The 115343-nt window shown below is 53.7% G+C and carries 110 protein-coding genes (1 of these 110 running past the window's edge); 73 read left to right on the top strand and 37 right to left on the bottom strand.

Translation table 11 applies throughout. The features are described 5' to 3' along the window. Positions 1-344 precede the first annotated feature (344 nt). The 27 genes from ACYX34_RS05190 to cysE all read left to right on the top strand — a co-directional run bounded on the left by ACYX34_RS05190 (position 345) and on the right by cysE (position 29544). A complete protein-coding gene (locus ACYX34_RS05190) occupies positions 345-1484 on the top strand; it encodes an acyltransferase family protein (RefSeq protein WP_462075492.1) in 1140 nt (379 codons plus the stop codon). Positions 1485-1525: 41 nt separating this feature from the next. Further along, positions 1526-2287 carry a DUF268 domain-containing protein gene (locus ACYX34_RS05195; protein WP_462075493.1) on the top strand — a complete coding sequence of 254 codons (762 nt, stop codon included), beginning with the start codon at positions 1526-1528 and terminating at the stop codon, positions 2285-2287. After that, positions 2280-3026 (top strand): class I SAM-dependent methyltransferase, encoded by a 747-nt coding sequence (locus ACYX34_RS05200; RefSeq protein WP_462075494.1) that lies wholly within the window; start codon positions 2280-2282, stop codon positions 3024-3026. The genes ACYX34_RS05195 and ACYX34_RS05200 overlap by 8 nt, the downstream gene beginning before the upstream one ends. Positions 3027-3029: 3 nt before the next feature. Continuing rightward, positions 3030-4235, top strand: a complete 1206-nt coding sequence (locus ACYX34_RS05205; protein ID WP_462075495.1) for a CgeB family protein — start codon at positions 3030-3032, stop codon at positions 4233-4235. 29 nt (positions 4236-4264) lie between these two features. After that, positions 4265-5113 (top strand): glycosyltransferase family 2 protein, encoded by an 849-nt coding sequence (locus ACYX34_RS05210; protein WP_462075496.1) that lies wholly within the window; start codon positions 4265-4267, stop codon positions 5111-5113. Between the two features lie 40 nt (positions 5114-5153). Beyond that, positions 5154-7118, top strand: a complete 1965-nt coding sequence (asnB, locus tag ACYX34_RS05215; RefSeq protein WP_462075497.1) for an asparagine synthase (glutamine-hydrolyzing) — start codon at positions 5154-5156, stop codon at positions 7116-7118. Continuing rightward, positions 7081-8247: a glycosyltransferase family 4 protein gene (locus ACYX34_RS05220; RefSeq protein ID WP_462075498.1), complete on the top strand. Its 1167-nt coding sequence runs from the start codon at positions 7081-7083 to the stop codon at positions 8245-8247. Before asnB ends, ACYX34_RS05220 begins: the two co-directional genes overlap by 38 nt. Continuing rightward, positions 8244-9242, top strand: coding sequence for an NAD-dependent epimerase/dehydratase family protein (locus ACYX34_RS05225; protein WP_462075499.1), 999 nt, complete (start codon positions 8244-8246; stop codon positions 9240-9242). The genes ACYX34_RS05220 and ACYX34_RS05225 overlap by 4 nt, the downstream gene beginning before the upstream one ends. A gap of 196 nt (positions 9243-9438) precedes the next feature. Then, complete coding sequence (locus tag ACYX34_RS05230) at positions 9439-10593, top strand: MraY family glycosyltransferase (RefSeq protein WP_462075500.1); 1155 nt, start codon at positions 9439-9441, stop codon at positions 10591-10593. A gap of 273 nt (positions 10594-10866) precedes the next feature. Continuing rightward, positions 10867-12096 (top strand): O-antigen ligase family protein, encoded by a 1230-nt coding sequence (locus tag ACYX34_RS05235; protein WP_462075501.1) that lies wholly within the window; start codon positions 10867-10869, stop codon positions 12094-12096. Then, a complete protein-coding gene (locus ACYX34_RS05240) occupies positions 12093-12893 on the top strand; it encodes a glycosyltransferase family 2 protein (protein ID WP_462075502.1) in 801 nt (266 codons plus the stop codon). The genes ACYX34_RS05235 and ACYX34_RS05240 overlap by 4 nt, the downstream gene beginning before the upstream one ends. Next, a complete protein-coding gene (locus ACYX34_RS05245; protein WP_462075503.1) occupies positions 12890-13732 on the top strand; it encodes a glycosyltransferase family 2 protein in 843 nt (280 codons plus the stop codon). The genes ACYX34_RS05240 and ACYX34_RS05245 overlap by 4 nt, the downstream gene beginning before the upstream one ends. A gap of 11 nt (positions 13733-13743) precedes the next feature. Continuing rightward, positions 13744-14856, top strand: a complete 1113-nt coding sequence (locus tag ACYX34_RS05250) for a glycosyltransferase family 9 protein (protein WP_462075504.1) — start codon at positions 13744-13746, stop codon at positions 14854-14856. Then, positions 14853-16748: a polysaccharide biosynthesis protein gene (locus tag ACYX34_RS05255; RefSeq protein WP_462075505.1), complete on the top strand. Its 1896-nt coding sequence runs from the start codon at positions 14853-14855 to the stop codon at positions 16746-16748. Before ACYX34_RS05250 ends, ACYX34_RS05255 begins: the two co-directional genes overlap by 4 nt. 114 nt (positions 16749-16862) lie before the next feature. Next, on the top strand, positions 16863-17603 hold the full coding sequence (locus ACYX34_RS05260) for a sugar phosphate nucleotidyltransferase (protein WP_462075506.1): 741 nt from the start codon (positions 16863-16865) through the stop codon (positions 17601-17603). Then, positions 17604-18617 (top strand): dTDP-glucose 4,6-dehydratase, encoded by a 1014-nt coding sequence (gene rfbB, locus ACYX34_RS05265; RefSeq protein WP_462075507.1) that lies wholly within the window; start codon positions 17604-17606, stop codon positions 18615-18617. It begins immediately after the preceding gene. Positions 18618-18688: 71 nt separating this feature from the next. Further along, positions 18689-19561 carry a dTDP-4-dehydrorhamnose reductase gene (gene rfbD / locus ACYX34_RS05270; protein WP_462075508.1) on the top strand — a complete coding sequence of 291 codons (873 nt, stop codon included), beginning with the start codon at positions 18689-18691 and terminating at the stop codon, positions 19559-19561. 87 nt (positions 19562-19648) lie between these two features. Next, positions 19649-20185, top strand: coding sequence for a KdsC family phosphatase (locus tag ACYX34_RS05275; protein ID WP_462075509.1), 537 nt, complete (start codon positions 19649-19651; stop codon positions 20183-20185). Between the two features lie 9 nt (positions 20186-20194). Continuing rightward, positions 20195-21646, top strand: a complete 1452-nt coding sequence (locus ACYX34_RS05280; RefSeq protein ID WP_462075510.1) for a mannose-1-phosphate guanylyltransferase/mannose-6-phosphate isomerase — start codon at positions 20195-20197, stop codon at positions 21644-21646. A 71-nt stretch (positions 21647-21717) separates the two neighbouring features. Then, positions 21718-23118, top strand: coding sequence for a phosphomannomutase/phosphoglucomutase (locus tag ACYX34_RS05285; protein WP_462075511.1), 1401 nt, complete (start codon positions 21718-21720; stop codon positions 23116-23118). Then, positions 23112-23951 (top strand): DUF3108 domain-containing protein, encoded by an 840-nt coding sequence (locus tag ACYX34_RS05290; RefSeq protein WP_462075512.1) that lies wholly within the window; start codon positions 23112-23114, stop codon positions 23949-23951. The genes ACYX34_RS05285 and ACYX34_RS05290 overlap by 7 nt, the downstream gene beginning before the upstream one ends. Positions 23952-24001: 50 nt before the next feature. Further along, positions 24002-25006: a class 1 fructose-bisphosphatase gene (fbp, locus tag ACYX34_RS05295; RefSeq protein WP_462075513.1), complete on the top strand. Its 1005-nt coding sequence runs from the start codon at positions 24002-24004 to the stop codon at positions 25004-25006. Positions 25007-25048: 42 nt separating this feature from the next. Further along, complete coding sequence (locus ACYX34_RS05300; RefSeq protein WP_462075514.1) at positions 25049-25972, top strand: class I fructose-bisphosphate aldolase; 924 nt, start codon at positions 25049-25051, stop codon at positions 25970-25972. Between the two features lie 38 nt (positions 25973-26010). Then, a complete protein-coding gene (locus ACYX34_RS05305; protein WP_462075515.1) occupies positions 26011-27564 on the top strand; it encodes a DegQ family serine endoprotease in 1554 nt (517 codons plus the stop codon). 80 nt (positions 27565-27644) lie between these two features. Then, positions 27645-28391 carry a 2-C-methyl-D-erythritol 4-phosphate cytidylyltransferase gene (ispD, locus tag ACYX34_RS05310; protein ID WP_462075516.1) on the top strand — a complete coding sequence of 249 codons (747 nt, stop codon included), beginning with the start codon at positions 27645-27647 and terminating at the stop codon, positions 28389-28391. Next, on the top strand, positions 28388-28873 hold the full coding sequence (gene ispF / locus ACYX34_RS05315; protein WP_462075517.1) for a 2-C-methyl-D-erythritol 2,4-cyclodiphosphate synthase: 486 nt from the start codon (positions 28388-28390) through the stop codon (positions 28871-28873). The genes ispD and ispF overlap by 4 nt, the downstream gene beginning before the upstream one ends. A gap of 20 nt (positions 28874-28893) precedes the next feature. After that, a complete protein-coding gene (gene cysE / locus ACYX34_RS05320) occupies positions 28894-29544 on the top strand; it encodes a serine O-acetyltransferase (RefSeq protein WP_462075602.1) in 651 nt (216 codons plus the stop codon). A 74-nt stretch (positions 29545-29618) separates the two neighbouring features. Here the strand turns inward: cysE and ACYX34_RS05325 are convergent, their stop codons facing one another. After that, positions 29619-29939 (bottom strand): PsiF family protein, encoded by a 321-nt coding sequence (locus ACYX34_RS05325; protein ID WP_462075518.1) that lies wholly within the window; start codon positions 29937-29939, stop codon positions 29619-29621. A 326-nt stretch (positions 29940-30265) separates the two neighbouring features. Between ACYX34_RS05325 and aepX the strand changes: the two genes are divergently transcribed. Together aepX and aepY are read left to right on the top strand one after the other, a co-directional pair. Then, positions 30266-31900: a phosphoenolpyruvate mutase gene (aepX, locus tag ACYX34_RS05330; RefSeq protein WP_462075519.1), complete on the top strand. Its 1635-nt coding sequence runs from the start codon at positions 30266-30268 to the stop codon at positions 31898-31900. A 121-nt stretch (positions 31901-32021) separates the two neighbouring features. Then, a complete protein-coding gene (gene aepY / locus ACYX34_RS05335) occupies positions 32022-33155 on the top strand; it encodes a phosphonopyruvate decarboxylase (RefSeq protein ID WP_462075520.1) in 1134 nt (377 codons plus the stop codon). Between the two features lie 183 nt (positions 33156-33338). Here aepY and truA read toward each other — a convergent pair whose 3' ends face one another. Next, positions 33339-34076, bottom strand: coding sequence for a tRNA pseudouridine(38-40) synthase TruA (gene truA / locus ACYX34_RS05340; RefSeq protein ID WP_462075521.1), 738 nt, complete (start codon positions 34074-34076; stop codon positions 33339-33341). A gap of 33 nt (positions 34077-34109) precedes the next feature. Then, complete coding sequence (locus ACYX34_RS05345) at positions 34110-35387, bottom strand: N-acetylmuramoyl-L-alanine amidase family protein (RefSeq protein ID WP_462075522.1); 1278 nt, start codon at positions 35385-35387, stop codon at positions 34110-34112. Between the two features lie 139 nt (positions 35388-35526). On the opposite strand from ACYX34_RS05345, the gene ACYX34_RS05350 reads away from it, so the two are divergent. Then, positions 35527-36048 carry an NYN domain-containing protein gene (locus ACYX34_RS05350; RefSeq protein WP_462075523.1) on the top strand — a complete coding sequence of 174 codons (522 nt, stop codon included), beginning with the start codon at positions 35527-35529 and terminating at the stop codon, positions 36046-36048. Here ACYX34_RS05350 and ACYX34_RS05355 read toward each other — a convergent pair. After that, positions 36035-36802, bottom strand: a complete 768-nt coding sequence (locus ACYX34_RS05355) for a TatD family hydrolase (protein WP_462075524.1) — start codon at positions 36800-36802, stop codon at positions 36035-36037. The genes ACYX34_RS05350 and ACYX34_RS05355 overlap by 14 nt on opposite strands. Before the next feature lie 69 nt (positions 36803-36871). Then, complete coding sequence (locus ACYX34_RS05360) at positions 36872-37933, bottom strand: 3-deoxy-7-phosphoheptulonate synthase (RefSeq protein ID WP_462075525.1); 1062 nt, start codon at positions 37931-37933, stop codon at positions 36872-36874. A gap of 236 nt (positions 37934-38169) precedes the next feature. On the opposite strand from ACYX34_RS05360, the gene ACYX34_RS05365 reads away from it, so the two are divergent. From ACYX34_RS05365 to ACYX34_RS05380, 4 genes are all read left to right on the top strand, one after another. Then, a complete protein-coding gene (locus tag ACYX34_RS05365) occupies positions 38170-38439 on the top strand; it encodes a hypothetical protein (RefSeq protein WP_462075526.1) in 270 nt (89 codons plus the stop codon). 138 nt (positions 38440-38577) lie between these two features. After that, positions 38578-40968, top strand: a complete 2391-nt coding sequence (locus tag ACYX34_RS05370) for a TonB-dependent receptor (RefSeq protein ID WP_462075527.1) — start codon at positions 38578-38580, stop codon at positions 40966-40968. 13 nt (positions 40969-40981) lie between these two features. Beyond that, positions 40982-41446 (top strand): energy transducer TonB family protein, encoded by a 465-nt coding sequence (locus tag ACYX34_RS05375; protein ID WP_462075528.1) that lies wholly within the window; start codon positions 40982-40984, stop codon positions 41444-41446. A 100-nt stretch (positions 41447-41546) separates the two neighbouring features. Then, positions 41547-42131 (top strand): phosphatase PAP2 family protein, encoded by a 585-nt coding sequence (locus tag ACYX34_RS05380; protein ID WP_462075529.1) that lies wholly within the window; start codon positions 41547-41549, stop codon positions 42129-42131. Positions 42132-42134: 3 nt separating this feature from the next. Here ACYX34_RS05380 and ACYX34_RS05385 read toward each other — a convergent pair whose 3' ends face one another. The 15 genes from ACYX34_RS05385 to ACYX34_RS05455 all read right to left on the bottom strand — a co-directional run bounded on the left by ACYX34_RS05385 (position 42135) and on the right by ACYX34_RS05455 (position 58191). Then, positions 42135-43103: a CobW family GTP-binding protein gene (locus ACYX34_RS05385; protein WP_462075530.1), complete on the bottom strand. Its 969-nt coding sequence runs from the start codon at positions 43101-43103 to the stop codon at positions 42135-42137. Between the two features lie 160 nt (positions 43104-43263). After that, positions 43264-45303 (bottom strand): acyltransferase family protein, encoded by a 2040-nt coding sequence (locus ACYX34_RS05390; protein ID WP_462075531.1) that lies wholly within the window; start codon positions 45301-45303, stop codon positions 43264-43266. A gap of 694 nt (positions 45304-45997) precedes the next feature. Then, positions 45998-47296, bottom strand: coding sequence for an NAD(P)/FAD-dependent oxidoreductase (locus tag ACYX34_RS05395; protein WP_462075532.1), 1299 nt, complete (start codon positions 47294-47296; stop codon positions 45998-46000). 1520 nt (positions 47297-48816) lie between these two features. Beyond that, the gene (locus tag ACYX34_RS05400) at positions 48817-49500 is read right to left on the bottom strand and encodes a LuxR C-terminal-related transcriptional regulator (protein WP_462075533.1); all 684 of its coding nucleotides are present in this window, start codon (positions 49498-49500) and stop codon (positions 48817-48819) included. A 499-nt stretch (positions 49501-49999) separates the two neighbouring features. Further along, entirely contained in the window at positions 50000-50230 is a 231-nt protein-coding gene (locus ACYX34_RS05405) for a hypothetical protein (protein ID WP_462075534.1), read from the bottom strand. A 1203-nt stretch (positions 50231-51433) separates the two neighbouring features. Next, positions 51434-51961 carry a tRNA adenosine(34) deaminase TadA gene (gene tadA, locus ACYX34_RS05410; protein WP_462075535.1) on the bottom strand — a complete coding sequence of 176 codons (528 nt, stop codon included), beginning with the start codon at positions 51959-51961 and terminating at the stop codon, positions 51434-51436. An 80-nt stretch (positions 51962-52041) separates the two neighbouring features. Next, positions 52042-52695, bottom strand: coding sequence for a hypothetical protein (locus ACYX34_RS05415; protein WP_462075536.1), 654 nt, complete (start codon positions 52693-52695; stop codon positions 52042-52044). After that, positions 52692-53282, bottom strand: coding sequence for a sigma-70 family RNA polymerase sigma factor (locus ACYX34_RS05420; protein WP_462075537.1), 591 nt, complete (start codon positions 53280-53282; stop codon positions 52692-52694). Before ACYX34_RS05420 ends, ACYX34_RS05415 begins: the two co-directional genes overlap by 4 nt. A gap of 318 nt (positions 53283-53600) precedes the next feature. Continuing rightward, positions 53601-54695 (bottom strand): glycosyltransferase family protein, encoded by a 1095-nt coding sequence (locus ACYX34_RS05425; protein WP_462075538.1) that lies wholly within the window; start codon positions 54693-54695, stop codon positions 53601-53603. Positions 54696-54746: 51 nt separating this feature from the next. Beyond that, on the bottom strand, positions 54747-54947 hold the full coding sequence (locus ACYX34_RS05430; protein WP_462075539.1) for a hypothetical protein: 201 nt from the start codon (positions 54945-54947) through the stop codon (positions 54747-54749). 36 nt (positions 54948-54983) lie between these two features. Then, a complete protein-coding gene (locus tag ACYX34_RS05435; RefSeq protein WP_462075540.1) occupies positions 54984-55298 on the bottom strand; it encodes a tetratricopeptide repeat protein in 315 nt (104 codons plus the stop codon). Positions 55299-55391: 93 nt separating this feature from the next. Further along, positions 55392-56144, bottom strand: a complete 753-nt coding sequence (locus ACYX34_RS05440; protein WP_462075541.1) for a hypothetical protein — start codon at positions 56142-56144, stop codon at positions 55392-55394. Positions 56145-56157: 13 nt separating this feature from the next. Then, on the bottom strand, positions 56158-56760 hold the full coding sequence (locus tag ACYX34_RS05445) for an acyloxyacyl hydrolase (protein WP_462075542.1): 603 nt from the start codon (positions 56758-56760) through the stop codon (positions 56158-56160). A gap of 166 nt (positions 56761-56926) precedes the next feature. Beyond that, a complete protein-coding gene (locus ACYX34_RS05450) occupies positions 56927-57691 on the bottom strand; it encodes a tetratricopeptide repeat protein (RefSeq protein ID WP_462075543.1) in 765 nt (254 codons plus the stop codon). Positions 57692-57768: 77 nt separating this feature from the next. Then, the gene (locus ACYX34_RS05455; RefSeq protein WP_462075544.1) at positions 57769-58191 is read right to left on the bottom strand and encodes a hypothetical protein; all 423 of its coding nucleotides are present in this window, start codon (positions 58189-58191) and stop codon (positions 57769-57771) included. Positions 58192-58347: 156 nt separating this feature from the next. Here ACYX34_RS05455 and ACYX34_RS05460 point away from each other — a divergent pair, with 156 nt between their 5' ends. Both ACYX34_RS05460 and ACYX34_RS05465 read left to right on the top strand, forming a co-directional pair. Beyond that, a complete protein-coding gene (locus ACYX34_RS05460) occupies positions 58348-60090 on the top strand; it encodes a SagB/ThcOx family dehydrogenase (RefSeq protein WP_462075545.1) in 1743 nt (580 codons plus the stop codon). Positions 60091-60117: 27 nt separating this feature from the next. After that, positions 60118-60966, top strand: coding sequence for a hypothetical protein (locus ACYX34_RS05465; protein ID WP_462075546.1), 849 nt, complete (start codon positions 60118-60120; stop codon positions 60964-60966). A gap of 20 nt (positions 60967-60986) precedes the next feature. On the opposite strand, the gene ACYX34_RS05470 is transcribed toward ACYX34_RS05465, so the two are convergent. Next, entirely contained in the window at positions 60987-61529 is a 543-nt protein-coding gene (locus ACYX34_RS05470) for a VanZ family protein (protein ID WP_462075547.1), read from the bottom strand. A 184-nt stretch (positions 61530-61713) separates the two neighbouring features. Continuing rightward, positions 61714-62076 (bottom strand): response regulator, encoded by a 363-nt coding sequence (locus ACYX34_RS05475; protein WP_462075548.1) that lies wholly within the window; start codon positions 62074-62076, stop codon positions 61714-61716. A 326-nt stretch (positions 62077-62402) separates the two neighbouring features. Here ACYX34_RS05475 and ACYX34_RS05480 point away from each other — a divergent pair, with 326 nt between their 5' ends. Then, the gene (locus ACYX34_RS05480; protein WP_462075549.1) at positions 62403-62981 is read left to right on the top strand and encodes a YcbK family protein; all 579 of its coding nucleotides are present in this window, start codon (positions 62403-62405) and stop codon (positions 62979-62981) included. Positions 62982-63222: 241 nt separating this feature from the next. On the opposite strand, the gene glgB is transcribed toward ACYX34_RS05480, so the two are convergent. Continuing rightward, positions 63223-65433 carry a 1,4-alpha-glucan branching protein GlgB gene (glgB, locus tag ACYX34_RS05485; RefSeq protein ID WP_462075550.1) on the bottom strand — a complete coding sequence of 737 codons (2211 nt, stop codon included), beginning with the start codon at positions 65431-65433 and terminating at the stop codon, positions 63223-63225. A 164-nt stretch (positions 65434-65597) separates the two neighbouring features. On the opposite strand from glgB, the gene ACYX34_RS05490 reads away from it, so the two are divergent. Continuing rightward, positions 65598-66941, top strand: a complete 1344-nt coding sequence (locus ACYX34_RS05490) for an ArsB/NhaD family transporter (protein ID WP_462075551.1) — start codon at positions 65598-65600, stop codon at positions 66939-66941. A gap of 63 nt (positions 66942-67004) precedes the next feature. Here the strand turns inward: ACYX34_RS05490 and ACYX34_RS05495 are convergent, their stop codons facing one another. The 12 genes from ACYX34_RS05495 to tmk form a co-directional block, all read right to left on the bottom strand. Further along, positions 67005-68543, bottom strand: coding sequence for a DUF4403 family protein (locus tag ACYX34_RS05495; protein WP_462075552.1), 1539 nt, complete (start codon positions 68541-68543; stop codon positions 67005-67007). Positions 68544-68751: 208 nt separating this feature from the next. Next, on the bottom strand, positions 68752-69054 hold the full coding sequence (locus ACYX34_RS05500; protein WP_462075553.1) for a cupin domain-containing protein: 303 nt from the start codon (positions 69052-69054) through the stop codon (positions 68752-68754). A gap of 140 nt (positions 69055-69194) precedes the next feature. Beyond that, positions 69195-69371, bottom strand: a complete 177-nt coding sequence (locus ACYX34_RS05505; protein ID WP_462075554.1) for a type II toxin-antitoxin system RelE family toxin — start codon at positions 69369-69371, stop codon at positions 69195-69197. 6 nt (positions 69372-69377) lie between these two features. Then, positions 69378-69581, bottom strand: a complete 204-nt coding sequence (locus tag ACYX34_RS05510; protein WP_462075603.1) for a type II toxin-antitoxin system prevent-host-death family antitoxin — start codon at positions 69579-69581, stop codon at positions 69378-69380. Between the two features lie 427 nt (positions 69582-70008). Next, the gene (locus ACYX34_RS05515) at positions 70009-70347 is read right to left on the bottom strand and encodes an HI0074 family nucleotidyltransferase substrate-binding subunit (RefSeq protein WP_462075555.1); all 339 of its coding nucleotides are present in this window, start codon (positions 70345-70347) and stop codon (positions 70009-70011) included. 31 nt (positions 70348-70378) lie between these two features. Next, positions 70379-70669, bottom strand: coding sequence for a nucleotidyltransferase family protein (locus tag ACYX34_RS05520; protein WP_462075556.1), 291 nt, complete (start codon positions 70667-70669; stop codon positions 70379-70381). A 214-nt stretch (positions 70670-70883) separates the two neighbouring features. Beyond that, positions 70884-71765: a CE1 family esterase gene (locus ACYX34_RS05525; RefSeq protein WP_462075557.1), complete on the bottom strand. Its 882-nt coding sequence runs from the start codon at positions 71763-71765 to the stop codon at positions 70884-70886. Positions 71766-71812: 47 nt separating this feature from the next. Beyond that, positions 71813-72787, bottom strand: coding sequence for a cation diffusion facilitator family transporter (locus ACYX34_RS05530; protein WP_462075558.1), 975 nt, complete (start codon positions 72785-72787; stop codon positions 71813-71815). 43 nt (positions 72788-72830) lie between these two features. Then, positions 72831-73685, bottom strand: a complete 855-nt coding sequence (locus tag ACYX34_RS05535; RefSeq protein ID WP_462075559.1) for a hypothetical protein — start codon at positions 73683-73685, stop codon at positions 72831-72833. Beyond that, a complete protein-coding gene (metG, locus tag ACYX34_RS05540) occupies positions 73682-75655 on the bottom strand; it encodes a methionine--tRNA ligase (RefSeq protein WP_462075560.1) in 1974 nt (657 codons plus the stop codon). The genes ACYX34_RS05535 and metG overlap by 4 nt, the downstream gene beginning before the upstream one ends. Positions 75656-75691: 36 nt before the next feature. Then, positions 75692-76720, bottom strand: a complete 1029-nt coding sequence (gene holB / locus ACYX34_RS05545) for a DNA polymerase III subunit delta' (RefSeq protein WP_462075561.1) — start codon at positions 76718-76720, stop codon at positions 75692-75694. A gap of 3 nt (positions 76721-76723) precedes the next feature. Continuing rightward, on the bottom strand, positions 76724-77395 hold the full coding sequence (gene tmk / locus ACYX34_RS05550) for a dTMP kinase (protein WP_462075562.1): 672 nt from the start codon (positions 77393-77395) through the stop codon (positions 76724-76726). Positions 77396-77596: 201 nt separating this feature from the next. Here tmk and ACYX34_RS05555 point away from each other — a divergent pair, with 201 nt between their 5' ends. The 17 genes from ACYX34_RS05555 (at position 77597) to glgA (ending at position 93847) form a co-directional block, all read left to right on the top strand. Then, a complete protein-coding gene (locus ACYX34_RS05555) occupies positions 77597-78262 on the top strand; it encodes a DUF502 domain-containing protein (protein WP_462075563.1) in 666 nt (221 codons plus the stop codon). 57 nt (positions 78263-78319) lie between these two features. After that, entirely contained in the window at positions 78320-79918 is a 1599-nt protein-coding gene (glmU, locus tag ACYX34_RS05560; protein ID WP_462075564.1) for a bifunctional UDP-N-acetylglucosamine diphosphorylase/glucosamine-1-phosphate N-acetyltransferase GlmU, read from the top strand. Positions 79919-79974: 56 nt separating this feature from the next. Next, on the top strand, positions 79975-81804 hold the full coding sequence (gene glmS / locus ACYX34_RS05565) for a glutamine--fructose-6-phosphate transaminase (isomerizing) (RefSeq protein WP_462075565.1): 1830 nt from the start codon (positions 79975-79977) through the stop codon (positions 81802-81804). Positions 81805-81917: 113 nt separating this feature from the next. After that, positions 81918-82211: an Asp-tRNA(Asn)/Glu-tRNA(Gln) amidotransferase subunit GatC gene (gene gatC / locus ACYX34_RS05570; RefSeq protein ID WP_462075566.1), complete on the top strand. Its 294-nt coding sequence runs from the start codon at positions 81918-81920 to the stop codon at positions 82209-82211. Positions 82212-82281: 70 nt separating this feature from the next. Next, positions 82282-82638, top strand: a complete 357-nt coding sequence (gene panD / locus ACYX34_RS05575; protein WP_462075567.1) for an aspartate 1-decarboxylase — start codon at positions 82282-82284, stop codon at positions 82636-82638. 75 nt (positions 82639-82713) lie between these two features. Continuing rightward, positions 82714-84180 carry an Asp-tRNA(Asn)/Glu-tRNA(Gln) amidotransferase subunit GatA gene (gene gatA, locus ACYX34_RS05580; RefSeq protein WP_462075568.1) on the top strand — a complete coding sequence of 489 codons (1467 nt, stop codon included), beginning with the start codon at positions 82714-82716 and terminating at the stop codon, positions 84178-84180. Between the two features lie 72 nt (positions 84181-84252). Further along, positions 84253-84660: a DUF948 domain-containing protein gene (locus tag ACYX34_RS05585; RefSeq protein ID WP_462075569.1), complete on the top strand. Its 408-nt coding sequence runs from the start codon at positions 84253-84255 to the stop codon at positions 84658-84660. Beyond that, on the top strand, positions 84650-84973 hold the full coding sequence (locus tag ACYX34_RS05590) for a YtxH domain-containing protein (RefSeq protein ID WP_462075570.1): 324 nt from the start codon (positions 84650-84652) through the stop codon (positions 84971-84973). Before ACYX34_RS05585 ends, ACYX34_RS05590 begins: the two co-directional genes overlap by 11 nt. Continuing rightward, a complete protein-coding gene (gatB, locus tag ACYX34_RS05595) occupies positions 84970-86400 on the top strand; it encodes an Asp-tRNA(Asn)/Glu-tRNA(Gln) amidotransferase subunit GatB (RefSeq protein WP_462075571.1) in 1431 nt (476 codons plus the stop codon). Before ACYX34_RS05590 ends, gatB begins: the two co-directional genes overlap by 4 nt. A 20-nt stretch (positions 86401-86420) precedes the next feature. Next, complete coding sequence (gene eno / locus ACYX34_RS05600) at positions 86421-87707, top strand: phosphopyruvate hydratase (RefSeq protein ID WP_462075572.1); 1287 nt, start codon at positions 86421-86423, stop codon at positions 87705-87707. 33 nt (positions 87708-87740) lie between these two features. After that, positions 87741-88100 carry an FtsB family cell division protein gene (locus tag ACYX34_RS05605; protein WP_462075573.1) on the top strand — a complete coding sequence of 120 codons (360 nt, stop codon included), beginning with the start codon at positions 87741-87743 and terminating at the stop codon, positions 88098-88100. Further along, positions 88097-88981 (top strand): GTPase Era, encoded by an 885-nt coding sequence (gene era, locus ACYX34_RS05610; protein ID WP_462075574.1) that lies wholly within the window; start codon positions 88097-88099, stop codon positions 88979-88981. Before ACYX34_RS05605 ends, era begins: the two co-directional genes overlap by 4 nt. Before the next feature lie 207 nt (positions 88982-89188). Next, positions 89189-90649: a magnesium transporter gene (mgtE, locus tag ACYX34_RS05615; RefSeq protein ID WP_462075575.1), complete on the top strand. Its 1461-nt coding sequence runs from the start codon at positions 89189-89191 to the stop codon at positions 90647-90649. Between the two features lie 52 nt (positions 90650-90701). After that, entirely contained in the window at positions 90702-91457 is a 756-nt protein-coding gene (gene recO, locus ACYX34_RS05620; protein WP_462075576.1) for a DNA repair protein RecO, read from the top strand. Between the two features lie 28 nt (positions 91458-91485). After that, positions 91486-91842, top strand: coding sequence for a gamma-butyrobetaine hydroxylase family protein (locus tag ACYX34_RS05625; protein ID WP_462075577.1), 357 nt, complete (start codon positions 91486-91488; stop codon positions 91840-91842). A gap of 14 nt (positions 91843-91856) precedes the next feature. Next, positions 91857-92330, top strand: a complete 474-nt coding sequence (locus ACYX34_RS05630; RefSeq protein ID WP_462075578.1) for a hypothetical protein — start codon at positions 91857-91859, stop codon at positions 92328-92330. 32 nt (positions 92331-92362) lie between these two features. After that, positions 92363-93847 carry a glycogen synthase GlgA gene (gene glgA, locus ACYX34_RS05635; RefSeq protein WP_462075579.1) on the top strand — a complete coding sequence of 495 codons (1485 nt, stop codon included), beginning with the start codon at positions 92363-92365 and terminating at the stop codon, positions 93845-93847. Positions 93848-93864: 17 nt separating this feature from the next. Here glgA and ACYX34_RS05640 read toward each other — a convergent pair whose 3' ends face one another. Continuing rightward, on the bottom strand, positions 93865-94053 hold the full coding sequence (locus ACYX34_RS05640) for a hypothetical protein (protein ID WP_462075580.1): 189 nt from the start codon (positions 94051-94053) through the stop codon (positions 93865-93867). Positions 94054-94559: 506 nt separating this feature from the next. Then, positions 94560-95066: a response regulator transcription factor gene (locus ACYX34_RS05645; protein WP_462075581.1), complete on the bottom strand. Its 507-nt coding sequence runs from the start codon at positions 95064-95066 to the stop codon at positions 94560-94562. A 532-nt stretch (positions 95067-95598) separates the two neighbouring features. On the opposite strand from ACYX34_RS05645, the gene ACYX34_RS05650 reads away from it, so the two are divergent. The 18 genes from ACYX34_RS05650 to ACYX34_RS05735 form a co-directional block, all read left to right on the top strand. After that, positions 95599-95853 (top strand): PilZ domain-containing protein, encoded by a 255-nt coding sequence (locus tag ACYX34_RS05650; protein WP_462075604.1) that lies wholly within the window; start codon positions 95599-95601, stop codon positions 95851-95853. 740 nt (positions 95854-96593) lie between these two features. Continuing rightward, the gene (rfbF, locus tag ACYX34_RS05655) at positions 96594-97367 is read left to right on the top strand and encodes a glucose-1-phosphate cytidylyltransferase (protein WP_462075582.1); all 774 of its coding nucleotides are present in this window, start codon (positions 96594-96596) and stop codon (positions 97365-97367) included. A 119-nt stretch (positions 97368-97486) separates the two neighbouring features. Next, positions 97487-98533, top strand: coding sequence for an NAD-dependent epimerase/dehydratase family protein (locus tag ACYX34_RS05660; protein WP_462075583.1), 1047 nt, complete (start codon positions 97487-97489; stop codon positions 98531-98533). Positions 98534-98590: 57 nt separating this feature from the next. Next, positions 98591-99826: a methyltransferase domain-containing protein gene (locus tag ACYX34_RS05665; RefSeq protein ID WP_462075584.1), complete on the top strand. Its 1236-nt coding sequence runs from the start codon at positions 98591-98593 to the stop codon at positions 99824-99826. Further along, complete coding sequence (gene rfbC, locus ACYX34_RS05670) at positions 99823-100359, top strand: dTDP-4-dehydrorhamnose 3,5-epimerase (RefSeq protein WP_462075585.1); 537 nt, start codon at positions 99823-99825, stop codon at positions 100357-100359. The genes ACYX34_RS05665 and rfbC overlap by 4 nt, the downstream gene beginning before the upstream one ends. Before the next feature lie 6 nt (positions 100360-100365). Continuing rightward, a complete protein-coding gene (locus ACYX34_RS05675) occupies positions 100366-101658 on the top strand; it encodes a DUF4910 domain-containing protein (RefSeq protein WP_462075586.1) in 1293 nt (430 codons plus the stop codon). Positions 101659-101671: 13 nt separating this feature from the next. Next, positions 101672-102595: a phytanoyl-CoA dioxygenase family protein gene (locus ACYX34_RS05680; RefSeq protein WP_462075587.1), complete on the top strand. Its 924-nt coding sequence runs from the start codon at positions 101672-101674 to the stop codon at positions 102593-102595. A gap of 512 nt (positions 102596-103107) precedes the next feature. Continuing rightward, positions 103108-104415: a glutamate-1-semialdehyde 2,1-aminomutase gene (locus tag ACYX34_RS05685; protein ID WP_462075588.1), complete on the top strand. Its 1308-nt coding sequence runs from the start codon at positions 103108-103110 to the stop codon at positions 104413-104415. Between the two features lie 27 nt (positions 104416-104442). Then, on the top strand, positions 104443-105159 hold the full coding sequence (locus ACYX34_RS05690) for a polysaccharide biosynthesis/export family protein (RefSeq protein ID WP_462075589.1): 717 nt from the start codon (positions 104443-104445) through the stop codon (positions 105157-105159). Positions 105160-105330: 171 nt separating this feature from the next. Then, positions 105331-105834: a polysaccharide biosynthesis/export family protein gene (locus tag ACYX34_RS05695; RefSeq protein WP_462075590.1), complete on the top strand. Its 504-nt coding sequence runs from the start codon at positions 105331-105333 to the stop codon at positions 105832-105834. Positions 105835-105960: 126 nt separating this feature from the next. Continuing rightward, the gene (locus ACYX34_RS05700; protein WP_462075591.1) at positions 105961-107229 is read left to right on the top strand and encodes an outer membrane beta-barrel protein; all 1269 of its coding nucleotides are present in this window, start codon (positions 105961-105963) and stop codon (positions 107227-107229) included. 14 nt (positions 107230-107243) lie between these two features. Beyond that, complete coding sequence (locus tag ACYX34_RS05705; RefSeq protein ID WP_462075592.1) at positions 107244-108104, top strand: ABC transporter permease; 861 nt, start codon at positions 107244-107246, stop codon at positions 108102-108104. Between the two features lie 102 nt (positions 108105-108206). Beyond that, positions 108207-109544 carry an ABC transporter ATP-binding protein gene (locus tag ACYX34_RS05710; protein WP_462075593.1) on the top strand — a complete coding sequence of 446 codons (1338 nt, stop codon included), beginning with the start codon at positions 108207-108209 and terminating at the stop codon, positions 109542-109544. 112 nt (positions 109545-109656) lie between these two features. Next, positions 109657-110658, top strand: coding sequence for a glycosyltransferase family 2 protein (locus ACYX34_RS05715; RefSeq protein ID WP_462075594.1), 1002 nt, complete (start codon positions 109657-109659; stop codon positions 110656-110658). Between the two features lie 273 nt (positions 110659-110931). After that, positions 110932-111762 carry an ATP-grasp fold amidoligase family protein gene (locus tag ACYX34_RS05720; RefSeq protein WP_462075595.1) on the top strand — a complete coding sequence of 277 codons (831 nt, stop codon included), beginning with the start codon at positions 110932-110934 and terminating at the stop codon, positions 111760-111762. Between the two features lie 167 nt (positions 111763-111929). Beyond that, a complete protein-coding gene (locus ACYX34_RS05725) occupies positions 111930-113345 on the top strand; it encodes a glycosyltransferase (RefSeq protein WP_462075596.1) in 1416 nt (471 codons plus the stop codon). Further along, the gene (locus tag ACYX34_RS05730; protein WP_462075597.1) at positions 113342-114466 is read left to right on the top strand and encodes a glycosyltransferase family 4 protein; all 1125 of its coding nucleotides are present in this window, start codon (positions 113342-113344) and stop codon (positions 114464-114466) included. The genes ACYX34_RS05725 and ACYX34_RS05730 overlap by 4 nt, the downstream gene beginning before the upstream one ends. Before the next feature lie 55 nt (positions 114467-114521). Beyond that, positions 114522-115343, top strand: the 5' portion of a protein-coding gene (locus ACYX34_RS05735; RefSeq protein WP_462075598.1) for an ATP-grasp domain-containing protein. The gene runs 258 nt beyond the window's last position; 822 of the gene's 1080 nt are visible here — the first part of the coding sequence; the start codon lies at positions 114522-114524; its stop codon lies off the right edge, out of view.

Below are 115343 nucleotides of genomic sequence, written 5' to 3' on the forward strand. Positions count from 1 at the left end.
CCAAAAAGTTTGAGGAGGCACGACCATTTCCTCATGATGTCTTTGAATACTGGAGTGTAACGGATCGAGTTTGTTAGTAAAATATTTGCCTTCCTCTGTTCAAAGAAACCGCGGTGAACTTCTCTTCAGGTAACTTGCCATTATTTGCTCGGCGAATTTCTCCGGCATCTAGGGTGATACGACCATCGCAGTTACTCTGCCGTCTCTAGGCGAGAGACGTTAGCTTGAAGGGAAGTGTGGTCGGGGCTATGGATTTACTAAGGCAACGCTGGTAGCCACATTCGTCTGATAGAGGCACTTTCTCATTTTGTATTACCTGCCGCAACGACCCTCCGCGACAAAATATGCGTGAGCCGCTAACGATCGCAGATCAGTCGATACATCTGCCGGTGATCGATGGACTGCGGGGAATAGCTGTGCTCATGGTGTTGCTCGTACATACATCACAGCGAGTCGGCAACGTCAATTTACAGGCATTCCAATTTCCCTTCATCGGTGAATTTATAAACGGAGGGGCGCGAGGCGTGGAGCTGTTTTTCTTGCTCAGTGCATTTACGCTCTTTCGATCGTCGAAAATGAAATATGCGGAAGAGTCGAGTCCGAGACGAAATTTTTATATCCGCCGAGCTTTCCGAATTTTGCCCCTTTGGTGGCTGATAGTTACTCTGTATGTGGCATGGCAAGGACGCAGTGTAAGTGAGAGTTTGCCCAGCTATCTGCTTTATTTCGGCTTTATCCGATATCAACCTGGTACAGACGTCTTCCCGTTGGGCTGGACGATTTTTGTGGAGGAAACATTCTATTTGATGTTGCCGATTGTCTTCGGATTCGTACAGAACGTTCGTCGTGCTGCCTTATTCTTTGTTGTCATGTGGGTGATTCACAAGCTTTGGAGAAGCATCGCCATTTCTTCCGGGGTGCCGAATACGAACGGCTTTATCGATTTGTTTCCGTTTGAGCATTGGCCGACATTGGCATTAGGAATCGTACTGTATTGGATCTATTCGGACGGGGTAACGTATCGGAAGCTCCAAGGTCGGAGGTATGCGTGGGTCCTTGACAGCGTTGCGGTGCTGTTGTTGCTGCTTACTCTGGGGGGGACTCGCACGAATGCGTCTTTTGGACTTGCCGTCATGATCCTGGCTGCACTGTCTGAACACACTGTGATAGGAAGGCTGTGCCGGTCAGCGTGTTTGAGGTATTTTGGAGTGAGTTGCTATTCCATCTATCTGCTGCATTTCCTCGTGCTGGATCTGTCTGATGGGTTGAAGGAGTCTACATTCAGCTTTCTCGGTGTGGATCAGAGTCCCGTAGAAGTGAAATTGCTGGTTTGGCTGCCGGCGGTCGCACTACTGTGTTTGGCCCTGTGTTCAGCTGTGTTTCGTGGGATTGAAAAGCCTTTTGTTGGTCTAGGTAAGCGACTCATCAGACGGCTTGAGGATAACCAAGTCAAGGTGTTGCCGCAGTCTGAGCCGGTGGCCTAAACGAACATTGTAGCCGGGAACGTCTGTATGGCCATCGCACCATGAGGGATTTTTTCCGCAACAGTGTCATTGCTCGGTGGGGGGCGGCTTTTCTTGGCCCACACTTCTTGACAAGTGTCGGAGCATTACCGCGCTATCTTTCGGATTGGGGTGTCTACCAGAGAGCTGCGTCACAAGCGCTCTCTTTCCGCGATTCCTATCCGTGCCTCGCCGACCGTGTTCTGACCACACCGTTCGACCCGCACTATTTTTTTCAGGCCGCGTGGCTGGCACGGCGGCTGTGCCGGACGGCACCTTCTCTTCACGTTGATATTGGTTCGAGCGTCATGATGCTCAACGTGCTAAGTGCCGGGATCAAGACCGCCTTCGTGGATTATCGTCCGCTCCAGGTTCACCTCTCAAACCTCATCCCGCTTGCTGGAGATATCGTTCGATTGCCGTTCCGTACGGGGAGCATCAGGTCGTTGTCGTGCCTGCATGTGCTCGAACATGTGGGACTTGGCCGATATGGTGATCCGATAGATCCAGCTGGAAGTGAACGTGCGGCTGGGGAACTTCAGCGTGTGCTTGCAACCGGAGGGAGGTTGTTTCTGTCGGTTCCGGTCGGCCGTGAGCGGGTCTGCTTCAATGCACATCGAGTATTTGAGCCGAGCACGGTTCGTGGGCTCTTTCAGGGGTTGGAGCTTACGTCGTTCTCTCTTGTCGATGATGCCGGACGGTTTCACGAGGAAATCTCGCCGGAGGCGGTGGATCCCCTCGATTATGGATGCGGTTGTTTTGAGTTGGTGAAGACGCGTGAGTAGCGGGCTGCGTACCTGGCTCGCGAAGAGCGACGTATTCTCCTACAATGTCGTGTTGCGTGACCGTTGGATTGCACGACAGGCTTCGAAGTTACAGTCCGGCACGAGACTGCTCGATGTGGGAGCGGGATCTTGTCCCTACCGAAACCTGTTTGCGCATTGTGAGTACCGCTCCCAGGACTTGCGACCGCTACAGGGGGAGCAATTACGGTTCGGCGGCTATGGTCAGATCGATTACGTGTCTGATCTGGCGTCCATTCCTGTTCCTGAGAACAGCTTTGATGCGGTACTGTGTACCGAAGTACTGGAACATCATCCTGAACCGATTAAGGTCGTACACGAATTGGCGAGAATCATGCGACCTGGAGGAACGCTGATCCTGACGGCACCGCTGGGATCGGGAATCCACCAAGAGCCGTACCATTTTTATGGCGGGTACACACCCTGGTGGTACGAGCGTTTTCTGACGGCTGCGGGATTTGAGGAGATCACGATTGAGCCGAATGAGGGCTCGCTTCGATTTTTTGGCCAGGAGTCGTTGCGTTTCATTCGGACGACGAATCCGTTCGGTTCAGGTATCCCGATCCGGACGCGAGCGTGGTGGCTCCCGATCTGGATCGCATTGTTGCCCGTCTTGGGTTTAATCGTACCGGTATCATGCACATGGTTGGATCAATTCGACCGCGAGCGACGCTTTACGGTCGGCTATCATGTCACCGCGCGGCGAGCTCGCTCGACGTAATGTATGAAGATTCTGTGCGTGATGGGAGAACATGCCTATGGCGATCCTTCGCGTGGCGAAGGGGTCGAACACGCACATTTTCTCCCGGCGTTGCAGCGACTCGGGCATCACGTGACGTTCTTTGAATCATTTTCTCGAGAACCATACGAAAGTTTCACCGAGCTTAACCGCGCGTTGCTGAAACGGGTGGAGGAAACAGCACCAGACGTCGTTTTCTGTGTGCTGATGCAATACGAGGTGTGGATTGAAACCATCCGGCTGATTCGGAGCAGCGGGATCTCCGTCCTCAACTGGTCGACCGATGATTCATGGAAGTATTCGATGTTCTCCAAGTTGATCGGTACGGAGTTTGATCTCTTTGTGACGACATATCCGGAACTCGTTGGCCAGTACCACCGTGACGGGATAGGGAGCGTGTATGTCTCCCAGTGGGCCGCTAATGCCGAAACGCTGGCGCCACCGGTGTCTGCCGGTTCATGCCGGTATGCGGTGAGTTTCGTCGGCGCGGCGTATGGAAATCGTCCCGCCATGATCAAAAAACTCCGTCGGGAAGGAATTGATGTCGCCTGTTTCGGCCATGGCTGGCCGGAAGGGCCGGTTGAGGCCAAGCGGGTCGGCGAGATCGTTCGAGAGTCACAGGTGAGTTTGAATTTCAGTGAAGGGGCGCATGGAAATACTCGGGGTGCGTCCGGTCGGCAGATCAAGGCCCGTGTTTTCGAAGTGCCGGGTTACGGAGGGTGTCTCTTGACTGAGCGGGCACCCAATCTGGAGCAATATTTTCGTATCGGAGAAGAAATCCTGTCGTTTGAGGGAGAAGACGAATTGGTTCGAGCGGTCAAGACCCTTCTTGCCCGTCCTGATCGACGGGACCAGGTTGCGCAGAATGGTTTTGAGCGGGTGCGACGCGAGCATACCTATGATCGCCGTTTTGATGAGATGCTCAAAGAGCTTTCCGGGCGGGTAAAGAAACGATCACGCGTGCCGATTGGGTGGTCGGTGTTTGAGGTTGCAGCCGGTGGCCACCGTCTGGGGCCGGTGCTTGCGACGATTCGTTCATTGTTGCTGGGGGTGGCATCTCTCATCTGGGGCAGGCAGCGAGGTCCACGAGCAGCGCGTCGATTGGCCTTCGAACTGTCTTGGCGTCTCCGGGGAGCCTGGACCTATCGTGCTGCCGGGTGGCCCGGGCGACTCTTTTATCGAGAAAGCTGACGGTGCCGGATCCCCTGGTTTCAGTGGCCATGTCGGTGCATGACGGAGCCGGAACGGTCGCTGCGGCGATTCGCTCGATTCTCTGGCAGACGTTTCCTGACTGGGAACTGATTCTCGTCAATGACGCATCTACTGACGGGACTAGTGGTATTTGCCGTCGCTTCCAAGATCCGCGCATTCGCCTGATTGATGAGACGGAACAGAGAGGGCTGGCCGTGAGACTCAACCAGGCGGTCAATTCCGCACGGGGAAAGTATATCGCTCGCATGGATGCCGACGATATCGCCTATCCTGAGCGATTTGCCAGGCAGGTCGATTATCTCGAGTCTCATCCCATCATCGATTTGGTGGGGCACGGAGCCGTCTTGTTCAAGCAGAATGGAGAGGTCGTCGGGCTCTATCCGAGGGCGATCAGTCACGAAGACATTTGTCGGCGGCCCTGGTGGGGATTTCCATTTGCCCATCCGACGTGGATGGGCAAACGATCTTGGTTTCTGAACGAGCGATACGATGAACGGCTGATGAAGGGACAAGATCAGGAGCTACTTCTCCGAACCTATCGGAAGAGTCAATTTGCCGCCCTCCCGGAATGCTTGCTGGGCTATCGGATCGAAAACATATCCATCCAGAAATCGGCGAGGGGACGTGTGGCCTACTGCCGCCGGCTCCTGGTCGATATAGACGACCTCACTTCGTTGAGCCATGCGGTGAAGGGTATCGGGATTCATAGTATCGCGCTCGCACGAGATTTCGTCTTCGACCTGGTCGGAACAGTTGGGGAAAAATCCCGCAGGTCATTTCTTTCCGCAGATCAGTCGGTTCGGGCAGAGTGGGACGCAATTTGGCGCCGCTCAGTATCCGAACAGGCCTGTTCATGACGTAGTCAGCCGTTCGTTCTCTCGATACCTGTCTATCACGATGTGCGGATTTGCCGGTGTCTTAAACTACAAGCAGTCGGATCTCAGTCGGGTCGTGTCCAAGATGATCGAGGCGATTCGTCATCGAGGACCGGACGATTCAGGTGTATGGTGTGAACCGTCCGTTGGACTGGGTATCGGGCATGCCCGATTGTCGATTCTGGACCTGTCGCCAGCCGGTCATCAGCCGATGGCCTCGACTTCTGGCCGGTATGTTCTTGCGTTCAACGGTGAAATTTACAACCACCTGGATCTGCGTGTGCAGCTCCCCAACAGATCCTGGCGTGGACACTCGGACACGGAGACACTTCTGGCGGCTTTCGAGATCTGGGGAGTCGAAAAAACTCTTCAGGCCAGCATCGGCATGTTCGCCTTGGCCTTGTGGGATCGGGTTGAGCAACGGTTGATCCTGGCTCGCGACAGGGTCGGAGAAAAACCGCTGTATTACGGGTGGTGCCGAGGATCCTTTCTGTTCGGCTCGGAACTGAAATCGCTGGCGGTTCATTCGAATGCGGGTTTTGAAATCGATCGAAGTGCGTTGGCCTGTTACATGCGCTATGCCTATGTGCCCGCACCGCACTCGATCTATATCGGTATACGGAAATTGCTTCCTGGGACCTACCTCAGCATCTCGCCGGCTGATCCAGCCGGGCACTGGCCGCAACCTCAATCGTATTGGTCCGCCGTAGCGGTTGCTGCGCAGGATACCCGAGTCGACTGGGATGATGGGACGGCCGTGGAGGAGCTGAACCGCCTGTTGAGTATCGCAGTCAAAGGGCAAATGGTTGCGGATGTGCCGCTCGGCGCATTCCTCTCGGGCGGCATCGATTCGTCTACGGTCGTCGCGCTGATGCAGGCGCAGTCTGCCAGGCCGGTAAAGACTTTTTCACTCGGCTTTGCCGAAGGTGACTACGACGAGGCGAAACATGCAAGGGAGGTTGCGACGCATCTCGGCACCGATCATACCGAATTGTATGTCACGCCGGGCGATGCGCTGGCCGTCATTCCGAAGTTACCGACCATCTATGATGAACCGTTCGGTGACTCGTCCGGAATTCCCACCTATCTGGTGGCGAAATTGGCGCGTCGCCAAGTCACGGTGTCCCTGTCCGGCGATGGCGGCGACGAATTGTTTGGAGGCTACAACCGCTATTTTTGGGCGCGATCAATCTGGGATCGGATCGGGACGGTGCCGGTGAGGATTCGCCGGTTGTTAGGGCATGTCCTGACCCTCTACTCACCTGAGCGGTGGAATCGAGTAGGTCTGGCGATGCGGACAGTGTTGCCGAACCGTTTCCGGATGGCCGCGTTGGGGGATAAAATCCACAAGCTGGCCGAGGTGATGGATGTCGCCAGCCCCGAAGATCTCTATCGACGACTGCTGTCTCAACACCGAGAGCCTGGGACATTGATAATCGGTGCGGAGGAATGTCCGATCTGGGCAGATGAGCAGGCTGCCCGGTTGGAGCGGGAAGATTTCAGCGAGAGCATGATGTTTCATGATCTTGTCGGCTATCTCACGGATGATATTCTGACCAAAGTGGATCGTGCGGCGATGGCCGTGAGTTTGGAAACGCGGATCCCGTTTCTCGATCATCGCCTCGTGGAGTTTGCCTGGAGAGTGCCCCTGCATTTGAAGATCCGCAACGGGCAAGGAAAATGGCTTGTGCGGCAGGTGCTTGACCGGTATGTGCCGCGTGCGTTGATCGAGCGTCCGAAGATGGGGTTTGGGATCCCGCTCGATTCATGGTTGCGAGGCCCCTTGCGCGATTGGGCTGAAGAATTGCTGAGCGAACACCGCCTTCGCCGGGAGGGGTATCTCTCTCCGGCGCTGGTTCGGCGCAAATGGGGGGAGCATGTATCGGGTCAGCGGAACTGGCAACACTGGCTATGGAATGTGCTGATGTTTCAAGCCTGGTTAAGGGATTATGACCGGTCGTCCACGACTGTTGTACCTCATCACTGAAGACTGGTATTTCTGGTCTCACCGGTTGGATCTGGCTCGTGCTGCACGAGATGCGGGGTTTGACGTGACCGTTGCCACTCGCGTGACGGACCATGGAGAGCGGATCCAAGCAGAAGGATTTCACGTGATCCCAATTTCGCTGTTCCGGCGGAGTCGCAACCTCCTTCGGGAGTTGGGTGCCGTCATGGAATTGATTGGCGTCTATCAGCGTGTTCAGCCGCATCTGGTTCATCATGTGGCGATGAAACCCATTCTCTACGGATCCCTGGCGGCCTGGATGGTTCGGGTGCCGGTCGTCCTCAACGCATTTGCCGGTCTCGGCTATCTGTTTACAGATTCTGAACGACAACGAGGGGGGCTGCATTGGATCCTCACAACGGCGTTACGATCGGTCATTGAAAGGAGTGGCTCAACGGTCCTATTCCAAAATGAGGCTGATCGCGACGAGTTGGTGCGGGCCGGCATCGTTCGAGCATTGCGCACCCGCATTATCGCCGGGTCAGGGATCGATGTCACCACGTTCTCAGTGAAGCCCTCTCCTCAGGGGACTCCCCTCATTGTGTTGCCATCGAGGATGCTGTGGGATAAAGGTGTCGGAGAGTTTGTTGAGGCGGCCCGCGATCTCAAGGAAAAAGGAGTGGATGCTCGGTTTGTGCTCGTCGGCCGTTGTGATGAAGATAATCCGGCTGCCATCGAACGGGAACAATTAGCACGATGGGTTGCTGAAGGAGCCGTCGAGTGGTGGGGGCATCGGGATGACATGTCGGCTGTCTATGAAGGGGCGACGCTTGTCGTGCTGCCTTCCTATCGGGAAGGCCTGCCGAAAGTGCTTCTAGAGGCAGCGGCCTGTGGGAAAGCGATCGTGGCAACGGACGTTCCGGGCTGTCGGGATATTGTGAAGGATGGGGTCAACGGTGTTCTTGTTCGACCACGCGATTCATCCAGCCTTGCCAGGGGTATTGCCCATCTGCTGTCGGATCGACACACCCGCGAGACGATGGGAGCGAAGAGCCGCGAGATGGCTGTGGCCATCTGGGCCGGCCCCAGGATCAGTGAGCAAGTGCTCGCCCTGTACCATGAGCTGCTGAACACCTCCTCTGTGATGAATCGCTCGCCCAGGTACGCGTGACCAGCGTCTTGGTGACTGGAGCCGGAGGGTTTGTAGGAACGGCCCTCATTCCCGAACTTGTCCGAACGGGATTCAGGGTGCGGGCGTTCTTACGAGGTTCGTCGACAATCCCCTCCTTCCCGCCTGAGGTTGAGGTCGTCGTGGGTGATGTGTGCGATGAAAAACAGGTGAAGGAGGCCATGGGTGATTGTGATGCCGTGGTGCATCTTGCGGCCAAGGTCCATGCGATGGATGGCCATGGCCATGAACGAGAGTATACGGCAGTCAATGTGGAGGGAACCAGGCATGTGCTGGACGCGGCCGTGGATGCTGGGGTGACTCGTCTGGTGTTTGCCAGTTCGGTCAAGGTGTTTGGTGAAGAGACTCAGGGGTGTATGGGCGAAACGTGCTCACCGGATCCTCAAACCCCCTACGGATGGTCCAAGTGGAAAGCGGAACAGCTTGTTTCCGAATACTCGAACCGCGGTGACGTGACGACAGTGTCGCTCCGTTTGCCGATGGTCTATGGCCAGACGAAGAAGGGGAATCTGTTTCGGATGATTGAGGCAATAGACGTCGGATATTTTCCCCCGTTGCCGCCGCTTCCGGCCGTCAGGAGTCTGTTGCACGTCGGCAACTGTGTGCAGGCGGTGCAGCGGTGTTTGCAGGTGCCACGGTTCGATCGTGCTGCGTACATTGTCGCGGATGCCGATCCCTATTCTGTGACCGATCTCTATGATCAAATAAGGGTTGGATTAGGCAAGGGTCTTCCACGCTGGCGGATACCACTGTGGGCTCTCAAGGGCGGTGCGCGATGCGGGGACGTGTTTCAGGCTGTGAGCGGACAACGTGCGCCGTTGACGACGGAGCATCTGACGAAGCTGATCGGGAGTGCATGGTACAGTCCGGCTGCATTCATGCGCGAATGTGGATATCGTCCCCTCTATTCATTCGAGAAAACCGTTCCCGAGTTGATTGCATTTTATCGACGATCGATCGGTGCTGACCCGTGTTAGGATTCTTTGGAGCGTCTCTTCTGTCTTTGGATGTATGGCAAATCTTCGTTTGCTGTTTCTTAAGATGGCCGGTAATGATATCTTGAATTCTACGTACCACCACTTGGTCCACCTCGATGGGGCTGTGATGGAGCTGCATCGTCATCGTTCATCTTCAGAGCGGGCCGGCTGATTGGATGATGGTGCAACAACACCCATGATGATGTTTGTCCTGCCTGCACTCTTGGCCTTTGTATCTGCCTGGTGGCTCACAAAGAACTTGTGTTCGCCGAAGTCATTCCTCTCCGTTCTTGCTCATCCCAATGAACGGACCTTGCATGCAAGGCCGACTCCCCAGACCGGAGGGTTGGCCGTCGTCGGCAGTGTCGTGATCAGTCTTATCCTGGCCGCGAGTATGTTGGCCATTACTCAACCCACGAAGCCTGTGTTGCCGAAGGGAATGGCGTCCGGGAGTGTCTGGATTGTCACCTCGATGCTCCTCATTTTTGTCGTGTCCTTCATCGATGATTGGCGTGGGCTCCCCGCTGTTCTCCGACTGGGTGTCCAAGCCGGCTCCGCTTGCATCATTATTGGGGGGGTCGGGTTGACCTTGTCTTCTATTCCAATACCCGGGGGACCGACCATCTCGTTGGGGATTGTTGCCGTTCCCGTCAGTGTCTTTGTCCTGCTGTGGATGGCGAATCTCTATAACTTTATGGATGGGATGGACGGTTTTGCCGGTGGAATGACGTTTTTCGGGTTCGGATTTCTCGCCTACTTCGGGTGGCTGGCGCAGTTTCCGGTCATGCTCGTGATCACAGTATTTGTGGCGATGAGTGCGCTGGGATTTCTTCTTCATAATTTTCCACCGGCGCGCATTTTTATGGGGGATGCGGGAAGTATCACGATCGGATTTTTGGCTGGGACTTTGATGATCCTTGGGGTTCGCGAACGAGTGTTCGAGATATGGGTTCCGATGATGATCTTTTCCCCATTTATCGTGGATGCGACAGTGACGTTGACCCGCCGGTTGTTCCGACGGAAGAAGATCTGGGAAGCGCACCGGGAGCACTATTACCAGCGGGTGGTGTTGAGCGGATGGAGCCATCGGCGGACTGTTCTCGTGGAGTATGGGGTCATGATCCTGTGCGGAGGGCTGGCCCTGTGGTATCACCACTCAACGGAGAGTCTGCGGCCGTTCATCCTTGGGGCATGGATGATCTTGTTTGTTCTCCTTGGGGTGTTCGTGTCTAGGTTGGAGCGCAAGGCAATACGTATGTCCCCTGTTTTGGGCCAGACAGCAAGGGGGGGCAAGAAAAAGATGCAAGCTGTTCCCACCGAAGACTCTTCCAGAGTGCCTGTCAAAGCCTAATCTACACTGGCTCGACTTGCCCTATCGTGATCGATGAAAAGAATGATCTATTGCGACTTGCGCTTCAGTCCCACGACGAAGGACGCCTCTTTTGTCGAGGTAGTTCTGAACCACTGGATCTCTTTAAAGGAACTATCGACGGGTTAGAGCAGGATAGGTCGTTTGTGAAGTCCTGCGATATTGCGAAGGAACTGAAAGCATTCGGTCTGAGAGGGCGGTGATCAAAGACCTGGTTTCTTCTTTTCAGAAGTTCCTGACCAGCTTTGCATATCAATGATACGTGTCTCACTCGAACGCGTACAATTTGAAGCGAGACGGGCAGCGGGTTGGACGACAACTGCGCTCGGGTTCACTATTCCGATTTGGGTTGTGGCGGATAGCATTCTTGTCGGGCTGCTCATTGTATGTTGGGCGGCTTGTGGCGAATGGCGCGAAAAGCTCCGGCGAGTCGCTACGAATCCCGTGGCTGTGGGTGCGATGTTGTTGTTCGCCTGGTTGTTGCTTGGAGCTTTGTGGGGAGAGGGAAATTTGGAAGAACGGGCCATGTGGGTCAAGAAGTACGCCTATCTCCTGTTCATCCCCTTGTTGATTTCGATATCGATTGACGATCAGGAACAATATCGTGCACTCCTGGCGCTTGCGGCAGCACTGGTGGTGACGCTGTTGCTCTCTCTTGTCTTAAGTGCGGGGTTATTTATACCTAAGGAAGGCCTTACGTGTGATTCACATAACCCTTGTGTATTCAAGAAACACACGACTCATAATTTGCTGATGGGGTTCGGTGCCTTACTGTTTGGTGTGCTGGCTTGGAAGTCTTCACAACGCTGGGGCCGATGGGGGTGGGGGGTGGCTGCCTGCCTCGCCGCAAGCAATGTCCTATTGATGGTGCAAGGCCGCACAGGATATGTGGTGTTGGCTGGACTTGCCATGCTGGTGTTCCATGCTTGTTTGGGGTGGCGAGGCATGATGGCAGCGGTCCTCTCCCTCAGTGTGATGTTTTCGATGGCCTATCATGTTTCTGCTTCTTTTCACGATCGGATTGATCTGGTGGCAACCGGTGTCATGCGGTGGAACCCCCAGATGGCTACGTACGATGGGGTTACCGAGCGGATGGAGTTTTTTTATCACACGGTCGAGATCATTCAGGATCATCCGCTGATGGGGGTTGGTACCGGAGGGTTTGCGAAGGCCTACGCTGTCCGTGTCCAAGATCTCGGCTTGCCTGTCCCAACTCATCCTCATAATCAGTACCTCCTGGTCATGGCTCAAGTTGGAGTCGTTGGGATCTCCCTGCTGCTCTGGCTTTTTGTGCAACAATGGCGATCAGCAGCCGTTGCCGTTGATGCCGCTGCCGGACTGCTTGCTCGAGGCTTAGTGGTTACCATTGCAATCGGTTGTCTGTTTCAACCTGCGCTCACAGACCATACCGAGAAATTGTTCTACTGCTTGTTTTCCGGTCTCCTGTTTTGCGGGACGACTCCACAAGTTGAGGCTAAGATATGAAGGTTTCAGTCTATATCATCGCCTACAACGAGGCTAAAAAGATTGCCGATACCATTAACAGTGTGCTCTGGGCGGACGAAATCATCGTGGCCGATTCTGCCAGTACCGATGAGACGGCTCGGATCGCGCAGGATTTAGGAGCCTGCGTCGTTCAGATTCCGTTCCGGGGGTTCGGTCATCTGCGAAATCAAGCCATTCAATTCTGTACGCATGAATGGATATTCAGCCTCGACACGGATGAACAGTGTACGCCGGAGGTTCGTGACGAAATCCTGATGATCCTGTCCGGGACACCGGCTCACGACGCCTATTTTGTACCAAGGCGGAATTACTTCATGGGACGTTGGATCAAGCATTCCGGCTGGTATCCCAATTTCCGTCAGCCGCAACTGTTCAAGAAAGGATGCATGCAATACGCGGAATCACCGGTCCATGAAGGCTACGAATTATTGACGGCCAAATCGGCGGGCCGACTGGGACATGCCATTTGGCAGATTCCCTTCAGAGATTTTGAAGAAGTGGTCAAGAAGGCCAATCGTTATTCGTCCCTTGGATCGGCCAAGCTCGCTGGTCAACATGTATCGATGGGAACGGCCTTGTGGCACGGTATCTGGTCGTTCCTCAAACATTACGTGGCGAAACGTGGATTTCTGGACGGCTGGCCTGGGTTTGTCATTGCCTTTGGAAATTTTGAAGGCACGTTCTATCGGTATGCGAAACGGTTTGAGCAACAGGAACTGTGGGCGCTCCCCAAACAAGCACCGCTTCGGCGCCCTGATGACGCACCTTCCAAATGAAAACAGCCTTGATCGTGACGACCTACAATCGACCGGATGCCTTGGGAGCGGTACTGGAAGGGTATTGCCGTCAAAGTGATCAAGATTTTGAGCTCGTAGTTGCCGACGATGGTTCGAAGGAGGACACGGCAGACGTTGTGCGGCAGTTTGCACAGCGCGCACCGTTTCGGCTCACCCATGTCTGGCATGAGGATCGCGGGTTTCGAGCCGCGGCCATTCGCAATCGTGCCGTCGCGTCGACCGGGGCCGACTATATCGTGTTTACGGACGGAGACTGTGTCCCCTTCTGTGATTTCGTGCGTGTCCACAAACAGCTTGCCGAACCGGGATACTTTCTCGGTGCCAATCGCGTGTTGCTCGCGGCTGAATTGACGAAGCGTGTGCTGTGCCGACAGGTGTCGATTCATGCCTGGGGTGTCCTCGACTGGGTTCGGTCCTGGTCGAAGAGAGAAGTCAATCGCTTGCTTCCATTGATGGAATTGCCGGATGGTCCGTTTCGAAAGTGGACGCCTGATCGCTGGGAAGGCATCAAGACGTGCAACCTGTCCGTATGGCGTGACGACCTCATCCGTGTGAATGGGCTGGATGAGTCGTATGAAGGATGGGGGTTGGAGGATTCTGACTTGGTCATTCGACTGCTCCACGCCGGAGTGAAGCATAAGAGCGCGCGCTTCGCCGCGACGGTCTTTCATTTATGGCATCCGGAGCAGGATCGCATGCGGTTGCCCGACAATCAGAAACGCCTGGATGATCTTCTACGCTCTTCGGTGGTTCGAGCTGCGGTTGGACTCGAACAAGGCCACGAAGCGTCCCTCGATCGGCAATCTTCAGCAACGTGACGGGTGATGCCATGAAGCGGGATTTTCACAGCGTGTTAGTCGTCTGTACGCGCCGAATCGGGGATGTGCTCTTAGCTACCCCGGTCGTTCGCTCGCTCAAGGCCGCATTGCCGCACGTGATGATCGACATGCTCGTATTCGAAGGGACCCAAGATATTCTCTCGGGGAATACGGATATTCGACGAGTGTGGACCATCGTTGAACGGCCAGGGCTTCGTCCTCATCTCGCGTTGCTGGGAGCACTGTGGCGACGCTACGACGTTGCCCTGTCGGTCCTTGCAGGGGATCGCCCGACGTTTCATGTCTGGGTCGCAGGACGGTATCGCATAGGGACGCTGTTGCCCGATAAGAAATCCTGGTGGAAGCGGAGGTTGCTGAATCGCTGGGTCCCGTTCGACAATCTGTTGACCCATACGGTTGCCATGAATCTTCAGCTACTGGCCCCATTGGGAATCGCACCCTGTGGGACTCCCGTGGTGAGCTGGACGGATGAAGATGCGCGAGCTGTGTGCGCACTGTTTCCTGATATCCGAAGTGGTCAGCCTTACGTGGTGTTACACGTGTCCCCGAAGTTTGCCTACAAGACCTGGACCGTCGCGGGATGGGTGGCGCTTGGTCGGTGGCTGATTGATCGTGGGCTGATCGTCGTGATAACCGGAGTCGACTCGGCTGAGCAGGCGTATTGCGATCAGATTATCCAGGGGCTCCCCAAGGCTGTCAATTTGATCGGCCAGGTGACCTTGCCGGCCCTGGGCTATCTGTTAGGTCGCGCTGCATTATATGTAGGAACTGACACGGCCGTCAGTCACATGGCTGCTGCCGTCGGTGTGTCGTCCGTTGTGCTGTTCGGTCCGTCAAACCCTGTGAAGTGGGGACCGTGGCCGAAGGATTTTCTCTCAACCGCACGGAGCCCATGGCATAAACAAGGATCGCAACGACAGGGAAATGTGTGGTTGCTTCAGGGCGAGGGGGAGTGCGTCCCTTGTCTGGCTGAAGGGTGTGAGCGTCACGTGAACAGTCTCAGCGAGTGCCTGCAGCGATTGTCTGTGCATCGAGTCATCCAGGCTGCCGACGCCATGCTCCGAGAACGAGAGATTCACGTGGCAGCGCCAACCAGCGTATGAAACAGTCAGCTGCAAAACTGTTCCATTCCTTCACGGGACGATTTGGAGACCGGGTACTCGGGTACCGATCGATTCTCGTCATCGGTACGGAACTCCTTCTGATTTTCGCAGCGAACCTGACGGCATTTGCGCTGCGATTCGATGCGGATCTTCCTCCCGAGTATCGGAGAATCATGTGGGATTTTATCCCTACCGTGCTGCTGGTCTACGGTATCGGCTTGTGGGTGTTTGGCATTCAGCGAGGGCTCTGGAGATATGTCGATCTTCACGACCTCTGGAGAATTCTGTTGGCCGCACTGAGCAGCGCGGCGGTTTTTTACGGAGTGATCCATCAACTTGGCGGTGTAACGCAGTATCCTCGATCCGTGATCATCCTGACGGGCCTGTTGACGGCGCTGTATTTGGCAGGTATCCGATTGGCTGTGCGGGGGTTCCGGGAGTGGATTCAGATATTCGATCCGAGTGCGCGACGTGTCTTGATCGTCGGCGCAGGACATGCAGGTGAACTGTTAGTCAGAGACATGCTGTACGATGCAAATTATCACTGCTGTCCGGTGGGGTTCGTCGATGATGATCCGATCAAGCGCAAGATGCGCATTCACGGGATTCCGGTCGTGGGAGCCATGACGGATATCAAGAAAGCCGCTGAGCGGTTGAAGGTCGACGAAATCATCGTGGCCATCCCGTCGGGTTCCACGACGGTGAAACAAAAGATTCTTGCGGCGTCAGAAGGCTGCTCAGTGCCGATCAAGACGTTACCCGATGTCAAACAATTGCTCGGTGATCTTGTCTCTCTGCAACAGGTGCGGCCGATGCGCGTCGATGATTTGCTCCAGCGTGAGCCAATCAAGACAGATTTTCACGAGCTGTTCCCCCACATCAGTGGGAAAACGCTCCTTGTGACTGGGGCAGGAGGTTCGATCGGATCGGAACTCTGCCGGCAGATTGCCCAGTATGGACCTCAGGCACTGGTCTTGTTTGAGCGTTACGAGAATGCGCTGCATTCACTACTGCTGGAGTTGCACGCAGCCTTTCCGATGGTAAAGATTGTCCCGGCCATCGGAGATGTGACAGTTCCAGATCGCGTTGCGGAAGTGTTTCGCCAGACTGCCCCCGATATTGTGTTTCATGCGGCCGCTCACAAACATGTTCCGTTGATGGAACTCAACCCGAAAGAAGCCATCCGCAACAATATATTAGGCACGCGAGTGGTCGCCGAGGCCGCGGTGAAAGCAGAGGTCAGCCGATTTGTCCTGATCTCCACAGACAAGGCCGTCAATCCATCAAGCGTGATGGGTGTGACCAAAAGAATTGCCGAGCATATGATGCAGGCGTTCAATAGTCCTGGTCTTACGAAGTTTACGGTGGTGCGGTTTGGGAATGTGCTGGGCAGCAACGGGAGTGTGGTCCCTTTGTTCACCGAACAGATCCGTAAAGGCGGGCCGGTGACCGTCACTCATCCGGAGATCAAACGATTTTTTATGACGATTCCAGAAGCGGTGCAGCTGGTGCTCCAGGCGAGTGTAATGGGGCGTGGAGGGGAAGTGTTCGTCCTTGATATGGGAGAACAGATCAAGGTGGCCGATTTGGCCAGGAACATGATTGTCTTGGCCGGACTGGTTCCCGGGAAAGACATCGACATCGTCTATACCGGCCTGAGGCCTGGAGAGAAGATGTACGAAGAACTCTTTGAGGAACAGGAACACGTTGAACCTACGGTTCATGCGAAAATCAATCGAGCGAGCGGGGCTCCGGTTTCCGTCGGCGAGCTGGATCAATGGCTGGAGATGTTGCAGACGAACCTCCCCCATTGTGATGAAGATGAGCTACTACAAGATCTCAAGCGATTGGTGCCGAGCTTTCAACCGTTTATCTCGCAGAGCGTCTCGTAGTTTTCCGATATTCAGTGTTGATTCCTGACTGGCGTGATATCGTCAAGCCTGCATGGTTGACTCACTCAAACCGAGAAGAATGGGAAGTATTCGTTTGGAATAGGAGACTAGGCTATGAAAGGTGTTGTGCTGGCCGGAGGACTTGGCACGAGATTACTACCCCTCACCAAAGTCACGAATAAACACCTGCTTCCCGTGTACGACCGACCCATGATCTACTATCCAATTCAAACGCTTGTCAATGCTGGTGTGACGGAAATCATGTTGGTGACAGGGGGGAGCAATGCAGGCGACTTCTTGAAGTTGCTTGGGAACGGGAAAGAATTCGGGCTTAAGCATCTCAATTACGCATATCAGGAAGGTGAAGGCGGTATTGCCGACGCACTTCGATTAGCCGAGCACTTTGCCGATGGAGAACCGATCTGCGTCGTGCTGGGTGATAACATCATTCAGGGGAATGTCGCCAAGGCAGCGGATCGCTTTCGTCGCCAGAAGGGAGGGGCTAAGATCCTCCTGAAAGAAGTGAAGGATCCGCAACGATTTGGTGTCCCGGTCCTGAACGGGGAACGGGTGGTAAGGATCGAGGAGAAACCACTCCATCCTCAATCGTCCTATGCCGTGACCGGCATCTATTTTTATGACCCGCTGGTGTTTGAGTATATCCGTTCACTCAAACCGTCGGCGAGAGGCGAATTAGAAATTACCGATGTCAACAACGCCTATATCAAGGCCGGACTGTTGACATGGGATCTGCTTGAGGGATGGTGGACGGATGCGGGCACCATTGAGTCACTCTATCTGGCCAATCAACTGGTTGGACAAACCGGTGCCAACCATCTTGCCGAGGCAGCATAGATGCGTATACTTGTTACGGGCGGTGCCGGTTTCATCGGCTCCCATCTGGTTCGCCGCCTCCTCGCGTCGTCTCAGCATCAAATCGTCAATCTTGACGCGCTCCGATATTCGGGGAATCTGAACAATCTTAGCGCTGTCAGCGGGTACCCGGCCTACACCTTTGTGCAGGGGGATGTTTGCGATGCCGAATTGGTGGCGTCTGTGCTTCATGATCATGGGATCGAGGGCATCATCAATTGTGCGGCTGAGACGCATGTGGATCGGTCAATATTGGAGCCTGGTACCTTTGCTCGTACCGATGTCATGGGAACCGGGGTGTTGCTTGAGGAAGGGCGCCGTTTCGGTGTGACGCGCTTTCTTCAAGTCAGTACCGATGAAGTGTACGGGGACCTCGAGTCCGGTTTTGCGACGGAGGATGATCGGTTGGCACCACGAAGCCCCTATTCGGCGAGCAAAGCCGGCGGTGATTTGCTGACGTTGAGTTACTGGACCACGTACCGGTTCCCTGTGATTGTGACGAGAGGCAGCAATACGTATGGCCCCCATCAATATCCGGAAAAATTTATTCCGCTCTTCGTCACGAACGCGATTGAACACCAACTGCTGCCGTTGTACGGTGATGGAAGACAACGCCGCGATTGGCTTGCCGTGGAAGATCATTGCGCTGGAATCGAGCAGGCATTTTTCCATGGTGAACCGGGGAATATCTACAATATCGGCGGAGGGAATGAACGGGAAAATATTGTGGTGGCGGAACAAATTCTTACAGGCCTGAACAAGCCGAGGGCGTTACTGCGATTCGTGACGGATCGGCCAGGCCATGATCGACGTTATGCCATCGACAGCCGGAAACTTCGCCGCCTCGGTTGGGCCCCGGTCGTACCGTTTGAAGAAGGGCTGAGTGCGACAATTCGGTGGTATCAAGAACATGAATCCTGGTGGAGACCCATTAAGTCGGGAGAGTTCCGTGCCTATTACGAGCAGGTCTATGGGAAACGCCTTCAGCAAGCCTAGATCGACGGCTCGATAGGAATGAACCATGGTTCGTAGGTAGTGTACGGAATCCGACCCCTCGACCTAATATCATGCGTATTCTGATCACCGGGGCCGATGGACAACTGGGAAGTGAGCTGTGTCGAGTGCTGGGGTATGAAACAATCATCCCCATGACGTTGCCGGAATTCGATCTCGCGAAACCGGATATTGAAGCCCAAATTGTAGCCGCCTCGCCAGACCTCATCATCCATGCGGGTGCCTATACGGACGTCGATGGTGCGGAGCGGGAACCAGACAAAGCGATGGCGGTCAACGCCGAGGGAACCCGACAGATTGCAGCGGCCGCGTCACGGCTTGGAGTGCGTCTGATCTATATTTCCACCGACTATGTGTTCGACGGACAACAGTGCATGCCCTATCGTGAGCAAGATGAGCCACATCCGATCAATCAGTACGGATTTTCGAAATGGAAGGGTGAGCAAGCGGTGTTGGTCTCCGGTACGAACTTCCTCATTGTCCGGACGGCCTGGTTGTTTGGGGCTGTTGGAAAGAATTTTGTGAAATCCATCGCACAGGCATCGCAGCGCGAGGCGGTGTTACGGGTTGTGGATGATCAACGGGGCTGCCCTACGTTCGCTGAGGATCTGGCCTATGCGATCGTGGCATTGATGACAAAGGATGTGGTTGGGGTCATCCATGTCACGAATCGTGGTCACTGTAGCTGGTATGAGCTGGCCAGAGCCGTTGTTCGTGAGATCGGGGCGGACTGTCCTGTTCTCCCGATTACGACCTTGCAGGCCGGCCGCCTGGCGAAGCGTCCACAGTATTCAGTCTTGAGCGATAGTCGCTGTGCGTCGTTAGGAATCGTGTTGCCTGAATGGAGTCAGGCACTCGCACGATTCGCGACGGGACCTGGCCTGTCTTCAGCAGAGCCGCAACACGCTTCCCTGCCACATAGCTAATTATCTTTTCAAAGGTTCGACGACTCGCTAAGATGGCGACCATACATAGCGAGTCGGATACCCATCCGGTTCTCAAACAATGCACCGATGAAGCGCCAAGCTCAGGGGGGACCTCCCCGAAATCTTTTGCAGAATGTTCGTCTCTTCGCCACCGATGTGGACGGAGTCCTCACCGATGCCGGTATGTACTACTCTGAGTCCGGTGACGAGTGGAAGAAGTTTAATACGCATGATGGGATGGGTATCAAACTCCTGCAAAAGGCTGGGCTCATCACGGCAATTGTGACGCAGGAGCGAACCAGATTGGTCGCACGGCGGGCAGAAAAGCTGGCGATCCCTGAACTCCACCAGGGCGTGATGGATAAGTTGTCGGTGATTCGGGAAATGGCCTCACGGCATGGCATTGCGCTCAAGCAGATTGCCTATATCGGGGACGATGTGAACGATATTGAAGCGTTGAAGGCCGTGGGGCTGTCGGCGGCTCCGGCAGATGGTCTTCCGCAAGTGCTGGATATCGTCGGCTATGTCTGTCAGAAGAAAGGTGGAGAAGGAGCAGTCAGAGAACTCGCTGAGTTGATACTCCAATCTCGAACCGAAGCGAAGGGGACCAAGCGGAGGAGGTGAGGAGAAAGGATGGCTAACAAGCACGCAGTCTTTCCCGTCATTATGGCCGGAGGAAGCGGGACCAGGTTTTGGCCCTTGAGCCGGCATCTGTTTCCAAAGCAGCTCTTGCGGATCGGTGGCAAACAGACGCTGATTCAACAAACGATGCAGCGCGTGCTTGGCTGTGCCCCGGCAGCCAACGTCTTGATTTCGACGAATGTCGCACAAGCTGACCTTATCCGTGTGCAACTCGCCGATTGGGCAGGAGATCTCGCCGATGGGTTTGTGCTTGAACCGGAAGGACGGAACACCGCCCCCGCTATTGCTTTGGCGGCTCTCGAGGCACAGCGTCGGGATCCGAATGCAGTGATGCTGGTGGTGCCTGCGGATCATGTGGTGACCGGGCAGCGTGACTTTGAAGCGGCTGTTCTGCTGGCCTGTCAATTGGCAGAAGCAGGCTACTTGGTCACCTTTGGGATTAAGCCGATTCGTCCGGAAACGGGCTATGGATATATCAAACCGAACGACAAGGTTGTACTGGAGAAACGAGGAAAGTTGCGTGGCTTTTCAGTTCACAAATTCATAGAGAAGCCGAATGTCGCCAGGGCGATGCAGTATCTCAAGGCCGGCAACTATTATTGGAACAGCGGGATGTTTATCTGGCGGGCTGCGACGATTTTGGAAGAAATTCGCCGGCATCAGCCGGCCATTGCCGGAGCGATGGATCGAATCGGGGAGCTTCGCCTGAGTCAGGCACCCAGGTCAGCCATTGAAGGCCTCTATCGAGCGATCAAGCCGGTCTCCATCGACAATGGTGTGATGGAACGCTCGTCGAAAGCGGCCGTCATTCCGGTGGCGTTCAAATGGTCGGACGTCGGGAGTTGGGGAAGTCTGGATGAAGTGGCCTCAAGGGATAAGGCCGGGAATGTGACCACAGGGCGAGTGGTCGATATCGAGAGTCGTCGGTCGATCGTCTATGCCGACCGGCGGGTCGTGGCGACGATCGGATTACAAGATATGGTCGTGGTGGATACACCGGATGCGACCTTGGTATGCCCGAAGTCGCGAGCACAAGATGTGAAAAAGGTCGTCGACATTCTGAAACAGCAGAAGGCGCCGGAACAGTTGGAGCATCTGACCGTTCAGCGGCCATGGGGGTCTTATACGGTGTTGGAAGAAGGTCCGGGGTTCAAAGTGAAGCGTGTGACGGTCAACCCAGGTGGGCGACTCTCACTCCAAATGCACCATCAACGCAGTGAACATTGGGTCGTCATCGCTGGGACTGCGCGGGTGACCAGGGGTGAGGAGGTGTTTGACTTGCAGGTTGGGCAGAGCACCGCCATTCCGGTGAAAACGCAACATCGCCTGGAAAACCAAGGGTCTGAGATCGTGCATATCATCGAGGTCCAGAATGGCCCGTACCTTGGTGAGGATGATATCGTCCGCTTCAAGGATGATTATGGGAGAACGGCGAGTCGCTGACAGAGTAAGCTGACGGCCTGACACGATGTCAGCGTTCTTGTCTGTTCGCGTATCAGTATATTGGAGACGGCATGGCACTATTTCGCGAATATGATCTTCGAGGCATCGTCGGCACCGAATTGACGGAGGAGTTGGCTCAGCGGGTGGGGCTTGCATACGCGACCTATGCCGGCAAGCGTGGAGTCAACGCTATCAGTGTAGGTCGTGACGGTCGTCTCAGTTCTCCGGCCCTACACAAGGCCCTGCTCAAGGGGCTGCTTGCTGGTGGGCTTGATGTCGTTGATATCGGAGTGTGTTCCTCTCCATTGGTGTATTTCTCGCTATTTACCCTCCCGATTGGCGGCGGCATCATGATCACCGGGAGCCACAATGCGGCGGAGTATAATGGGTTTAAGATTTGTCTCGGAAAAACAGCGATCCATGGAGATGAACTTCAAGAACTGCGGCGGGTGATGGAAGCGGGCATCTTCGCCTCCGGGAGTGGTCGACTCTCCGAGTATCCGATTATCCCTGACTATCTAGGATACATCAAGAAAAGCTTTTCTCATATTAAGGCTGACCGGTTGCACGTCGTGATTGATTGCGGGAATGGAGCGGCGTCTCTCGTGGCCAAGCAAGCCCTTGAATTACTGGGATGTAAAGTCACGGGGCTCTATTGCGACCTAGACGGGCGTTTCCCCAACCACCATCCGGATCCCACGGTGCTTGAGAATTTGTCCGACCTGATGCAAGCGGTGAAGGCTCATGGGGCTGATGTCGGAATCGGCTATGATGGGGACGCGGACCGAATCGGCACAGTGGATGAGCAGGGACAGGTGCTCTGGGGAGATCGTCTCTTGGTGCTGTATGCTCGAGATATTTTAGCCGAGAAGCCGGGGAGTACGATTATCTCGGAGGTCAAGGCGTCCCAAAGCCTCTACGACGACATTGCCGAGCGTGGTGGACGGGCGATCATGTGGAAGACCGGTCATTCGTTGATCAAATCGAAGATGAAGACCGAATCTGCGGTCTTGGCCGGTGAAATGTCCGGACATATGTTTTTTGCGGATCGGTATTTTGGGTATGACGACGCCGTCTATGCGTCTTGTCGGTTGGTCGAGATCCTGGCGAAAGCTCAGCAGCCGCTTTCAGAGTTGGTTGCTGATCTGCCGCAGTCGGTCGTGACGCCTGAGATACGAGTGGACCTTCCTGACACCGTCAAGTTTGAGGTGGTTGAGCGGATTCGGACAAGGCTCACTGAATACCTGCAGACCAAACAGGAGCTTGGTCTGAAGAAACTGATACTACGAAATCTCATTACGATCGACGGGGTCCGCGCGATCTTCGATGGCGGCTGGGGGCTGATCAGGGCATCCAATACCCAGCCGGCGTTGGTTTTGCGATTTGAAGCGACGTCCTCCGTGCACCTCGATGCCATTCGAGCGTTCATCGAAGAGGAACTCGGGGAGGCCAGACGAGCGCTCGCGTGCTAAAATCCGTCCCCACTTGGAGTGGTTTTGCCTGCCGATGTGCCTGCATTGGTCGCTCTGTCGCCATTGGAGCTGCGTTGTTGACGCTCTTGGTTTCTCCTCGAATAACCGACGCTGAAGGATTGGGCCAACCGACACGTCCCTTCACGATCGGGGAACGGCTGACATACGAGGTGTCCTGGCTCAACCTGACTGCTGTGATTGCCATGATGGAAGTGGCTTCTACGGAAGGCACAAGGAGTGGCACTACCAGCGCCAAGTTGATTGGGACGGCACAGTCGACACCCATCATCACGAAGTTCTTCCCTGTGGACAATCGAGTGGAGTCGGACCTGGATCTGGACACGCTGACCCCGGATCATATGACCTTCCGGCGACGCGAAGGCAAAAAGAAAGAGGATATCGAATATACGTTCCATCAAAAGGAAGGGACGGTGACGGCCGTCAGAGGAGGAACCACCGAATCCTTGCCCATCCCGGCAGGGACGCACGACATTATTTCCTGCCTGTACTACACGCGTGCGGTGTTGCCGCCTACGCCGGGGGCCTCACTCAAGATGAACGTGTATCATGATAAGAAAAACCGGCCGGTTGAGGTTCGAGTCGAAGGAATCGAGACCCTCGACGGGGGCTGGGGAACAGTGGAGACGGTGCGCGTGCGCGTGATCATGCCCTTTCATGGTCTCTTCATGAATAAGGGGGACATTTATGTCTGGGTGACAAATGATGAACGAAGGACTCCTGTCCGAATGAAAGCGAAGGTCGTGCTTGGGGCTATCGTCGCGGATCTCGTTGGCGGCTGGTCAGGAGTCAGCGCTGTGAAGCCGGGCTCTTGAATAGGAGGTTATTGTTCAGGCAGGAGAAACCCGTTATACTGAGCCGCACGATGAGACAGTTTCCCACGACATTAAGCCAGTTTATCATTCGGAGTCAGGCATCGCACCCTGGGGCGACAGGAGAGTTTTCCAGCCTGTTGACCCAAATCGGCCTGGTCGGCAAACTCATTTCCCAAGATCTTCGTCGCGCAGGGTTGATCAATATTCTCGGGACGACCGGTGAGACGAATGTTCAGGGAGAGACCGTCAAAAAGCTGGATGCCATTGCCAATGACGACTTCGTCAAAGTTTTTCAATCGAGCGAACATGTTTGTGCTCTGGCGTCGGAAGAAATGGAACAGCCTATCCTGCTGCCAAAAAATTGGCCGCACGGCAAGTATATGTTGCTCTTCGATCCGTTGGACGGCTCGTCTAATACGGACAACAACATGCCGCTCGGGGCCATTTTTTCCGTGCTCAAGTATGGACGAACCGATCAGTTGCCGACGGAGTCGGATTTGATCCGTCCAGGGACCGAACAAGTTGCGGCCGGGTATCTGCTGTATGGATCGAGCACGATGTTGGTATACACCGTTGGGCAAGGCGTCTATGGGTTCACGCTTGACCCTGACATCGGAGAATATCTGCTCTCCCACGAGCGGATCAGGACTCCGGACAAGGGGAAGGTCTATGCGGCCAATGAGGGGAATTATAACAAGTGGCCCGGAGGAGTAAGGAAGTATGTGGATTCGCTGAAGGTCAGTGATAAGGCGACGAGTCGTCCCTACAGTGCGCGGTATTCCGGCTGCTTGGTGGCCGATGTGCATCGCCTGTTGCTTGGCGGGGGGATTTACCTTTATCCGGGGGAACTCGACAAGCCGGAGGGGAAGCTGCGATTGCTCTATGAGGCCAATCCCATGGCATTTGTGGTCGAACAGGCTGGAGGAAAAGCCTCAACCGGTATGACGAGAATTCTAGATGTGGAAGCCAAAAAGTTACACCAGCGTGTGCCGTTGATTATCGGGAGCCGTCTCGATGTTGAGCAGGCTGAGGCGTGCATTCAAGGGAAACTATAGTCGTTCATTGGTATTGAATGTGGGAGTTGTCTGGAGGGAATTATGGGAGATCGGGTCCAAGAAATCCTGAGTTGGTACGGTAGTGATAATGCTGGGACGAAGACCAATATCGCCCGCATGTTGCGTTCTGGAAAATTGGCTGGGACCGGTAAGTTAGTCATTCTCCCGGTTGATCAAGGGTTCGAGCATGGTCCGGCAAGAAGTTTTGCACCGAACCCATCCGGATATAACCCGCACTATCACTTTCAGCTCGCCGTCGATGCCGGCTGCAATGCCTATGCGGCGCCACTTGGGTTTTTGGAAGCCGGGGCCAGTGAGTTTGCGGGCCAGATTCCATTGATCCTTAAGTTGAACAATCATGACGTGTTGCATGATGACAAGGATCCGCTGCCATCAGTCACAGGAAGCGTGAATGATGCCCTGCGGTTGGGGTGCTCGGCTGTGGGGTTCACAATCTATCCTGGATCTGCCCATTGCAATGCGATGTATGAACAACTGCAGGCCATTGCTGAAGAGGCGAAGGCCAGTGGCCTCGCCGTCGTGGTGTGGTCCTATCCGCGAGGATCAGCTTTGAGCAAGGAAGGCGAGACGGCGATGGATGTCGTAGCCTACGCGGCACAGATCGCGGCGCAACTGGGTGCGCATATCATCAAAGTGAAGTTGCCGACTGCACATTTAGAACAAGCGGCTGCTAAGAAGGTGTATGAATCGACGCAGATCCCAATTAAGACTCTGGCTGAACGGGTCAAACATGTGGTGCAAAGTTCGTTCGATGGACGACGGATCGTCATCTTCTCCGGCGGGGCCAAGAGTGAAGATAAGAACGTGTTTGAAGAGGCTCGGGGGATCCGGGATGGGGGCGGGTTTGGCAGCATCATCGGACGGAACTCTTTCCAGAGGCCGAAGGCGGAAGCCATCAAGTTTCTCCAGACGATCATGGGGATTTACAGCGGCGCGATTCAATGAGCATTTCCTGATTCACGGATAGAAACAAGTGGATACGTATGAATCACATCGAGTTTGACCCCAAGCCCGCACAAGGCAAGAAAAACTGGGTTGTGGCCGCTGCCTTGCTGACGGCCGGGATAATTATTGGGTTTGTCGTCGCCTCGGATCTTGGGTGGTTATCAAATGGCCATGCTGTGCCAGACTCATTGTCGGTTGCACCGCCGCCACCTCCTATCCCCAGACCTGTCTCGACGGCTCCGCAGCCCATTCTGAGCGGGGGCACCCAAACATTCGTGGATATTGCCAAGTCGGTGAAGCCGGCGGTGGTCAATATCTATGCGACGAAGAGTGGACGTGGAGAAGGATCGGGCGGGACCCCCTTTGATGATCCGTTATTTAGAAAGTTTTTCGGCGACGAGTTTTTCAGGAAGTTCGAACACCCCAAGGAGAAGAAAGAGCGAGGGTTGGGGTCCGGTGTGATTGTCGATTCGAACGGGTTGATCATTACCAACAATCATGTCGTCGGCAAGGCGGATGAGATCCGTGTGACTCTCTCGGACAAGCGCGAGTTCAAAGCAAAGTTGATCGGTACTGATCCGAAGACTGATGTGGCCGTCGTGAAGATCGAAGCCGCAGGGCTTCCCAGTGTGCCATGGGCTGACTCGGACAAGTTAGAAGTGGGAGAGTTTGTCTTGGCCGTCGGCAATCCGTTCGGGCTGACGCAGACGGTCACGCTGGGAATTGTCAGTGCACTTGGACGAGCGGCCGGTATTGCTGAGTATGAGGACTTCATCCAGACCGATGCCGCGATCAATCCGGGGAACTCCGGTGGGGCCTTGGTCAATGTCCGGGGTGAACTGGTGGGGATCAATACGGCCATATTCAGTCAAAGCGGCGGCAATATGGGGATCGGATTTGCCGTGCCGAGCAATATGGCGCAGTCGATTATGGGACAACTCGTACAGACTGGGAAAGTTGTGCGTGGATGGCTGGGTGTCTCGATTCAGGAGTTGACGCCGGAATTGGCGTCACAGTTTGGAATCACGGAAACGAAGGGTGTGCTCGTCAGCGATGTCATGGAGGACAGTCCAGCCAAGAAGGCCGGATTTGAGCGAGCCGACGTCATTGTCGAATACGACGGGAAACCGATGGATTCACCCACGCATCTGCGCAATGCCGTCGCCCAGACACCAGTCGGGAAAAAAGTGGTCGTCAAGATTGTCAGGGACAAGAAGGCCAAAACCATCGACCTCACCATTGTTGAACAGCCTAAGTCGATGTCTCAAAGCGGCGAGGACGACGGAGGCGAATCAGCAACCCCGACAGGGGTGTTGTCTAGCCTTGATATCCGCGACCTGACGGAAGAGTTGGCAAGCCGCTATGGATTGAAGTCGAGCGAGCGTGGTGTGGTGATCGTTCGAGTGAAACCGGGGAGTGCGGCTGAAGAGTTGGGTGTTCGTGAAGGTGATATCGTGCTGGAAGTTAACCGGCAGAGCGTGACCTCAGTCAAGGCGTTTGAGCGGGTTGCAAGCAAGCTTCCCAAGGATCAGGCAGTGTTGCTTCTGCTCAAGCGGCAGGGTCGGACGATTTATCTTACACTTCGCCCATGATCTGTCAGGCTCACGTGATCTACCTGGTCTGTCTAGTATGTTTGGTTGAATAAAGTCACCCGGATGAACCGGCAAACCAGATGGACCAGACAGGCGCACGTCCTTGTCAGACTCAGTTAGCCGTGGCCATCGTCCCTGCCGCAGGACGAGGCCTTCGGATGGGTGGTGCCGTTCCCAAGCAGTTTTTGGCCTTGGGCGGTGAACCCTTGGTCGTCCACTCGCTTCGTGTGCTTCAGCGCTCTCCTGCCATTGATCAGATCATCTTAGCTGTGCCGCAGGTTGATCTCGACTATTGTCTGAATGATCTTGCCGTCCGGTTCGGATTCTCAAAAGTCAGGCGGGTGGTGGCTGGTGGAAAGGAACGACAGGATTCTGTTCGGCATGCCTTGGAACATGTGCCTGAAGACACACGGATTGTGGTGGTGCATGATGCGGTACGCCCGTTTCTGACAGAACAGATGGTGGCTGAGGTCGTGGAAGCTGCACGGCGCGAAGGAGGGGCGATTATCGCGTTACCGATGCGTGATACTGTCAAACAGGTTGGAAAGGAACATCGGATTGAACGGACCGTTGATCGACAACCACTCTGGTTGGCTCAGACACCGCAAGCATTCCGGCGAGATCAATTGTTGAATGCCCACCGCAAGGCTCATGCGGAGGGTGTGCATGCCACCGATGATGCGTTTTTGTTCGAGTGGGCTGGACACCCGGTCGTCGTGGTGGAAGGGAGCGGAGAAAATATCAAGGTGACGAGACCGGAGGATATGGTAATCGGTGAAGCGATTTTGGCCTCGCGTCGATCAGATGACAGGAAAGGGGTAGTATGAAGAAAGGGGCTCGCATTGGCTATGGTTACGATGTTCATCCACTCGGACCGGACCGTAAATTGATATTGGGTGGAATTGAAATTCCGCACACGAAAGGGTTGCTTGGCCATTCTGATTCGGATGTCCTTGTTCATGCCGTGTGCGATGCTTTGTTGGGTGCCATGGGAGAAGGGGATCTCGGGCGGCATTATCCTAGCTCTGACCCCAAGTATAAAGGGATCTCCAGCTTGAAGTTGTTGGAAGATGTCATGACAAAACTTCAGGCCAAGGGGTACCAGGTAGGCAATATCGACACGGTTGTTGTGGCTCAAGCTCCTCGCCTCGGCCCGCATCTCTCCGCGATGCAGAAAAAGATTGCGGAGACGGCCGGTCTTGACCCTGACCTCGTCAACGTGAAGGTCAAGAGCGGGGAGGGACTCGATGCGGTCGGTCACGAAGAGGGGATGACCGCCCACGCGATCTGCGTAATCGAGCCATCCTAGTGCCGTAGAATACACCGGTGATGTTGGCACACATCAAACAAGACCTTCAGGCGGTCTTTGATCGAGATCCAGCGGCAACCAGCAAACTGGAGGTCGTCCTTACGTATGCAGGTTTTCATGCGTTGCTCGCGTATCGTATCTCTCATCGACTGAAGTCGATGGGAGTGCCATTCTTCCCGCGAGCGATTTCTCAGCTGGCTCGTTGGCTCACCGGCGTTGAGATCCATCCTTCGGCCAAGATTGGGACGGGGTTTTTCATCGACCACGGTATGGGTGTGGTGATCGGGGAGACGGCAGAGATCGGTGACTACGTGACGCTCTTTCAGGGTGTGACGTTGGGAGGGACAGGCAAAGAACGAGGTAAGCGACATCCGACCTTGGGAAATCACGTGGTTGTAGGCGCTGGGGCCAAGATCCTCGGCGGGATCACGATCGGTGACAATGTGAAGATCGGGGCCAATTCTGTCGTCTTGAAGAATGTCGCGGCCAATTCGACGGTGATCGGTGTCCCGGGCCGCGTCATCAAATCCCAGGGCGAGCGTTTGCCTGATGCCACAATGGATCAAGTCGATTTACCGGATCCCATCAGTGACCGCTTCATTGCATTGGAGCAGGAATTGATTGAGCTTCGGAAGAAGCTCGAAAATCACGATGAACCTCGCCGCCAATAGTTGGTCGTACCGTCGGACAGTGTGCTGATGGAATGACCTCGGCGCGGCACTCTGCCGCGCCGGATTACGGCTGCCTATGCAGACAGGCAGTCACTCATAAATTTCTTCCGCTCGTCGCCTTTCAACTGCTTTTCACCCGCCTCCTTATTGCACGTCTTCATCTTATTCTGCTGAGTGTCCTTGCCGCCTCCGCTTTTCCCAGACTTGGCGGAAAGGCATTCTTTCATAAACTCCTTCCGCTCATCGCCTTTCCCTTCGCCAAACCCTTTTGCATTCGCCTGTTCATTGCAGGCCTTCATCTTATTCTGTTGCTCCGGCGCAGCCATGGCGAGCGGAGCTGCGCCAAGGGTGAGCACAAAGACTGTCAGTGTGAAGGTGTGTAGAACTCTCCGCATGTTGGGTCTCCTTTATTAAGAAGTGAGGCGTATGACTGGGGCAGTATAACAGAGAAGTACGTACGTGTCATTAAGAGGGAGTTGAATCTATTGGTCGGAGGTAGGATGCTGGGGAGGTCGTAGGATGGGGCTCCAGTTCATTTCTTCGAGCGAAAGGTTCAAGGCGAACCAAATGATAGGGTGGAGCTCAGTGTGCTTGTGGTTTGTGGGGTGAAAGGGTGATTTCTCCTTGAGAAAAGGATATGCTGTGCGCACAACACGAACAGCACAGTTCTATCCATGAGATCTGTCCTGGAGTGCCTTCCCGAAAAGAAGAAAGGCCGGTTATGAGTTCAACCCCCGCGGTTACGCCAGCGCGCCAGTTTCGGAACTTGCTTATGTCGGAGCAGCTGGAGTTCATCTGTGAAGCCCATAACGGCCTCAGCGCAAAGATCGTTCAAGAAGCCGGCTTCAAAGGTATCTGGGCCAGTGGTCTCTCCATCTCGGCTCAATTTGGTGTGCGTGATAATAACGAGGCCAGCTGGACCCAGGTTTTGGACAATCTGGAGTTCATGTCCGATGCGGCCACGATTCCTATCCTGCTCGATGGTGATACAGGATACGGCAACTTCAATAATATGCAGCGGTTGGTTCGCAAACTGGAGCAACGGCGTATTGCTGCCGTCTGTATCGAAGATAAGTTATTCCCCAAAACGAATAGTTTTATCAAAGGGGATGCCCAGCCGATGGCGGATGTGCAAGAGTTCTGCGGCAAGATCAAGGCCGGTAAAGATGCACAAACTGACCCAGACTTTTGCATTATTGCGAGAGTGGAAGCCTTTATCTGTGGCTGGGGACTTGCGGAGGCGCTCCGTCGAGCAGAGGCCTATCGTCAGGCCGGTGCGGACGGGATCCTCATCCATAGTGCGTTGTCAGTGCCTGATGAAATCCTGTCGTTCAAGCACGAGTGGGGCAATCGATGCCCTGTCGTGATCGTCCCGACGAAGTATTATGCGACCCCGACCGAGGTGTTTCGACAGCGCGGATTTTCGATCGTCATTTGGGCTAATCACCTGCTTCGGGCCGCTGTGGCGGCTATGCAGAAAACAGCGTCAACCCTCAAGGAACAGGAACATCTACTATCGATCGAGGATAAGGTGGCTCCCGTTGCCGAGATCTTCCGCTTGCAAAATGCGGCGGAGTTGCAGGATGCCGAAGACCGTTACCTTCCTCGGGGGGCAGAAAACACCGGGGCGATTGTACTGGCTGCCTCGCGTGGCGAGGAACTCCGGGAATTGACCGAACATCAGCCGAAGACGATGGTCAAGATTCAGGGGACACCAATTCTCGCCCACATTGTGGATGCCTATAACGCTGTAGGGATCAAGGACATCACGGTCGTCCGTGGTTATAAGAAGGAATCGGTCAACCTGCCTAGCCTGAGGTATTTGGATAACGATGATTTTGCCGACACCGGTGAGTTGGATTCACTGCAGAAAGCTTTCCGCATGCTGAATAGTCCGTCAAAGGACCTGATTATTTCGTACGGAGATGTATTGTTCAATAAATATATCCCACAGGCCCTCTGTCAGGAGAACGAGGACTTTGTGATCTTCGTGGATAGCGATTGGCAGAATCAAAGCAGCTATGTGCGTCTCGGCGGCTTTGTCGAATGCTCCTTGCCGAATTCGAAGAAGGCTTTTAATGCCAAGGTCTATTTGAAACAGCTCGGGAATACGGTGGGGAGAGAACAGACCCACGGAGTTTGGATGGGGTTTCTGAAAGTTTCTCCTGCCGGAGCGGCTCAACTTCAGACCATTCTTTCGACGATGATGACCGATCCTGTGAATCGAAAAGCCGGCATCCCTCACCTGTTACAAGAATTGCTGAAGCGACAGCAGCCGATTCGCGTGTTGTATACCGTGGGGCATTGGCTCGATATCAATAGTCTGGACGATGTGGTCCAGGCAGGGAATTTCTGAGCGGCGCATATATGTGCCGCTCCATCCGCACTGTTTTCCGGCTCATGCTTCACCATTGCTAACGGAAGTTTGTTTCGCGGCAACGTAGGGCTGAACAATCGCCCTGTATGGAGCGTCAGGCATGCTGAATCCACAAAAATTTGTTGAGTGCCTCAAGCGGCATGGCGTTGAGTTTTTCACGGGAGTGCCAGATTCACTTCTCAAGGAACTCTGCTCCTGCATTGCTCATACCAGTCGGCCCAGAGCGCATCTCATCGCTGCCAACGAAGGTGGAGCCGTGGCTCTGGCGATCGGATATCACCTCGCAACGCGGGGAATCCCCCTTATTTATTTGCAAAACTCTGGGTTGGGCAACGTCGTCAATCCACTTTTGTCGCTCGCAGATGAAGAAGTGTATTCCGTTCCGATGCTCTTTGTCATTGGATGGCGCGGTGAGCCAGGGGTACACGATGAACCTCAGCATAAGAAGCAAGGCAGAGTGATGGTTCCTATGCTTGAGGCCATGGAGGTTCCTTATTCGGTACTGGGGGCTGACGTGGATGATGCAGAGACCATTGTGAAAGATGCTGTGGTACATATCCAAAAAACCGGCGGCCCCTTCGCATTGGTGATCAAGAAAGGAGCCTTTACGGCATATGCAGCACCTCGGCTAGAGAAAGCAGACTTTGCGCTGTCCCGAGAAGAGGCAATTCAGCAGGTGGTTGATGTGCTCGATGAGCGGGATGTCGTTGTCTCCACAACTGGTATGCCCTCTCGAGAGCTCTATGAATACAGGCGCAAACGGGGCGATGGTCACCATCGGGATTTCCTCACGGTCGGTGGTATGGGGCATGCCTCGCAAATTGCGCTGGGGATTGCGCTTCAAGAGTCAGAACGGTCTGTGTATTGTCTTGATGGAGATGGGGCACTCCTGATGCATATGGGAGGGGTGGCCTTGGCCGGAACACTGAAGCTGAACAATTTTAAGCATATTGTTTTGAACAATGGTGCTCATGACTCAGTGGGTGGGCAACCGACTGTGGCTCTGGATATCGATATCCTGAGTATCGCTCGTGCAGCTGGGTATGAGCGAGCGACCAGGGCTCGAACACAATCAGAATTGCAGACGTGCCTTCAGGAGCTCAAAGGCTTGCCGGGACCAAGCCTCTTGGAGATTCAGGTCCGGTGCGGAGCGCGAAAAGACTTAGGACGTCCGGAAACGACCCCAATTCAGAATAAGGACGCCTTTATGGATTTTCTTGAGTCTGCTCGGTAGGTGGTGCAAGAGTTTGGGCACATCTGGGTGGTCATCAACCGGCGCAGACGGCTGGAGATGACCCAAATATACTCCTGGCGCTCGTGCAGGGCAGGTGTGGAGCTCAACATCTTCCGCGGAATAGCTTGCTCGTCATCACGTCGTTCCATTCTACGGATATGCTCAGGGCCTGTCGAAACTGCCTCAGCCATAATCAACTCGCACCAAAAATAATCCCTGCGGCGGAGCGGTCTTTCCTGCAGCTGAGCGATCACAGGCATTGAGGATGGCTGTGAGGCTCTCTGTCCGGCGCTTGCCCAGGCCGATTTCCAAAAGGGTGCCGACAATTGAGCGGATCATCTGCTTGAGGAATCGATCAGCATAGACTTCGATCCGTAGTCGATGACCTTCGCGGACTACTGTGAATCGCTGGAGGTGACAGATGGGGTCATCATTGTCGGTTGGCTGTGTCTGGAACGAAGAAAAGTCGTGGACTCCAATGAAAGTATTCCCGGCGGTACTCATGGCTTCGTCATCAAGAGGCTGGTGAATATGCCACCAATAGGCTCGCTCAACTGCTGGACGCTCTGGCCGATTGAGGATGTGGTATTCATACAGTTTGCCCTTGGCTGAGTGCCTGGCATGGAACGAGTCGGGCATGAGCTCAACTGATCTGACTACAATACTCTCCGGAAGGTGCGCATTCAGCGCTCTGGCCCATTGACGAGGTGTCATGTCACGATCGATACGGAAGCTCGCGACCTGACCTAGGGCATGCACGCCTGCATCGGTCCGTCCCGCACCGATGACCGGCACCGTGATTTGGGTCACACCGAAGATCGCCGTCTCAACGGCTGCTTGAATGGTCGGCTGATCGGGTTGACGTTGCCAGCCGGCATAGGCTGTGCCGTCATATTCAAGCGTGAGCTTTATGGTGGACATAGTTCGACTAAGAACTGGAGCGAACGCGTGAACTTAGCGTATATCAGACTTGCCGGCCGAGAGGAAAGCGACAATACCCTGGTAGAGCGATTGAGCAACATCCTGGACGAATACAGGTTTTTTGAGGAGCTCTTCTTCTGCGGGGTTTGAAATATAGGCGATCTCCGCCAAAATGCTGGGCATGCTCGTGAATCTCAAGACATAGAAAGGGGCGGTCTTGACGCCATGATCGTCGACTTCATAGTGGCCATTCATTTGAGCCACCATGGCGGCTTTGGCATTCCAGGCGAGCTCGAGCGATTCCTCGATCTTTTTCGTTGTTAAAAGATCTGCCACGAGGTATTCCCACCCAACTCCCGTGTTGCTGATGGGTGTTCCGTTCTCTCGTGCCGCCACCTCCAGCGCCCGGTGATCCTTGGCTTCCCCAAAGTGATAGATCTCTATGCCTTTCACCGTGCGTACGGGGTGGGAATTGACATGGATGGAGACAAACAGATCAGCCTCGTTGCTGTTCGCAAATCGAGCTCGTTCCTCTAATTCCACAAAGACATCCCGGTCACGGGTCATCAATACTCGTACCCCGGGGTGCTTACTCAAGAGTTTTCGGAGTTGAAGCCCTACCTTGAGGGTAACGTCCTTCTCCTCGGTCTTTTGACTCCCCCGAGCACCCGGATCTTTTCCTCCGTGGCCTGGATCGATCACAATGGTGGTGTACCCCTTGGTCCGTGGGGTAATAGGCTGAGGGGCCGTAGGGACGACACGTTTTGAGGTCTCTTGAGGGGCGTTTGCCGGGTTAAGACCTTGTTCTATGGGAAGCGTGACATCGATGACTACCCGTGGAGGGTCGGATAAAATGAAGTGCTTATATGATTGGAACGACGTCGTGGGGAGGGAAATGGCTACGGTGTGAGGGGCGACTTGAGTGACCATAAAGGGTGTGGGGATCGTTCCGTCCGTGGCTTTGCCCCGCACTGTTTGGCTGAGCCAGGCGTCAGGGAGTGCAATGAGCACCCGGCTTGGATCCTCGACGTGCTGTTCGATGACTCTCGTCGGGCGATCGAGGTCCAGGACGAGCCTGATTTTCTCCGGACTGGTCGTCGCACGGATGTTACGGATTGTGACCGGGGCGAGGGAAGCGGCCGTCCCTCTGACATGGCTCTGTTTCGATCCCTGTATCGACAGCGTCCGTGGTGTGTCGGATGACCAAGCCAACGCTTGGGGAGCCATCGCAGTGGAAAGGAAGAAGAGGGTGCCAGCTACGGTGAGCGTGAGGGGCTTGAATGAAAACAGCCAGGGCTCTCGTTCTTGCATGGACCCTTTGTAGCCCCTTTTCAGTGGTAGATGATGGGAAACTATTCTCAGATGTCTGCCGCCATGTCAAGAACTACGCCAGTTGGATCGACGAGAGCCACGGTGACGGTCAGTTGAGCGATATGATAGCGTGACCTCTATGCCGACTCATCTGATTATTGATGGGTATAATCTTCTATCTGCCGGGGGCCGACTGAGCGGACAGCTTGAGTCGGCCCGCGAACGACTGCTGTATGATTTGGCGAGCTACCGACATCGCAAGCATCATCATATCACTGTCGTGTTTGATGGGTGGCAGCAGGGCCACTCATCGGAGCAGCGGGAACACCGTTCGGGCGTGCAGGTGATCTATTCAAAGCGGGGAGAGCGAGCCGATCAGGTTATTCAGCGACTGGCCAGGGAGTATGGACCTGACTGTGCCGTAGTCAGCTCCGACCATGAAATCGCATGCGCGGCTCGGGCCCACGGGGCCTTTGTCATGGGAGCTCAGGAGTTTACTTCTAAACTACGGGCATCATCGCTCCCAAGCGGAAGCGTGCCGCACAAAGAGCTGGATACAGGAGAGGACTTTACGGTACGGCGTGGACCGGAGAAAAAAGGCAATCCGAGAAAGCTTCCTAAGTCTCAACGGAAGCGTGACCGACACCTTAAGCGATTTTGAACAACTGTTTCGCGTTGGTGCTGGTCCGTTTGCCGATTTCCTCAAGGGAGATCGTGTGGAGAGAGGCCAGCTGTTGGGCCACCTGTGAGACGTAAGCCGGCTCGTTGCGTTTGCCGCGGTAGGGAACCGGTGTCAGGTACGGGCAATCGGTTTCAATTAATACACGGTCAAGGGGTGTATCTTGGGCGATATCACGGAGCATCGTGGCATTAGGAAATGTGAGGATGCCCGAAAAGGATAGATAGAATCCAAGATCCAACGCATCCTTTGCCAGCCAGGCATCTCCGGAAAAGCAGTGGAAGACCCCGCCGACTTCTGATGCCTTTTCTTCCTTCAAAATAGTAATTGTGTCCTCTTGCGCCTCCCTCGTGTGAATAATCACAGGGAGTTTGAGTTCGCGTGCGAGCTGGACCTGTTCACGAAACCGCTCGCGCTGTTCCTTCGGGGAGGAGTGGTTGTAGTGATAGTCCAATCCGATCTCGCCGTAAGCCACAACCTTCTTATTGAGCGCGAGCTGACGAAATTCGTGATACCAATCGTCGTCGATGTGTTTAACCTCGTGTGGGTGGACGCCGATTGAGGCATAGACGAAAGGGTAGCGTGTGGCAAGCGTCACGGCTGCTTGGCTGGTGGCCAAATCGCATCCGATCGTCATAAACGCTTCGACCCCAGCTTCTTGCGCACGGGCGATCATCGCCTCGCGGTCATCATTGTACCGGGCGTCGTCTAAGTGCGTATGGGTATCGATTAACATTGACGCATCTTACCACGATGTGATCGTGCGGGGGGTATACCTGTGTGCGGAAATCTGGGAGGAAATCGGTCAGGAGACTGGCTTGGGGGTGACGGCAGTGGCGAGCTCGTGCAGCAACTGTTCGGTTTCATCCCAGCCTAGACAGGCATCGGTAATGGAGACACCATGCTGCAGAGCCACCCCTTCTTTCCAAGCTTGTTTGCCTGGGTTCAGGTTGCTCTCAAGCATGAGTCCCATGATCGTCTGGCGGCCTTCGCGGAACTGCCGCAGTACTTCTTGGGCTACGAACCCCTGGCGGGTATGATCTTTCTTGGAGTTGTCATGCGAACAGTCGATCATGATCGGGCGGACGATGCCTTCACCTGCGACGGCTGCTTCTGCTTTCGCGACGTGTTCTGCTTCGTAGTTGGTCTTTCCGCCTCCGCCACGGAGCACGATATGGCGGTCGGGATTCCCCAGGGTCTTGATGATGGCGGTTTGGCCATCGGCATTGATGCCAACGAAATGGTGCGGCGTGCGGGCGGAAAGCATGGCATTGACGGCGACCTGCAGGCTGCCTTCCGTTCCGTTCTTGAATCCAACCGGCATGGAGACACCACTGGCCATTTCTCGATGGGTTTGGCTTTCGGTGGTGCGAGCGCCGATCGCTGCCCAGCTGATAAGATCGGCCACGTACTGTGGACTAATTGGATCCAGCAACTCGGTGCCGCAGGGAAGGCCCAATTGATTGATCTTGAGGAGAATCGCTCTGGCCAACTCCACTCCCGTCGCGATGTCGCAGGTTCCATCAAGCCGAGGGTCATTGATGAGGCCCTTCCATCCCACCGTGGTCCTCGGCTTTTCGAAGTAGGTTCGCATCACGATCAGGAATCGGTCGCGCAAGGCGTCGGCAACAGGCTTCAGCTTGGCCGCATATTCATAGGCCGCATCGGGATCATGGATGGAACAGGGCCCGACGATGACCAGCAGCCGGTCTCGGTCCTGGCCATGGAGGATCCGACGAATCGCTTCTCTGGTTTCAACAACGAGGGCAGCCGCTTGATCGGTAATGGGCAGTTTGGTCTTGACGGCGCGAGGTGACGGGAGCGCCTTGATTTCAATAACGTGTTGATTGTCGATCGGTCTATTCATGATCTGCTACGCCGCGTGGCTTGGTTCTCAATAGGACCCTGCTGTAAGGGGCTAACACTTTAACGAATCATAGCAGGAAAGTCCATATCGATTGCTCGTAGGGCTGGCCTGGGTCACGTGGCAATTGGTTTTGGCTCTTCTTGCAATTCTGCCCAATGGATGCCTATTCTACGGCCATGATTTCCAGCAGGTTGCCATATCTCTTCTTGCTGCTCCGTTCAGGAGTGGCCTTGGGGATGATCTGTATCATCCTGGGATTGGCGCCGTTCGCTGTGGCTCAGGATGTTCACCATGAGTTGGCTGCTGCTGATGCGGATGGTCATGAACATTCAGACACCGACATCTGTCAGTGGGTCCAACATCATATTGCCGGGTCTGTCGATCTGGATCTTTCGCGATTTGCCATATGTGATGTTGTCCGGCAGCAGGAATTTCCATCTGAGTCGGTCCTGTTATCAGTTGCGCGTTCCTTTGTCGGTCCTTCCCGCGCTCCTCCACAAGTCTAGCTGAGTGATCACATTAAGCAGTCAGGACGGGTGACAGGCTGCGTGGTCTACGCACGCCTTATCCATCCGTTTTCATTGATTATATGTGGATGTGTGGGCGGGGGCATGATGTATTTGTTCGGGAGATGTGCATTGACTATGACGGTTCGAGTGATCGTCGCCGGAATTGTGTGCGGGATATGTTCCATCAGTTACGCTGAGGAGCAAGAGCTGACCAAGGCGATCAAGGGGGTTGTCCAAAATCAGGACCTTCGACGGGTGCCGCAAGCAGGTATTGAAGTGAAGAATCAAGATGGTGACGTGGTTTTCTCGAGTATCTCGAATGATGCCGGTGAATTCAACGTGTCCATTCAGGAAAATGGCACGTACTCTGTCAGTGCGATGCAAGGTACCGCTCGGAGCGAATACATCGTGTTCACAGTGGGTGGGGAGCCAACGAAGTCGGTGACCCTCACCCTTTCCACGACAAGAGACGTGGCCGTCGAGGTGTTTTCACCGCTCCCACCGATCCAGGCCAAAGCATCCAGTGAAACCTATTCACTGAACCGGAAGGAAATCGAAACCCTTCCGCGTGGCAATAACATTAATCTGGAAGATCTGTTGGTTACTATCCCCAGCGCCGTGTACGGATCATTGAAGCAAGTCCATATCCGCCAAGACCATGCCAATCTTCAGCTGCGCATCGATGGGGTCCCGATCCCGGAAACGGTCTCATCCACGTTTTCCGATGTGCTGGCGCCCAGGGCCTGGGAGCGAGCTGATATTGTGCTGGGGGGGATGGAAGCCAACGTGGGCAATAAGACGGCCGCGCTTATTGATATTACGACGAAGAGTGGGACGAAACCTGGGTTTGGGTCGATTCAGATGTTCGGAGGGTCGAATAAGACGATCAATCCATCGTTCGAGTACGGCGGCACGATTGGTGAGAAGTTTCGGTACTATTTCTTGAACAGTCATACGGCAACGAATCGCGGTATTGAGCCTCCCACCGTTGGACACTCCATCTTTCACGGGCAGAGCGAGCGGAATCAGACGATGTTCCGTGGCGACTATCAACACGACAATAACAACAATTTCACCTTTTTGTTCCTCACCTCCATTGCGAAGTACCAGATCCCGACCTTCCCCGGACACACAGCGAATCCAACGATTCTTGGCCTATTGCCGGGAGGATTTACACCGGCGCCGTCGGAGATGGTGGATGAGAATCAGAAGGAGGACAATCAATACGGCCATCTGGTGTGGAGGCACGACATCAACAGCCGGAATTTTTTTAGCCTCGCTGGGTATTTCCGCCGTACGCGAGCGACGTTTCGGACGGATCCATTCAACGTCTTGTCCTATGTGCCAGATGAGACCGAACCCTTTTCCTCCGGCAGTCAGGATCGTATAGGCTATTCCGGAGGTGTGCGAATGGATTACACGTACGTGCACAGTAAGGAACACTTGATCAGAGCTGGGTTCCAGATCGATCGGACCCAGGCGATCAACAAAACGAGGCTATTTACCTTCCTTGACGATGGAGTGGGGAATCCAGCTGGGGGCGTGATCAATCCGAACGCCGACAATCGGTTGATTGGCTGGCGTCAGGAATTGTGGATTCAAGACCAATGGTCACCGAATGAACAGTGGACCTTCAACCTCGGGGTCCGCGCCGACGTTGTACAGTACCAGCGTGACGAAGCACAAATCAGCCCACGGCTTGGTGTGACATACCGCTACAGCCCGGCGCATGCCTTCCACGCATTTTATGGGCGCATGTTCACTCCTCCCAATCTTGAAGCGATTTCCTTCGCCAAGTTGAATACGGTGGGAACCAAGGCGGCGCCGGAGGACACGACCAACAATCAGCCACGGGCGGAACGAGCCCATTATTTCGAGATCGGTACTACCCATGCCTTAACAGACTGGGCCACTCTGCAATTGACGGGCTACTACAAGTTAGCCAGGTACATGTCAGATGCAGGGCAGTTCGGAACGACTCCGCTGCTGAACTATTTTGCTTTCGAGCGGGGGTGGTCTCGTGGGGCTGACGCTGCACTCAAAGTGTGGTTCATAGAGAATCTGACGGGTCGCGGCAACGTTGCATGGGGGCAATGCAAAGGGTATGGGCTGCAATCAGGCCATTTCCTATTGGAGGCGGCCGAGATTGCGGACATCAATTCGCGCAGTGGTGTCCATTGCGATCACCAGCAGACGCTGACCGCATCGGGGATCTTAAGCTACCAATTGCTCGACGAGCGAACAACCCTGACCGGCCAGGTGCTCTTTGCCTCGGGCTTACGGGCGGCAGAGGAAGGTGGAAAGACCAACTCCACTCATAGCCCGTCTTACACGATCTATAACTTTTCGATCAACCATGTCATTCCGTTGCCTTGGCATGGACAGAAACTCTTGCTAGGATTTGATATCGTGAATGCGCTGGACCAAAAGTATTTCATCAACCAAGGAGAGGGGAGTATCGGCCTTGGAGTGTCCCACGCCGGTATGCCACGGTCATTCTTTTTCCGCGGACAATGGTTCTTCTGATATAGAGAGCGTCATGATGATGTCAGCTATCGAAACCATACGTGTCATCAGCAAGTATGTGGCGCCTATTTGTGTACTTGCCGTCTTGCTCGCACCCGCCGCCGTCTTTGCAGCGGCGGGCGATGAAGCCACGCACGAGAGCGACCACGAGGAAGATGTGTTGGAGTTGCCCGAGGTTCATGTTCATGGGTTATCCCTGAACAAGGATCAACAGCTCGGCCCCGTGGCTAAGTCTACTCCCTGGCCTGCTATTCCTGCTTCACTCGAGGGACAGGAAATCGATGATTGGATGAAGGCGCGCTTGTTGGTTTCTAAGCAGGCGAAGGTTGCCGTCGTGGTGCTGGAGCCCTGTAAGCATCGCGAGCTGACGACCGCTGGAGTGAAGGCGCTCGGACGCTGGACCTTCGACCCTCAAATGCGGGGCGATGATCCGATCGATGGTGAGCTGACAGTCCGCATCCATTTCCGTACCAGGTAGAGCGGTCACCGGCCGGGAGTCAATGGTCATTGGACAGAGGTGGCAAAAATCCTGATAATGTTTCTATGAGTGAGCGACGATGTGTGACTGTTGACCGATCATGACCTGGGACGAGACCCTCTTTCTTGCAATCAACGGCTTAGCTGGCCAGTCAGCAGCAGCCGACTATTTCTTTCTTCAAATCGGCAATCGCAGCATGCTCTATGTGCCCGGAGCCTGTGCGATTGCCTATTGGATGTGGAGTAGCTGGCGGGAGGCGGTGTTAGGAGGTCCCGTTTTAGGGGCAGCTGTCGGACTGACCGACTTTTTCGGGGGACAACTCAAATGGGTGTTTGAACGAGTGAGACCCTGCCGGGCTCTGCAAGAAGTCGTCAAAATTGAGCCGAGCGGCTGTGGGGGCCTGTTTAGTTTTCCCTCGAACCACGCGGCAAATACTGCGGCCATTGCTTCGTTTCTCCAGATTCTCTATCCCAAGTCTGGTTGGGTCACATGGCCGATTGTGGTACTCATCGGGTTTGCTCGAGTGTATGTGGGGGCCCATTATGTGACCGACGTCCTTGGTGGATGGATGCTTGGAGGGGTTGTCGGTGGGGGCGCGGCGTGGGCATTGCTGCAATGGCCGCGGTTCAGGAAAAAGGTGGCGACCGTCGTACGGCCAGTCAGTCAAGTGGAAGCGCGGTCCTAGTAGTTACGAATTCTCCAGGCGGTTTTCTACTGTCGCTAAGAGTTCGTTCCGAAGACGGTCTACATCATATCCTCGTCCGATCAGCACGAGCGCTGCGTCCGGTTCATCCAACAGGGTGAGCGGAGAGATCGTAGCCTGCCCGGGTAGTGCATATTGAAACTCCTGCAGTTCCGGTTCGGTGGCAAATCGGAAATAGCCTTTCGCCCGTTCGAGTTCCTTGGGGATTGTCTTGATCCACGCCAGAAACCGCTGGCGATTCAATGGCCCGGGTAGCGGGACTGTTGTGGCAACGGGATGATAGGTCGCACGTTGGGGATGATCTGGCCGTGATTTGCCGAATAGGACATTGGTGAGTGCCAGCTGTGGGGTCGACGGATGGGCGGCCAACAGATCCGCCACATCGAGGCGGGCATGCGATGTTTCCCACAGACGAGCATAGGGATTTTGTTTGATGATCTCAGTACGGAACTGTTCCCAATGACCAGGGACATAGAGGTCCCGTTTGTTCAAGATGAGTTCGTCCGCACAACGGATGGCTTGGGTTGTCACATAAGCACTTGAGTGACTTTCCTCCGTTGAGACTGGATGCAGCAGGGCGATGACTCGTCTAAGGGAAGCTAACCGTGCCGTAAAGGCATCGGTGACTGCGTCGATCACTTCAGCTGGATCAGCCAACCCTGAACATTCGAGAATCAGGACCTCTGACCCATGATCGCGCACTAACTGCGCGATACCCCATGAGAGATCTTCTTTCGTGTCGCAGCAGACGCAGCCGCCTGCCAGATTCATGACTTGCTCTGCGAGCGTACCGGCGCGTGGGCCATCAATGCTGACCGATCCCGCTTCGTTCATCAGCACACCGGTCCGTTGACCCTGGGCTTTCCAATGCTCCAGGAGTCGCATCAAGAGCGTGGTTTTGCCTGCACCAAGCGAGCCGCAGAGGATATAGAACGGAATGGAAGTCGACATCATGCGCGTACGTTACGACATACAGATCATTGTACCGGGATACAGAGAGGACGGAAAGAGGACAAGCACACTTTCTGCGTGCTATCAACCGGTCAATGAGGCGGAACGGGTCTCTCCAAGACTCGGTCGAACTGTTCCTCAGCGGCACAGAGGGTTACCCGAGTTAGCCCGAAGGGAAGTGCGTTGCTAAAATCGTCTGTAGGGCAGTCGTCAGTCCGGTCATGAGCCGACCTGTAAAATCACCTGTCAGGTGGTCAAAGTCTTTGTAGACGATGGTGTCGCCATGAACGGGTTTGCAAGTCCCCATCTGGCAGAGAAGGTCGGTCATGTCGATAAAATGGACGTGTGAGAGGTCGTGGGCTCCGGCTTGTTCAGACTCATAGACGTCCGGATTGAGCACGATCGATTGATCGGCGGTGCAGAAGGCTTGAGGATCTCGATCCTGGCGGATAGATCTGGCAAGACAGGTCGGAACATGATACGGAAAATGTGGGGTGTCACGCATGACGACCACAAGGTGTCCTTTCAATGCGATCAAAGTCTGCCGTACCCCATTGCGTAGCTCATCCAGCGACGGTTGTGAAGGTGTGGCGAAGAGATGTTCATACTTTTGTCCAAGATGACTGGTTGCATTCCCAAGGAGGACCACCGTGGGATGCAGATCCTGGATGAGAGTCATCGCCGATGTGCGCCATTGGGCACAGGCGGTATTGTATGTATCCAATTGCTGGACATCTTGGGCCTGAAACGTACTTGGTCTGATGTCGAAAGCGGGGCATGAGGGTTTGACGACGGTGGTTAACTTCCATCCATTCGAGTCCGCCATTTGTTTCAGAGAGGCGAACCAATGCATGGCGTGAGAGTCTCCGAACAGAACGATGCGAACAGCTGCCCTCTCATCGCCAAAGTCACACCATTTGACTTCTGGCGATTCTAGTGAAGGGTAGCAATTCTGCTCTGTCAGAATCCTGTTGGCGGTCTGCGTTGCTGCAGTGATGGCACGCATGCTTGGCTCATTCGCCAAGTCTTCAGCGACTGTGATGGAGAACAACGCGGTACCCAATGACAATACCATCACGGCTGCAGCAAGACCCACTGACAAGGCAGGACGTTTGAGCAAGGCCTGATGGAATCGAATCGGTTGTTCAATGAAATAGTGACTGACTGCTGCGGCCAGTAAGGATAGGGCTGCGACAGCCAGCTTCCCAGGAAGGGAGAGAGATGGGAGAAGTGCTGCAGCGAATACCAGAAACGGCCAATGCCAGAGATACCACGAATAGGAGAGTGCTCCGAGGCGTTGTACCGGTGGGGAGGTCAGGAGGGCTCCGATCCCACGATACGAAGACGCTGTCCCTGCGATCAGAATTGCAGCAGTTCCCAGTGTGGGGATGAGCGCAACCCATCCCGGGAAGGGAACAGCACTCGCAACTGAGAGAAAGTGTGCCGTGCCAAGGATCGCGAGGAAACCGAGCCAGCCAATGGCGGACCACCAACGTGAGAACCTGTCTAGGTTTCTTTGCGACAGGAACAAGGCGAGTCCTCCAATACCGAATTCCCAAGCTCTGGCCGGGAGCTCGTAAAAGGCAAACGTTCCTCCTTTGATGGTGAATCCGATTCCGATTGCCAACGAGACGAGTGTGAGTCCGGCGAGTAGGGTGATGAGCGCATTCGTCGAGCGCCACCATCGTATGCTCAACAAGATCAGCAACGGCCAAAATAAGTAGAACTGTTCTTCAACGGCCAACGACCACGTGTGTAACAAGGGGTTGGCCTGTACGTTCGGGCTGAAGTAATCTCCTGTATTTCTATCAAAGAATACATTACTCATATGAAGAGCCGCGGATCGCGCGGCACGGGAAGCCAGATCCAGCTCCTGGGGTGTCAGAACGAAGGTTCCAATCAGGAGTGTTGCGACTAACGTGACGGTAAATGCTGGGAGTAATCGTCGAGCACGGCGAGCATAAAACTCTAGCAGATTGAGCCCTGCTGTCGTCTGGACCTCGCGAATCAAGAGTCCGGTGATCAGAAACCCAGACAGAACAAAGAACACATCAACTCCGATAAAACCACCTAACAGTCCAGGTGTGTCGCAATGGAACAGCACCACCAGAAGGATGGCGATGCCGCGCAGCCCCTCGATGTCTGCACGAAAGTCTGCTGACGGTCTGGTGGAACTCCTCACAGATGAGTCAGAAGCGATCATGTTCTTCTCATGCGCATGAGTGATGTCGTGAACATTTTGACCTGATGTGCCCGTCGTGATGCCATCATGAGCACCTGCATGATAAGTGCCAGCGTAAATGTCTGGAATGGCGCATGATTGCATCTACTTAGATATTCAGATAGAACAAGTTTCATGGCGAATTTGTATCAGGTGTAGGAAAAAGAAGTCACCCAACCAGCATCGTCAACTGCACTCTAACATATTCCGTACGAACATAGGGGATTCCGGTCAGGAATGATAGCCAAGGAGATTTTCTTAGATGTACAAACTATTAGGAATACTTTTATTTATAGGTTTTATTCTTAGAGCGTCGCCATTTCGGAAAGGTCTTTCGAGGAGGGGCTGGGTAGGCGAGCTAGTGCGGTGCGTCCAGAAATGGATTTGCCTATCGTTCGGGATTGCTTGTGGAATAACAGGCAGAAGTCATTAACGCTCTCTATGGTAGAGCTCATCGATGTTGATTGATCAGGAAATGTGAAAACTGGGAAATGTACAAAATTAAGATATTGTAACTAATACATATGATGTAATGTTGGACATCTTGTTGAATGTGCGGGGTTCGTTTGTTGCGGTGCCTAGTTGTAGAAGGGAGTCACGCAGTACGGTTTTTGTAGAGTCTCGCCGAAGCTCAATCAGGTCTTTTGACGTAGGGGCGAAGGGGTGCGTCGCTATGTTAGCGCTTTGCTGCCGGTGGCGGGGAGAGCGCGCGTGAAGTTCGGAAGTGGACCAGATCCTTTGAAAAGAGCACGTCCAGAGTCCAGTCTAAGGCTACGAGCACTTTCTTCTCGAAGCGAGGGAGTTTTAGTAAGTAGATTGTTCGCCATAGCCACCAGGCAATGAAGCCGGAAAAATTGATGCCGAGAATATTTGCAACACCGGTCCGTTTCCCGATCGGGGCGAGCAGCCCTATCGTAGAGTAGATAAACGGTCGCTTCCATCCCTGTCGAACCGTCGCCAGGATATTCTGCGCTGCCACCCGTCCTTCGCGTAACGCGTGTTGTGCGGTTGGAGGATGAAATGCACCCGTTTTGTGGTCCGGCACCATTGCGCAGTCGCCCAAGGCCCAGACCCCGGGCCATCCAGGAACTTCCAGGTACTCGTTCACAAGGACCCGGCCCTTGACTTTTGGGCAAGGCAGTGTGCCTAGAAGCGAGTGGGGACTGATGCCGGCGGTCCAGACTAGTGTATTGGTCGTCACCGTCGTTCCGTCACTGAGGGTGATGTCGCGGTCCGTCACTGCAGTGACTTTGCAGTTCGCATGGATTTCCACTTTCTGCTCAGTCAGTTTGCGTTGTGCGTAGGTCCCGAGCTTCTCTCCGAGTTCGGGCAAGATGACCGGTCCCGCACTGACCAGAATGACCCGCAACATATCTTCCCGCAGGTGTGCAAAGAACCGCACGGCCTCCCGTAGAAAATCGTTCATGGCCGCAATGGTCTCGACTCCAGCAAACCCGCCTCCGGCCACCACGAAGTTTAGAAGGCCGGTGTGGTGTAAGGCTCCACACTCAAAGTCAGCTTCTTCCATGTTCGCGATGAGATGGCTGCGTAACGTAATCGCGTCGCTGAGCGTTTTCATGGTAAAGGCACGGGTAGCCAAGCCGGGAATATCGAAGAAATTCGTGGTGGCTCCAAGTGCCAACACGAGATGGTCGTACTGGAGTGCGTGGCAATGTTTGTCGTGCCCATGTGAAAGGCCGACGTATTTCTGCTCCAAATCGATAGCTTCGACCTCGCCATGAAAGAACGTCACTTTAGTCAGCAACTTGCGGATCGGGCTCACGATATTGGTGACATCAAGGTCGCTGGCTGCTACTTCGTGTAGCATCGGAGTAAAGAGGAAAAAGTTGTCGTGGTTGACGAGGGTGACGTCCAGGTTCGCACTTCGCTCGAGTGCCCGTTCGAATTCCAGCGCGGCATACATTCCGCCAAATCCCCCGCCCAGGATCAAGACCCTTGGTTTTCCGTTAGGCATACAGTTTTACCGAAGGCGTGTATGTCTGGAACCTGATGCGAGAAGCTTGGTCGAGAGGAGTATTCGCCACAGCTGGCGCTCTGATGGTGTGGAACAGTGATTGTTGCTCGAGGCGAATAAGTTGACAGGTAAGGTCATGGGTAGGGGACAGACAGTTTGTAATGAGTCAGGAGTTGGTCGATGGACAACATCTTACCACGTGGGGAGCCGATTGACGCGGATGATGCAGAAATCAGCAACCATCCCAACTTGCCCACGTGAAGTGAGGTTTGGAACCGAGAACGGCTTGCCCCGTCATGGCAAACAGAATGGTGAAATTGACACTCTGAACATGCGCAGAGCTCACCGGAGACGTTAGGCAATTTTATGCGACTATGGTACAAGAGAAGGCTGATTACCAATGGTCTCTTGGTGTACTGAGTTCTCGCTGCAACGAAAAAGTATTGCGAGTCAGCTGGCTGTCCTACGGATACCCGAGCATGTGTAGATCGCGTAGATTAAGAGAGGTGCGTTGAGGGTGAAGATCGAGGAGGACGCATGATTGCTTGGTGGCTGCTAGGTGGGGTTGTGGTCATATTGGTGGGAGGTGTCCTGTACAAGGGATGGAAGTCTCGCCGCTGGTCACCGTCTCATTCTGTGATGACAAAGACGACGGACGGGACAATGCTTCAATTCCTTGTTCGGCCAACACGCCGAAACGGACGGGAGTAGTGAACGGACCAGGAGCTAGGGTTCTAGCGAGCGGGCCTCATAAATCTTTTGCAATACGGCGCTGTTAGTGAGGGAGGGGCATCTAGTTTCTGAATAGTAAGAAATACCCCAATCCAGTTTGCTCATTCTGTCAGAATGTGGGAGTGTCCCGGCCCTTTTCCTACCCGGAGTATCCACAACTTCTCATTTCCTACTACAGTTTCTGCTTGACCGAATGTTTTCACGTGTGTAACCATTGGATACTATTTATGACGCGTGAGGATATTGCAGAAGGTACCTATCTCCGGTTGATCACCGATTGGTCTGGTAGTCCGGCGGGCCTTATTGCGGTGGTGCACCGAGTTGGGGTTACCTGGACAGGAGGGTGGTCTTGTCAGCTGCGATATCTGGATCGACCAGTGGGGGTGCGGACCAAAGCAGTCTCATCGGAGAGCGTGTCGCTTCGAGAGACGGACCTTGTGCACTTTGAGTTAGTGGGGACTTGGATTCCCGTGGACGTCTTGCAGGCCTCCACTCAGCATCTAGGAAAACCACGAAGTAGACGGAGGTCCCCTGCATGGAGGAGACGCAGAAGCTCTCTTCATCAACTCTGCTTATTTGACAACTGCTAAACAAATTGGTCAGCACTGGTCATGCTGGCAGTTCTTGGCCACCAAGCAATCTCGAGTAAGCGTGCGGCTGGCATCTCGTCCAATAGATAGGAGGAAGAAAACGTACTCCCATGGCTGGAGTTTGATGAAGTGGGAAGAAGGGGGATCTATCCCGTTGAATCATCCGGCTATGGGATCAGGGATGCAACAGGAAGAGGGTCATTCAACTCGTCTGTTAGACTGAGGTTTGGAGACATGATGAGTGTGAATGAGGAGTTTCTGTCGACTGGTTACACCCACCTTGCCGAAAATGCTGGTCAAATGATGGCGTACGGTACTGTCTGAAATTGATAATTGATAGGCGATGTCTTTATTTGAGAGTCCTTGACCGACGAGTGCAACAATCTCTCGTTCCCGCTCGGTCAATTCATCGGGCCATGTCAACGGTGACGGTTTCAGCTCAGTTTTTGTGAAAGTTCCCCCCTCCCGTACGTTGTTGCTTTCATGTGGGGTATGGTAGCTAGTGGGACAATACAGTGCATGAATTGCGGCGAACACAACTTCGGGCGGCTGAATTTTTAGGATCACGCTCTCCACGCCGCACTTAATGGCTGCACGCAAGCATGCGTTGTCTTCCAGGCCGCTCAGCAACACGATTTTACTACTAGAGGCTGACTCGCGTATTTGCCCGATACTGCTTGCCGGGTCTCGTATCGTTTCTGTATCGAGGATAATCAGATCAGGAGGCCTCTCCATGAGGAGTGCTTCAGAAACCATCGTTTGTTGAGGGAGCACAACAATCTGAGGAGCTCTACTTTCAAACAGTTTCTGCAACCCGAGCCACACGAGATACTGTTCAGTCACGATCACAATGGTAAGCCTTGGAATCACTACGCTGGCCATGATTGTTCTCGGCTCCAGGTCGATGAGTTTGTGCAAAGCGACGCTCCGGTCACGTGTGTCTAGGAGATCTGTGCCACAGATCTTGTCATTACTCTCTAAGGAAGCACGATTGGATCGTAGGGTACTTCATGCTACGGGTCGACTTGCATTGTATCGGTTGCTTTGAGCCGGAACTTGAGTAAGATGGACATGAAGTCTTTCTGTTGGGCGATCCGGTGTCGATTTCAGTGTGAATGAAAGAATTGGTGCAATTGAGCGAGGTTCAAAAAAGTTGATACGGCCCCTCTATGATCTGAGGTCTAGAGGTGTGGATGGCTCGGTTATCGTACTAGAAGTAGGCGAAGGGGTTTCGGGCACAAGCCGTGTGAGTGGTGTGTGATCAGCAGCTGGCTGTTATTGAGGCGGCCAGACAGTTCAGCATGCCAAAAAAGACGTGTGCAACTTGGTAGTCCTGGCGTGGTATGGGCCGCGAGTGGGGCTGTTATTCGGAGAATGCAGATCAGGAATTGAGTTCCCGCATCCGTTTGATTGAACAGTACAGGGCATATCCTTGGGCGATCATTCCGGTCACCAGCAATCCCAGTGCGGTCTGAAGCCAGTGTGATTCAGGATGATCGAGCCCATACATCCCAATCACGAATCCGAGTGCGATGGCAACGATGCCGACCGATCGTGCAACGATGACACTCAGACGCCAATTCGTGGGAGAGGGAGTTTTGGAAGACTGCATAGAGACATGCTACTCATCGTTCGAGAGAAGGTCAATCGTAGGGGCTGGCATGGCCAGTACCTATTGCTGATAGCAGTTCCTCGCTGGATCGTCTGAGGGCGAGTTTGCCGCGCAATTGGGACCCATAGGTCGCGGGGCTCTGACGTATCCTTCCACCGTATGATTCTTTCTTAACATCTCAATGTGTAATTCGTGACAGGATCCTGAACACCCGCTTGTGGATGGGGGCGGATTCTGTAGTGGCATGGATACCCCTCCGATTGGGATAAAGCGGGGATAGGTGATGGTTGTGGAGCCGAAAGTGAACCGCCCTTGATGAACAGACTGCGCAACTCGAGTGGTAAAGGTTGGGCGCGGATGCTCTGGTCGCAGCACCGTGGCCCAAGTGGGGTCGTCAGGAGCATAGAGGAAGGCGTTATTTCCGCGGTGACATTCGGTACAGGCGACGGTGCCCGGAGAAAATCCCTGAACGGGGTCGCGGAGGGAGGTGATGAGGATTTCGGCTGTATCAGGTGTCCAGTTTGATTGTGCGGAGTTTGGGTCATTGCCCCAAAAACAGGCGTGCCCGCTCGTGGCACTTTGGCAGATGATTTGAAATGATCCACTGCTCCTCCCCAGTGCAATGCAGGCACCCTTTCCCTGAGGTGGTGCGTAAGACCAGACACGTGCGAAGGAGGTCTCATCAACCTGAGTCTGTTCTAAGTTGTTTGGTGTAAGTAGGATGGTTTTGAGATTGCCGTGGCTCACCCATTCCGATGAGGATTGGTTCCAGTCAGGCGGAATCGGGACGTCTTTTGTACGGCATGTTTCGATGTAATTGTCCTTGCTAAACAGGGCTCCGCCTGTTGTCTGAGTGAGTGCAGGGGGCTGAGAGGAGACACTCTCTGTTGGTGTCCTCTGTACCGAGCAACCTGCGAGAACCACACAGGCTAGGGCAATGCCGGTTAAGTCTAGATACCTTGCTCGTATTCCTCGCTTCCAAGATTCCATGTTTTACAACTCCGATATAGCTGTCTATGGGTAATGTGTCTGCTGATCCATTGCGGAACATCAAACGATGCCCATCGGATTTTGCCCAGCCGAATGTGCAGGGAGCTTAAACCTCGGGGAGTTCTGATTCATTGCACGTCTTGAGCGAACGCCACGCGATTCTCCAGTGTCGTAAGAGGTGCTTGATCAAAATCAGAATAAACCAGCCCTTCCTTAGAAGACTGACTTTGAGAGTTTGCGCTGTTCTGCAAGAGCCTCTCGTTTGGTTCGAAAAAACTCTTGCAAGAGTCCCCGACTCTCCTCTTCCCGCAGGCCTCCGGTCACCTGTACGCGATGGTTGAAGCGGCGCTCAGAAGGAATATCGAGGATAGATCCACAGGCTCCTGCCTTGGGATCCCAGGCGCCAAACACGATTCTAGCGATGCGGGCTTGCACAATGGCTCCGGCGCACATCGGGCAGGGTTCCAGCGTCACGTAGAGTGTGGTGTTGGTGAGGCGCCATGTTTTCAACTGCTCGGCTGCTTTTCTGATGATGATGATCTCGGCATGCGCCGTCGGATCTTGTGAGATCTCCCGATAGTTGTGAGCGGCCGCAAGTATGTGGTTATCAGAGACCAGCACGGCACCAATCGGGACCTCCCCGACCAGAGGAGCAAGTCGGGCTTGTTGAAGTGCCAGCTCCATGAACCGGGAATCATCGCCGTCGGGCTGTCTCGGCGGAGATGTGGGAGCGCCTGTCATAGTCACCACGTATGCTAGCACAAGAGTTGGAAAGAGGGACAGGAGTGCGGAGAGTTGTGAGCAAGCTCGATAGGGAACTCTTAGGGTATCGGTGTTGGTCTCGTGCGTTGTGGAGGGAGTTGAGTTTTCAGGGTATCCAACTCAGCTTCGCGCTGGATCAGCTGGTCTTTCACCTCCGCGAGTTCAGCGCTACGCCGTTGAAGTGCTTCCTGAGTCTGTACAAGGGTTTCTTCGCGCTCTTTCAGTTGTCGCTGGAGAGCGGCCAGCTTAGCCTGTGCTTCGCCTGCTTGTGCCTGCAGTTCAGCGACTCGTTCTGCGGTAGCGGTGCCTTGAAGAGAGGTATTCCAACTCAAGAATGCCAGAATACCCAGGACGACGAGGAACATCACGCTCAGTATTCGCCCAAACGACGGTGTTGAGGATGCAGATGGTGGGAAGAGGTGATTCATCCATTCGCCTGGCACAAGGCTGGGTTTGGCGGATGGACTGGCAGCCTCCTCCGCTGAGAGCGGCAGTGTGCGAGCATCCATGATCTTTGCCTTGAGGTTCCGGGGAGGAGGGACCAGCGTGAGTGCGAAGGGAAGCGCCACCGCGACCGACTGATACTCCTTCAGCATGGTATGGCACGGAACACATCCAGAAAGCAGATGAGCCTCCAGCGCTTGCCGCTCGATCTTTTCCAGCGCACCGATCGCGTAGAATGGAACGTGGTCTTCGAGGTCTTGGTGTGTCATGCGGAGAGATCTTGTTCCCAGTATGTCTGCAGGGACTCGTGCAAGTCGGACATGCCAAGCTTGAGACGGGTGATCACCGCATCGAGCGGCTGCTCAAGCTTCATCGCAATCTCCGCCGGCAGCAGGCCCTCATAGTACGCCAATTCGATTGCCTGCCGGTTCGCCTTCGGCAGATCTTCGAGTGCTTTCGTGATCACTGTTCGTAGTGCGTGGTCCGCTGGCCCCTCAAATTGCTCCGGTACGGCAACCTGCTCGGTGTCGTTGGCCGACAATGTCTGACGGCGCGATTGGGGACCGGAAGCTCGTAATCGGTCGATAGCCCGGCTGCGGGTCAACGTGATGAGCCAGGCGATTGGTGTGCCGCGTCCAACATCATAGCGAACCGTGCGTTTCCAGATATCGACGTAGAGTTCCTGAAGGACGTCAGCGGCTTCTTCTCGGCTCCCAAGTATCCTCAAGGCCAAGCTGAAGAGGATCGTGCTTGATTGGTCATAGAGTTGGATGAAGGCCTCGTTGTCCTCCTTGCCAGCTCGAATAGCGACTTTGGGATCAATCGTTGACGCGGCGTACTGGGTTGCAGTGTTCATAAAGCGATGATGGTCAGAAATAGGAAGATGATCTCTCAATCGGTCACAACTATAGCACCCTGCATCTGCTGCACGAAGAAAACGCGAAAAAGAATGTCGGTTCACGCAAGTTCGAAAAGAGAATTGTTGTTGATTTCCAATCGGCGGGAGAAAACGATCGTCGCAAGGAGGAGACGTAAGTCGTGCCAACTCACATCTATCGATGCCAATTTTTCAGGAAGGAGGTTGAACAACAGGTCTGTCAGCACATAGTCGAAACGTTCTACGAGACCGAGTGTGCAAGAACGAGGTGTTTCTGTGGGGCCGACAAATCCACCCTCACCGTCGATCTCCCTTGAAGTACGGTGCCAACAGAGTTGCTGCTTCGCTTGCGCCGCTGGGCTCTGGGGGTGGGGCTGTCGCAGGGAGATTCATAGTTTGCTCAAGCGTGGTGACCCATTGACCCTTCATGAAATCGTCCATGGAAAGCTCAATCCCTTTCCCGTAACAGTGCAGGTAATCCACGAGAGATTGTTCGTCCCCGAAGTTGTATCGCCGAACGTACACAGTCGGGACTTGTAAGGCGACGGCTTCGACCAGGGTTCCATATCCTGGCTTGGTCATGACCACATCGACTGAGGCGAGCAATGTCTTAAACGAAAACGGGAGGGACTTGATCGAGATGAATCGCTTGCTCTCAGACGGAATTGAACCATCAAAGAGAAAACGATAACCAGGAAGTGATTCGACTGTCTCGAAAGGGAGTGAAGCCAGCGGTATTCCTCCGAATCCGATCAGGACCGTTCGTTCACCAGGCGCAAGGGCCAGGAATTCGGCCAGTTCCTTGCGGGCGGGGGCAGCCGGTTCGGCAATCGGGTGAATCATGATGACTCGGTGAAAACAGTCCAGCGTGGGAGAGGGAGTGATGCGAAGGGCGAGATCGGCTTGGCTATAGGCCTGTCGGATGGACTGCGCAATTGCTCGGTTGTCGATTGAAGGAGGAGCCTGGTATTCAGAGAGAATCAGGTCCCAGGTAAAACTGGCGAGTGCAACGGTCGGAATCGAAGCGGTCTGCCCTGCTGCCAATGCGAGGTACGGGGTGTCGGCGAGAATCAGCTCCGGTTTGGCCGCCTGCATCGCGGCTACTTCCGTCAGGAGCCGCTCATCCCATGTGCTGTGGAATTGGTGGTGCGCATGCCAGGTCGCCTCGATATTGATGGTTATGGGACCCTGCTGGATGCAGCCCACATCCTGTTGGACGGGACTGGTTTCCCACGGAATCTTGAGACGATCGACAAAGAATGATGCAGGAACGGCCGTACGCAGAAGCACTCGAAGGTCCGGAACAAGACGGCCTAATGCATTGAGCACCGGCACCACCTGGGCGGCGTGACCGAATCCATGTGCGGAGATGGCGGCCCAGATCAGCGGCATAGAAAGAATGCGGGCATGTTATGAGGGACGTCCAGTGTAGGACGAAGGGACTCAGCTGTTGGAGTGGTCCGACTCCATGGGGGCAATGTTGTACATCAACTCAAGGTCAAATTCGTCCACCAATTCGTTGAAGGCTTTGGTGCCGAGATCGGAGCGAACCTCCGCCATAACCAAGTCAATGGCGGGGGCGGCATGCTGACCATACTGTGTGACGGCTGAATCTATTCGTTTCCTGGCCTCATCGAGGTTCACGTGCAGTCTCCTTCAGGCATGATAGCGATATGATCATCACAGTGTGCGTAGTAATTCCTGCATCTCCGGGACCAGATCCTTCCCGCCGTTTGAGCGCCCCGCAAGAACTGCCTCGATTCCAGCCGTGAGGACGGGCTTGGCATCGGCGTGCCTGCCCAATCGGATCAAGGTCCGTCCCAAGGCTAGATGAGACGCGGCGTGGGTTGGGTCCAGCTGTGTGGCCACCGTCAGATGCTCAACAGCTTCCTCTAGACTTCCGTTTTCTTGAAGAATCTTGTTGCCAAGTCCATAGCGTCCGAGGAATCCCTTAGGATTCTTGGCAACCATCTGACGGAACGCATCAATGTCCATAGTACCTGCCGTTCAAGTTTAAGCGGTACTATAGCACTGAACTGCCAGAATGAGCCATATGAGAACGTGGTTGGGAGAAACGGGACAGGTTCGTCATGGGAGCGGAGGTGTCACTGCAGGAACCGTGGAGCGTGTGGGAACGGTGGTCGACGGCCTTTTGGCCCTCACGGTCACCGTGCGAACGCCGGGGCTCGAGGTTGGAGCGCTGCTGGCCATATAGCGCGTTGTGTCGCGGATTAGTTGGGTCGTCAGTTCTGTCAGGCAGGCTTCCGTGACGTGTCCCTTTAGCTCATCGATCATGACCGGTGTGGCACCAAATATTTTGTACTGCACGGTGCCGGATGAGGTGCCTTCGTACCGTTTGACTTGTCCGTCCCAGCGTTCAAGTTCAAGGCCGACCGTGGCTGCATAGTCGTACTCAAAGTCAACGAAGGGTGAAAGAAGAAACATGGACCCGCCGAGGATGATGCCCTTGAATGCGGACAGCCACGAATGAGGCTCGATGGTTTCGTCCACCGTGATGCGTGCCGAAACGATTTTTTCGCCGAGAGAGTCCGATTTTGCACCGAGCGGAATCAATGTCGAGAAGAGACGAGTGTCCTGAACTTTATTGAGAACCCGCCGTTCGACTTCAGCCGAAGGATTTTGCGGCGCGCCGTTTCGTGACAGGTGAAACGTGTCCATGACCAATGGAACCCGCTCATCGCCGGCAAGTGAGAGAGGCTCGGTCGGCTGCAAGTCCGTCGAGGAAGGCTTTAATTCAATCGAGCGAGTACATCCGGTTCCCATGCACAATATGACTCCGATGCAACTCACGATTGACCAGCGAACAGCATGTCTCGTCATGGTAACCGTCTCCTCAGAAATAAAAGGAAAATCCTATAAAGGGGAGACTCGCGTTCAACCCAAGATTTGGGAAGGCAATCCCTGCATTCGAAATATGATGGAAGCGATAGCCTGCGTTGACAGTGAGTTGTGAGGTGAGAAACCAGGAAACGCCCACTCCTCCGGTCAAGACGAAATTGAATTCAATGGCTTCTTCACGAATACGACCGCCAAGATCCGTCCAGAAAGGCCCGCCAGCAAATTCCGCGTAGGGACGGACACGACCCAAAGCCACAAAGGTGTATTTGATCCTCGGTGTGAACCCCACGCCATGTGTCAGGAATGGTTCTCGGAACTCCAGGTAGACCATTTCTGCCCCGAGCGAGATCTGCCCTCGGTACCAGCTATCCCCGATGGGATCGGTCAACGTAATCATCCACGAGGGCATCAGGGCCGGCCCGTGTTGTTTGGTTTTGTGAAGGTCCGTGAGTCGGTGAGAGAACATATAGCCGGCGGTCAGCCCGACTTCTTGTGTGCCGACCGTGATCGTAGGCGAGACATCTGAGGCCAGTGCAAGAGGCGCTGTCAGTGGCATTCCCAAGATGGCAGTCAGTATGGGGCGAGCGAACCAGTTCATGTGCTCTCCTCGTCAGTATCCTGTCGGCTGCTGTGAGGGAAAACTTGATTGAGGGGTGTTCGGATGTGCCGTGTTCTCGTGTTCTAAGGTAGCAGAGGATTGAGTTCTGTCTAGGCTCGCGGGGGTGTGTGTTGATTCATGAGGAAGAAGGGATAGGGCGAGCTGGTTACCCAGTTTCTTTCAGGTTCAAGAGCTTTTTCGAGTCGGACTCGAAATCAGGCAATCGATAGCGCAGATCGAGTGAAACGACACGTTCGAGACAGCGTTGAGCAGATGTGGAGTCGTGTCGGCTTTCATAGAGTCTTGCGAGGAGGCGGAGTACGGCGGCTTCGGCAGGTTCATTTCCAAGCTTGATGTAATGTTCCGAGGCGTTATTCAAGCAACGTTCTGCTTCGAGAAAGTCTCCCTGATCTAGGTAACATTTGCCGAGCTGGCTGTACGTTACGGCGAGCCCTTCTTCGTTGCCGACTATTCGATGCTGATCGAGAGCCTGTTTGAACATCACGACCGCCTGATCCCATTGGCTGCCCCGAGCCTCTTGCAGGGCAAGATTTGTATAGAGGATGCCGAGACCGCGGGCGTCTTGTAACGTGTGCATGAGATCCAGGGCTTCGAGGTAGTAGGGGCGTGCGTTCTCTGGATGGTCCGAGGCGATATGGAGGTTGCCGAGATTCACCAAGGTATAGGCCACTGCGGTGAGATTTCGCTCGGTTCGTTGAATCTTGAGCACTTCGCGATAGCATTGTTCGGCCTGGGGGAGGTCGTTCGTCAGAGCGCAGGTGTTGCCGAGGTTTCCCAGTGAATCCGACAAGGCTTGCGGGCTGTCTGCAAGCCGGTCATCGGCCACTGCTGCTTCCCATGCCGCGCGAGCCTGGACCAGATCGCCACGATGGAGAAAGATCCGTGCGCGATGTTTGTGGTCTTCGCTCATAAGCGGTCAGCCATCAGTTCTCAGGATTCAGGGTATTCCGACAGTGCTCACAACTCAACACTCAGCACCGTTTCCTATCAGTCTCCCCCTTTTGGCGTGTCGCGCTTATATTCAAGCTGAAGCTCATCCAGTTCTTCCAGGCCTAATCCAGCTCGGAACGAATGATGGAGCTCAGTGACGCACTCGATGTCTCGAGGACTCTTGCTCGTCTGAGAGGCCAGATAGGCTTCGGACAATCTCATGCCGGTCTCGAAGTGACGTGCAAGAGTTTCTTCCGTCACCTGTTGCCAGGTGATATAGATGCAGAAGGCCTGGAAGGAATGCGCGTTGGGATACTGCTGTGCCAGGGCGAGTAACCCTTCATAGGCTTCCCGTGCGGTACTTCCGGCATTGGAGGAAAAGGTTCCTTCTAGTTCAACAGCCGTATCCCAGTCTGGGCCGAGTTCAGTTTCTGCTTGATGAAAAGCTTCTTGTGCAGCAAGGGCGGGATCAAAGCGCATCGTGCCTCCTCAACTAGGCCTTGAAATCATCAGAAGGATACTGAGTCGGGTGAAAGGAGGTCAACGTGTGTACTCCACCATCAATTTACATTAGTGTGAGGGGCTCGGTAGACTGTTCGGAATCGTATAATGAATGCCGAGAGTTTGAGACACTATATGACTCGTGAGTCTATCTCAACTGACCCCATCGATCGGGTTCTCCACTATCATGTTCGTACGAAGCACCATTTCAATCGTTATGCTCGTTCATTGGGGTATCTTGATTGGGCGAATCAACCTGACCCATTCCGGCGGTTCGAGGGGGCTCAGCTCATCTCTCTCCCGTTGCTCATGCCCAATGAGCAACCTGTGTCCCCTGCGTATGCCGCGCTCTATGAACCGGGCTCTGTTCCTTGTCAGCCTGTCAGCGTGACCACGTTGTCACGGTTCTTTGAATTCGCTCTTGCCTTGTCGGCCTGGAAGAAGGCCGGCGAGTCTGAGTGGGCGCTGCGAATGAATCCCTCATCCGGCAATCTGCATCCTACGGAAGGGTATGTGGTCTTGCCGCAGATCAAAGGTCTCGATCTGACGCCTGGGCTCTATCACTATGCACCCAAAGAGCATGGGCTGGAACGGAGAGCCGATTTCCAAACCGACCTGAGTGCTCGACTCATGGCCGATTTTCCCCCTGATGCGTTTCTCCTTGGACTGACCTCGGTTCATTGGCGAGAGGCCTGGAAGTATGGTGAGCGGGCGTTTCGCTACTGCAATCATGATGTCGGCCATGCGATCGGCGCCGCGCGGATTGCGGCGGCGACACTTGGTTGGAACATGGTGCTGCTGGACGGTACGGCTCAGGATACGGTGGCGATGTTGCTCGGGACAAATCGCACAGAAGACTTTGGCGAGGCTGAAGCAGAACATGCGGATTGCTTGGCGGTGATCTGGCCATCTGAAAATGTGAAGCCTGAAGCGTCGTTCGTGAAGTGCGAACATTCAAAGGCGCCGTTGTTTCTTGATGCGGCGGTTGTGAAGGAAGTGATTGATGGAGCATGGCATGGGAAAGCCAATCGCTTGAGTCAGGAACATGGTGTCCAATGGGATATCATCGACGAAGTAGCCGAGGTGTCCTCGAAACATGCTCGTGATGAGCATAGCGTTTCGCTTCTCGTTCCCCGCGTCACCCTTCACTCCTTACCCCTCATGCCTCACGGGATTTCAGCTGGTCAGATCATTCACCAGCGCCGAAGCGCCGTCGCGTTTGACGGCACGACATCGATTTCTGCGGCGACGTTTTTCCATATGATGCAACGGGTCATGCCATCGGCTGAATCCCCGCAGTTGGAGCGGTCGATGCCGTGGGATGTCTGGCCTTATGATCCGGCGATTCATCTCATGATCTTTGTACATCGGGTGGAGGGGCTCACCTCAGGCTTGTATTTTCTGGTACGGGATCGCAGGAAGTTGTCGTGTGTTCAGCAGGCGATGAACTCTGAATTGACCTGGACCGTCACACCGGGGTGTCCTGAGGGGATACCGTTCTACCGGTTGCTGGAGGGTGATGCGAGAAAACTCGCTGTACAGGTAAGCTGCCATCAAGATATCGCCGGCGACAGTGCCTTCTCCTTCGGCATGTTGGCTGAGTTCGAGGGGACTTTGCGGGAGCGCGGTACCTGGTGGTACCCACGCCTATTTTGGGAAGCAGGCTTGCTCGGGCAGGTCCTGTACCTGGAAGCGGAGGCGGCAAGAGTGCGAGCGACCGGAATCGGCTGCTTCTTCGATGATCCGGTTCACGAGATCGTCGGCATCCAGAGTTTAGCCATGCAGTCGCTGTATCATTTCACGATCGGCGGGCCGGTGGAAGACCGACGCTTGCAGACCTTGCCGCCGTACGGACATCTGGTGAGGAGTAGGGGGTGAGGCGTAAAGGGTAGGAGATAAGGGAACATGTTCAAGATCAAGAAGAAGGTTGAGAAACCGAAGCGGATGGTGCTCTACAACATTGTGGAGGATTATTCGGAGTTTGACGCGCCTGGCAACGTGACTGTCTGTGCCATGACAGAGCAGGAAGATCTTCAAGCCCATACCAAGATCCTGTCCGAGAGCTATGATGTTCCACTTGAAGCGATGACGGCCTTGTTGACGACCGGTGGAACGTATGTCTACCCACAGAATGGCGGCATCCTCACGCGAGGACTATTCGCGTGCCGGATTGGCTCAGGAGAGCAAGGTCCGAAACAAACTTGGACCTTGGACTTGATGCAGTTTGCCGAGGCGGAACACGTGGCTCGATCCAGGGCGCTTTCACTCGTCGAGGCGGCCTGGGAGGTGTTTCGGATAGCCCTGCCGAGTGAACTCCAGGCCAAACTGCAGCAGAAAAATTTAGGCTTGGATTATCGAACGTTGGATCGCGCTGTCGCCAAAGGTGGCGACATCAAGTACATCGATTTCAGGAAGGACTGGTCGCCGCATTTCAAACGCCTGTGCATCATGCCGGACGGACGACTAGTGGAGACTGGAGGAATTCAAGAATTCGCTCAGCTGCATGGCATTACCGTAGCTCAGGCCCAAGCCTTGATCGAGCAGGGTGGGACGCTTGAGGTCAATGGCGAGGTGTTGGCCTGTCAGATCGTGAACGGTCAACCGTCCGTGGCGCGGTTTAGTGCAATGAATTATGCGAAGGCCAAGGACTTGGTCGTGTCGAAGGGCTTACACTTGATGGATGCCCTCAGTGAAGTTGGGTATGCGGACCCGGCGATGATGCGGGGGCTCGCGCGAAAAACACTACGTGCATGACCGTGATCGAGGGAGCGAGTCTATTCTGGCGGTAGGTCCCGTTTATAAGCGTTGGGGGCCTTGTAAAATCGCATTTGACCGAATGCGTGTGAGAGCCGGCTGGTAAGCGAGAGGGCTATTGACGTTATAGTAGGCCGTTTATCTGCAACGTACCCACCAAGGCCAGCGCCAAGAACATTGCATGCCACATCTGTCATCGACGGATAGCGATTATGGCAGAAGACTTGGAAGAGCTCCGCTGAAAACGAGATGCTCCCTGCGATGGCGATAATCCTCGCAATAGTCCAACGAGGGCCTGAATCCCAATGCTGTTGGCAATGAAGCAGATATCCGAACCCCATAAACCAAATCGTATTGCCAATGACGTCAATAGACTTATTCCAGGTGAGGGAGAAATCCTGAAAAGGAATCCAGCGGATCTGATTCCAGTGTGGGTGTCCTGCAAAACTGCTTAGCGGGAAGAACGGAGCAATAGCTAGGACAACGACTAAGAACCAAATAGTCCCTCTCTTCAGTGTCAGCTGTGTGCGGAACGTGTTTGGGGGGGATTCTTTGATACTCATAGGCCATCATTGCAGATCCTGACGGATCAGACCAGCACTCGAAGTCAGAAGTATACCCGATGAGCAGAATGGTCGGAAGTGGATGGGATGCACCTGAATACGTTGAGTCTACAGGGGATACTGGCACAATGTCGGAGCAGAAAGAAGATCAGCAGACCGTGGTTGATAGAGGAGGGCTTGGCGGTCAGGCCGCCAGTTCTTCTTTTACGGCATCAAGCAGCTTGTTGATGTCGAAGGGTTTCTCAAATGCCCGGCAAGCGCCGAAGAGTTTCGCGACATTGAGGAAGTTATGGTCGCCTTGGGCTCCTGTAATGGCAATGACTTTGGCGTCGAGGTATTCGCGGGTGAGCTGAAGTGTGGCTTCAAGCCCGTCCGTTTCCGGCATCAAAAGGTCCATAATCACAAGGTCGACAGGTTCTTTGTGGTAGAGGTCGAGGCCTTTGCGGCCATCCTCTGCTTCAAGCACACGGTGCCCCGCCTTTTGCAAGACGCCCTTGAGCAACCCTCTGATGGATTGCTCATCATCGATAACGAGAATAGTGGCCATAGGTGCTCGTGTTCGTATGGTTGGATCTTACCTGGGAGGTCTGAGACTGTCTAGAAATAAAACGATAGTGGGCAATAGAGACAAATGGTTGATGGCTGTGGGGCCAATCAGCGTAGCGGAGGATCTCTCCTGTTTTGAGATACGGAGGCGTCGTTAGGACGTTGAGATCCGATCCGGCAAGCATTCCCCATCGATTTCCATAAGATTCAGCCTAATTTCCTGCTGAAATAATTGGTTGACCGAGTTTTTATTTTTTGCTACAAGCGTGGAGCCTTAAATCCGTCGTTGTTCAACTTTTGGACATCTTTAGGTAGGAAGGTACGACCGTGAATAGAGCCGATCAGTCTACATGGGCCTGGACCCGTCGAGCGTTTCTTCAGGTTTCTCTGGTCGGGACTCTCTTGCTAAGTGGGCGGTTGGTTGGTCCGCAGCCCGTTCAAGCTCGGGAGCTTCCCGAAGGTAGGTTGACATTGGTCAACATCTGGACCGATGAGCGGTTGGATGTGACGTATCGAGATGAATCCGGCACCTATGATCTTGCGGCGCTTGATGATGTGAATTATCTCCTCCGCTGCCACAAGACCGGGGAGATTGGTGCCATCGATGTGCGGGTGCTGGAGCACGTCAATTTGGTGCAGAAAAAGCTTGGCACCCAGCAAGAGATTCATATCATCTCAGGGTTTCGGTCTCCGGAGTATAACGATCTCTTGGTGCGAACTGGGCAGCAAGCCGCTAGAAACAGTTTGCATGTGCAGGGGCAGGCGATCGATCTCAGTATCCCTGGTATCCCCCTGAAGAAGCTCCGTGAGGCTGCACTGGAATTGAGGTATGGCGGAGTCGGTTCCTATAAAAACTCGACATATGTGCATTTAGACTCGGGACCGTTCCGATCCTGGTACCACTAGCACGTCTGTGTTCACTGAGGGTGGCGTGCTCTCTAACGGGACGACACATTTGGTGTTTCTCCCTCCCCCTCTGGGGGACCTGTCTGTTCTCCCCTGAGGAATGCTCTGCAGGTTTGCTTCAAAGATTGTCAAAAGCAGCGCTCACTTGGGTGAGCCGATGTTTGAAATCTGAACAGAACCATGAAGGTGACGTACAGACCTTCTTGAGTATCAAAGAAGGCTCTTATTGAAGGGTAGTCTCCTATCCCTGTCGCTTTAGGAAAAGAACGGAGAGCGGAGGGAGTGTCATCGTCAGGGAGTAGGGGAACCCATGGCTTGGAGTCTGATCAGCATGTAGCCCGCCGCCGTTTCCAAGATTACTGCCGCTGTAGACGATACCATCAGTATTGAGCAGTTCTTGATACCACCCTACGTCAGGGACTCCGATGCGGTAGCCATACCGAGGAACGGGTGTGAAGTTGCACACACAGACGATCGCTTCACCCGTCTTTCTCGCCTTACGAAGGTATGCGATAACGGAGTTGTTGGAGTCGCTGAAGTCGATCCACTGAAACCCATCCCAATCAAAGTCGATCTCGTGTAACGCAGGTTCTTGGCGATAGAGTCGGTTCAGGTCGCGGGTAAGGCATTGTAGCCCGCGATGTGGCTCGTATTCACAAAGATGCCAGTCAAGACTGGTGTCATGGTTCCACTCCTTCCACTGCCCAAACTCACCACCCATGAACAGCATTTTTTTCCCAGGGTGGCTGTACAGGTATCCATAGAGCAGCCGGAGATTAGCAAAGCGTTGCCATACATCACCGGGCATCTTGTCGAGCAGCGTTCGTTTGCCGTGGACCACTTCGTCATGAGAGAGGGCAAGGATAAAATTCTCACTGAAGGCGTAGAGCAAGCCAAACGTGACTTGATTCTGATGGAATCGGCGATAGATGGGGTCATACTGGAAAAACGCTAACATGTCGTGCATCCATCCCATGTTCCACTTGAATGTAAACCCAAGTCCTCCCGTGTAGGTCGGACGCGAGACGCCTGGCCACGACGTCGATTCTTCTGCAATGGTGATGGTCCCGGGAAATTCTCGGTGGACGAGAATGTTGAGTTCCTTGAGCAGCGAGACTGCACCGAGGTTCTCCTTTCCGCCGAACTCATTGGGGATCCATTCACCATTCTTCCGTCCATAGTCGAGGTACAGCATAGATGCCACGGCATCCACGCGTAATCCATCGATGTGGTACTTATCCAACCAGAAGAGGGCGCTGTTTAGGAGAAACGTTCGCACCTCCACACGGTCGTAGTTGAAGATCCGGCTATGCCAATCGGGGTGGTACCCTAGGCGTGGGTCAGCATGGTCATAGAGATGCGTCCCGTCAAAAAGTGCTAACCCATGTGGATCATCCGGAAAGTGGGCCGGCGCCCAGTCAATGATGACGCCGAGCCCGGCTTGGTGAGCCCTATCCACGAACGCCATGAATCCCTGTGGTTCGCCATATCGACTCGTGGCGGCGAAATAGCCGGTGGTTTGATAGCCCCATGATCCGTCGAAGGGGTGTTCCGTGATCGGGAGAAGCTCAAGATGGGTATAGCCGAGATCCTTGGCATAGGGGATGAGCTTCTCAGCTAGTTCGTGGTACGTCAGCCACCGATTGTTCTCCTCCGGCACACGCATCCAGGACCCCAAATGCACTTCATAGATCGAGAGAGGAGTTGTGAGAGGATCTCTCGTCGATCGCGCTGCCATCCAGGTCTCATCCTGCCACCTGTAGGTGGACACATCGCGCACCACTGAGGCCGTCCGTGGGCGAAGCTCACTGGCAAAGGCATAGGGGTCGGCTTTGAGCAGGGGAGGGTTGTGTTCCCTGGTTCGAATCTCGTACTTGTACAGAGTCCCTTCCGGGAGATCCGGGATAAAAAGTTCCCAGATTCCGGTCGCTCCGCGGCTTGCCATGGGATGGAGGAGTCCGTTCCAGTTATTAAAGTTTCCGACGACACTGACACGGGCGGCATTCGGAGCCCAGACCACAAAGTGCACACCGCAGACGCCTGCGATGGTGCGGATATGGGCACCGAAGTGTTCGTAGGATTTGAGCAATGTTCCCTCGGCAAACAGGTGCAGGTCAAAATCCGTCAACAGCGGGGGAACTGAATAGGGGTCGGATGTCTCCGTGACAGCATCGTCGAGGTGGGTGATGCGAAGTCGGTATGAGGGGATAGATGTGGTATCCGGAAGCAGCGCCTCATAGAGACCCTCTTCGAAAATGCGTGTCATGCGCCACAAGACGGAGTTGGAGAGGAGCGCGACGTCCTTGACGCCTGGCTGCCAGGCTCGGAGCGCAAGATGGGGACGGTCATCGAGCAAAATCACGTGAGGGCCAAGCACCGAGTGCGGATTCCAATGTGTCCCAGACGCTAGGCGATCGACATCATCTTGTTCAATTATGCGTTCGTTCGGCATAGGCCTATCCTACTGAGGGCGACAACGATTAGGAAGGAGAAAATGTGATTTTCTGAGGTCTCACAGCAAGAGCCCAAAAGACGACTCTGATTGCATTGGCGCAATCGTCCCAGGATAATGCGTTGGGTTTGGACAATCGGTAGCACGTCGTCACGAGGAATCGCATGTCTTCTTTGACTCTCGCTCTTCTCATCTTCGGCCTGAGTTACCTGCTCATCATGACCGAGCGGCTGCACAAGACGATCGTCGCGCTGTTCGGTGCGGCGGTGATGATCAGCTTCGGTGTGGTGTCACAAGAAGAAGCGTTTTATTCCCATGAGTTCGGGGTTGATTACAACGTGGTCTTTCTGTTGATCGGCATGATGGTCATCGTCAACATCGTACGAGAGACGGGACTTTTCGAGGTCTTGGCCATTTGGGCGGTGCAACGAGCGGATGCGAAGCCGTTCCGCCTCCTGGTCTTGTTGGCCGTGCTCACGGCGGCCTTGTCCGCCATGCTGGATAACGTCACCACCGTGCTGCTTATGGCACCGGTGACGTTGGCGATCACCAAACGATTGGGGTTGAACCCCGTCACATTTTTAATGACCGAGGCCCTGGCCTCCAATATCGGAGGGACAGCCACACTCGTCGGCGATCCTCCCAATATCATGATCGCCAGTAAGGCAGAGCTCAGTTATCTGGACTTTTTGATCGTCCTGGGGCCGATCGTGCTCATCATGATGGTGGCGTTCCTCACCGTGTTGTGGGTTATCTTTGGGCGAACGATGACGGTTGCCCCGCATCTGAGAGAAGCCGTTCTCTCGCTCAGTTCACGAGAAGCGGTGCCGGATGAGGCGTTCTTGAAGCGTTGCCTCATCTTGCTGGCGGTCGTCAACGTGGCCTTCTGTTTCCACTCCCTGGTTCATCTCGAGCCTGCCACGGTCGCGCTGTTAGGTGCGAGCCTGTTTATGGTGATCGGGCATGCCAGGCGCAGACACGAAGAAGATGCTGAAGAATTGACGTATCTGGCGGAAGTGGAGTGGAAAACCATCTTCTTTTTTATCGGTCTTTTCATCCTGGTCGGAGGATTGGTCAAGGTTGGGGTGATCCGATATCTTGCTGATCAATTGGTATCGGTGACGAGAGGGAATCTTGCAGGATCCACTATGGCGGTACTCTGGGGATCGGCAATACTGTCCGCCGTTGTCGACAACATTCCCTATGTGGCTGCGATGAATCCGTTGATCGTCGACCTTGCTCGATCACTGCACCCAGAAATCACCGATTATGCAACATTGGTTCATCAAGCGGATATCATCCCACTCTGGTGGGCGTTGGCCTTGGGGGCTTGCTTAGGAGGCAACGGTACCATCATCGGGGCGAGTGCCAACGTCGTGATTGTGGATCTCGCTCGAAAAGCCGGCTACCGGATTACCTTTTGGCAGTTCTTTCAGTACGGGTTCCCGGTCATGGTGGGATCGGTTGCGTTCAGTGCCGTCTACCTCTGGCTGGTGTTTCTGCGATAGGTCGGTTCTATCCCCTCTCCGGCCACCTCGACTCGGTTGAGCTGCGCACTTCGGAGAGACGAATTACGGTTTATCGGTGACGGTCAGGCTCAGTGTTCCATCACTCATCGTGCGGATATGCAATGCATTGACATCGGCAAATACTCCGATACCCTGGACCGACCCTACGGTTCCGTGCATCGAGACGGATGGACTGAGTGCACGATTCAGTGTAGTGGCCAGTAGGCCTCGCACTCGGTCGGTGGCTGTAGTCACCCCGAGAATGGATTCGCTGGCGATCAGGTCTCGGAACGTCGAGAGGTCGAGCCACGTGACCGTTTTCTGTAACAGCGCTTCTGTCTCGGGGTCATAGCGGAGGCCGCCGATAGAAACCGTCTGTGTGAGTAAGTTTATTTCAGGCTTTCCGACAAAATACACGTGACCGACCGCGTCTCCCGAGAAATCAACCCGCATCACCACCTGGTTGCCGCCATTACCAAAGATCGCGGCGGTTGTAATCAGGATGAAATGCTCTTTCTTCACGACGCGTTTCCCATTGAGCCGGTTTGCAAGGACCTTGGAGAGCGAGGCGTAGTCCAGGGGGATGTCCGTGACGACATGGAATCCCGTAGGAGTGAGCCGGTTGGCAAGCGTGGTGGGGAGTGTGCCGTAGAGTTGGGCGTCGGCGGCACCGTAGAATCCGGTAGACGTTGGTGGAGTGTCGAGTGGAGGAAGGGCTGCGACTTCGGCGGGCGGTTCCTGGCCGAAAACGATGACCGGTTTCGCAGTCACGTGGATCGCGTCAGAGACGATGGGGCCGGCCCCGGAAAAGCCGCTATGTTGGACTTTGTCGATATTGAACTGAAGCCAGGCCTCCGGTTCCAAACGGATAGGGTTGCGTAGCGTATTCCAGGCATCTTCCACGCGAGATTTGACCGTCAGCGCATTGAGGCGGGTGACCGCGCGGTTGAGTCCTCCGCGGGCGACGTCTGCGAGCCTCTGTTTTACTTCCTGAGTCACATCGAGATCGCCGACTCGTATGTGGCATGGATCACTGGTGTTCACGGCCACGCTGGCGACCGATGCGGCCAGACCATATGTCGGAGTCAGCTCGGTCGCGATACTCCCGTGCACGGTGCCCCTTCGTGGCCATTCACTGCCTTCGCCGCAGTGAAGCGAATTGGCTCCAATTTTATATCGAAGGGCGGTACCGACGAAGATATGGGAACTGGAAAGTTCGATCCCTTTCCACCAATCACGGAGAGCCAGGCTCGACGGTGAGCCGTTGGCTTGGTGGGCACCGGAAGGCGCCATTGTGAAATCATCTCGCTCCGCATAGTATTTGTAGTCAGTACCTTTGGGGTGTTTGATGAGGCTTCCCCAATGGTCGAATTTCTTCGGGATCATGCTGTCATCGTTGATCGCAGTGAGAAACGACGACAGATCAACATGGACAGGAACGCTGATGCTCGATTCTTGGGCTAGAGAAGGTGGATTCGGTGTTGCCGGTAATAGCTTCGGTGCTGGTGGGCGAACGATAGGGGTATTCAGTGCGGTGCAGCTTGCCAAGGACAGCAACAAGGATAAGGCTACGAGAGAAGTGCTTATCAATTTGGGAAACATCTGCTTTCCCCCTTTAGCTAGTCACAGGTCGTGAGGTTCGTGGATTCAAACTGTCTTAAGTCTATGGAAAGTGATCTCCGGTGATTAGGAAACGGGAGCAGGATACCAGAAACGCACGAGCGTTTGTCAGGCCCCGTTGATGGAGTCGATGCAGGTCTCGTCGTAGGTTGAATGGGGATCCAGAAAGTACTTCGTCAACCTTTCTTTTTTAGTCGTACCCATACAGCCAGTGGGTCGTCGAAGGGGACACATTCTTGACGGAATGACGGACTCCTTTCGGAATAAACACTTCATCGCCCGGCTCGGCGATGATCTCTTTCCCGCCGATCGTCAGCCTGAGCTTCCCGACCATGACGGTCACGAGCTCATTCGTCGCATGGACGAAATTATTCCACTCACGGTCTGGCGGGTCAGTGAACATATCGCAGGAGTAGCCGCGCTGGTTCCAGTCGCGAGCGACCTGGTGGCGGTCGAGCGGCACAGGGAATTTCTGGTGGGTGAGATGGGACATATAGGGAAAAGTTAAGAGATCTGGGTACTTTTCAAGTACGGGTGATTGTAACGTGATGAGTGTGGAACGAGAAGGGCAACTCTATGCCCATCGATATTCATGAATTGAGTGCTCAAAGAATGTGTATTCCCGGAGCAGGGTCAACGGTACACTTCTTTCCGATCGCTGATCTTTACGACGAGCACGATGAGTTCTTTACCCTGAATCGTATAGATGATCCGGTAGCTGCCTTCATGGATACAGTAGAGGTCATTCGCTCCGGCGAGCGCTTTGAGTTGGCGTTCCACAGGTGGAGCGAGAAGAACGGAGTAGGCCATGGTAGGTTAGAGGCCAAGATCTTTCAGAATCGCATCGAGCGGCTTTGCCCCTTTCTTTTTGGTTTCAGCAAGCGCGGCTCGGGCATCAGCAAGATCGATCCGATCTTCTAATTCCTCCAAGAGGCGCAAATCATCGATCGGGACGACCACGGCAATTTCCTTCCCGCGCCGACGGACCACCACACGTTCCTTTCCGTATACCGGACGAATGAGTGCTGAGTAAGTTCTTTACAAAGGAGATGACATTTTGGCCATCATCGAGTAATCCCGCAAACTCCAACTCGAATTGGTTGTCTCCCACGCAGGAGTGGTTTGAATTCAAAAACAACTAAAGACTCAAATCAACTTGCAGGAAAAAGCTTTCCACTGTATCAATCCTCCATGAAGTGCATTACCCGCTTGCTTTCGCGAGAGCTGGAGTTGACTACCACAACATAAATCGTGTGGCTCGTAGGTCGGACAGACGGTTAATGATGGTGTGCCAGCGTGTCGGCTTCGTGAAGTTGTCCTGTTAGCCTCCTGATGTCGCAGTAGATGTCGTCCGGATCGCAGCACTCGGTTTCCAGCTGGATGGTCATGTGCTTGATGTCGAAGCTCATTGTGATGCAGCTCTGGATTAACTGCAGCAACTCAAGCCTTATGTCTGTGTATTTCGCAGGTAGGTGTTCAATGCTTGCAGCAGCGGGAGATGCGCGGGGAGTCGGCGATACACATCCTTGGCGAGCGTTTCGTCGTAGGTATGGGCGGTGCGGTTCCGGTCTTCAAGCATGGCCAGCCATCCCGTCTCGTCATTGATCCAGTTGTTCTTGTAAGCCAACTTGAGGTAGCCTTTCGGAGATTGGCAGTCGAGCCCTTCCGCCCGTGCCCATTCTTGAATCACCTTCCAGGCCAGCTCAAAGCAAAACTCAAACCGTTGGATGGCGGCGTCGCGGTTGAGATCAGTGACAAGAGCGCTGAGTGCTTCGCTGAGACGCAAGATGGCTGGGCGAAGCTATTGAGCCGTATGGTCATAAGCGGATTCCATGACGAAGAATCTCTTGTTTGAATCGTTCGCTGACGGTGTGGAGATCAACGACGTCGATTTCGTGCAGCGTCGTCAGATCTTCGATCTCGTCACGGAGTGCGGCGAGTCGCTCTGGGGGAAATGCCGTTTGCCCTGAGATGGCGATATCAATGTCCGCGTGGGGGTTCGCTGTACCTCTGGGCCATGATCCAAACCAGATAACGGTTACATCAGCGCCCAGCATGTTTCGGGCAAGCGCAGCAACGTCATTCGCAATTTGCTGAGGTCGAGCCATAAACGATTGGGAATACATGCGCTCAGTGTATCGATTCTGGCCATGATGTCAACTGAGTTGGATCGGGGGCGGGTAAGCCCAGGGAGTCACATCAGAAAGAAATCAGACCTGTTAGTGATGGTACGCGAAGGTCTGGGTTTCATGGTGGCGCTCAGTCAGTTTCCTGAGATCATAATGGATGTCGTTGGGATCGCAGTAGTAACTTTCGTTGTAGTTACCTTTGGTGGTCGAGAAACTTCAGGATAGCGCCCTCAAGGCTAAAGCCAGGTATGGATTTTGGCCATTCATGACCACCTGTCTCTGAGACCACGACGGTTAATTCCGCTCCACTGGTGCACGTGTGATCCCGCTTGATCACACCATCGGCCACTCTCTGCTCATAGGGGTTGTCGCAGTCCAACAGCTGTGCCATGCGAGCTTCTGCTTCAAGAAAGGGAAGGGGTGGTGCATCCCAGGCTCGCTTCTGTTTGGGTGCGAACGAGGCGTTGAAGGCAACATTGTTGTCGTCATGGGTATGGGTCAGAAAGGCTGAGGTGCCTTGCGGTATGGCTGGTTGGTCGGCGAACATCGCCGACGAGATCACCACGATGCCCCGTATCTTTGTGCGGAGCGTAGCTAGCCATCGATAAGTGACCATGCCGCCGTTGGAGTGGCCCATCAGGAAGATACGAGACCGGTCCACTGGTGTATGAGCAGCAATGGCAGCTATGGCTTGGTCAATATAGTTCCCTTCATCGATCTTGGTGGTCATGGCATGAGCACAGCAATGTTCTCCGTTCCAGGTACGAAAATTCCTCCCATCGCGATGGGAGGAGCCGTTCATGAACGCGACGGCATAGCCTCGGGTGAGCAATAGGTCGGCAAAGGCGCTGCTTCGTCGAGCCATAAACTGGGCGCTTCCCCCACCCCCATGAAAGATCAGCACCAATGGTTTCGGTGTGTCCGTGGGTTGTGCGTGCAAGATGAAGTCACGCTCAACACCGCCGGACGTGACCGTGAGGACGATGCTGGAAGGCAAACGGCCTGCCGCTGATACCTCCGCGACGCTAGTTGTAAGAGCGAGGAGGCTGATGAGGGCAAGAACTCTTCGCATCATGGCCTGCGTTATCCTTCCATACAGCTAGGACCCGAGAGTCGGAAAATTCAGTGGTGATGCGCGAAGGTGTGGGCTTCGTGGTGGTGCTCGGTCAGTTTCCTGAGATCGCAATGGATGTCGTCGGGATCGCAGCATTCGGTTTCAAGTTGGATCGTCATGTGTTTGATGCCGAAATCTGTCGTGATACGGTGTTGAATCAGCTGCAGCAACTCCGGCGGGGTGCAATGCTGTTCGATCATGACGTGGCTGGTGAGCATGATGAGGCGAGGCTCGACCGCCCAGATGTGTAGGTCATGCACGTTCTTGACGCCGGGGATCGCTTCCATGGTGGCAGCCACGTGAGACGCGCTGATGCCTGGCGGGGTCGATTCCAGCAGCACCTCCATCGATTCCTTGAAAATCGGCCAGGCTCCCCGGAGGATCGCGCCGACGACCAGCAAGCTCACGAGCGGATCGAGAACGGTCCATCCCGTCAGGAGAATCGCGCCGCCGCTGATGATCACGCCGAGCGAGACCCACGCATCTCCCAACATGTGCCAGAACGCACTGCGAATATTGAGGTCGTCTTTCGCTCCCTGTTGGAGCAACAGGGCAATGGCGAGGTTGGCGACGAAACTGACCGCCGCGATCGCCATAACCCATCCACCGTCGACGGGAACCGGTTGCAGGAGTCGCTTGAGGCAGACGATCGCGATACCGAACGCGGTCAATAAAAGGATGAAACTGTTCAGAAAGGCGGCAATGATGCCGGCTCGGTGGTATCCGAATGTTCGGCTTTCTGATGCGGGTCGTGCCGTGAGGAGATGCGCATAGAGGGCGAGAAAGAGTGATCCTTGATCGACGAGGTTGTGGCCGGCATCGCCCATGAGGCCGATGCTATTCAGCAGCCAGCCACCGATGAATTCCGCTGCAATAATCACGGCGTTGATGGCTAAGGCCAGTTGGAGTCGTGATCGGAGATGGGAGTAAGAGGCAAGTCCCGTCATATGGAACAGTGTCGCATGGGCGACGTAATGCGGCAAGACATGCCAGCGGATTTCTCGGGATTTCTTTTTCAGCAGTCGACTAACGAACTGACTGGGAAGGAAGACGTTCGCTCAGGACCGGATAGTTGACTTGATCCATCCCGGTGTTGCCGGTTGCGAGATCGGTCGCAATCACTCGCAGAATGATTCCATTGGGAACTTCATGCAATGACGGGACGAAGAACGGGGCTTCAAAGGTACGGCTGCCTTCGTCATAGAACATTTGTAGTCGCTCGACGACTCGATCATCAATCAAGACTTCCCCATAGATCCGAATCTTCCGCGAGTCCCAGTCCCCGTGGGGACGAACCAAGGAACCCGATAGCGTTTTGACTGAGGCATGGAGCTTCACATCATCTCGCGCGATCAAGGCCTCATGTGGCTTGGGTCGTTCGATCTGGACCAGGTACCCATAGAGGTGCAGTATGATGCCGTCCTGTATCAGATCCTGTCCGGGGATCAGAAGGAGAGTTGTTCTTGTCTTCTGGATTGTAGCGGGGTAGGCCAATGGTCCTTCGGCGGAGATGTCTACCACCGTCGGTTTTTGAAGGTACAAGGTGGTCGTGAACGCAGCGGAAGGACGCGTGCTATAGATCGGCTCTTCCATCATGCGGGGCGTGCGCATGATTTGATTCTGATCGCCGGCTTCGCCCTGTTGTATGCCGGTTGCCAGAATCTGGCCGGTGGTTACATCGGTGATCGTGATTCGAGCGCCACCAACTTCACGACCTAACACCATGGCTCCTTGTGCGACAACCCGCACCAGCACGGTCGTCGGCTGAGGACCGTTGAGCGGAATATTGGGAGGGGTTTGGCTATAGGCTGGAATCGAGAGGCAAGAAAGCAGGTTGAGTGAGGCGATCAGTCTAACCGGGACGAAGGAAAATCGAGTCATTTTACCTTTGTGCCAGGATCCACTTCTTCTTGGGTGGTCAGCAGTCCGCGCACGTCTGCGTCCCCCGCGGCGAGTACCATGCCTTGAGATTCGATACCCATCAGCTTGGCCGGCTTCAAGTTGGCCACGATGACGATCGTTTTTCCGACGAGTACGTCCGGCTCATACTTCTTGCCGATGCCGGCCACGATCTGACGTTGTTCGCCGCCAAGAGACACTTGCAGCTTGATCAACTTCTCCGATTTCGGCACCCGCTCAGCTGACAGGACCTTCGCCGTTTTAAGCTGAACTTTCATGAATTCATCGATGGTGATCTGTGGTGAAGCCGGCGGCGCAGGTGTGGCTGTGGGAGCTGGTGCTGCAGCGGTTGGTTGTGAAGGGACAGATGATTCAGTCACGAGTTTGGCTCCTTGTGTTTTCGAATCGATGCGTGGGAAAAGCGATGGGCCTTTCCGAATGGCGGTCCCTGGTGTGAGCCCTCCCCATTGGATTGTGCCAATAGGTAGCGCCTGCGAGAATTCATCTGCAATGCCCAATTGAGCGCAGATTGTCTGGGCACTCTTCGGCATCACGGCATAGATGGCGACGCTAAGACAGCGGAGTATTTCGGCCATGGTGTAGAGCACCGTCTTGAGCTGTGTGGCATCGCGCTCACTCTTGGCCAATGTCCACGGTGCGGTCTTGTCGACGTATTGATTGGCCAGTTGCACGACGTGCCAGATCGATTCGAGGGCTCGGTTGAATTCCAGCTGTTGGAGATAGTGTGGAAGTGTCTCGCGGAGCAGAGCCAACGCGGCCTGCTCGAGTTCTCGCTCCGCTGGTCCGCTGTTCCCAGGAGTCGGGATCGCTCCTCCTTGGGTTCGTTCGATGAGGGTCAACGTTCGACTTAAGAGATTGCCCAGCCCGTTGGCCAGATCACTGTTGACGCGTGTGATCATCCCGGTGAGAGAAAAATCTCCATCCTGGCCGAAGGGAACTTCGCGTAAGAGAAAATAGCGAAACGCATCGACGCCGAACTCATCGACCATTGTATTCGGATCCACGACGTTACCCCGGCTTTTGGACATCTTTTCGCCGTCGACCGTCCACCAGCCGTGAGCAAAAATGGTTTCCGGTAACGGAAGATTCAGCGCCATGAGCATGGTGGACCAATAGACGGCGTGTGTGGTTAGGATGTCCTTTCCGACGAGATGCACGTTTGCTGGCCAGAATCGGTTGCTTGCTGGGTTTCCTCTTGGGAGGTATTCCAAGGCGGAGATGTAATTCACCAGCGCATCGAACCAAACATAGGTGACGTAGTTCGAGTCGAAGGGGAGTTCAATGCCCCAGGAAAGCCGCGATTTAGGGCGAGAGATTGAGAGATCGCCAAGCTTCTGAGTTTGGAGAAATCCGAGCACTTCATTGCGGCGTGATTCCGGGCGAACGAAGTCTGGATGGGCATTGATGTGCTCAATCAAGCGGTCCTGGTACTGTCCCATCCGGAAGAAGTAGTTATGCTCGCTGAGCTTCTCGACAGGACGTTTGCAGTCTGGACACAGGCCGTCTGCCACATCCTTTTCCGTCCAGAAGCGCTCATCAAACGTGCAATACCAGCCTGAGTAGTCGGCTTTATAAATCAGTTGCTTGTCGAATAGTTCTTGAAGGTATCGTTGGACGACGTTCTTATGCTGAGCGTCGGTCGTTCTGATAAAAGCGTCGTTGGAGATGTTCAGCTTCTTCCAGAGGTTCTCAAATTGCGGTGCCAATTTGTCGCAGTGTACTTGCGGATCGATGCCGGCTTTGGCAGCAGCCTGTTGCACTTTCTGCCCATGCTCATCGAGTCCGGTGAGAAAGAATACCTCGCGTCCGCGTAGTCGCCAGTAGCGTGCCAGGACGTCAGCTGCAACGGTGGTGTAGGCATGTCCGATATGCGGAACATCATTGACGTAGTAAATCGGAGTAGTGATGTAAAACGTGTTGTGGACCGACATAACCACGGCAAGATATCAGGTTGGCAGGGTGTTTGACTAGGCCGAGGCTCCGGCTGGGACAAGCCCGAGCGCTTCGCGCAGGCGAAGAAACGTGGTCTCCAACGCCATTTGGACGTTTAAGTGTCGTGTGGCTTGCTGTGCGTGCTTTTCAATATCGGTCAAGAGAGTCAGGAGGAGATCAATGTTTGCTCGGTCGGCGAATCGCTGCAAATGGGGGAGTTGATCGAGGTGAAGGATGTGGTCTCGATCTCCATGAACAAGGACAAGCACCAGATCTCGAATCCATCGCGTCAGCCAGAGTAAGGTCTCCGCTGCCCGGTCTGACTTGGCCAAGGCTTCCGATGCAGACAGGATGGCTGTACCGGAGGTCAATGATTCAGGTTTCACCAACGCCAGGCATTCTTGTTGCCGTGCGCGAACCTCTGCCACGTTTGTGGTGAGCGCCTCTCCAATACGGCCGTCGGTGAGCAGTGCCAGGAGTCGAGCGTCGTCGGGCGGCAGTTCCCGCTTAAGAATCAGTGCGGCTTCAACCTGCGTCCGGGCCGGCGAGGCAAACCGAAGCGCTTGGCAGCGTGACCGAATCGTGATGGGGAGTGCGTGGAGCCGGCTGGTGACCAGGAGAAAGAGACTATGACCTGGAGGTTCCTCCAATGTTTTGAGCAGGGCGTTGGCTGCGCCGATGGTCATTCGATCCGCATCGTCAATCAGGCAGATCTTTTGCTCGCCGATGAGGGGCCGATAGACGAACTGCTGCTCGAGTTCTCGGATTTGCTCGATCTTGATTTGCGGTGTGGCCGCTTCCGCATCGGGTTCGATGACGAAATAATCGGGATGCGTCTGCGCTGCAACCTGCAAGCAAGAACGGCATCGGCCACAACTGTCTGGGGCCTCGGTGAGAATCGGGCGATCACAATTCAAAACCTGCGCCAGCCTCACGGCAGTCATGCGCTTGCCAATGTGGGCGTCACCGTGAAAGAGGTAGGCATGGGCTAACCTCTTATTGGAGAGACTGGCCTGGAGGAGGGAGATGGATTGTTCGTGGCCGGTGATATCTGTAAACGGCATAGGCTATCGTTGCCGCGGCTGTCGGCGGCGGGCGTTGAGCCAGCGTGTAATGACGGTCGTCACGTTCTGTTGGACGGACTCTAGAGGAAGAGAGGCATCGAGTACAACCATACGCCGAGGTTCCTGTTTGGCTAAGGTCTGAAACCCGGCTCGTACTTTTTCGTGAAATTGTGTCGCTTCTCGATCAAGGCGATTCTGGGAGGAGCGTTGGCCACGTCGTCGCGACAGTCCGATGCGGACAGGCACGTCGAAGAGCAGAGTGAGATGCGGAACAAGTTTCCCGGTTGCCCACTTGTTCATGGTGCGCAAGGTCCGAAGGTCCAATCCCCGACCATAGCCTTGATAGGCCATGGTCGAGTCCGAGAAACGGTCACAGACGACGATCATTCCCTGTTGGAGTGCAGGTTTGATCACATGATCGACATGTTGGCGTCTGGCCGCAAGGATGAGCCACGCCTCTGTTTCCGGGGCGATGGTTTCCGCGGAATGATCGAGGAGGAGACTACGTAATCGCTCGGCGAGAAGCGTCCCTCCCGGCTCTCGGGTATGGAGGACGTACCGGCCTTGAGCGATGAGCCACTCACAGAGCCTGCGGGCCTGTGTCGTTTTTCCGCTTCCTTCACCGCCTTCCAGGGTGATGAAAATACCGGATGGTTTTTGTATGGCAGGACTCATCGATTCTTTTCTTCGCACGCGCTTTTGAAAACGGATCCTAAGTCAGGATGCGGAGAATAGCAAGGTGGGAGCTATTCAGGGATCCTTCTCGTTTGTGTGCATAACTCATTGAAATTAACAAGAAAACGCTTGCGACGTTTGTTCAGTACTCTGTAAGATGAATCACGGATTATCCTCCCATTGAGGATGGGCTGACCTTCTATGCTTAAGACTGCCTTGAGACGATATTTTCTGACCGGACTCCTGCTTGTCATCCCCATTTGGGGCACGATTCTCGTGCTGAAAACCCTGTTCGTGGCACTGGACGGTATCTTGGGCGACGCGATGGCTGAGCTGGTACCCGATCACTATATTCCCGGGCTTGGGATCGTGACGTTGGTGCTGCTGATCTTCTTGGTTGGGTTGTTTGCGGCCAACTTCATCGGACGGCAGATCGTCAGTCACTGGGAGGATTGGCTCAATCGGTTACCCCTTGTCCGTGGAATTTATTCGACCTTGAAATCGATGATGGATATTCTCTCTTTTTCGGAGCGCGGGTCGTATCGACGTGTGGTCTTGATCCAGTTTCCCAAGAATGGTCATTATTGTTTCGCCTTCGTGACGGGCATGACGAAAGGTGAGTCGACTGCTTTGGGAGAAGATACCCTGATCCATGTCTATGTCCCGACTTCCCCAAACCCCACGTCGGGCTATTTTCTGCTCGTGCCTGAACGGGAGGTCACGTCGGTTGATATCAGTATCGAAGAGGCGATGAAGTTGATTGTATCGGGGGGGTTGTATACGCCGTCCGGCACGATGGCCTCGGCCTTGGCGGAGGCGAAGTGGAGTCGGATTAAACAGCCGGATGCTGGCGTGCCGATCGGATAAACCAAGTTTCTCTATGGTTCCTTTGAGAAACGCTCATCTTCAGGAGTAGTCAGCGCAATGACGTCAATGACTGATCAACAGGCAAAGGATTCACCTATTTCAGGCCTTGGAGTGATCGTGATGGCGGCTGGGTTGGGCAAGCGGATGAAGTCCAACCACGTCAAGGTGTTGCATCAGGTCGCGGGGCAGCCGATGGTGTTGTACGCAGTCGACGTAGCGCTTCGAGTGGGAGATCACCGCATTGCGGTCGTCGTTGGCCATCAAGCGGAGAAGGTTCGGCAGGTCATTGAAGCGGGGATCCGTGGCAAACCGGGAGCGCAGGCGGTGAGTATCGTCGAGCAGGTGCAACAGCTTGGCACCGGCCATGCCGTCATGCAAAGCCGTTCCGTATTTTCTCATGATGGTGAGGCGGATCCGACACACTATCTGATTCTGAACGGGGATACGCCCTTGCTGCAGGAATCCACCGTGTGTGAGCTCTTGACCGCTCATCAGCGAGAAGGGGCAACCGTCACCATTCTGACGGCGATCCTGGATGATCCCAGTGGTTATGGGCGGGTGATCCGTCGTGAAGCGAGTCAGGGGGATCAGGCGCATTCGTCATCGGAGGTGGTGTTGAAGATCATCGAAGATCGCGACGCCACTCCGGCAGAGCGTACCTGCAAGGAAATCAACGTGGGGACATATGTGGTGTCTGGAACGTTTCTTTTTGAGGCGCTCGATAAGCTGGAACCAGACAATGCGCAGGGTGAATACTACCTGACGGATATTGTGCGAATGGCGGTTGCGCAAGGACAGCGCGTGGCTGCCGTGATTCTTCAGCGGCCTGATGAGGGGTTAGGGGTCAACACCAGGCAGCAGCTGGCGGCGGCAGAACAAGTCGTCCGGCAGCAGATTCGTGAACGCTGGCTTGATGCCGGCGTGACGATGCGAGACCCAGGCTCAGTATGGATTGATGCGAAGGTCACGATCGGCAAGGATACGGTTCTTTATCCCCATGTCGTGCTTGAAGGGAACACGGTGATTGGTGAGGAGACCACGATCCGTTCAGGGGTTCGGATCACCGATTGCGTGATCGGCAATCAGGTTGAGGTGTTAGACTCTTGCGTCCTCAGTCAGTCACGTATTGATGATGATGCACATGTGGGACCATTCGTCCATCTTCGTCCTGGTGTCGTAGTGAGGCGACGAGCGAAGGTCGGAAATTTTGTCGAAATGAAGAAGACTGAGCTGGGCGAAGGGTCCAAAGCCAATCATCTCAGTTATTTGGGGGATGCCACGATTGCAGAAGGAGTGAATATCGGTGCCGGTACGATCACGTGTAACTATGACGGTGTGAAAAAGCATCACACGGTGATCGGGAAGAATGTGTTTCTAGGGAGCGATACCCAGCTTGTTGCGCCGGTGACGATCGGAGCGGGAGCAGTGATTGCCGCAGGGACGACCGTGACGCAGAATGTGCCGGCTGATTCATTAGCGATTGCCCGGGTTCCCCAGGCCAATCGGATTGGATGGGTGGCCAAACGACGCGCCTTGGTGGCAAGAGCTGCACCCAAGGTAATTTCAGTTAAAGCTCCTGGTAAGCGTGCGACGGTAGAACGACTGAAGACTTCGGCACAATCGAAGAAAAAGCCTGGACGGTCGTCAAAGGGCTGATCGCGGACCGATAACGTCGCGTAGTTGTCTGCCAACCATCAAGATGGGGTATTGCCATGTGTGGAATTATTGGATATGTCGGCAACCAGGAAGCGGTGCCGATTCTTATTGGAGGATTGTCCAAGTTGGAGTATCGCGGCTACGATTCATCGGGTGTGGCCGTTTTGCAGGGAGAGAAAATTGCCGTCAAGCGGAGTGTGGGCAAACTGGTGAATCTTCAGAATGCTCTCAACACCAATGGGCTCACGGGAACGGTGGGAATCGGCCATACTCGATGGGCGACGCATGGCAAGCCTTCGGAACAGAATGCCCATCCGCACCGATCCAAAGGGTGCGTGTTGGTGCACAACGGAATTATCGAAAATTATCAGCAGCTGAAACAGCAGCTCGAGAAGGACGGCTATAAGTTTGTATCGGAAACCGATACGGAGGTCGTCGCGCATTTGATTGATAAGTATCTTCAAAAAGGAAACAAGCTGGCTGATGCTGTGCGCTTGGCGACAAAGGACGTGAAAGGGAGTTATGCGTTGGCTGTGATGTCGGAGCGGGAACCGGGGACGTTGATTGCTGCGCGGTCAGGCTGTCCGCTGGTCGTCGGTCGGACAGCACATGCATCCTATATTGCCTCCGATGTCATGGCTATGCTGGCGCATACGCGGGAAGTGACCTATCTCGAAGAAGGGGATGTGGCTGTCGTCACTCAAGACGATGTGCAACTGACCGATTCCGATGGTCAGGCCGTGTCGCGAAAGGCGTCGAAGATCACATGGGATGCCTCAGCCGCGGAGAAGAGTGGTTACCCGCACTTTATGCTGAAAGAGATTCATGAACAGCCGCAGACCATTCTGGATACCATGCGAGGGCGGTATTCCTATGAGACGGGAGAGGCGGATCTCCCTGACATTGGGCTGACCCCGAAAGAATTCGCGTCTTTGGAGCGGATCTGGATCGTGGCTTGTGGGACGTCCTGGCATGCCGGTCAGGTCGGAAAGTATCTCTTTGAGGAAATGGTTCGGACACCGGTTCAAGTAGATATTGGCAGCGAGTTTCGCTATCGTGATCCGCTTGTCGGCAAGAAGGATTTGTTTATTACGATCTCCCAATCCGGTGAGACGGCGGATACGCTTGCCGCAGCACGAGAGGCCAAGGCCAAGGGAGCGCGTGTCGTTTCCATTGTGAACGTGATCGGCAGCACGTTGGCCCGTGAGTCGGATGGAGTCCTGTATACCCATTGTGGGCCGGAGATCGGCGTGGCCTCGACGAAGGCGTTCACGGCGCAGCTCACGGCGCTCTATCTCCTGGCCTTGCATTTCGCGCGAGTTCGTAATGTGATGAAGGTGGCGGATGGTCAAGCCTGGCTTGATCGGCTCGTGCGGTTGCCTGCCCTGGTCGAGAGTGTGCTGCAGAGAGAAGCCGAAATCGTGGCGATCGCCAAGCGCTACTACAAGAAACGGAATTTTCTGTTCTTGGGCCGCGGAATCAATTACCCGATTGCGCTGGAAGGTTCATTGAAACTCAAAGAAATTTCCTACATCCATGCAGAGGGCTATGCGGCTGGTGAGATGAAGCACGGTCCGATCGCATTGATCGATAAGGATATGCCGGTCGTGGTGTTGGCGCCTCGAGATCGACTGTATGACAAGACGGTCAGTAATCTCATGGAGGTCAAAGCGCGACATGCCCCCGTGATTGCCTTCGTGGCTGAAGGAGAACGAGAACTCGGGAAGATCGCGGATGCCGTCTTCACGGTACCGGACACCCATTCGCTCATCTCACCAATGCTCTTTACTATCCCGCTGCAGCTGCTGGCGTATCATATTGCGGTGTTGCGGGGGGCAGATGTGGATCAGCCGAGGAATCTGGCGAAAAGTGTGACGGTGGAATGAGGTGTGAAGGCAGGTCCCTCTGCTCGCTCAACGCGCGGCCTCAGAAGGCCCTCGTTGAATGCGCGCAATAAGGGAGCGTACCTTCACGCCTCATAGGGGAAAGGGAGAGAAGAGTGGAGATCACGCAGCAGGATGTGGAAAAGGTAGCACAATTGGCACGATTGGCGCTGACGGCTTCGGAGAAGGAGACCTTTGCGAAGCAGTTGAGCCAAATCCTTTCCCATGTTGATCAGCTCAAGCAATATGACACGACCGGGGTTGAGCCGACCGCAACGGTGATGGGGCAAGTAAACATATTTCGAGAGGATAGTGTACGCCCATCGCTTGCTGCAGAGAAAGCATTGGCCAATGCGCCGGAGCGTGAATCAGATGGATTTGTAGTTCCTAAAATTATAGAGGAGCGTTAACCGTCAATGACGGCCTCATCGCTGGCTATTCTGCAATGAGGCATGCGAGCGGCGGAAAACGAGGCAATACATGTTTCGACAAATGTTACGTTCAAAGATTCATCGTGCGACGGTGACGGGAGCCCATCTCGAGTATGAGGGGAGTTTGACGATCGACCAAGACTTGCTGGAGGCAGCGGGGATTCTCCCGTATGAGGCCATCGTCTGCTCGAATCTGAATAATGGGGAACGATTCATGACGTACGCCATCAATGGTGTGCGTGGGAGGGGTGAAATCATTTTAAACGGCCCTACGGCTAGGAAAGCAGCAGTGGGGGACCAGATCATCATCTTTTGTTACGAGTATTATGGTGAAGAAGAAATCAGGAAACACGTGCCCAAGATCGTGCGCGTGAATGAAAAAAATCGAATTGTGACGGTCAGCTAACCGACCGAGTGCCGGCTGATGGATGTCTGCCGATGTCGGGGTATTGTGTGAGCGCCCGTTGGTCATGAGTATGTCATGTCTCTTCAAAAACTAAGCCTCGTCGAGCTTCAGAAGAAATTCACGGCAGGGGAAGTGACTGCCGCAGAGATCGTGGCTGCCTACTTTCTCAGGATCAGTCAGGTAGAGCCGAAGGTGAAGGCCTTCGTCACTCAGACAAAAGATGCCGCGTATCGGCAGGCGGAGGAGTTGGATCGGAAGCTCAAAGGGTGGAGAAAGACCCATCCGCTGACCGGCATGCCGCTTGCCGTCAAGGATAACATCTGTACGGACGGTGTCCCCACCACCTGCAGCTCTCGAATGTTGCAGAACTTTGTTCCGCCATACGACGCGACGGTTGTTTCGAGGCTGCGTTCGCAGGAGTACATCCTGGTGGGTAAGACCAATCTGGATGAATTTGCGATGGGGTCATCGACGGAGAATTCCGCATTTGGCCCCAGCCGAAATCCTTGGAATCTTCACTGTGTGCCGGGTGGATCGAGTGGGGGATCGGCAGCGGCGGTGGCTGCGGAAGAATGTGCGGCAGCACTTGGATCCGATACCGGAGGGTCGATCAGGCAGCCGGCTGCTTTCTGTGGCGTGGTGGGGGTAAAACCTACGTATGGACGTGTGTCGCGATACGGTCTTGTGGCGTTTGCCTCGTCGCTTGATCAGATCGGGCCGATTGCACGCACGGTGTCGGATGCAGCATTTCTCTTACAAGCCATTGCCGGTCACGATCCGATGGATTCCACATCGGTTGATCGCCCCGTGCCGGACTACATGAAGGCGTTGCAGAAGCGTGATCTCAAACATGTGCGAGTTGGTGTGCCGGTTGAGTTTTTTGCTGAAGGACTCGACTCAGAGGTCGAGCGGGCAGTCCGAGCCGCCATCGAGGAGTTGAAGCATCTCGGCGCGGAAGTGAAGGAGATTCGTCTACCAAGGACCGATGCTGCGGTGGCGGTCTATTACGTGCTTGCGACGGCAGAGGCCAGCTCAAATCTTGCCCGGTTCGACGGCGTGAAGTTCGGTTTCCGTGCCAAGGAGACGAAAGACCTGCTCGAACTGTATATGAAAACGAGGCAGGAGGGGTTCGGGCCGGAAGTCAAACGTCGAATTATGCTCGGTACCTATGTCCTGAGTGCGGGATACTACGACGCGTACTACGGGAAGGCGCAGGCTGTGCGCACATTGATCTGTCAGGATTTCGACGCCGCATTCAAGGAGGTGGATCTCATCGTCACTCCGGCGACGCCGACCCCGGCCTTCACGCTGGGCGAAAAAAGCGAAGACCCCTTGCAAATGTATCTGTCCGATATTTTCACGATTTCGGTGAATCTGGCAGGGCTGCCAGCGATCGCACTACCCTGTGGGTTCAGCAAGGTTGGGCTTCCGATTGGGCTCCAACTGATTGGCCGGGCCTTTGAAGAAGACACGATGCTTCGAGTCGCGCATGCCTATGAGCAATCCACCGCATGGTATCGCCAGAAGCCGAACATCCGGTAGGGTTCAGACGATAAACAGAAACGGAGTTGCGAGCGATCTGCGTGGGGCGATTGACCGGGAGGGTAGGCAACTATGACAATCGTTGAAATCGCGGCACTCCTTGTCGCCGTGGCGTTCGCAGTGTTGGTCGGATGTCTCGTGCCCGTCTTGTTGCAAGTGCGCAAAACGGTCGTGGAGTCTGAACAGCTGTTGTCCAAGATGAATACGGAAGTACCGGCTCTCGTGGCTGAATTGCGAGCGATGAGCCAAAACCTGAACGATGTGGCCAGTCAGGCACGCGAGGGGGTCGAGCATGCGTCGGTCTTGCTGCACGCCGTGGGCGAGGTCGGTGAATCGGTACGGCAAGTACACCATGTCGTCTGTGGGTCAGGAGGGACGCTGTTGAGCAACGTGGCAAGTATGGTTGCCGGAGTCAAGGCCGCAACCCACGTGGTACGAGAACGCATGAAGCATGAGGGAGGGACACACAATGGGGGATGAACGAGGTGCTTCCACAGCGGTATTGTTAGCGTTTCTCGGCGGTGCGGCCATGGGGGCAGTGATGGGATTGTTGTTGGCGCCGCAAGCGGGCAGTGAGTCGCGTGACCGACTTCGAGGCTATGCCCGTCGTGCGGAAACCGATTTGCGAGATCTCGCTGGGCGAGCCGGTGAGGCGTTTGAAGAGGCTGTCGATCAGGGCAGGGAGTTCGTCGAGTCGAAGCGGTCGGTTCTCCAGGAAGCTTTCGATGCCGGTCGTGAGGCGATGAAACGTGAGCGAGGGCGTATCCAAGATGAGGGGGCGGAGCGAGGATGAGGTTTGAGACAGTGATCGGGGTGGAGGTCCATGCACAACTGCGGACCAACTCCAAGATGTTCTGCGGGTGTGGTACGACCTTTGGCCTCTCCGCCAACAGCCAGACCTGCCCGGTCTGCCTTGGTCTGCCAGGCAGTTTACCTGTGATCAATCGAACGGCGGTCGAAATGGCGGTTCGTGCCGGGCTGGCGTTGAACTGTACGATCACGGCGAATAATCGATTCGCGAGAAAGAACTATTTTTACCCGGATTTGCCCAAGGGGTACCAGATTTCCCAATACGAGGATCCGATTTGCCAGCATGGATGGATTGAGATGGCTGTGGGGACGGTCACCAAGCGGGTTCGGATCCGTCGAGCGCACCTTGAAGAAGATGCAGGGAAGAACGTACATGGAACTGGGACAGCGGGAAGCCGCGTGGATTTGAATCGTGCCGGCACGCCGCTGCTGGAGATTGTGACAGAACCGGATATGAGTTCGGCCGATGAGGTGGTGGCCTACCTGAAGGGGTTACGCGATGTGCTCATGTACCTCGATGTGTGCGACGGAAACATGGAGGAAGGAAGTTTTCGCTGCGAACCAAACTTATCGTTGCGTCCGGTTGGCCAGAAAGAGTTTGGGACGAAAGTCGAGCTCAAGAATATCAATTCCTTCAAGTATGTGAAGGATGCGGTCGAGTACGAGGTCAAACGGCAGACCAAGGTCTTGAATGAGGGGGGCAAGATTTACCAGGAGACAAGACTCTGGAACATTGATCGAGGCGAAACGGCAGTCATGCGCTCGAAAGAGGAGGCCCATGACTATCGATACTTCCCAGATCCGGATCTGGTGCCCTTACAGTTGAACGAGGACTGGATTGAAGGATTTCGTTCATCATTGCCGGAGTTGCCGGCTGTGCGCGCCCGTCGATTCATCACCGAGTATGGCCTTCCGGAGTACGATGCGGGCGTGGTCACGACATCCAAAGGCATGGCGGATTACTTCGAGGCTTGCCTGAAGCAGTTCAAGGAACCTAAAACGGTGAGCAATTGGGTGATGGGAGAGTTGACGCGGGAACTGAATAACTCCGGGACCGATATCACCGCGTCGCCGGTCTCACCTGAAGGACTCGTCGATTTGTTGACGATGGTGGACAAAGGGGTGATCAGTTTAAAAGTGGCGCGTGAGATCTTTCCCGAGTTCTATCGGAGCGGCAAGACTCCCCAACAGATTGTGCAGGACAAAGGGCTGACGCAGGTCTCAGACGAAGGGGCACTGGAAAAAATGATTGATGAGGTGCTCCGTAACAATCCAACACAAGTGGCACAGTTTAAAGAGGGCAAACACCAAGTCTTAGGATTTCTTGTTGGTCAAGCGATGAAGGCAAGTGGGGGGAAGGCGAATCCTGGCAAGATGAATGAGTTGTTGAAAAAGAGGCTGATCGTCTAACTGGAGAGAGGGCAAGTGGTATGAGCGAAATCAGAGAAATCAGGGGCCGCCAGATTATCGATTCACGTGGCAATCCAACGATTGAGGCAGAAGTCACGCTCGAAAGCGGAGCGGTCGGGCGAGCAGCCGTTCCTTCCGGTGCTTCGACAGGCGAAAAAGAGGCAATTGAGCTGAGAGATGGAGACAAAAAGCGATGGATGGGAAAAGGTGTCTCCAAAGCGGTGGCGAATATCAGCAAGGTGATTGCTCCTGAACTGCTGGGGAAGGATGCGTTTGATCAAGCCGGGATTGACCGAGCCATGATTGCGCTGGATGGCACAAAGACCAAAGGTAAGCTGGGTGCGAACGCGATTTTGGGTGTGTCGTTAGCGGTGGCAAAGGCGTCGGCGATTGAAACCGGGCAACCTCTCTATCGGTATTTAGGGGGGACGAATGCGCGCGTGCTTCCGGTGCCGCTGATGAATATCATCAACGGGGGAGCCCATGCCGATAACCGGCTGGATCTTCAAGAATTCATGATCATGCCGGTGGGAGCCGGTCGATTCAGCGATGCGCTTCGCATGGCTACCGAGGTCTTTCATTCGCTGAAGGCGCTCTTGAAGAAGAAGGGCCTCAACACGGCAGTCGGAGATGAGGGGGGATTTGCGCCAGATCTGCAATCGAACGAGGAGGCGCTGGGGCTCATTGCCGAGGCAACTGAGGCGGCGGGCTATCAGGTCGGGAGGGATATCGCCTTGGCTTTAGACTGTGCCGCCAGTGAACTCTACGAAAAGGGACGGTATATGCTCGAAGCAGAAAAGAATCCAGAGCGTTCATCGGAAGACATGGTGAGCTACTACAGCAAACTCCTGGATCGCTATCCCATTCTCTCCATCGAAGATGGATTGAGTGAATTGGATTGGAAGGGCTGGAAGGTGCTCACAGAGAAGCTCGGGAAGCGAGTCCAACTCGTCGGCGACGACATCTTCGTGACGAATGTTGAGATCTTTTCGAAAGGCATTAAGGAGGGGATTGGGAATTCAATCCTGATCAAACTCAATCAGATCGGAACATTGACGGAGACGTTGGATGCCATCGAACTTGCGAAGCGATCGGGCTATACGGCTATCATTTCCCACCGCTCTGGGGAAACAGAGGACACGACCATTGCGGATGTGGCCGTCGCCACGAACAGTGGATTGATCAAGACCGGGTCCCTCTCTCGAACAGATCGTGTGGCGAAGTATAATCAGCTGCTTCGAATCGAGGAAGAACTCGGAGCCGCGGCGGTCTATCGCGGTCGAGAGGCCGTGCCTGTGCGAGGATAGTCGGTTTTGCAACCTTGGAACGGATTCGCTCATATGGTGATCAAACAAAATCGTGGCCGGGATTGGTTGGAATGGCAGCGACGTCTGTTCGCCCTTGTTCAGGTAGGTGGAGTGATCGGGGTTCTTTGGTTGGGGGTCGCGTTGTTTTATGGAGAGATGGGGCTCTCTCGGTATCTCTCCATGCGAGATTATGCCAAGAATTTGGAGCAAGAGCTGTCGGGGTTACGCAATGAAAATGTCACCTTGCAGCAAGATATTCTGCGTCTCCAGCATGATCCGACCAAGATCGAACAATTGGCTCGTGAGCAGTTAGGCTATGTGCGGAAAGGGGAGACGGTATATCAATTCATCCCAGGTTCGGAGAAACAACGGGAGCCAGCCTCAAAGCCATGAAGTTCGGAACGGTTGCCATCATCGGACGGTCCAACGTGGGCAAGTCGACCCTATTGAATCGTCTGCTGGGCGAGAAAATCTCAATTGTCTCAAGTAAGCCCCAAACGACGAGGACTCGGGTGACGGGTATCGTGCATGCCGAAGGGGCGCAAATTGCCTTTCTCGACACACCGGGCCTACATAAGCCGGACCATTTGTTGAATCGACGAATGGTTCGCACGGCGGTGGAAACGCTGGAAGACGCGGATGTGTTGTACATGCTCATGGAGGCGACAAGTCTCCCTGGTCCAGGCGACTTGTCTGCCATCAAATATATGAAAGAGGCCTTGGCAAAGCAGCCGAGGCCGGTGATCTTGGTCGTCACTAAAATTGATCTGGTGAACAAGCATAAGATGCTTCCCGTCCTTGACCAGTATGCCAAGCTGTTTGCATGGACGGAAGTGGTGCCGGTGTCTGCTCAAGCAGACGACAATGTGGCGAGATTGCTTGCCGTGACGGTCCCGTACCTGCCATCAGGCGAGGGATTGTATGGCGAGGATGTCGTGACAGACCAGACGATGAGGACATTGGCGGCCGAAATGATTCGTGAAAAAGTCATACAGGCGACAGAGGATGAAGTGCCGTATGCGACGGCGGTTGAGATCGATGACTTTGTTGAACAGGGGAAGTTGGCGAAAATCAGGGCATCGATTGTGGTTGAGCGAGAGACACAGAAGGGGATCCTGATCGGGAAACAAGGGGAGCGGCTGAAATCGATCGGGACCCAAGCCCGATTAGACATGGAAAAGGTGTTTGGGATGAAAGTGTTTCTTGAGCTGTGGGTGAAGGTCAGAAAGGCCTGGCGCGAGGATGAGCAGACTCTCGTGGAGTTGGGCTACTAGCCACGCACGGAAACCGATGTTGATGTTTCTCCATACGCATTCGTAAGCGAGTACGGATGGCATTCCTATGCTGCAGCAGTTCGAATAGGCTTTCCAATAAGGCCGTGGGCAGTGAAGACGAGCCCTTGCTTTATGTCGGCCAGTGAGCTGTTGACCTAGTCTAGGCGCCGCCGCCGGAGCCAAATCTCAAGATCCCGCGCAACGATCATGCAGCCAACCGACCGACCAACGGAACCACGCATTCCGGAACCACGTTCTCGGCCCGCTGATCGCGATATCCTCCGAGAAGTCCTTCGCGATCAGACTGAACGAGGGCAGACCAAGTCGGACATTGTCATTCAATCCGTCCAGAAGTTGTTGCGTCGAGGAGCAATCACAAATCTGTCTAAAATGTTGGGGCGTATGCATCCCGCCGATGTGGCCAAGGCGGTGACGCATCTTTCCTCGCCAAAAGAAAAACGGGAAATTTTTGAGCTGGTTCGTGGTGAAAGGAAGCGTGGGCAGGTGCTCAGTGAGCTTGATGGGGAGAGCATTCAACAGGTGCTTGCGGATCTGCTCCACTCCGATATCGCCTGGCTCTTAAAGGATCTCGGCCCTGATGACGTCGCCTATATTCTTGGGTTTCTCCCGGAAGAGCGAAGCAAAGAGGTGCTGGCTCTGATGAAGACGGAGGATTCGAACGAAGTGGCCGATATTCTCCGATACCCCAAAGATACGGCCGGCGCCATTATGACCACGGAATTCTTTTCTCTGCCTGAGGATTCCACGGCACAGGAGGCCATACGTCGTTTGCAACAGGCAACTGATGCGGAAATGGTGTTCTATATCTATGTAACAGATAAGGATGATCGCTTGGTTGGTGTTCTGTCGCTTCGGCAGCTGCTCACAGTGCCTCCCACGACACCGCTAAAAAACATCATGACGCGGGAGGCCATGAGCGTCAGCATTGACATGGATCAGGAAGAGGTGGCGAGGCAGGTAGCCAACTATAACTTATTGGCGATTCCGGTCGTAGAGCGAGATGGAAAGCTTGTGGGAATTATCACGGTTGATGATGTGGTTGATGTCATCCGTGAAGAAGCAACCGAGGACATGTTGAAGATGGCCGGAGCCATTGAAGAGGATACGGCTTCAAAGTCATCAAGCATTGCTGCCGCGAGACTGCGATTGCCGTGGCTGTTTACCAACCTAGTGGGGAGTCTGCTCTCCGGAGCGATCCTTTGGTATTTCCGCTATACGGTTCAAGAGGTTGTGGCCATTGTGAGTTTTATTCCTGTCATCGCGGCGATGGGTGGTAATGTCGGCTTGCAATCATCCACGCTGATCATTCGTGGGTTGGCTACCGGTTCTGTCGAGCTCACTCATGTATGGCCGGTATTTTTTCGTGAAGCAAAGATCGGGCTGGTGATGGGACTGGCGTGCGGGATGACCTTGACGTTGGTCGCGTGGGTGTTGCATCAAGGTTTTCTGGGAATGGTTGTTGGCACTTCGCTGATGATCGCCTTTTTTGTCTCGACCAGTATGGCGACGATTATGCCGATCCTCCTGAAGCGTCTAGGGGTAGATCCTGCTGTCGCGGCTGGCCCTTTTGTGACGACGGCGAATGATATTACGGGTATTTCTATTTATTTGACGTTGGCCACACTGTTCTTAGAGCACCTCCGATGACAGGGTTTCGCAGATCGCTGGGGAGCCGGTGTGTCCAGGATGAGAGGGGTCCGTGCCGCTTGTAAAGACGACTGCGATCGTTTTGCGGAGCCGAAAGTGGGGCGATGCCGATCGAATTGTCACCTTCTACACGAGAGAACGAGGGAAGATTCGAGGGGCGGCTCGTGGTGCGCGTCGACTTAAAAGCCGATTCGGAGCGGCACTTGAGCCGTTCAGCCTGTGCCGGTTGAATCTCTATGAAAGAACCGGTGATTCACTCTTTCGGATTTCACAGGTTGATCTTGTCCGGTCTTCCCAGAAGTTACTGGAATCTCTCAGTCTGATAGATTCAGCGGCACGGATGGTGAACGTGATGGCCGCGATCACGCCGGATGGAGATCCGGACCCACTCTTGTTTGATACGCTCGAGCAAGGTCTTGCGTCGCTTCAAGAGAGTCAAGACCCGACTTTTATGGCGCTCCTATTTCAGATCAGATTGTTGGGTGTCACGGGATTTCGCCCCCAGACCGACCATTGTGCCGCATGTGGAAAGACGCATTTTGTAGGTGAACCTCAGTTTTCTCCGGTTGCAGGAGGGCTTGTGTGTTTGTCATGCGCAGCACACCAGCGCGTTCGTTGTGTGGCGCTCTCCCGCGGCAGCCTCTCATTTCTTCAACAGGCTATTCGTCTGGATTCTGCTCTCGTGACACGGTTGCGAGCCAGTGGACAAGTGCGGGGAGAAGTGGAGGCGGCGATCGAAGGGTATGTGACGGTTGTGGCCGGTAAACGGCTTCCATCGGCGAACTTTTTGTCGGTTGCGGTGTCGTAGAAAACTCAATCAGAGGAGAGGGGTGGGTATGACAGCCGCTGCATTAGAGCCTCGGGACATGGAGTGGATCGAGAAGGGTGTATTGGGAATTCAATGGAGTGACGGTCATCAGGCGGTCTATCCGGTCCGCGCCCTGCGGCAACATTGCCCCTGTGCGGCTTGTGTTGACGAATGGACGGGAGAGCGTCGCCTTCAAGCCGACGATGTCCCGCTCTTGATCATGCTGCAGGACATTCAACCGGTTGGGCGCTATGCGTTTCAATTTAAATGGAGCGATGGCCATGACACGGGGATTTATTCTTACACGTTGCTGAGGACCTTGTGTCAGTGTGATGTCTGTCAACCAGTGAAACCAATCGAAGCAAAGTCCAGACGGCTTCTGTGAGGGGAGAATCCGATATGGTCAACATTGCTCGCGCTTCGATAAGCACCATGCTGAGCATGCTCGGAGGTGCAGGGGTGTTCTTGTTGGTCGGATGCAAAAGTATGCCGACCTTGGAACAGCAGGAACGACTGGTGCAGGCAGAGAATCTCGTGCTGGACCAAATCACCAGCCGGGCGGTGGTCAATGCTTGGGGGAGGCCTTCTTTTTATCATAGTGAGTTCGCCTATTTTTTTGTGATGCCTGATTTGAGTATCGTCCCTCGATCACGAGTGGCTACGGGCGAGGTCCCGAAGGGGTGGAGGGGCGGGGTTCATGCGGGCGAAGGAGTGTACTTTGCCTACCCGGACCGAGGCTGGTTGCTGGTCTTTCTTGATGAGCGCCTTGTCTACCGGGAGAAGCTCGGGGCTGATGAGTTACGGACATTGGCTAATGCCTGGGCGTATGAGGCCCGATTCAAGACTGGGATTGAAGAAGGTTCACGTCCATAAGCTACTCTTTATTGCCCTGTATGGGATCACACATGTCAAATAGTTTGCATATCGTGATGGCGGCCTCTGAGGCGGTTCCGTACGCGAAAACGGGTGGACTTGCCGATGTTGTGGGGGCTTTGTCCATGGCACTCACGAAATTGGGGCATCAGGTCACCTTGCTGTTGCCAGGTTATCGGACTCCGTTGGCCCGTAAGGACCGACGAGTCGCAATGCAGTTCTCGGTCCCTGTCGGGGGGAAGCCAGTGGATGTGTCGGTTGAAGAGGAATATGTAACGGTGTTTGGTGCCGCACAGAAGGTGAGAGTGCTGTTCGTGTGCCATGACCCATACTACGATCGCCCGGGACTCTATCAACAGGATCATCGCGACTATCCAGATAACCTTGACCGGTTTACTCTTTTCTGTCGTGCTGTCATTCAAGTGGTGCATGTCCTTGTGGACGTGCAGCGGGAGAAGATCAATATCCTGCATCTTCACGATTGGCAGACGGCATTGTGCGCTGTCTATCTAAAGGTGCTGTCGGATGAGCACAGCAGTCTGCAGTCGATCAAGACGCTGCTGACGGTGCACAATCTTGGTTATCAGGGGATATTCCCTGGTCAGGAATTCATGAAAACCGGCCTTCCTTCATCGCTGTTCTCGCTAGGAGGCCTTGAGTTTTACGGAGCTGTTAATTGTTTGAAGGGGGGCATTATCTTTTCTGACGCTGTCTCCACGGTAAGCCCTACCTATGCGAGGGAGATTCTAACCGTGGAATATGGGTGTGGCCTTGAGGGTGTATTGGCAAACCGTACTAGTGGCATCAGCGGCGTTACTAACGGAATTGATGAAGTTGCTTGGGATCCTGCGCACGACACATATCTCCCAGCGCAGTACCATGCCAAGGACTTATCGGGAAAATCTGTGTGCAAGCAAGCGCTACAACAAGAGTTTGGATTGCCGATTCTGGATGTGCCACTGGTAGCTGTCCTTGGCCGGTTGACGTTCCAAAAAGGATTTGATCTCCTGGTTGAGATTCTTCCAGAGCTCATGGCTCTAGATCTCCAACTGGTGGTATTGGGTACTGGAGACTCTCATTTGGAACAGCAATTCATTGCAGCTAAAGAGAAGTATCCTCAGAGAATCGGCCTTTCTCTTGGCTTCAATGAAGGGTTAGCCCATCGCATTGAGGCGGGTTCGGATATGCTGGTCATGCCGTCTCGGTATGAGCCCTGCGGATTAAGCCAGCTGTATAGCCTGAGGTATGGGACGGTTCCTATCGTGCGACGTACAGGGGGACTCGCCGATACCGTTGTTCCCTTTCGTCCGTCAACGGTCAAATCCGGGAGTGCAACAGGATTTCATTTTATTGATCCCTCTCCTGAGGCCTTACTTTCCACGGTTCTGCTTGCGCTCCATGTGTATGAAGAGCAGGAGGTTTGGCGCGCATTGGTTACTTCAGGAATGAGTGCCGACCTATCGTGGGATCAGTCGGCAATGGCCTATATAGATTTATATCGCCGGTTACAGGATTGAGGAGGTGAAGCTGGGGGCTACCGTACATTAAACGAAATCGCGAGCCCTCGTTCAAGTTTTGCCAACAAGGTTTTGGCTCGCACCGCATAGTAGGAGTGTTGCCCTTCATGAAGTCGAATAATTGAAACAAAAAGATCCCGTGCTACGTCCAGGTAGCCCTGGGTGAAGGCAAGTTCCCCAGTGTGGAGAGCACAGGCTGAAGTCATAGCCTCAACATCCACCGCCACTCGGCTGGTCGGAGTTGAAACCAGATGAGCAATTCGATTTGGCAGTGGCAATATGAACCCGTCTTTTTCCTGACCAAGGCGGCCAGCTGATCTGAGTTGGTCCAAGCTTGTCGTAGCTTTGGCTAAATCTGACGTCGATTTACAGTCACCATAGGCATTCCACAAAGAGGTGAAACCACTATCTCTTGTTTCACCTGTCTGAGCAGGAGGGGCAGTGGTACAAGCCGAGAAGAGGAAAGTTGAACCGAGTAATCCAACTAGGACACCAGCTCTAGTCAATTTAGATCGCATTGAACGGCCACCTCCATTATTTCTGTAATGGAGGTGTATGCAAATAAAGGACCACTTGGAAACAATTTGAAAGATGTTGTAAAATAAAGAAAGTTAATTTTTAATGACTGACTCTGGCGTGTTAAATTCAACTCACTGTGTTGTTTGTGAAACACTTGGAGGGAGCTGGGCGTCAGAACCTTGCGAGGAAGTCGTTAAGCATTAAATATTTGGACGAGGATACCAGTCCGCGTAGTGGAGTTTGTTTTGCGCATGATGTGCTTAATGTGTTCCTTGACGGTTTGTTCCGTAATCTGCAGTGCATTCGCAATCTCTTTATTTGTCCAGCCTTTTGCCAGGTGCTCCACCACAGACTGCTCTCGGTTTGTGAGCTGGAAACGTTCTCGAGCGTGCTCCGCATTCAAGTTCTGTTTTCGTCCGAGTTCTTCCATGGTTACGACAAGTCGGGCATGCTGAATCCCGCCTCGATCGGGTAATCCAAAACCTCTGAGTAGGATTGGCTGATTCGGATCACCTGTGACACGCTTGAGCTCAAACTGTTCCCAATCTTTGGCTTCTGTCCGTATATGGAGGGCTTTAATGATCTCTGCGCAAAGCTCAGTCAGAGCTGTCGGGAGTATTCCACGTGCCGAAACAGACGTGGTGCCTCCATGTTCAACCGCAGTGATTTTTTTAGCAAGCTCCGTAGCCTGCCGATTCATGTGGAGTAGTTGCATTGATGTCGATAGGACGACAATGCCAGAGCCTGCCCTCTGGTCGGCAAGAACATCTGTTTGGTCGGTTCCTTTTGGTAATTCTGTCATAAAGTATAGTGTATTGCTCTTAAGTTGAGATGAAATGAGATGTCTGTGCGCCTGGAGCCTACTCGAATAATACCGGAATAGTACCTAACACTTTCGAGGGAGTCAACATATACCTTCGAGAAAGCAGCCTACAGGATTGGTATTGTTGGCTGGGAGGCCAATGTATAGGATCCCCAGGTCAATTTTGAATGAATGGCAGAATCATTAGGGCAGTCGAGCATGTGCGGGACCTACGATTGAGGACCCTTGTTTAGGTATCGAGTAAAAACTCATGCCAAGGAAGCGTAGCGAAAGCTAGGTTTGGGGTTCGGTTGTTAGAAGCATGGGAGGATATGAGGTGAGAGCAATGGAATGGGAATGGCCAATTCAGGATAGTCATGAAAGCCATCGGGAGAGAGCTGCCTTATTGCGGCCAATACCGTATGAAATTATGGCTCAAGAGGGTGGAGGTAGCAGCCTTGTCAATAGGGGAAAGGCGCTGTCCCTGAATATCAGCAGTGGGGGCATGCTGATCCTTATGGATCAAGCTCCGAAGGTTGAGCAAGTTCTCAAGATCTATGTACCAACACCTGTCGCTCTTGCTGAGACCCCAACCCTTGCCGAAGTTCGTTGGACCAGAATGGTTCCGTTTGGAAGGTCGAATAGCTATGCAGCTCATTTTGTGGGGATTAAGTTCATGTTCTAACTAGTGCCATCATGAGAATGGATCTTTCTTTCCGGCCCATGCCCCCCCTCAATGCCCCAATCTTGTGGCTACACGATTGCGGTGTAGTGCGGGAAATCCAATGAGTTGGTCAGGGTTTTGCCAGTATCCTGGATACCTATGGCGAATTCTGGACAGGTGTGGAGGGAATGGTGGCTTTCAATCAGTTGGGAGGCCACCATTCCTTTTGGCCCTATGGTTCCTTCCACGAGTTGGTGATCCTGTTACTGTGGTGCCGAGATCATTATGAGGTGTTTGGATCCGGTGGGTCCCAGAGAGAGACGGGAGCCTATGTTTTGAACTCGACTATTAGGAGATGTGAAGCTATATATGAATGACGGAGGGATAACCGGACCGGAACTACTGGGGGCACTCCTTATATACTGAGCACAAATGCGAATCATTGAGGAGCTGGTCGGGTAGCAGACTGAGTGTAGAGAACTATTCACTTCCGCTGTTTGAAGATCAGCCAGGTAGTCGGTCTCATTCAAGGATCGTCAGCGCTCTTCTCTATTACATAGGGGACATGTCCGTTTGAACTAGTTTGATGAAAGCACTATATCGAGTGCTGGTTTATGCCACAGGGGCGAAAATTGTTGAGCCGCTCCCTATGTCGCAGCATGGATCTAGCCGCCTTTTATTTACTGGTTGGGCTGAATAGAATGGAAATGAGGTAAGGAGCTCGCTATAAGTGTTGTATTGGGAACAAGGAGGAAATAAGCGTGAAGGCTGTCATTCTTGCTGGGGGAATGGGGACTCGACTTTCGGAGGAGACCTCTTTACGACCGAAGCCAATGGTTGAAATCGGTGGGAAGCCTATTCTATGGCACATTATGAAGATTTATGCTGCTCATGGCATAAAGGAATTTATTATTGCTCTTGGTTACAAAGGGGAAATGATTAAAGAATATTTCCTGAACTTCTATGCTTTCAACAAAGATATTTCCGTCGACCTTGAAAGTGGGAAAACAACGATTCATGACGGGAAACAGCATGAGGATTGGAAGGTTCATCTCGTTGATACTGGCCTGCGCACACAGACGGGTGGGCGGCTCAAACAGTTAAAACGATGGATCGGGGACGACAAAACGTTTCTATTTACGTATGGAGATGGGGTTTCGGACGTCGACATTCAGGCGACAGTCCGGTTTCATAAGTCGCACGGGAAGCTTGCCACAGTCACATCCGTTTTGCCGCCGGCCAGATTTGGTCGGTTGGTATTTGATCAGGATCAGATCGTTGACTTTAGGGAAAAACCGCATGCTGAGGAAGGTTGGATCAATGGTGGGTTCTATGTTCTTCAGCGTGAGGCCATTGATTACATCCATGGTGATGAGATTGCGTGGGAGCGGGAACCGATCGAACAACTCACAAAGGATAATCAATTGATGGGGTACCGACATGACCGCTTCTGGTCCTGTATGGATACGCTACGTGAGAAAAACTATTTGGAGGAACTTTGGCAATCGTCACGAGCCCCGTGGAAGGTATGGTAGGGTGCCTCTCTAGGTAGGTAAGGCTTGTGGTTTTTGAGTGATATTCCTCCGCTTGAGCCTGTATCACTAATGTCGGCGAGCCACCACATTCGGTAAATATCTAGCTTAAGGAAATGAATATGCGAATCCTGGTCACTGGGAATATGGGATATGTTGGCCCGTTGGTGTTACGTCGGTTGCGAGAGTCGTATCCCGAGGCAATGTTGATCGGATACGATATTGGGTATTTTGCTCATTGTTTGACTGGTTCATCGCGGCTCCCGGAAAGTCGAGCGGATGTGCAGTATTTCGGGGATATCCGGCAGGTGCCCGAAAAGATCCTTCAGGGGACTGACGCGATTGTGCACCTCTGCGCGATCTCAAATGATCCGATGGGGGCCACTTTTGAAGACGTGACTCTTGATATCAACCATCGAGCAAGTATCGACCTGGCTGTCAAGGCAAAGCGAGCTGGTGTCAAGACCTTCGTGTTCGCATCGAGTTGCAGTGTCTATGGTTTTGCAGAGGGCGGTCCTCGTCGAGAGGAGGATGAGCTGAATCCTCTCACCGCGTACGCAAAGTCGAAAGTCAGTACTGAGCAGGATCTAGCGTCGCTGACCTCAGACTCATTTACGGCAACCTGCCTCCGGTTTGCGACGGCATGCGGAATGAGCGATCGATTGCGGCTAGATCTTGTGTTGAATGATTTTGTGGCGAGTGCACTTGTGTCAAGGCGCATCAATATTCTCAGTGATGGGACGCCATGGCGGCCACTAATCCACGTGAAAGATATGGCGAGAGCCATCGATTGGGCGGTGCAGAGAGACCGTGGCGCTGGCGGCGCGTTTTTGACGATCAATGTGGGAAGTGATGTCTGGAATTGCCAGGTAAAGGATTTGGCGATGGCCGTCACGCAACTTGTCCCCGATGTGGAAGTTTCTATTAATAGAGATGCGCAGCCTGATAAGCGATCCTATCGGGTTAATTTCGATAAATTCTCTAAGCTGGCACAGGGATTTCTTCCTGTCGTAGATCTGCAAAGTGCTGTACAGGATCTTCGTGATGGGCTCATGTCTATGCATTTTGCCGATTCTGAGTTTCGGAAGGGCGAGTTGATACGCTTAGTCACCCTAAGGCGATTGAGAGAGGGAGGGCATTTGACGGACCAGCTTGCATGGAAAGCGTAGGTAGGACAGTGAGATGTCATTATGGTGAGATTCTTTGATAAGGAAGGAGATGTCGGCATGAAGCCATCAGTGTGTCGCTCATGCGGAGCAGGTCTTGAACACACATTCATAGATCTGGGCATGTCTCCATTGGCAAATTCTTATATCAAACCAGGGCAAACGAATCGAATGGAGCCTTTCTATCCCTTACATGTGTATGTCTGCGAGACATGCTTGCTGGTTCAGTTGGAACAGTTTTCGACCCCGCAGGATATTTTCTCAGACTATGCATACTTCTCTTCATTCTCTGATTCATGGCTGGCTCATGCTCGGACCTATGTGGACATGATTGTCGATCGATTCAGATTTGATCGCAACTCGAGAGTTGTAGAGATCGCCAGTAACGATGGATATCTTCTTAAGAACTTTGTTGCGCGTGACATCCCTGTGCTCGGGGTAGAACCTGCGGCGAATGTGGCTGAGGTTGCAAGGGGAAAGGGGATCAACACCAAGGTGGCGTTTTTTGCTGAGAAGACGGCGCGTGATCTGGCTGAGGATGGATGGGCCGCTGATTTGATTATTGGAAACAACGTGTTGGCTCATGTTCCAGATTTGAACGATTTCGTGAAGGGGTTGAAAGTTCTTCTAAAGCCGACAGGCCTTATTACCATGGAATTCCCTCACCTTCTTCAACTCGTGGAGCAGAATCAGTTTGATACGATCTATCATGAGCACTTTTCTTACTTTTCTTTCATCGCCGTTGAGAGGGTATTTGCCCGCCATGGAATGAAACTGTTTGATGTGGAGGAGTTGCCAACGCATGGGGGATCGCTGCGAATCTATGCCTGTCATGAGAGCGATACATCCAAGCCGATTGAGATGCGAGCAAAGGAACTGAAATCACGAGAAGAAGCGATAGGGTTTGGTAGTCTGAACCACTATCTTTCATTTGGTCCACACGTTGAGGCGACAAAGAGAAAACTGCTGTCTTTCCTCATTGCTGCTAAGCAAGAGGGGAAACGTGTCGTGGGCTATGGTGCTCCGGCAAAAGGCAATACGCTTCTGAACTATTGTGGTATTCGTGCGGACTTTATTGACTACACCGTTGATCGAAGCCCACATAAGCAGGGCCATTTTCTTCCCGGTGTGCATATTCCAATTTATGAGCCAGACCGGGTGCGTGCTACGCAGCCTGACTATCTCCTGATTTTGCCTTGGAATATTCGGGAGGAGGTTATGAAGCAAATGAGCTATATTCGTGAGTGGGGCGGACAATTTGTCGTTCCGATTCCTGAGGTGCGACTGTATCCATGATTTTTACTGAAGCTGCTCTCAAAGGCGCATTTGTCATTGATCCTGAACCTGTATCTGATGAGCGGGGAATGTTTGCAAGGGTCTGGTGCGAAAAAGAGCTTGAGATGTACGGACTTTCCTCTAGGTGGGTTCAAGCGAGTATCTCCGTAAACCGTCGCAAGGGGACTCTACGGGGGATGCACTACCAGGTTGCTCCAAATGAGGAAGTGAAGTTGGTTCGCTGTACTACAGGTGCGATTTTTGATGTCATTGTGGACTTGCGCCCGACATCACCGACTTATGGGCAGCATGTCGGCCTGATTTTGACGGCGGATAGTCATCGGTCGCTGTATATTCCAAAACAATTTGCGCATGGATTTCTCACGCTCCAAGACAATTCTGAAGTCTCCTATCACATGTCGGAGTTCTATGCACCTTCTTGCGCGCGTGGTATTCGGTGGGATGATCCCCAGTTGCATATTCAGTGGCCAGAACCCATTGTGATTGTGTCAGAAAAGGATCAGCAGTGGCCACAGCTCAACTTGAACGGGTGACCTGACGTGGAAGCCGATCACTCTCTACTCAACTTGATAAAGGAACTCTACCCAATTTGCCGGAGTATTACTGGTGAAGGAGTTCGGGAGACTCTTCGGATAATCCAAAAACGTATTCCACTTGAGAAATATGAAGTTCCTAGCGGAACAAAGGTATTTGATTGGACGGTTCCTTTAGAGTGGAACGTGTCCGATGCCTACGTGATGGATCGAGCGGGGAAACGAGTTATCGATTTTCAATCGCATAATTTACACCTGATGAGTTACAGCGCGCCGGTTCGAAGAAGGATGAGTCTCGAAGAGTTGCGGCCGCATCTTTTTAGTTTGCCAGCTCATCCGGAATGGATCCCATATCGAACGTCCTATTACAAAGAGAACTGGGGCTTTTGCATTCGGCACGCTGATTTTGAGCAGCTTTCTGATGAGGAGTATGAGGTCGTTATTGACTCGACGCTTCAGGCTGGTTCGCTGACGTATGGCGAGTCTTATTTGCCGGGTGAAGTGTCTGACGAAGTTCTTGTGTCATGCCACGTCTGCCATCCGTCTCTGTGCAACGATAACCTTTCTGGTATCAGCGTGGCTGTGAGGCTAGCCGAAACCATGGCTGCTCGCTCAAGGAGGTATTCATATCGCTTTCTCTTTATCCCAGGGACCATTGGATCAATTACATGGCTGGCTCAGAATGAACAGGTAGTGCCCCGCATTCGGCATGGGCTTGTTATCACTGGGGTGGGTGATGCGGGAAGTGTTACCTATAAGAAGAGCCGTCAAGATAATGCGGAGATCGACAGAGCGATGGCGCATGTACTAAGACATTCTGGGGAAGCTCATACTATTATTGACTTTTTCCCGTACGGCTATGATGAGCGACAGTATTGCTCTCCAGGCTTTAACCTACCGGTCGGATGTTTTATGAGGACGCCACACGGCCAATATTCGGAGTATCACTCGTCTGCGGATGATATGGATTTAATACGATCGGAATCCCTTGCTCAGTCCTATGTACATTGCCTAGAGGTCTTCGAGTTGCTGGAAGGGAATCGCGTGTATCTGAATCAGAGCCCGAAATGTGAACCGCAATTGGGACGGCGGGGGCTATATCGTGCCGTTGCGGGGCAGCAAGAAAACCAGTCCAGAGAGCTCGCGCTTCTCTGGGTATTGAATATGTCCGATGGACGGCACGCACTGCTCGATATTGCAGATCGGGCAGATCTTCCATTCGGCCAGATTCAGTCCGCGGCTGAAGCATTGGTAGAGGCTGGACTCTTGAAGGAGCATCGGAGGCCGGAAAACGCCTAAGGGAGAAGCGACCATGAACACAGTCTATTACGACCCTCCATTTTCGGATGAGCGACGCCGTGAGGAGCTCTATGACGGTCAACTTCTTGTGTATTCTCCGCGTAAGAGTACTCTCGCGTTTATCGAATTTGCCAAGAAATTGATTGGGGAGGCGTTCGCTCCGTATGACCCAGAGACAGCTCAGTCGTATTTATCCGTTGAGCAGTATGCCGACATTCTTGTAAAGCTGAAACCAAACTTTATCCATCATCCTGAATCCAAGGCGCTGATGCGCAATATTTTCGAAGAGATGGGCTGTGATCTAGGGAAGACATACTTTGATGTTCCGAAGATGCGAAGCTCGACCAGTGATAACTATCTCACAACCGGCATTGCGTATGCGTGGCACCCTCATCGAGACACCTGGTACTCTGCCCCACCATGCCAGGTCAATTGGTGGATTCCTATCTATGATATTCAGTCGAGCAATGCGATGGCGTTTCATCCACAGTATTGGAATGCGCCTGTGAAAAACAGTTCCAAAGGATATAACTATTACGTATGGAATCAACAAAATCGAGGGGCGCACGTCGCCAAATTCTTGAAAGAGGACCCTCGGCCTCTCCCAAAGCCAACTGAACCACTTGCGCTGGACCCGCAGGTTCGGTTGATCGTGCCAGCTGGAGGTATTATTCTATTCTCGGCAGCACAGATGCACTCCAGTGTTCCCAATACCTCCGGAAAGACCAGGTTTAGCATAGATTTTCGCGTAGTTAACCTTGATGATGTGGCACACAAAAAAGGCGCTCCTCTGGTCGATGAGGAGTGTACCGGGACCACGATGAGGGACTATTTGCGGGCGACCGATTTGGCTCACATCCCTGATGAACTCGTGGCGCTCTACGATGATGAAACGACCAGGGAAGGGAAACTTCTCTACACGGTCGAGGAGAAGTAAGTTTGCTGATGCCGAATCGCATTAACCTAACCCGATAGGTGGATTGAACGTACTCGTTCGCGACCGATAAAATCGGCTTCATTAATTTTGGAGATATTTTGTTTGGCCTGAACGAATGGTTTGCTAAATTGCTTTTCCCATTTAATATGGCCAAAGTGCACATGTTCCACTAGTGCGTTCACCTGTGTGTGGCACCGAGACGATGGACATGGCTGATGTTGAGGGGCCCGTGCTAGTCATTTAAAAACTGAACGTCAATCAGTTGTTTGAAAACCTCTTGTCTCAATTTTTGCGTGAAGAAACGAGAGATGCGGGGGTGGCCAGAAGTCGGAGAATTGACCAGGTAAGAGCCTGTTGGGCCAAGTTCCGTATGGGTGCTGCGCGCCGTGGCCGATGGCGAAGGAGTGATGTTCTGGACCAGCCTTTTCATTGTTGCAGGGACGACTAGAGCTTACTTCAGAGAATGAGGTCTGTTTCTTGGGTTGAGGGTACGGTACTGTGGAAGACGAGCTATGAATTTTGATAAGTCGAAGGCATTACAAGGACGGGCTCATGCCCTCATTCCAGGGGGGTGTCACACATATGCGAGAGGTGATGACCAGTACCCTGAGCTGTCCCCAGGTTTCCTTATCAAAGGGCGCGGATGTCATGTCTGGGATGCCGACGGAAATGAGTTTATCGAATACAACATGGGGCTTCGATCGGTGACGTTGGGATACGCAGACGAGCGCATCTTAGGTGTTGCCCGCCAGCACATGTTGGAAGGCGGTAGCTTTACGAGGCCTTCGCCGATAGAAGTCGAATGTGCGGAGGAAATGCTGAGTCTTATAGAAGGGGCCGAGATGGTGAAGTTCGGGAAAAACGGCTCTGATGTGACAAGCGCTGCCATACGGCTTTCCCGGGCGTACACGGGGAGAGACCGGGTCGCTGTTTGTGCCGATCACCCTTTTTTTTCAGGGGACGATTGGTTTATTGGGTCTACCCCGCTTTCTGCCGGTGTTCCGAAGGCTGTGCAAGAACTCACGCTCAAGTTCACATATAACTCTATCGAAAGCATCCAGGCGCTTTTCCAGCAGTACCCCGGCCAAATTGCTTGTCTCATTATGGAGCCGGAAAAAGAGACCGCGCCAAGCAATGACTTTCTTCGGAAGGTGCAGGAGCTTTGTGGAAAGAATGGTTCTGTCTTTATCCTCGACGAAATGATTTGTGGGTTTCGATGGCACCGTGGCGGTGGGCAACGGTATCACAAGATTGTCCCTGACTTGTCGACATTTGGGAAAGCATTGGCTAACGGCTTCTCGGTTTCCGCACTAGTTGGAAAGAGAGAGATCATGAAGCTTGGTGGACTCGAGCACGGGCATGAGCGGGTGTTTTTGCTCTCATTGACGCATGGTGCTGAATCGCATGGTTTGGCGGCGGCCAGGGAGGTCATTCGGATCTATAAACAGGAACCCGTGATCGAAATGATGTGGCGGGCCGGTGAGAGGCTAGAAAGAGGGGTTCGGCAGTCGATCGGCGAACATCACCTGCAAGAACATTTCAAGGTGTTAGGAAAGCCATGTTGTCAGGTCTATGCGACTCTGGACGGGGAGAAGAATCCATCTCAAGCTTTTAGAACTCTTTTTCTTCAGGAAACGATCAAGAGAGGGATCCTCGCACCCTCGTTTGTTGTGAGCAGTAGTCACAAGGATACTGATATTGACAAGACGATCGAGGGAATTCATGAAGCGTTACAGGTCTACCGAAAAGCACTAGCTGAGGGGATCGAGAAGTATCTTGTTGGTCGTCCAGTAAAACCCGTGTTTCGTCGCTATGTGTAACATGCATGAGTCAGGAGGACCAGGGTTATGAGACATGCCTTGTGGTATGTGATTATGTCTGTGGCGTTGGTACTCACCTCGGGCACCGCATTCAGTGAATCAGGTTCGGTCAAACCTGAGGCCGGTAAAATGCCAACCGATGTTCCTCTATTACCTGGAGCCACAGGGCAGGCCGAGAAAACAACGAGTCAGGTGATGACAGATAAGCTGTCGAATGCGGTAGGTACAGAATACGTCATCGGGGCGGAAGATGTGTTGGATATTACAGTCTGGCGGAATGTCGATTTATCGCGGCAAGTACAAGTGCGCCCGGATGGACGGATTTCAATGCCAATTATTCGTGATGTCGTGGCGGTAGGAAAAACTCCAACAAAATTGGCTGAGGAAATGACGAACAAGCTGAAGGAGTACGTCCAAAATCCGGTTGTTGCGGTGACGTTGAAGGAAGTCAATAGCTCCAATATTTTTCTTCTGGGCGAAATTGCCCATCCTGGGAAGTATCCGCTCAAGAGCAAGACGACGCTCTTGCAGGGAATTACGATGGCAGGGGGGTTTAAGGAAACCGCAGCGAGAAATCAGATCGTCATTTTTCGGTTTACTGAAACGGCTCCAGGTATGAAGCGATTTACGGCGAGCTACGATGATATTGTGCTCCGTAGTGGGATTAGCGACAATTTTGAACTGAAGCCTGGCGATACCCTTGTTGTTCCCAGTGAGTCGATGGTGGTGTTCCCTGGTCGATAAGGACTACCAGAAAGGATGGCGGCAGTGGACTATTACGCGCGAGGGGCAAGGACATTCAGGTCGTATATGTTTACACCAAGAGCTTTGTCAATCGGGCTGGTGCTGTGTTCGATGCTGGCCCAGGTTGGCTGTCTCGGGCCAGTCACATCAAGGGAATACAAAGCATCCGATGTGCCAACAGAATTCCTTCTAGGTTCTGAAGACCAGATTGAGATCAATGTTTGGAAGAACCCTGATTTATCACGCATTACCTTGATACGGCCTGATGGCTATGTGTCCATGCCTATTATTGGAGATGTTCAGGCTGCGGGGTTGACGGCAGACGCGCTTGCGGCCCAGATCACGGAACGGTTGAAAGGGTATATCCAGAACCCTTCGGTGTCGGTAAACGTGAAGGAGCTCAATAGCTATTCTGTATTTGTGTTGGGTGAAGTCGCAAAGCCAGGCAAGTATCAATTGAAATCGTATGTGACGGTGCTTCAGGCCATTTCCATGGCTGGAGGGTTTACAAATTATGCCAGTAAGAATAGGTTGCAAGTTGTGCGGGTGATTGAAAGTCCAGGCCATAAACGGCAAGAGATCCATATCCCACTCCGTTACGATGATCTCGTAAGCGGTCGTGGTGAGCCAGGTAACATTGTGCTGGCTTCTGGTGATACACTGGTTGTGCCCTGATCATTGTTGGGTAGTATCTGTGTGTGAGCCACTTCCGTGCTCCCCGTGATCTGTGTAGCGGGTGATCTGGTCAGATCTGCTGCCTAGTTCACGGGCAGTTCCCGACCACTCCTGAAAGGAAATTTGGTGAATCTATTGCTTTGTCGTAGACATGTCGAACAGGATTGGTTGTTCCGGCTTGTAATTATTGTGATGCTTGTCTCCGGAGTGCTTTGGATAAAACCCGGACATGCACAAACAACCGTCATTCCTTCCGCACATGTGTCGGGCTATTACGATACCAATATATGGTCACGCCCGGCCGCTCTCTTGCCTACGGGCACGAAGCTGGATGACTTTGTGACAACCGTCGGCGGGGCGGTGCAACTGTTGCACGATACTCGGGATATCGACGTCAAGGTGCAGGTTGGAGGAGCCTTCAATGCGTATGTAGAAAACACAGGCCTCAATTACTTCAATACAACCGCGAAGGGCACCATCGGGTTGGATCGGTGGGTTGATCAGTATGTCCGGGGAGCGAAGTTGCGCATCACCGAAAACTTTCGATATACGCCGCAATCTCCTGGTTTTCTGACTGGAGTGAGGCAGACAATTGCTCAGGATGATACCTTTTTTTCGGGTATTCAGGCTTTTCGAGCCAATACATTCATCAATACCACGGGTGTGACTGGCTCCTATCCAATCTCGAGGGACCTTGCGTTGGAGGGAGGTTATACGTTTGGAATTCGAAAGTTCGGGAGAATTTTAGGAGGGGAGACTGGTGGTGTTAGGTTTTTTAATACTACAAATAACACGTGGTTCGGAGGGCCTCGGTATCAGCTTTCGAGAAACGACAGTATCGCAGCCTTGTATCGACAGAGTTTCGTGCTGCAGTCGCGTGCCGATGGCGGTCGGTCATTTGCTACGAACCTGATCACCCTGGCGGGGAACTACGAAAGAAAATTTCAGGAGTGGGAGTTCGACTTGGAGGCCGGAGTCACCTTCGTTGAGCCGGCCGGTGGGAGTTTCCCGACGGGTAGTCTGACAGTTAGCACCCAAACAGAGCGAGACACGGTGTTTCGAGCAACCCTCTCTCGAGCGGCCAGACCGTCCACATTCCTCGTGGGTGGGGCTGTCCTTAGCAGCGTTGCGCAGGTCGGGGTCAGTCACCGAATTTATGAGCGGCTCACTCTCGAGGGAGATGTTGCCTATGGTTATAGCCAGTTTTTCCCAGATACTAGGAATACGACGTTTCAGAACTTTCATGGGACGACGCGTCTCGCTTACAAATTGACCAGAGATATCACTGCAGATATTTCGTACGCCTTTACCTCTGTAAAGAGTGATACACCTACTATCACATACGAATTTTCACGCCATGTGATGGGGTTCTTTCTAAGCGCCGAGTGGAAATAGTAAATGTGACAAGTATGGAGAGTAATGTACAAGTGAACGCAGGACTGAGCCTTCCCAGACGGAAGTTAATCATAGAGAAGCGAAGCGGACTGTTGGATATCGACTGGTCTGCTCTCTGGGAGTACCGCGAGTTAGGGTACATCCTGATCTGGCGAGACGTCACGGTCCGCTACAAGCAAACGGCGATCGGTGTGGCTTGGGTTATTCTACAACCATTGATCACCATGCTGATATTTACGGCCATATTCGGTATGCTGGCAAAGGTGCCTTCCGATGGAGTCTGGTATCCTGTCTTTTCGCTCACGGCTTTGCTTCCATGGACCTATTTTTCTCAAGCGGTGACTCGTGCGGGCGAAAGCGTCGTTACCAATGCGAAGATAGTCAGCAAGATTTATTTCCCCCGATTATGGCTTCCTCTTGCCATGGTCGTCTCGCCACTGATTGACTTTGCGTTGTCCATGGTCCTGTTGTTCGGACTGCTCCTCTATGCAGGCATTCCCCTCAGCTGGAAGGTAGTCACACTCCCGGCATTCATACTGCTTGCGATGCTCACAGCTCTAGGCCTCAGCCTGTTCACTTCTGCCATGAATGCCAAGTACCGGGACGTGGGTCACGCGATTCCCTTTGTCATTCAAATATGGATGTATCTCTCACCGATTGTGTACCCGGTCAGTCTCGTGCCAGAGCAATGGAGATGGCTCTATGGCCTCAATCCCATGGCTGGAGTCATTGAAGGCTTTCGCTGGGCCTTGCTGGGACGGACCGCTCCAGATCCAGTCGTAATGGCGGAAAGTGTTATCGTGCTCTTGCTCGTAGTGCTATCTGGCTTAGTCTATTTCAGAAAGATGGAGCGACAGTTTGCGGATATCATCTGAACAAGAGCCCTCAGAGCCCGACGCATGGTTCTGGTTGTTTCTTCAATATGACTTCTCAATGCTGCCTGGTCAGCCAAGTTACAATCGTCTGTAGTCACGAACATGAGTGATATTGCTGTCCGCGTCGATGGGCTTTCAAAACGGTATCGAATAGGGGCACGACAGAAGGATCATGGTACCTTGCGAGATCTTTTGATGTCAGGTCTTAATTCTTTGTTGAGCCGAAATGGTCAGAGGAGAGCAAGTGCTGGCTCCGTGAGGCCTGCAGAGTCAGAGGCTGCTTCGAACTCATTTTGGGCTCTACAGGATGTATCATTCGAAGTGAAGCGGGGCGAGACGGTCGGTATTATCGGCCGGAATGGTGCGGGAAAAAGTACGTTACTGAAGCTGCTCTCACGCATCACTGAACCGACTGATGGTCGGATAGAACTTGATGGTCGTGTGTCCGCACTTTTGGAGGTAGGCACAGGGTTCCATAGTGAGCTCACTGGGCGGGAAAATGTCTACCTAAATGGAACCATTCTTGGAATGAAACGGGCTGAGATCACCAGAAAGTTCGATGAAATCGTGGCGTTTGCGGAAATTGAGCAGTTTATTGATACGCCGGTAAAACGGTATTCCAGTGGGATGGCCATGCGATTGGGGTTTGCTGTGGCTGCTCATTTGGAGTCGGAGATTCTGATCGTCGACGAGGTGTTGGCAGTCGGCGATGCCGCCTTTCAGAAGAAATGCCTGGGCAAAATGGAAGGGGTGGCGAAGGAAGGTCGAACCATCTTCTTCGTCAGTCATAACATGCCTGCGGTGACACGGTTATGTGAGCGCGGAATCTTGTTGGAGGAAGGAAAATTGTGTCGTGATGGACGCTCTCACGAGGTCGTCAACGCGTATCTGCATTCGGAACTTGGTACCATGTCTTCACGTGAGTGGCTGGACCCGCGCAAAGCTCCCAGGGGGGAGGTGGCGATGCTACGAGCCGTGCGAGTCCGCACCAAGGATGGCCAATCCGCTGAGAAGTTTGATATCCGAAAGCCGGTGGGGCTTGAGATGGAATATGACGTGCTCAAGCCGGGCTATAAACTCATGCCTTCCATTATGTTGTGGAATGAGGAAGGAGTATGTCTGCTCGACACTCCTGAACATGATCCGGAATGGCGAGGGCGTGTGAGGCCGCCTGGCCGCTATCGGAGTACGGCATGGATTCCTGGCAACTTTCTTGCTGAGGGGACCATGTTCGTAAGTGTGGCCTTAGAGACCTTAGATCCCCTGGTGATGCAATTCTATGAGCGCCAGGTTGTGGCGTTCTCCGTTATCGACACCTGCGAGGGAGACTCGGCGCGCGGTGATTTTGCCGGGAAGCTTCGAGGTGTGGTCAGACCCCTCTTGGAATGGACAACCCTATCGAACCTCGAGAACGTTCAGGCTGAACTATATAAGTGCTGAGCCTCAAACGAAATACTGACTAGACACCAGAGGGGTTCAACGGTTCCGGTTACCTTGTTCTTGATTCCATCTTGCGATCTCGACGATTTGGTAATTATCCATGGGTGTGCGTATGAATTTTGAATCACAGCCGCTTGTGAGCGTACTGACCCCGGTCTATAACGGCGAACAGTATCTGGCAGAATGCATTGAGAGCGTGCTGCGTCAAAGTTATCAAAATTGGGAGTGCTGTATTGTCAATAATCGCAGCACTGATCGCACTCTCGAGATTGCCACAGCCTATGCCAAAAAGGATAAACGAATTCGAATTCATAACAACTCCGACTTCGTCGGGTGTGATGAAAATGGAAATGTTGCTTTTCAGCAGATCTCGCCGGAAAGTAAGTATTGCAAGGTGATTCATGCGGATGACTGGATGTTCCCAGAGTGTCTCATGGAAATGGTGGAGTTGGCGGAAGCGCACCCCACGATCGCGATCGTCAGCTCCTACCGACTGAAGAATACGCGCATCCTAGTGCAGGCGTTGCCCTATGCAAGCCGCATTATTTCCGGCCGTGAAATCTGTCGGGCAACTCTTCTCGGGCTGCCGTCCGTTTTTGGGTCACCATCCGCGATACTGATTCATGCCGATGAGGTAAGGAAACGACCACACTTCTACAATGTGGCGAATCCCCATTGCGATATGGAGGTCTGTCTAGACATTCTTCGGAATCGAGATTTTGGATTCGTACACCAGATGCTGACGTTTGAACGTTCACATCCTCACTCGGAAAGCAGTCGTGGCAGCCGTTATGGGTTCACTCCCTTTGGGAGATTCGAACATGTGACAAAATATGGGCCGGAGTATTTGAACGAAAAAGAATTTGCAGCCATGTTTGCGAAGCGAAGAGATCAGTATTACGCATTTCTGGGGGCGAGCGTGTTTCGAAATAAGGAGAGCGGGTTTTGGGACTATCAGAGGACTGCTCTGCATAGAATTGGCCATTCGCTGAGTATGGCAAGGATAATGAAGGCAGTGCTGCTTCAAGTTCTTGATGTGGTATTGAATCCGCTAAACACCGCCAAAAGAATTTCAAGTAGGTTGTCACATTCCGCCAAGGGTGCGACGGAGTGAAGGCTGACAATAGCTTGGATCGGAAGAGTTTTGACAGCGGCTATACTCCTATCTGCGCGATTACTGGGTGGGACACTGAACGGCACTATATCTCTCCATAGGGACTGCTCGTGGTGAACGAGGCTAACTACTGAGTAGTTAGCGCAATGGAATAGGCTATTCAAAATGGAACATTCTTTCAAAATAGGAGGGGGGGCTGCTCTTCAAGACAGTTTTCGTGGTACCTGGGTTTACGGTATTTTTAATAAGCTGCGAAGCATAAAACAGCGGTTGATGCGTCAAGCCGATGGTGAGGCCATTTTGAAACGCCGGTATCTTCGTGTACATGGGAGGCCTCTCAGCATTGCGAATCCACAGGCTTTCACAGAAAAACTCTATTGGAGGATGCTTGCCTGGAATCGGGTTGTGCCTCCTATTTTCGTCCAGCTAGCGGATAAGCTCACTGCACGAGAGTATGTATCAGGCAAAGTTGGAGCAGAGTACTTGCCGCGGCTTCTTTGGCACGGCCAAGATCCTGCCTCGATTCCCTTCAACACCTTACCGGTTGAGTACGTGATTAAGACCAATCATGCGAGCCGACAGGTGATCGTGGCTAAGGAACCTGCTGACCACGGTGCGATGGTTGCCACGTGCGAGAAGTGGCTGAACACCAATTTTTACTGGACATCACGGGAAGGTCAGTATTTGCATATTCAGCCGAAGATAATGATAGAAGAGTGCCTGCGCGATCGTAACGATAACTTACCGCTTGACTATAAGATTTGGTGTTTTAATGGGAGGCCGGAACTCATTCAGGTGATTAATTTTTCGCGAGATTGCCATTCGTTCTACGACCTGTCATGGAACGCGCTGGATCTTTCATATTCCGCAGGAAAGTCCAGGCCAGATAGGTCGCGGCCGGATCAGCTGGAAGAGATGATTTCCCTCGCGACTCAGCTGTCCGTTGGGTTTGGTTTCGTGCGGGTCGATCTCTACAACCTGGATGGGCGTATTTATTTTGGAGAGTTGACGTTTACTCCCACGGCAGGGAACATGAAATTAACTCCAGACAGGTGGGATCTCGAATTAGGGAAGAAATGGGATCTGTCATTGGAGTACTCATAGGAGCTGCTGGGCTCTCATTGTGTGCCGTATGCTCCATCATCCTCCTGTTTAGAAAGTGTCCATAGATTTCAGATCGAGGCTGTGCAGAGTGAACGATGAAAAGTAAGTGTTGTCATGATTCTGTTTGTGCCTAACATGAGCGTCATCGCACAGGGGTGCAAATAGCCATGGGTCCTAAGTCGATTCTTATGATTGCCTATTATTTCCCGCCCGAAGGAAACGCCGCGGTCTATCGCCCGGTGCGTTTTCTCAAAGGGTTGGTGGAGAAGGGGTGGCAGGCTCGTGTGATCTCGTGCGAACCGTATGGATATGAAAGACATGATCCGGCGCTCTTAGAACAGCTTCCCTCGGCGGCTCAGGTTGTTCGGGTGAGGGGGCGTGATCCTTGGCGTGCATTGCAAAATAGACGTAGAACGGAAACTAAGAAAAGGCTTTCAGGTTTGTCTACAGAGGAAGCGCGTCATGCCGTTGCCGCACATCGTGTCCCGTGGCGATCACGATTGCGTGAGTGGGTGAGGGTTGTTGAATCCTGGGTGTACCGTCCTGATATGGCTATGCCATGGATACAGCCGGCGACTCAGGCAAGCATAGATGTATGTCGAAGAGATCCTCCGAACGTGATATGGGCGACAATCGGACCGCTCTCGGCAGGCCTGGTGGCATATCGGACTTCGGTAGAGACAGGAGTTCCATATGTGTTGGATTTTCGCGATCCGTGGGGGTTGGAATATTATCCACACGAAATCAGGCGTCCGGCTTGGGCCAAGAAAATTGATTATCGGAACATGTGTCGAATTTTCAAGGAGGCGCGATCTGTCGTATTCATGTTTGAGTCAGTGGCTCAAGCGTATCTGCAGGCATTTCCTGGAGCACTAGAGAGAGAGAAGATTCATATCATTCCCAATGGGTTTGAAGGGACTGTTGAGTCTTTTGTTCATCCTCCCGGAAATTGTTGTACAGTGTTGTATGCGGGTACGTTGAGCACGTATCGGTACGACACGCTCCTTGAGGGCCTCGTTCAACTGAAACACCGAAATCCTGTCCAGGCGGCACAGCTGCGAATGTTGTTTGTCGGCGAAGGGCTTCAACAGCTAGCGGAGCGCGTGGTTGAGTTGGATCTGCGCGATATGTTTGAGGTTAGGTCTCCTGTTCCGAGCGCAGAGGTTCGTCATCTGCAACGAGAGGCACATGCACTCCTGGTGTTAGGAAGAATGCCGGGAAGAACGGCGCGCGACTTGGTGGCCGGTGCCAAATTGTTCGGCTATCTACAAGCGGGAAGGCCGATCATCGGCATTGTACCTCGTGACGAAACCCGACGTATCCTTAGTCAAGTCGGTAGTCCACTGATCGCGGATGCCGATAGTCCCGCAGAGGTGGTTGCGGTGTTTGAGCAGCTTCTCGAAGCGTGGAGGAAGCGGGTGCTTGAGAGGTTGGTGCCGAACCGTGCTGCTTGTGATGGCTATTCGTCAAGTCGGCAAATTGCCGATCTTGTTGTTGCCTTGCAGAAGGAGAATGTTCAGGGGCGGGCAGCAGTGCAGGCGTCCAGTATGCTTTTGCAGAGGCATTCGGAGGTTAAGCCATGAAAGTGGTGTACATGAACGATACCGTATACGGATATGCGATCGGAGATCCCTCAGCCAGAGGTGGGGCAGAGCGATATGGGTGGTACCTTATGCGAGCTCTGGTGAGTACCGGTTGGTCTGTTACGGTAGGTGTTCGATCCGCGTTACGAGAAGGTGAGGTGCGTGTCATCGATGGCGTGCGTTTTCTTGGTCTCAGTCGTCGTATCCACGTCCTGTTCGACTGGTATCGTTTTCTCGAAAAGGAACGGCCTGACTGGTGTTTCTGGCAGTGCGCGGACCATCTGTGGGGGCCCGCCTCAGAAATAGCACGATGGTTCGGCGTCAGAACAGCCTTTTCCATGATGCATGATAACCACGTTCATGTTCGGAAAGCACTCTCACGGAGGAAGTATTTGTGGCCTCTCTATGCCTGGGGGCTTCATCGGTCAGATGTCATTTTTATCCAGCATGAAGACCAGCGCGTTCCTCTGCCCCTGCGTTGGCAGCGACGGGCATATTTGCTTCCAGGTATTGTGTCCCTTGCGGGGACGATGGTGCCTCACCTGGAAAGAAACGGAGCTGTGGTGTGGATAGCGGTCATTAGACCGGCCAAGCGTCCAGATTTATTGGTGGAAATCGCTCGTCGATTGCCGTCAATTCGCTTTGTTGTCTGTGGATCGCCTAGCCTGAGTCATTGGGACGCTGGCACGATTGAGCGAATCATGACGCAACTGAAGGCTCTTCCCAATATCGACTACCGAGGCCACGTGTCGCCTGAGCAGGCGCTCAAATCCATTGGGGAGGCCAGCTTGCTCCTCTCGACGTCGGACGGGGAAGGGTTTCCCAGCGTCTTTTTGGAAGCCTGGGCAGCCGGAACTCCGATTGTGAGCCTGCAGATCGACCCCGATCACAAAATTCGAGATTATGATTTAGGGAAGGTGGCCGACACAGTTGAGGGAACAGTCACTGCGATTGATTCGTTTATGGCATCACCCGAACGTCTCCGAGAAATGGGGACGAAGGCCCGGCGTCATGTAGAAGAACTGCACAGCCCCATGGCGGCAGTTCGGGCATTTGAGGCGGCGGTTACTCAGCCGTTGGATTCGACGACGGGGGGATTGATCCAGCAGGAGATTCGATGATGTGCTCCGGAGATGTTTGGGTAAGATGCGGTAGATTACAAACGGGAGTATGGACATGATCGGACAGGTCGCCATCCATCATCGAAAGAAGAGCTTCTCGGACCGCTGGATTGAATATTGTCAGATGCATGGAATTCCATACAAGGTCGTAAACTGCCTCGGGTCAGACATTATCGAACAACTCACCTCATGTGACTGTTTGCTGTGGCACTGGAGCCACGGAGATCCGAGCGAACAGCTAGTGGCTCGCCATGTCATCACGGCAGCGGAAGCGATGGGGGTTAAAGTGTTCCCAGGTAGCTCCACATGCTGGTATTTTGACGATAAACTGGCCCAAAAATATCTACTCGAAGCAATCGGGGCACCGTTGGTTCCAACCTATGTATCCTACGACCTAGACGAAGCCTTGCGGTGGATCGATCAAGCGTCTTACCCAACAGTATTTAAGCTACGTCGAGGAGCCGGCTCCAGCAATGTCAAGCTCGTTCGCAGTGCGGTAGAAGCTCGTGCCTTGGCGAGGCGGGCCTTTTCAGGAGGATTTTCGCCGATTCCTGACTATGGGCATGATGCTATGAAGCGTTACCGTTCGGCCAGGCGGCGAGGAGATCTATTCAATGTGTTGAAGCGGTTTCCTCAAGCCTTAGCAACAATTCGAGACAAGAAAAAAATGATGGGGCATGAGAAGGGATATGCATATTTCCAGGATTTCATTTCAGGCAACGATTTTGATACACGTGTGACAGTCATCGGGAACAGAGCGTTCGCCTATACGAGGAATGTGCGCCCAGGAGATTTCCGGGCGTCCGGCAGTGGCGATGTCGTCTATGATCATCAGAGAATCAATCGCCAGTGTCTGGAGATTGCTTTTGACGTGGCG

The organism is Nitrospira sp. CMX1, from assembly GCF_054902215.1.

Bases quoted from the DNA above. Each gene is read 5' to 3' on its own strand.
- gatA (WP_462075568.1), top strand. From the start codon at position 82,714: ATGTCTCTTCAAAAACTAAGCCTCGTCGAGCTTCAGAAGAAATTCACG.
- ACYX34_RS05705 (WP_462075592.1), top strand. From the start codon at position 107,244: ATGGAGAGTAATGTACAAGTGAACGCAGGACTGAGCCTTCCCAGACGG.
- ACYX34_RS05640 (WP_462075580.1), bottom strand. From the start codon at position 94,053: ATGACTTCAGCCTGTGCTCTCCACACTGGGGAACTTGCCTTCACCCAG.
- ACYX34_RS05400 (WP_462075533.1), bottom strand. From the start codon at position 49,500: ATGGCCAGCGTAGTGATTCCAAGGCTTACCATTGTGATCGTGACTGAA.
- glmS (WP_462075565.1), top strand. From the start codon at position 79,975: ATGTGTGGAATTATTGGATATGTCGGCAACCAGGAAGCGGTGCCGATT.
- ACYX34_RS05245 (WP_462075503.1), top strand. From the start codon at position 12,890: ATGAAAACAGCCTTGATCGTGACGACCTACAATCGACCGGATGCCTTG.
- ACYX34_RS05385 (WP_462075530.1), bottom strand. From the start codon at position 43,103: ATGATGTCGACTTCCATTCCGTTCTATATCCTCTGCGGCTCGCTTGGT.
- tmk (WP_462075562.1), bottom strand. From the start codon at position 77,395: ATGAGTCCTGCCATACAAAAACCATCCGGTATTTTCATCACCCTGGAA.
- ispD (WP_462075516.1), top strand. From the start codon at position 27,645: ATGGACCAGACAGGCGCACGTCCTTGTCAGACTCAGTTAGCCGTGGCC.
- ACYX34_RS05240 (WP_462075502.1), top strand. From the start codon at position 12,093: ATGAAGGTTTCAGTCTATATCATCGCCTACAACGAGGCTAAAAAGATT.
- ACYX34_RS05345 (WP_462075522.1), bottom strand. From the start codon at position 35,387: ATGCAAGAACGAGAGCCCTGGCTGTTTTCATTCAAGCCCCTCACGCTC.
- ACYX34_RS05650 (WP_462075604.1), top strand. From the start codon at position 95,599: ATGGCTCAAGAGGGTGGAGGTAGCAGCCTTGTCAATAGGGGAAAGGCG.
- ACYX34_RS05280 (WP_462075510.1), top strand. From the start codon at position 20,195: ATGGCTAACAAGCACGCAGTCTTTCCCGTCATTATGGCCGGAGGAAGC.
- ACYX34_RS05475 (WP_462075548.1), bottom strand. From the start codon at position 62,076: ATGGCCACTATTCTCGTTATCGATGATGAGCAATCCATCAGAGGGTTG.
- ACYX34_RS05235 (WP_462075501.1), top strand. From the start codon at position 10,867: ATGATACGTGTCTCACTCGAACGCGTACAATTTGAAGCGAGACGGGCA.
- mgtE (WP_462075575.1), top strand. From the start codon at position 89,189: ATGCAGCCAACCGACCGACCAACGGAACCACGCATTCCGGAACCACGT.
- ACYX34_RS05690 (WP_462075589.1), top strand. From the start codon at position 104,443: ATGAGACATGCCTTGTGGTATGTGATTATGTCTGTGGCGTTGGTACTC.
- ACYX34_RS05420 (WP_462075537.1), bottom strand. From the start codon at position 53,282: ATGAACACTGCAACCCAGTACGCCGCGTCAACGATTGATCCCAAAGTC.
- ACYX34_RS05370 (WP_462075527.1), top strand. From the start codon at position 38,578: ATGACGGTTCGAGTGATCGTCGCCGGAATTGTGTGCGGGATATGTTCC.
- ACYX34_RS05590 (WP_462075570.1), top strand. From the start codon at position 84,650: ATGGGGGATGAACGAGGTGCTTCCACAGCGGTATTGTTAGCGTTTCTC.
- ACYX34_RS05495 (WP_462075552.1), bottom strand. From the start codon at position 68,543: ATGTTTCCCAAATTGATAAGCACTTCTCTCGTAGCCTTATCCTTGTTG.
- ACYX34_RS05455 (WP_462075544.1), bottom strand. From the start codon at position 58,191: ATGCGCTTTGATCCCGCCCTTGCTGCACAAGAAGCTTTTCATCAAGCA.
- ACYX34_RS05730 (WP_462075597.1), top strand. From the start codon at position 113,342: ATGAAAGTGGTGTACATGAACGATACCGTATACGGATATGCGATCGGA.
- eno (WP_462075572.1), top strand. From the start codon at position 86,421: ATGAGCGAAATCAGAGAAATCAGGGGCCGCCAGATTATCGATTCACGT.
- ACYX34_RS05725 (WP_462075596.1), top strand. From the start codon at position 111,930: ATGGGTCCTAAGTCGATTCTTATGATTGCCTATTATTTCCCGCCCGAA.
- ACYX34_RS05220 (WP_462075498.1), top strand. From the start codon at position 7,081: ATGACCGGTCGTCCACGACTGTTGTACCTCATCACTGAAGACTGGTAT.
- ACYX34_RS05665 (WP_462075584.1), top strand. From the start codon at position 98,591: ATGAAGCCATCAGTGTGTCGCTCATGCGGAGCAGGTCTTGAACACACA.
- gatB (WP_462075571.1), top strand. From the start codon at position 84,970: ATGAGGTTTGAGACAGTGATCGGGGTGGAGGTCCATGCACAACTGCGG.
- ACYX34_RS05305 (WP_462075515.1), top strand. From the start codon at position 26,011: ATGAATCACATCGAGTTTGACCCCAAGCCCGCACAAGGCAAGAAAAAC.
- ACYX34_RS05395 (WP_462075532.1), bottom strand. From the start codon at position 47,296: ATGCCTAACGGAAAACCAAGGGTCTTGATCCTGGGCGGGGGATTTGGC.
- ACYX34_RS05260 (WP_462075506.1), top strand. From the start codon at position 16,863: ATGAAAGGTGTTGTGCTGGCCGGAGGACTTGGCACGAGATTACTACCC.
- ACYX34_RS05520 (WP_462075556.1), bottom strand. From the start codon at position 70,669: ATGGCTCGACCTCAGCAAATTGCGAATGACGTTGCTGCGCTTGCCCGA.
- metG (WP_462075560.1), bottom strand. From the start codon at position 75,655: ATGTCGGTCCACAACACGTTTTACATCACTACTCCGATTTACTACGTC.
- holB (WP_462075561.1), bottom strand. From the start codon at position 76,720: ATGCCGTTTACAGATATCACCGGCCACGAACAATCCATCTCCCTCCTC.
- ACYX34_RS05605 (WP_462075573.1), top strand. From the start codon at position 87,741: ATGGTGATCAAACAAAATCGTGGCCGGGATTGGTTGGAATGGCAGCGA.
- ACYX34_RS05230 (WP_462075500.1), top strand. From the start codon at position 9,439: ATGATGATGTTTGTCCTGCCTGCACTCTTGGCCTTTGTATCTGCCTGG.
- glmU (WP_462075564.1), top strand. From the start codon at position 78,320: ATGACGTCAATGACTGATCAACAGGCAAAGGATTCACCTATTTCAGGC.
- ACYX34_RS05585 (WP_462075569.1), top strand. From the start codon at position 84,253: ATGACAATCGTTGAAATCGCGGCACTCCTTGTCGCCGTGGCGTTCGCA.
- ACYX34_RS05660 (WP_462075583.1), top strand. From the start codon at position 97,487: ATGCGAATCCTGGTCACTGGGAATATGGGATATGTTGGCCCGTTGGTG.
- ACYX34_RS05365 (WP_462075526.1), top strand. From the start codon at position 38,170: ATGATCTGTATCATCCTGGGATTGGCGCCGTTCGCTGTGGCTCAGGAT.
- ACYX34_RS05405 (WP_462075534.1), bottom strand. From the start codon at position 50,230: ATGCAGTCTTCCAAAACTCCCTCTCCCACGAATTGGCGTCTGAGTGTC.
- ACYX34_RS05710 (WP_462075593.1), top strand. From the start codon at position 108,207: ATGAGTGATATTGCTGTCCGCGTCGATGGGCTTTCAAAACGGTATCGA.
- ACYX34_RS05720 (WP_462075595.1), top strand. From the start codon at position 110,932: ATGCGTCAAGCCGATGGTGAGGCCATTTTGAAACGCCGGTATCTTCGT.
- ACYX34_RS05465 (WP_462075546.1), top strand. From the start codon at position 60,118: ATGTTCAAGATCAAGAAGAAGGTTGAGAAACCGAAGCGGATGGTGCTC.
- ACYX34_RS05425 (WP_462075538.1), bottom strand. From the start codon at position 54,695: ATGCCGCTGATCTGGGCCGCCATCTCCGCACATGGATTCGGTCACGCC.
- ACYX34_RS05255 (WP_462075505.1), top strand. From the start codon at position 14,853: ATGAAACAGTCAGCTGCAAAACTGTTCCATTCCTTCACGGGACGATTT.
- ACYX34_RS05390 (WP_462075531.1), bottom strand. From the start codon at position 45,303: ATGATCGCTTCTGACTCATCTGTGAGGAGTTCCACCAGACCGTCAGCA.
- tadA (WP_462075535.1), bottom strand. From the start codon at position 51,961: ATGACAGGCGCTCCCACATCTCCGCCGAGACAGCCCGACGGCGATGAT.
- ACYX34_RS05535 (WP_462075559.1), bottom strand. From the start codon at position 73,685: ATGACTCGATTTTCCTTCGTCCCGGTTAGACTGATCGCCTCACTCAAC.
- ACYX34_RS05205 (WP_462075495.1), top strand. From the start codon at position 3,030: ATGAAGATTCTGTGCGTGATGGGAGAACATGCCTATGGCGATCCTTCG.
- ACYX34_RS05250 (WP_462075504.1), top strand. From the start codon at position 13,744: ATGAAGCGGGATTTTCACAGCGTGTTAGTCGTCTGTACGCGCCGAATC.
- ACYX34_RS05685 (WP_462075588.1), top strand. From the start codon at position 103,108: ATGAATTTTGATAAGTCGAAGGCATTACAAGGACGGGCTCATGCCCTC.
- ACYX34_RS05680 (WP_462075587.1), top strand. From the start codon at position 101,672: ATGAACACAGTCTATTACGACCCTCCATTTTCGGATGAGCGACGCCGT.
- ACYX34_RS05325 (WP_462075518.1), bottom strand. From the start codon at position 29,939: ATGCGGAGAGTTCTACACACCTTCACACTGACAGTCTTTGTGCTCACC.
- ACYX34_RS05275 (WP_462075509.1), top strand. From the start codon at position 19,649: ATGAAGCGCCAAGCTCAGGGGGGACCTCCCCGAAATCTTTTGCAGAAT.
- ACYX34_RS05505 (WP_462075554.1), bottom strand. From the start codon at position 69,371: ATGGCCTACTCCGTTCTTCTCGCTCCACCTGTGGAACGCCAACTCAAA.
- ACYX34_RS05210 (WP_462075496.1), top strand. From the start codon at position 4,265: ATGTCGGTGCATGACGGAGCCGGAACGGTCGCTGCGGCGATTCGCTCG.
- fbp (WP_462075513.1), top strand. From the start codon at position 24,002: ATGAGACAGTTTCCCACGACATTAAGCCAGTTTATCATTCGGAGTCAG.
- ACYX34_RS05355 (WP_462075524.1), bottom strand. From the start codon at position 36,802: ATGTTAATCGATACCCATACGCACTTAGACGACGCCCGGTACAATGAT.
- ACYX34_RS05525 (WP_462075557.1), bottom strand. From the start codon at position 71,765: ATGATGCGAAGAGTTCTTGCCCTCATCAGCCTCCTCGCTCTTACAACT.
- glgB (WP_462075550.1), bottom strand. From the start codon at position 65,433: ATGCCGAACGAACGCATAATTGAACAAGATGATGTCGATCGCCTAGCG.
- rfbD (WP_462075508.1), top strand. From the start codon at position 18,689: ATGCGTATTCTGATCACCGGGGCCGATGGACAACTGGGAAGTGAGCTG.
- ACYX34_RS05190 (WP_462075492.1), top strand. From the start codon at position 345: ATGCGTGAGCCGCTAACGATCGCAGATCAGTCGATACATCTGCCGGTG.
- cysE (WP_462075602.1), top strand. From the start codon at position 28,894: ATGTTGGCACACATCAAACAAGACCTTCAGGCGGTCTTTGATCGAGAT.
- ACYX34_RS05440 (WP_462075541.1), bottom strand. From the start codon at position 56,144: ATGACGAGACATGCTGTTCGCTGGTCAATCGTGAGTTGCATCGGAGTC.
- ACYX34_RS05285 (WP_462075511.1), top strand. From the start codon at position 21,718: ATGGCACTATTTCGCGAATATGATCTTCGAGGCATCGTCGGCACCGAA.
- aepX (WP_462075519.1), top strand. From the start codon at position 30,266: ATGAGTTCAACCCCCGCGGTTACGCCAGCGCGCCAGTTTCGGAACTTG.
- ACYX34_RS05435 (WP_462075540.1), bottom strand. From the start codon at position 55,298: ATGGACATTGATGCGTTCCGTCAGATGGTTGCCAAGAATCCTAAGGGA.
- ACYX34_RS05490 (WP_462075551.1), top strand. From the start codon at position 65,598: ATGTCTTCTTTGACTCTCGCTCTTCTCATCTTCGGCCTGAGTTACCTG.
- truA (WP_462075521.1), bottom strand. From the start codon at position 34,076: ATGTCCACCATAAAGCTCACGCTTGAATATGACGGCACAGCCTATGCC.
- ACYX34_RS05460 (WP_462075545.1), top strand. From the start codon at position 58,348: ATGACTCGTGAGTCTATCTCAACTGACCCCATCGATCGGGTTCTCCAC.
- aepY (WP_462075520.1), top strand. From the start codon at position 32,022: ATGCTGAATCCACAAAAATTTGTTGAGTGCCTCAAGCGGCATGGCGTT.
- ACYX34_RS05555 (WP_462075563.1), top strand. From the start codon at position 77,597: ATGCTTAAGACTGCCTTGAGACGATATTTTCTGACCGGACTCCTGCTT.
- ACYX34_RS05445 (WP_462075542.1), bottom strand. From the start codon at position 56,760: ATGAACTGGTTCGCTCGCCCCATACTGACTGCCATCTTGGGAATGCCA.
- ACYX34_RS05625 (WP_462075577.1), top strand. From the start codon at position 91,486: ATGACAGCCGCTGCATTAGAGCCTCGGGACATGGAGTGGATCGAGAAG.
- ACYX34_RS05415 (WP_462075536.1), bottom strand. From the start codon at position 52,695: ATGACACACCAAGACCTCGAAGACCACGTTCCATTCTACGCGATCGGT.
- ACYX34_RS05500 (WP_462075553.1), bottom strand. From the start codon at position 69,054: ATGTCCCATCTCACCCACCAGAAATTCCCTGTGCCGCTCGACCGCCAC.
- glgA (WP_462075579.1), top strand. From the start codon at position 92,363: ATGTCAAATAGTTTGCATATCGTGATGGCGGCCTCTGAGGCGGTTCCG.
- ACYX34_RS05630 (WP_462075578.1), top strand. From the start codon at position 91,857: ATGGTCAACATTGCTCGCGCTTCGATAAGCACCATGCTGAGCATGCTC.
- ispF (WP_462075517.1), top strand. From the start codon at position 28,388: ATGAAGAAAGGGGCTCGCATTGGCTATGGTTACGATGTTCATCCACTC.
- ACYX34_RS05375 (WP_462075528.1), top strand. From the start codon at position 40,982: ATGATGATGTCAGCTATCGAAACCATACGTGTCATCAGCAAGTATGTG.
- ACYX34_RS05300 (WP_462075514.1), top strand. From the start codon at position 25,049: ATGGGAGATCGGGTCCAAGAAATCCTGAGTTGGTACGGTAGTGATAAT.
- ACYX34_RS05360 (WP_462075525.1), bottom strand. From the start codon at position 37,933: ATGAATAGACCGATCGACAATCAACACGTTATTGAAATCAAGGCGCTC.
- ACYX34_RS05350 (WP_462075523.1), top strand. From the start codon at position 35,527: ATGCCGACTCATCTGATTATTGATGGGTATAATCTTCTATCTGCCGGG.
- ACYX34_RS05380 (WP_462075529.1), top strand. From the start codon at position 41,547: ATGACCTGGGACGAGACCCTCTTTCTTGCAATCAACGGCTTAGCTGGC.
- rfbB (WP_462075507.1), top strand. From the start codon at position 17,604: ATGCGTATACTTGTTACGGGCGGTGCCGGTTTCATCGGCTCCCATCTG.
- asnB (WP_462075497.1), top strand. From the start codon at position 5,154: ATGTGCGGATTTGCCGGTGTCTTAAACTACAAGCAGTCGGATCTCAGT.
- rfbC (WP_462075585.1), top strand. From the start codon at position 99,823: ATGATTTTTACTGAAGCTGCTCTCAAAGGCGCATTTGTCATTGATCCT.
- ACYX34_RS05645 (WP_462075581.1), bottom strand. From the start codon at position 95,066: ATGAATCGGCAGGCTACGGAGCTTGCTAAAAAAATCACTGCGGTTGAA.
- ACYX34_RS05715 (WP_462075594.1), top strand. From the start codon at position 109,657: ATGAATTTTGAATCACAGCCGCTTGTGAGCGTACTGACCCCGGTCTAT.
- era (WP_462075574.1), top strand. From the start codon at position 88,097: ATGAAGTTCGGAACGGTTGCCATCATCGGACGGTCCAACGTGGGCAAG.
- panD (WP_462075567.1), top strand. From the start codon at position 82,282: ATGTTTCGACAAATGTTACGTTCAAAGATTCATCGTGCGACGGTGACG.
- ACYX34_RS05470 (WP_462075547.1), bottom strand. From the start codon at position 61,529: ATGAGTATCAAAGAATCCCCCCCAAACACGTTCCGCACACAGCTGACA.
- ACYX34_RS05195 (WP_462075493.1), top strand. From the start codon at position 1,526: ATGAGGGATTTTTTCCGCAACAGTGTCATTGCTCGGTGGGGGGCGGCT.
- ACYX34_RS05450 (WP_462075543.1), bottom strand. From the start codon at position 57,691: ATGAGCGAAGACCACAAACATCGCGCACGGATCTTTCTCCATCGTGGC.